Below are 113298 nucleotides of genomic sequence, written 5' to 3' on the forward strand. Positions count from 1 at the left end.
AAACCGACGGTGCTGCGATAGAGAGTATCAAAGGTTCTCATAGCCACATCCTCCTTGAAGCAACATGGGTACAAGGGCGCCGCCCCGTGCGGCGCCGCCATTTTTTGCCGAGCCTTATGGCCTTGGCGGAAATCGAATTAGGAGGCGCCCCAAATGAGTTCAAGAGCATCTCGAATTTTTTTTAGTAGCATCCTTCGCATCGACGGAAAGCGAAATCTGAGTTTCTACGGGACCTTCCCTTCGAACAGTCGAACAGCCCCTTGAAGTACAGATCCGGCGGGAAGTTTTCGCGCGATCTGCGCGACCGCATCGTCTACTGCCCCGCCGTCCCGTTTCGTGTTCAAATGCCGGCCAGCAAGGAACCGGGTAGCGGCCTTCCGATCCGTATCCGCCCTGTCGGGGGCGAAACGTCCCGGCACGTGCCGGGACGTTTCTGGCTCGCGGATCACTGTGGCCGCGGATCGGGCCTGTCGGGCTTGTCATGAGGGGCGTTGCTGCCTTCACGGCACGGGGTGCCGATGCCGCAGCATTTGCCGTTGTAGGTGACACCGGGCTTGGTCTTCTCGCATTCCCTCGGCGGTGCCGTCTGACACCCTGCCAGCACCGAAACCGCGATGGCGGCGAGAAATGCGTTTCTTGAAGTGATAGACATTGACGTTCTCCTTGATGGACCGTGTTTGCTACACACCGCTTGGTCGCGGGCGGCAGCGAAATGGTTCAAGGAAAATTGGAATCAGGCCGCGCCGAGGCGGACATCACCCTTCTCAACATGGTTGAGAAACCACGCATATGTCTGTTCCAATCCACCGCGAAGCGCGTAGCGCGGGCGCCATCCCGTCGCAAACAGCCGCGAAACATCCATCAACTTGCGCGGCGTGCCATCTGGCTTGGTCGTATCGAAGGCGATATCAGCCTCGACGCCGGCGACCGATGCGACGGTCTGGGCAAGCTCGGCAATGGTGACATCTTCGCCCGAACCGACATTGACGTGGCTGTCGCCGGCATAATTCTTCAACAGCCAGACCAAGGCATCGGCGGCGTCGTCGACATGCAGGAATTCACGCCGTGGCGTGCCCGAGCCCCAGACCTCGAGGCTGTTGCCGCCGCTCAGCGCCAGCGCATGCGCCTTTCGCATCAGGGCCGGCACGACATGGCTGGACTGGAGATCGAAATTGTCGCCAGGACCGTAAAGGTTGGCCGGCATCGCCGAGATGTAGTCGACGCCATGCTGGCGCCGATAGGCCTGGCACAGTTTGAGCCCGGCGATCTTGGCGATCGCATACCATTCATTGGTGGGTTCGAGCGGACCGGTCAGCAGCGCGTCTTCCCTGATCGGCTGCGGCGCGAGCTTTGGATAGATGCAGGACGAGCCGAGAAACAAAAGCTTGCCGACCTCGCTGCGAAAGGCGCCGTCGATGACATTGCCCTGCATGACCAAATTGTCCTGCAGGAAATCGACCGGGAACCGGTCATTGGCCAGGATACCGCCGACCTTGGCGGCCGCCATCACCACCGCATCCGGCCTGTGCTCGGCCATCCAGCGCTGCACCCCTGCCTGGTCGAGCAGGTCGAGCCTGTCGCGCGATACGGTGAGTATCTCGCAGTCCTCGCTCGCCAGCCGGCGCACGACGGCCGAACCGACCATGCCGCGATGCCCGGCGACGAAGACACGCTTGCCTTTCAGATCAAATGTCGCGTCCATGAACCTGCCTCACGCAGAACGGCTGTTCTGCCGCGTGCCGCCGGCGGTGCGCGCCAGATCGGCCTGCACCATTTCCGCCACCAGATCCCTGAAGCCGGTCGTGTGCGACCACCCCAGCCTGGCTTTGGCCTTGGCGGGGTCGCCGAGCAGCAGGTCGACCTCGGTCGGCCGGAAATAGCGCGGATCGATGCGCACCAGGACAGTGCCCGAACCGGCATCGACACCGACTTCATCGACACCCTCGCCTTGCCAGCGGATGGTGCGTCCGGTCTCGGCAAAAGCCAGTTCGACGAATTCGCGCACCGAATGCGCCTCACCGGTCGCCAGCACGAAATCGTCGGCTTCACTGTGCTGCAGAATGCGCCACATGCCCTCCACATAGTCGCGCGCATGGCCCCAGTCACGCTTGGCGTCGAGATTGCCGAGATAGAGCGTGGCCTGAAGGCCGTGATGGATCGAGGCGACGGCCCGCGTGATCTTGCGGGTGACGAAGGTTTCGCCGCGTGTCGGGCTTTCGTGGTTGAACAGGATTCCGTTGGCGGCGAACATGCCGTAAGCCTCGCGGTAGTTGACCGTGATCCAGTAGGCGTAAAGCTTGGCCGCGGCATAGGGCGAGCGCGGATGGAAGGGCGTCGCCTCGCTTTGCGGGACCTCGCGCGCCTTGCCGTAAAGCTCCGACGTCGATGCCTGATAGAAGCGTACCGACTTCTCCAGGCGCAGGATGCGGATCGCCTCGAGCAGCCTGAGTGTTCCCAGCGCATCGGCATTGCCGGTGTATTCCGGCGTCTCGAAACTCACCTGGACATGACTCTGGGCGCCGAGATTGTAGATCTCGCCGGGCTGTGTCTCCTGCACCAGGCGAATAAGGTTGGTCGCGTCGGTCAGGTCGCCATAATGCAGGAAGAAACGCGCACCGCGCTCGTGCGGATCGACATAGATGTCGTCAACGCGCTCGGTGTTGAACGAGGACGAGCGGCGTTTGACGCCATGGACAATATAGCCCTTCTGCAGAAGCAATTCTGCGAGATAGGCCCCGTCCTGCCCGGTTACACCGGTGATGAGCGCCACTTTTTCCATCATTGCCACTCCGTCCGCATCCAATCCCGGCAACCGAATACAGATTTGGCGCGAGAACGCAAATCCCCCATACGGGGGACAGGTTTCAGCCAGCGATTGTGTCGTTCTCAGGCACCTGCAATCGCGCAGAAATGCTTCATCCTGGCCAGCGCACGCTCGGGATCGGCGAGCAACCCTGCCTGGTCGGCAAGGCGGAAGATGTCGGCATAGTGCAGGATACCGCGCGCCGACTGCATGCCGCCGACCATGGCGAAATGGTCCTGATGGCCGTTGAGCCAGGCCATGAAGACGATGCCGGCCTTGTAATACTCGGTCGGCGCCTCGAAGATCTTGCGCGACAACGGCACGGTCGGCGCCATCAGCGCGTCATAGCCGGCGCGGTCTCCGTCAGCCAGTTTTGCGAGCGCCGCATTGGCGACCGGCGCGATGGCGTCGAAGATGCCGAGCAAGGCGTGCGAATGCCGCTTCCCGCCGCCGGCAATCAGTTCGGGATAGTTGAAATCGTCGCCAGTGAACATGACGACGCCTTCCGGCAGCCGGTTGCGCAAGGCAACTTCCTTGCCGGCATCGAGCAGCGATATCTTTATCCCCTCGACCTTATTAGCATGGCGCTCGATGATGGCGACGACGGTGTCGAGCGCGGCCTCGAAATTGCCGCTGCCCCAATAACCTTTCAGTGCCGGATCGAACATGTCGCCCAGCCAATGCAGGATGACCTTGCCGGATGCCTGGCTGAGGATGCGATCGTAGACGTGCACATAGTCATCTGAGCTCTTGGCCACGGCTGCCAGCGCCCGGCTTGCCATCATGATCGCCTTGCCGCCCTGCCCTTCTATGAAAGCGAACTGCTGCTCATAGGCGGCGGTCACCTCGTCGAGGGTTTTGGCAGCTCCCGGCGCCAGATGATCGGTGCCGGCGCCCGAGGCGAGGTCTGCGCCTTCGACGCTGCGCGCCTCGATGATTGAACGCCGGATCAATTCCTGCGCATTCGCCCAGTCGAAACCCATGCCGCGCTGGGAGGTGTCCATCGCTTCGGCGATGCGGAAGCCAAGCCGCCACAGATGATGCCGAAACGCCATCGTCTTGTCCCAATCGACCGCAGGCTTCGACCAGGGGTCGGTCATCGCGAAAGGGTCGGCGACGACATGGGCCGCGGCATAGGCGATGCGCGAGAAAACCGCGCCGATTGCAGCCTCGACCGGACTGCCCGCGAGCTTGTAGCTGACGCGGCCGCCATTCTGCGTAGGCAGGGTGATATCCATGGCAACCTCCGTTTTAGGCATCCAATAAATGGAACGTTCCAATAAATCAAGAACCTTTATGATTCCGGCGATTGAACCGGTCCAACTGCCGAAGAAGGCTAATAGTCCTTGCTGGAAACCACATTCGTCACCTTTTCGATCTCCGCAAGAATCCTGATTGACTCTCGTTTGGCAGAGTGATTAGAACGTTCCAATAGATTTGCCCATTTAGGCGGAGGAACCACCGACATGGCCAGCCGGGCCAAGGCAACGATCCTGGACATCGCCCGCGAGGCTGGTGTGTCCAAATCGACGGTGTCGCTTGTGCTGCAAGGCTCAGGGCTGATCCGGCCTGAAACCGCGGTCAAGGTTCGCAAGGCGATCGAGGATGTCGGCTATGTCTACAACCGCGGCGCCGCCAATCTGCGCAAAGCCCATTCCAACGTCATCGGCATGGTCATCAACGATCTCACCAACCCCTTTTTCGCCGAACTGGCGGTCGGCATGGAGCGCGTCTTCCAGTCAGCCGGCATCGTGCCCTTCATCGCCAACACCGCGGAGAACCCGGTGCGCCAGGAAGAAGTGCTGAAGTCGCTGATGGAACAGGGCGTCGCAGGCCTGATCGTGTCACCGGCGCGCGGCACCACGCCGGGCGCCTTCCGTCGCCTCGAGATGGCGGGCGTGCCGGTCGTCTTCGCCATGCGCCGCCTGCCGGACAGCCGCATCCCGGTGATCGCGCCTGACAATCATCGCGGCGCGTATCTCGCCGCCGCCCATCTGATCGGCAAGGGCCATCGCCGGCTGGCCTTCTTCGGCGGCACCTCCGACCTAGTCGTCTATCAGGAGCGCCTGGGCGGTTTTCGTCAAGCTTGCGAGACATTGGGCATTGCCAGGCGCGACGTGCTTGTCGTCGAAGGCGAGACCAGCCGCAGGGGCGGCATCGCGTGCCTGGAAACCGCCCTTGCCATGGCCGAGCCGCCGACGGCGGCACTGTGCTTCAACGATGCCGTCGCCTTCGGCGTCATGCTGGCGCTGCGCAAGCGCGGGCTGGAGCCCGGCGCGGACTTTGCCGTCGTCGGCTTCGACGACGTGGTCGAGGCCGAGCATTATATGCCGGCGCTGACCAGCGTCTCGGTCGACACACCCGGCCTCGGTGAACGCGCCGCTCACGTCATGCTGAAGATGATCCAGTCGCGCATCACGCATGCCGAGGACCATGTCGGCGCGGTCAATCTGGTCGTCAGGGACAGCTGTGGTCCCGATCGCCGCGCCCAGGACACATCAGCAGGATTGGGAGACGCGGCATGAGCGTCAAATGGGGACTGATCGGCGCCAGCACGATCGCCAAACAGTTCATGATCAACGCCATTCGCGCGCAAGAGGGTGGCGAAATATCAGCGGTGATGAGCTCCAGCCCGGAGCGTGCCAAGACCTATGCCGATGAACACAACATCCCGCTTGCCGTCTCGACGCTCGATGACCTGCTCGGCGCCGACATCGACGCCGTCTACATCTCGACCACCAACGAACTGCATCTCGAACAGGCGCTGGCCGCGATCGACGCGGGAAAGCATGTTCTGTGCGAAAAGCCACTTGCGCTGACCAGCGCCGACGCACGCACAATGGTCGCTGCCGCCAAGGAAGCCGGCGTCGTGCTTGGCACCAACCATCATCTGCGCAATGCCGGCGCCCACCGCGCCATGCGCGACGCCATATCAGCCGGCCGTATCGGCAAGCCGATTGCCGCGCGTATGTTCCATGCGGTCTATCTGCCGGAGAACCTGCAGGGCTGGCGCATCACCAAACCGGAAGCCGGCGGCGGCGTGGTGCTCGACATCACCGTGCACGATGCCGACACGCTGCGCTTCGTGCTCGGCGACGACCCGATCGAGATTTCGGCCTTCACCCAGTCGGCCGGCATGGCCGGCAGCGGGCTGGAAGACGGCGCCATGTGCATCTGGCGCTTCAAGTCTGGCGTGATTGCCCAGTCGCATGAAGGCTTCACCACCAGCTACGCCGATACCGGCTTCGAAGTGCATGGCTCGGAAGGCTCGCTGATTGCCAAAAATGTGATGACGCAGAAGCCGGTCGGTTCGGTGCTTCTACGCACCGCCAAGGGCGAGGAGGAACTGAGCTTCGACCGCGAAGACCTCTACGTCAGGTCGCTGCGCCAGTTCCATGCCGCTATCAGCGGCGCGGGCCAGCCCTCCGCAACCGGCGAGGACGGCGTCTGGTCCCTGGCGTCGGCCGAAGCAGCGTTGCAGTCGGCAAAATCCGGCAAGGCCGTCACTATCGATCCGAAAGGTGTCGCGTGAGCAAGCTCGTCTCCGCCGCTGAAGCAGCAAGCCTGATCAAGGACGGCATGACCGTCTCCGTCTCGTCGTCGAGCGGCCTCGGCTGCCCGGATGCCGTGCTGGCCGCCATCGGCGAGCGCTTCGACGCCGAAGGCCATCCCAAAGACATCACCACGCTGCACCCCATCGCCGCCGGCGACATGTATGGCATCAAGGGCATCGACCATCTGGCCAAGCCCGGCTTGTTGAAGCGCACGCTCTGCGGCTCCTATCCCTCAGGCCCCTCCTCGTCCGAGCCGCCGCAGATATGGAAGATGATCGGCGACAATTCGGTCGCCGCCTACAACGTGCCCTCCGGCATCCTGTTCGACATGCACCGCGAAGCTGCCGCCAAGCGGCCGGGCGTGCTGACCAAGGTCGGCCTCGACACTTTTGCCGACCCGCGCCACCAGGGCTGCGCCATGAATGAGGCTGCAAGCGAGCCGATCGTCTCGGTGCAGCAGTTCGACGGCGAGGAATGGCTCTATTTCCGCTCGATCGTGCCCAACGTTTCGATCATCCGCGCCACCACCGCCGACGAGCGCGGCAACCTCACTTACGAGCATGAAGGCGCCTATTTGGGCGGCCTCGAACAGGCGCTCGCCGCGCGCAACAATGGCGGCATCGTCATTGCGCAGGTCAAGCGGGTCGTCGAGAACGGCACGCTGAAGTCGCATGACGTGCGCGTGCCCGGCGTCCTGGTCGACCACATCGTGGTGGCGCCGGACCAATTGCAGACGACGCTGACTCCTTACGACCCGGCGATTTCGGGCGAGATCTTCCGGCCGTTGTCCAGCTTCCGCAACGCCGACATGAACGTCCAGAAAGTAATCGCGCGCCGCGTCGCCATGGAATTGCGCGACGGCATGGCGGTCAACATCGGCTTCGGCATCTCGGCCAACGTGCCGCGTATCCTTCTCGAGGAAGGCCAGCACGGCAAAGTCACCTGGGTGATCGAGCAGGGCGCCGTCGGCGGCGTGCCGCTGCTCGACTTCAAGTTCGGCTGCGCTTCCAATGCCGAGGCGATCATGCCCTCGCCGCACCAGTTCATCTATTTCCAGGCCGGCGGCTTCGATGCCTCGCTGTTGTCCTTCCTGCAGATCGACCGCCATGGCTCGGTTAACGTGTCGAAGCTGTCGGCACGGCCTCATGTCACAGCCGGGGCCGGCGGCTTCGTCGACATTACCGCGCGGGCGAAGAAGATCGTCTTCTCCGGCTTCTTCAACGCCGGCGCCAAGCTTTCGCTCGCCGATGGCGGCATCCGCATCGACGCGGAAGGCAAGGTCAAGAAGGTCGTCAACGAGGTCGAACACATCTCCTTCTCCGGCAAGCGCGCCGTCGCTCAAGGCCAGGACATCACCTACGTCACCGAGCGTTGCGTGATGAAGCTGACGCCGGACGGCCTGATGGTGACGGAACTTGCGCCGGGCGTCGACCTCGAGCGCGATGTGTTGGCTCAGTCCGAAACACCGCTCGGCGTCGCCAACGACCTCAAGGTGACACCGGCGGCGCTGTACCAGGATCGGCCGATCGGCCTGTCGCTCAATGGCGGCGCTTCGCTCGGAGGCGCGCATGGCTGAGCGCCTCGTCACCTTCGAACAGGACGGCGCCATCGGCATCGTCACGCTGCGCCGGGCGGAAAAGTTCAATGCGTTGGACATTCCGATGCTGCGCGCGCTCGAGGCAACGCTCGACGAGGCCGAAATGGCTGAAGGCGTGCGCGTCGTGCTGATCCGCGGCGAAGGCAAAGGCTTTTGCGCCGGCGGCGATGTCGAGGCCTGGGGCGAGATGAGCGCTGCCGACTTTCAGGTGCAATGGGTGCGCTACGGCCACCGCGTCTTCGACCGACTGGCGCGGCTGCGGCAGCCGACCGTCGCGGTGCTTTCCGGCCATGCGCTGGGTGGCGGGCTGGAACTGGCGGTCGCCTGCGACTTCCGTGTGGCCGAAACACAGGTGAAGCTCGGCTTTCCCGAGACATCGATCGGCGTCGTCCCCGGCTGGTCCGGCACGCAGCGCGCCGTGCGCCGCTTCGGTGCGCAGATCGTGCGCCGCATGGCGCTCGGCGGCGAGGTCTTTGCCGCCCCCGACGCGCTCGCCCTCGGCATTGTCGATCGTGTGGTCGAGACCGGCCAGGCGCTGGCCGAGGCGAAGGCGTGGGGAGAAAAGATCGCCGGGCGCGGGCCGCTCGCAACGGAAGCCGCCAAGCTGATGATCGCAGTCGCCGAAGGCGAGGAAAGTGCGGCCGCCACCGAGGCGCTCGCCAGCGGCTTCATTGCGCTGACCGGCGACCTCAAAGCCGGCGTGAGCGCCTTCAAGGCCAAGCAGAAGCCGGCCTTTTCGAGATCCTAGAGAAAGCACGATGAACGCACCGCTCAACATTTCCATGCCAGCCGAGGCGTCCAAGGCGCCGAAGGCTTACAAGCTCCTGATCGACGGCAAGCATGTCGATGCCCGCGATGGCCGCACGCTGGCGCGCAACAGCCCCGGCCATGGCTTCACCGTTTCGCGCTATGCGCGGGCCGGCGAGGCCGAGGTGGAGGCGGCCATGCAGGCCGCGCACAAGGCATTCGAGACCGGCCCGTGGCCGCGCACGAAGGCGGCCGAGCGCGCCGCCATCCTGCTCAAGACGGCCGACCTGATCGAGGCCCAGCTCGAAGACATCGCCCGACTCGATGCGCTGGAATCCGGCAAGCCGATCGCCCAGGCGCGCGGCGAGATCGGCGGCGCCATCGACATCTGGCGCTATGCCGCCTCGCTCGCCCGCACGCTGCACGGCGAAAGCTACGCCAATCTCGGCGACGCCATGCTGGGCGTGGTCCTGCGCGAGCCGATCGGCGTCGTCTCGATCATCACCCCGTGGAATTTCCCGTTCCTGATCGTCAGCCAGAAACTGCCCTTCGCGCTCGCCGCCGGCTGCACCGCGGTGGTCAAGCCGAGCGAAATGACCTCGGCCTCGACCTTCGTGCTCGGCGACATCCTGATGCAGGCCGGCCTGCCCGCGGGCGTCGTCAACATCCTGGCCGGCCTCGGCGCCGATGTCGGGGGGCCGATGGTCAGCCATCCGCTGGTGGAAATGGTTTCTTTCACCGGCTCTACCCGCGTCGGCAAGATGACCATGGCTTCCGCCGCGCAGTCGCTGAAGAAAGTCTCGATGGAGCTCGGCGGCAAGAACGGCCAGATCGTCTTCCCCGATGCCGATCTCGAGGCGGCCGCTGACGCGGCTGTCTTCGGCGGCTTCTTCAATGCCGGCGAATGCTGCAATGCCGGCAGTCGGCTGATCGTGCATGAAGCCATCGCCGACGATTTCCTCGCCACTGTCAAGGCCCTCACCGCCAAGGTAACGGTCGGCGACCCACTCGACGACCGAACCAAGGTCGGCGCGATGATATCAGCCGATCATCTGACCAAGGTCGCGGGTTACGTCGCGGTGGCAGCAAAAGACGGCAGCAATGTCTATTGCGGTGGCGGCCAGCTGGCGTCCAATGCCGGCCAGTACCTCGATCCGACCATCATCCGCGGTGTTACCGAAGACATGGCTATTGCGCGCGAGGAAGTGTTCGGCCCGGTGCTCTCCGTGCTGACTTTTGGATCGATTGAAAAGGCGTTGCACATCGCCAACAACACGCCCTATGGTCTGTCGGCAGGGGTGTGGAGCGCCAGCATCGACACTTGTATGTCGGTGGCGCGTGGTGTGCGTTCGGGGACCGTTTGGGTGAACACATTCATGGAAGGCTTTCCCGAGTTGCCATTCGGGGGCTACAAGCAGTCCGGCATAGGACGCGAACTCGGCAAACGCGCTGTCGAGGATTATACCGAGGAAAAGACAATCCAGTTTCATCGCGGCCAGCGCACCGGTTGGTGGGTCGGCTGAGTTTGGAAGAACCCGGTGGGCTTCCACCGGTCATGTAATGCAACAAGGGAGGTAGAACATGTTGCGCAAACTGTTTATCGGAACGGCTCTGGCGACGGCCTTTGCTTTCTCGGCCCATGCCGAGGACGTCAAGGAAGTGCAGATGCTGCATTGGTGGACGTCGGGCGGCGAAGCGGCTGCTCTCAACGTCCTCAAGGGCGACCTTGCCAAGGAAGGCTATGCCTGGAAGGACGTGCCGGTGGCCGGTGGTGGCGGCGACGCCGCCATGACTGCGCTGAAGGCGATGGTCGCGGCCGGCAATTACCCGACCGCGTCGCAGATGCTCGGCTACACCGTGCTCGATTATGCGGCGGCCGGCGTCATGGGCGACCTGACCGAGACGGCGAAGAAGGAAGGCTGGGACAAGTCGGTTCCGGCAGCCCTGCAAAAGTTCTCCGTCTATGATGGCAAGTGGGTCGCTGCTCCAGTCAACGTCCACTCCGTCAACTGGCTGTGGATCAACAAGGCGGTGATGGACAAGATCGGCGGCACCGAGCCAAAGACCTTCGACGACTTCGTCGCCCTGCTCGACAAAGCCAAGGCGGCTGGCGTTATCCCGCTCGCCCTTGGCGGCCAGAACTGGCAGGAAGCCACCATGTTCGACTCGGTCGTGCTGTCGACCGGCGGGCCTGAGTTCTACAAGAAGGCCTTCAACGACCTCGACGACGAGTCCCTCAAGTCCGACACGATGAAGAAGTCGTTCGATAACCTCGCCAAGCTCGTCACCTATGTCGACCCGAACTTCTCGGGCCGCGACTGGAACCTTGCCACCGCCATGGTCATCAAGGGCGATGCCCTGGTGCAGGTGATGGGTGATTGGGCCAAGGGCGAGTTCAACGCCGCCAAGAAAACGCCGGGCACCGACTTCCTGTGCTATCGCTTCCCGGGCACGGAAGGCTCGGTGGTCTACAACTCCGACATGTTCGGCATGTTCAACGTTCCGGACGACCGCAAGGCCGCCCAGGTCGCGTTGGCCACCGCCACCCTGTCGAAGAGCTTCCAGTCGGCCTTCAACGTCGTCAAGGGTTCGGTTCCCGCCCGTACCGACGTTCCGGACACCGACTTCGACGCGTGCGGCAAGAAGGGCATCGCCGACCTGAAGGCTGCCAACGAAGGCGGCACGCTGTTCGGCTCGCTTGCCCAGGGCTATGGCGCGCCTCCGGCAGTCGCCAATGCCTACAAGGACGTCGTTTCGAAATTCGTCCATGGTCAGATCAAGACCTCGGACGAAGCCGTGACCGAACTGGTAAAGGCGATCGACGACGCCAAGTAAGCGCTAGCCAGAAACACACCTTCCCCGCTTCGGCGGGGAAGGTTTCACCTAAGGATTGGCCAGCTGGCGCAATTCCAGGAAAAGTGTGAGCGGTTTTCCGGCCGGAATTGCGTAAAAGAAAGAGTTAGAGAGGTTCGCCGTTTCCGTGAAACGGTGAAAACGCTCTTGAACACCATGCCGACCAGAGACCCGTATGCACGGGGTCGCCTTGCCGCCTGACGGCAGAGCACGGACAACCCGAAACGGGAGGAGCCTCATGAGCAGTGTAGCGACAACCCAGATCAAGCTGACGCCGGAGCGGTCGCGCCCCTCGGTGCGCGCGCGACTGCAGAACGCGCTGCCGAAGATCGTGCTGGCGCCGAGCTTCGCCATCACCATCGTCTTCGTCTATGGCTTCATCCTGTGGACGGTCTATCTGTCCTTCACCAATTCCAAGACTTTTCCGTCCTATGTCATCACCGGACCGCGCGCCTACCTACGGCTATGGGGCTGGACGTTCGACTCCGACCCGCCATCGAGCTGGTACACGTCGATCGTCAATATGGGCATTTTCGGCTTTCTCTACATCGCCATGTGCCTGGCGCTCGGCCTGTTCCTGGCCATCCTGCTCGACCAGAAGATCCGCGGCGAAGGCGTGTTGCGGCCGATCTATCTCTACCCGATGGCGCTGTCCTTCATCGTTACCGGCGTCGCCTGGAAATGGTTTCTCGATCCCGGCCTCGGCCTTGAGCAGACCCTGCATCAATGGGGCTGGACGAGCTTCCATTTCGACTGGATCAAGAACAAGGATTTCGTCATCTACACGGTGGTCATCGCCGGCGTCTGGCAAGCCTCCGGCTTCATCATGGCGATGTTCCTGGCCGGCCTGCGCGGCATCGACGGTGAGATCATGAAAGCGGCGCAGATCGATGGCGCCACTACTTTCCAGCTCTACCGCCGCATCGTCATTCCGCTGCTGCGGCCGATCTTCCTGTCGGCCTTCATCGTGCTCGCCCACCTCGCCATCAAGTCGTACGATCTGGTGGTGGCGCTGACCAGCGGCGGCCCCGGTGGCTCGGCCTGGCTGCCGTCCAACTTCATGTATGAGTACACGTTCAAGCGCAACGAAATGGCTGTCGGCTCGGCGAGTGCCGTGATCATGCTGATGACCATCGTCGCCATCATCGTGCCCTATCTCTATTCGGAACTGCGGGAGAAGCCGCAATGAGCGCCGTTGCCACCCCTGCCCGCCAGGCCTCTAGCGGCATGAGCACCAAGACCCTCAACCGCATCGTCATCTACGGACTGCTGGCGCTGTTTGCGTTGTTCTACCTGATGCCGCTGTTCGTCATGCTGGTGACCTCGTTCAAGACCATGGAGGAGATCCAGAACGGCAACATGCTGGCGCTGCCCCAGGCGCCGACCTTCGACCCATGGATAAAGGCGTGGAGCGAAGTTTGCTCGGGCCTGACCTGCGTCGGCATGAAGGGCTATTTCTGGAACTCGATCAAGATGGTGGTTCCGGCAGTCATCATCTCGACCCTGCTCGGCGCGCTCAACGGCTATGTGCTGACCAAATGGCGCTTTCGCGGGGCGACGCTGGTGTTCGGGCTGATGCTGTTTGCCTGTTTCATCCCGTTCCAGTCGGTACTGCTGCCGATGGCAACGATCCTCGGCAGCTTGGGCCGGTTCGGCGTCAAGCTGCAGAACGCGACCGGTTTCACCTTCGGCTTTGGCAATCCGACCGTGAACCTGGTGTTCGTTCACGTCGTCTACGGCATCGGTTTCACCACCCTCTTCTTCCGCAATTACTACGAAGCGTTTCCGAACGAGCTGGTGAAGGCGGCGCAGATCGACGGGGCAAGCTTCTTCCAGATCTTCCGGCGCATCATGCTGCCCAACTCGCTGCCGATCATCGTGGTGACGGTGATCTACCAGTTCACCAACATCTGGAACGACTTCCTGTTCGCCTCCGCCTATGCCGGCTCCGGCGACGTGATGCCGATGACGGTGGCGCTCAACAACGTCGTCAACACCTCGACAGGCGTCGTCGAATACAACGTCAACATGGCTGCGGCGATGATCGCAGCCCTGCCCACCCTTCTCGTCTATGTGGTCGCCGGCCGCTACTTCGTGCGTGGCCTGATGGCGGGCGCGGTCAAAGGATAATCTGATGGCTTTTCTGGAAATTGATGGGCTGAAGAAGCGCTTCGGGAATGTCGAGATCCTGAAGGGCATCGATGTCGAGCTCGAAAAGGGCGGCTTCCTGGTGCTGGTCGGCCCGTCCGGCTGCGGCAAGTCCACCTTGCTCAACACGATTGCCGGCCTAGAGCAGATCACCGAGGGCGAAATCCGCGTCGACGGCCGCGCCATCAACGATCTGCACCCATCCAAGCGCGACATCGCCATGGTGTTCCAGAGCTATGCGCTCTATCCGAACATGACGGTGGCCGGAAACATCTCCTTCGGCATGGAGATGCGCGGCGTGCCGGCCGACGAACGCCAAAAGGCGATCGACAAGGTGGCCAAGGTCCTGCAGATCGGCCACCTCCTGCAGCGCAAGCCGAGCCAGCTTTCCGGCGGCCAGCGCCAGCGCGTCGCCATGGGCCGGGCGCTGGTGCGCGACCCTAAGCTGTTCCTGTTCGACGAGCCTTTGTCCAACCTCGACGCCAAATTGCGCGTTGACATGCGCATCGAGATCAAGCGCCTGCATGCCACCACTGGCACAACCATCGTCTACGTCACCCACGACCAGATCGAGGCGATGACGCTGGCTACCAAGATCGCCGTCATGCGCGACGGCGAGGTGCAGCAGTTCGGCACCCCGGCCGAGATCTACAACAACCCGACCAATTTGTTCGTCGCCGACTTCATGGGTTCGCCGGCGATGAACCTGATCCCGGCGACCATTGCCACGTCGGGCAATGCGCTGTCCGTCGTGTTGGAGCGCGAGGCGCGCGAGCCCATTACGCTGCCGATGGCCAATGCGCCGGCGGGCCTGTCGGCGTTCCAGGGCAAGCCGATCATCTTCGGCGTGCGCCCGGAAGCGCTGACCGATCCGGAAGGTGCGGAACGCAACGCCTCCAACATTGCCACTGCCGACCTGCACATCGAAGTGGTCGAGCCGGCAGGGTCCGACACTTTCGCGGTGACCAACCTCGGCGGCAAGGGCGTGGTGGCGCGGTTGCGGGCCGACGCCAACATCCAGCCGGGCACCAGCACGCCGCTCGCCTTCAACCTGACCAAGGCCGTGTTCTTCGATCCGGCGACCGAACACCGCATCCGCTGATCGAGATGGTCAGCCCCGATATCGTCATCATCGGCTCCGGCATCGGCGGCGCTACGATCGCTTCCGGCCTGGCCGGCAGCGGCGCCTCGGTCCTGATGCTGGAGCGCGGCGAGCCCTTGCCGGCAACGCCGCATGCCCGCGACACGCGCTCGATCTTCGTCGATGGCCACTACCGTCCGAAGGAGATGTGGCGCGAGGCCGGCGGCGGCGCCTTCAACCCCGGCAATTACTACTATGTCGGCGGCAATTCGAAATTCTACGGCGCGGTGCTGATCCGCTACCGCAAAGAGGATTTCGCCGCCATGGAGCACTTCGGTGGCGTCTCGCCGGCATGGCCGTTTTCCTACGATGAATTCGAGCCCTGGTATTCGAAAGCCGAGCAGCTGTTTCGCGTCCGCGGCTCACTCGGCGAGGACCCGACCGAACCGTTCCACTCGGTCCCCTATGCCTTCAAGCCGGTGCCCGACGAGGCGCCGATTGCGCGCGCCCGCGCTGAGTTGAAAGCCCTCGGCCTGCATCCGGCCTCGCTGCCGCTCGGCGTCGACATCGACACCTGGCTGAAAGAGGGCAAGACCGGCTGGGATGCTTTCCCCAACACCGCCCAGGGCAAGGTCGACGCTCAGACCGGACCGCTGACGGCCGCACTTAAGGACAGCAATATCCGACTCGACACCGGCTGCCATGTCGAATATCTCGAAGCGTCGTCCGACGGCAAAAGCATCGCTGCCGTTCACTACCGTCAGAATGGCGAGCTGAAGAAAGTCGGGCCGAAGCTGGTCATCCTGTCCGCCGGCGCGGTCAATTCCGCCGTCATCCTGCTGCGCTCGCCTTCACCAGATGGCAAAGGCCTCGCCAACCGCTCCGACCAGGTCGGCCGCAATTTCATGAACCATAATTCGAGCGCCATGCTGGCGATCGATCCGCGCCGCAGGAACGACAGCGTCTACCAGAAGACGCTGATGCTGAATGACTACTATCTCTCCGACGGCAAAGGCGGCAAGCCGCTCGGCAACGTCCAGCTGCTCGGCAAGATCGACGGCAACATGTTGAAGGCCAACGTCAAACGCGTGCCGAAATTCGCGCTCGATTACATGGCCGGTCACGCCGTCGACTGGTATCTGATGTGCGAGGATCTGCCCGATCCGGAAAGCCGCATCATGGTCGACGGCAAGGACATCGTCATGCAATGGCGGCGCTCCAACATGCAGTCGCTGGACGCGCTGACCAGGGTGATGCGTGAGAACTTCCGCGCCTGCGGTTATCCCATCGTGCTGTCGCGTCCCTTCGACAAGCGCACGCCCTCGCACCAGTGCGGCACGGTGAAAATGGGCGACGATCCGGCGACGTCGCCGCTCGACCCGTTCTGCCGCGCCTTCGACCACCCGAACCTGTTCGTTGTCGACGCCAGTTTTTTGCCGAACTCGGCCGCCGTGAATCCGGCGCTGTCGATTGCGGCACAGGCGCTGCGCGTGGCCGAGCATATTCGCCGAACGGACCTCGCAGCATGACCCGCCCCGCAGCCATCGTCACCGGCGGCGCGCGCGGCATTGGACTGGCCTGCGCCGAGGCGCTGGCCGATGCAGGCTTCGACATTCTCGTCGCTGACCTGGCCAACGACCCCGCCAAACGGCTTGTTGAAAACATCATCGCGCGCCGCTCAAAGTTCGCTTACCACCGATGCGACATTGCCAGCCTTCCCGATCACGCATCGCTTATCGACGCCGCCACGCATGCGTTCGGCCGAATCGACTGCCTCGTCAACAATGCCGGCATCGGCGCCATGGTGCGCGGCGATCTGCTGGAGCTGAAGCCCGAGAATTTCGACCGTGCGCTGGACGTCAATCTGCGCGGCACAGTCTTCCTTAGCCAGGCCGTCGCCAAGGCGATGCTGGGGGCTCCCAGCAATCATCCGCGCTCGATCATCACCATCACCTCGGTCAGCGCCGATATGGCCTCGCCGGAACGCGCCGACTACTGCATCTCGAAAGCCGGCCTTTCGATGTGGGTGAAGAACCTGGCGCTGCGGCTTGCGCCGGAAAGCATCGGCGTGTTCGAGCTGCGGCCGGGCATCATTCGCACGGACATGACCGCGAGCGTATCAGCCAAATACGACGCGCTTATCGACAGCGGCCTGGTGCCGGCAAAACGCTGGGGCGAAGCATCGGACATCGGCGCCGTGGTGGCGACGCTTGCCGCCGGCAAGCTCGGCTTTTCCACAGGCTCGATTATCAATGTCGACGGCGCGCTCTCCGTGCCTCGACTGTAGGTGGATAGGGTTATGACCGACTACATCATCGTAGGTGCCGGCCCGGCCGGCTGCGTTCTGGCCAACCGGCTGAGCGAGGATCCAGCGAATTCCGTGCTGCTGCTCGAGGCCGGCGGCAAGGACTGGCACCCCTACATCCACATGCCGGCGGGCTTTGCCAAGATGACCAAGGGCATCGCTTCCTGGGGCTGGTCGACCGTGCCGCAGAGGCACATGCAGGACCGCGTCTTCTGGTATACGCAGGCGAAGGTGGTCGGCGGCGGCTCGTCCATCAATGCCCAGATATACACGCGCGGCAACGCTCGCGACTACGACGCATGGGAGAAGGAAGAGGGCCTCGCGGGCTGGGGCTATCGCGACGTGCTGCCTTATTTCAAGCGCGCCGAGAACAACCAGCGCTTCGCCAACGATTTTCACGGCGACCAGGGGCCGCTCGGCGTGTCGAACCCTATTTCGCCGCTGCCGATTTGCGAAGCCTATTTCCGCGCCGGCCAAGAGATGGGCATCCCCTTCAACCCGGATTTCAACGGCGCTAGCCAGGAAGGCGTCGGCTACTACCAGCTGACCCAGAAGGACGCCCGGCGCTCATCCGCTTCGGTCGCCTATTTGAAGCCCATCCGCGCCCGCAAGAACCTGACGGTCCGAACCGATGTGCTGGTCACCCGCATCGTCGTCGAGAAAGGCCGCGCCACCGGCGTCGAGATCGTCGACAAACCCGGCGGCGAGAAGACCATCATGCGCGCCGAGCGCGAAGTGATCGTCTCGTCCGGCGCCATCGGTTCGCCGAAGCTGTTGATGCAGTCGGGCATCGGCCCGGCTGATCACCTGAAATCGGTCGGCGTGACGCCGGTGCATGATCTGCCCGGTGTCGGCTCCAACATGCAGGACCATCTCGATTTGTTCGTCATCGCCGAATGCACCGGCGACCACACCTATGACAACTACGCCAAGCTGCACCGCACCGCGTGGGCCGGCTTGCAGTATCTGCTGCTGAAGAAAGGGCCGGTCGCCTCCAGCCTGTTCGAGACCGGCGGCTTCTGGTACGCCGATCCGACCGCCGCCTCGCCCGACATCCAGTTCCATCTGGGACTCGGCTCCGGCATCGAGGCCGGCGTCGAGAGGTTGAAGAACCCCGGCGTGACCTTGAACTCGGCCTTCCTGCGCCCGCGCTCGCGCGGCACGCTGCGGCTGAGCAGCGCCGACCCGGCCGACCACCCGCTGATCGATCCCAACTATTGGTCGGACCCTTATGACCGCGCCATGTCGATCAAGGGCCTCAGGCTTGCGCGCGAGATCATGCGGCAGAAGGCGCTTGCACCTTACGTGTTGCGCGAGGTGCTGCCCGGACCATCGCTCGCCAGCGACGACGAGCTGATCGACTATGCCTGCCGCACCGCCAAGACCGACCATCACCCCGTGGGCACCTGCCGCATGGGCCATGACGATATGGCGGTGGTCACACCGGACCTGCGCCTGCGCGGCATCGAGGGCCTGCGCGTCTGCGATGCCTCGGTGATGCCGCGCGTGCCTTCCTCCAACACCAATGCGCCGACCATCATGGTCGGCGAAAAAGGCGCCGACATCATCCTCGGCCGCGAGCCGCTGCCGCCGGCGGTGTTCTCCGGCAATCGGGCCGCATAGCCACTTGGGAGAACGAACCAATGATCAGACACTGCGTCTTCGTACGCTTCCGCAGCGATGTGCCCGCCACCGAGCGCACCGCAATCCACGCCGATCTCGAAGCACTGCGCTCCGTTGTCGACGGCATGGACACGGTCCATTTCAGCACCAATGTCAGCCCGGAGCCGTTCGCGCGCGGCTTCAGCCATGCCTTCACCATCGACTTCCGCGATGCCGCCGCCCGCGACGCCTATCTCGTGCATGAAGCGCATCAGCGCGCCGGCGCCCGATTGGTCGCAGCGCTCGAAGGCGGCACCGACGGGCTGATGGTGTTCGATCTCGACATTACGAAAAAGTGACCGCGCTTCTTTCGAAAGCCGGCTGACGCCTGTTCTCTTTTGCGCCCCAAGGAACATATCGTTCCCCGGGGGCGTTTAGGAGGAACGTCGTGGCTCTCACCGCGCAGAAGAAGAAAACCGTCCTTGCCTCCTTCCTCGGCTGGACGCTCGACGCTTTTGATTTCTTCCTTCTGACGTTCCTGCTCACCGATATCGCAACCGAATCCAACACTGACGTCCCGGCAGTCTCCAAAGCGTTGTTCCTGACGCTGGCGACACGCTTCATCGGCGCCTTCTTCTTCGGCAGGCTGGCCGACAAATATGGCCGCAAGCCCATTCTGATGCTCAACATCGTAAGCTATTCGGTGATCGGCGCGCTGGCTGCCTTCTCGCCCAATCTCGTGGCTACGCGCTGGCGCTGTTTGCCGGCGTGGTCGCCGTCTGCATCATCGTCGTCATCCGCTTCAGTCCGGAACGGCGCGGACAGGTGATGACGGTGCTCGGCTGAAGTATCAGGCTCTCAGCCCAGTCTGAGGGCCACCACACCGGCAACGATGCTGAGCGCGGCGGCGCCGCGCCAGCCTGTCATTTTCTCGCCGAGCGCGAAAACCGAGATCATCATGGCAAACAGAATCGACGTCTCCCGCAACGACGCCACCGAGGCGATCGGCGCCTTGGTCATCGCCCACATGACGATCCAGTAGGCCGCGCCGCTGAGCACGCCGGTGAACAGGCCTGCTTTCCAGTCACGCGCCAGCACGGGCAGCGCCTTGGGCCCGCGAAAGATGAGGCACAGCACCAGCGCCCACGTGGCATCGCAGATGAACAGCCATGCGGCATAGCTCGTTGCCGTTGCGGCCAGCCGCGCGCCGCTGCCGTCGGAGAGCGTGTAGCTGGATATGAAGATCGAAGTGCCGAGCGCAAAGCCGACCGCCCGCACATTGATCCGCTCCAGATGCGCGCCGCCGCGAAACGACATCACCAGCGTGCCGGCCGACAGCAGCAGGATGCCGAGGATGGCGAAAGGCGCCGGCATCTCCTGCACCACGACAACGCCGCCGAGGGCGGTCAAAAGCGGCGCCGTACCGCGCGCCAGCGGATAGGTTTGGGCAAAGTCGCCTGCCTTGTAGGCGCCGATGAGGAAGGTCCGGTAGCCCATGTGAAAGAGCACCGAGGCGATTATAAAGGGCCATACCGCGGCCTTTGGAAACTCGACGAAGGGCAGCACGAACAGTGCGGCAAAACCCATGCCCAGCGTCATCAGCGTGATCGACAGGAAGCGATCGAGATGCACCTTGACCAGCGCGTTCCAGATCGCGTGCATGGCGGCGGCGGCAAGCACCGCGAAAAAGACGAAAAGCGTCATTGAGGGCTCACCGATCTCCTGAGCTCAAAGGCGTTTCGAGATCGATATCGATCCGGACCGGAAAATGGTCTGAAGCGATCTCGCCTATATCGGCACTGACCGAGCGCACACGGTCCGCGAACATACCGCCGACGAAGCAATGGTCGAGCCGGCGTTTTGCCACTTTCCCGTCGATCGTTTTCACATGGGTGTGGAAATCGGCAGCCGGCTCGCTAGCGACGGCAGCGGCATCAACAAAGCCGTCGAGATAAGCTGCCCCGCGATGATAGGGCGTGCTGCCGACGATGCGGCTGTATTCGGCGCTGCCAGGCTCCATGTTGAAATCGCCCATCCAGATCGCCGCCGTCGGGTTCTCCGGCTCGGCCTCGCCACTGGTCCAGTTGCGCGAAGGCTCATCGTCCGCGCCGCTCCACGGGCCTCCCTCGAACGGCGCGCGGCGATGCTCGGCCAAGAGATAGTCGATCTGCTCCAGACGCTCCTCCGCCGCGATATGGGCGAGATGCAGCGACAGGACCCTTACCGGTCCGGCCGGCGTGCGGATCATGCATTCGAGCGCGGCGTTGCGCGTGTTGAGCGGCCGCAGCGTGCGGCGCATGGGCAGCGCGTGCAGCCGCGACCAGGCGATCGGCAGCTTCGACAGCAGCATGGTGCCGAACTGGCGGCGGCGGTTGACCACCCGGCCGTCGCGCTGCTCACTGGCGTCCATGTCGAAGGCCGGGCCATAGACCCAGTAATAGCTAGGCAGCAGCTTGGACAGGACCTCCGGCTGGTCGTCCTCATTGGTGCGCTGCCAATGCCGCTCGACCTCCTGCAGCGCGATGATATCGGCGCCGTCGACCAGCTTGGTGCAGCGCGAAAGATCGTAACGGCCATCGCCGCCGAACCCGTACTGGATGTTGTAGCTGACCAGCTTCATTGCTTATCCGGCTCAATTTCGCTTTGGCAGTAGCGGTTCGGCAGACGGGTTGCAATGTACCGGCACGACGGCGGAACTGGGCCAGCGTCTATGATGTGGTCAGCGGCTGGAACCGGCCCGCCGGCGATGCCGCCAGTTCGGCCCAGTCGATCTCTTCCTCCAGCCGGTGGTAGGCTTCGTCGCCGATCGTGCCGTTGCTGCGCAACTCCTCGAGCGTGTCGCGCTGGCGGTTGATGGCATAGAGGCGCAGCCGGTCGTATTCGGTCGCGGCCTGAGCGTCCTCCGGGTTTTCCGCAATCAGGCGCTGCGCTTCATACTGTTCGCGCACGACGGCGGCGGCCGCAGATGTCTTGCGGCTCAGCACGTCCAGTGCTGCCTGCATGATGGCGACGCGCGCCTGCGCCACCTCATTGTCGACGGTTCTATCGGGGTCGAAGTTGATCCAGCGCAGCAGCGGCTTCAGCGTCATGCCTTGCAGCACCAGCGTGCCCAGCACCACCGCGAAGGCGGCAAGCACGATCGGGTCGCGGCCGGGAAAATCGGCCGGCAGCGCAATGGCCACCACCAGCGTCACCAACCCACGCATGCCGCACCAGCCGACAATGACGGCGCCGCCGAACGTCGGCAATTCCCGCCTTGCCTCTTGGCTGCCGAAGCGGGCAAGCCACCGGATGATCGCGACGTAACTCGCCACCCAGACAAGGCGCGCGACGATAACGACGACCAGCACCGTTGCGGCGAAAAGGAATGCTTCGCCTTGCCCGTCGCCGGCCAGCCTGCCAACGATCGTGCGTGCCTGCAGGCCCATCAGCACGAAAGCCAGCACGTTGAGCACGAACACCGCCGACTCCCAGACCGAATAGGTGCTGACGCGGCGTCTCGCCGACGACTGGCGCGGCGCCCTGCGCGCAATGGTCATGGCATAGACGACGATGGTGATGATGGCGGAAAGGCCGAGCCTGTCGGCGATGATCCACACGGCGAAGGTTCCGGCAAACTGCACCACCGTGCTGCTCGCCGCATCCTCGATGCGGCCGAGCGCCAGCAGCGAGACGCGGCCAAACAGATAGCCCGCGATCACACTGCCGATCGTTGCCAGCAGGATCACCGGAACGGCGTTGCTGAGCATGATCGTGCCAAGCGCGGCCGAAACCGCCAGCCGGTAGATCAGCAGCGCCGTGGCATCGTTGAGCAGGCTCTCGCCCTGCAGGATGGCGGTGATGCGGTGCGGTACCTTGAACTGGCTGAGCACGGCGGATGCGGCCACCGCATCCGGTGGCGCGACGATGGCGCCAAGCGCGATTGCCGCCGCGATCGGCAGGCCGGCCATCTTCCAGCCGACCAAGGCAACCACCACGGTGGTGAAGACCACGGCGCCCAGCGCGAGCAACGCGAGCGACAGCCGGTAGCGCTTGAGGTCGCGCAGCGACGTGTCATAGGCGGCGTCGAGAAGCACCGGCGCGATGAACAGGGCAAGCGCCAGCTCCGGATCGATCTCGATCGTCGGCGCACCGGGTACGAAGGCAATCGCGACGCCGGCCAGAGCCAGCAGGGACGGATAGGGAATTTCCAGCCGCCGCGACAGCGCCGTCAGCGCGACGGCAGCCAGAAGCAGGATGAGGGTAAGTTCGAATAGCGCCATGGCCCATCGTAGCGGCGAAGCGGCATCATGGGCAGTGGCTGGATGGCAAGATGCTGTTGATTGTCCAGCAAACGCCCGACCTTGGCAGGATACGGCCGTTCATCGCGCTGGCCTGATTCGACCGTCTCGGTTCCCTTGGGATGCTGCTTTTACTAGTGCAGCACCAGCATGTCGCTCGATGAAAACGATATCTCCGCCTTCTCGCCAACAGCCGGCGGTGGTGTGGCCGGGCTGTTGAAGGTGTCGAGCGACACCGTGTTGCCGCCGATGCCGACGCGAACGCGGATCACCGAGCCGAGGAAGTGCACTTCGGAGATTTCGCCCGACAGGCTTGAATCGCGACCGGGCTGGCGCCCTAGCGAAATCGCCTCGGGACGCAGCGCCAGCGACAGGGTGTCACCGGACTTCGAGCCGTTGAGCTTGCCCTTGAGCGAGACTTCCTGCGTGTTGACTTGCACCGTGCCGGCCGCGGCGTCAGTGACCTTGCCTTCGAGCACGTTCAGCGTGCCGACGAAATTGGCGACGAACTTGGTCGCCGGCCGGTTGTAGATCTCGAACGGCGTGCCGACCTGCTCGGCCTTGCCGCCATACATCACCGCGATGCGGTCCGAGATCGACAGCGCCTCTTCCTGGTCATGTGTGACGAAGATGGTGGTGATGCCGAGCTTCTTCTGGATCGAGCGGATTTCCTCGCGCAGCGAGACGCGCACCTTGGCGTCGAGCGCCGACAGCGGCTCGTCGAGCAAAAGCAGCTTCGGCTTCGGCGCGATGGCACGCGCCAGCGCGATACGCTGCTGCTGGCCGCCTGAGAGCTGATAGGGATAGCGGTCTGCCATCTGCGGCAGCTTGATGATGTCGAGCATCTCGGCGACCCGGGAATCGATCTCTGCCCTTGCCATGCCGGCGACCTTCAGGCCGAAGCCGATATTTTGCGCCACGGTCAGGTTCGGGAACAGCGCGTAAGCCTGGAACACCATACCGACATTGCGCTGGTTGGGCTTCAGCCGCGTAATGTCCTTGCCTGCGACGACGATCTTGCCCGCCGACGGCTCTTCGAAACCGGCGACCATGCGCAGCACGGTGGTCTTGCCGCAACCCGATGGCCCAAGGAAGGAAACGAACTCGCCCGGCTCGACATCAAGATTGAAATCTTCGACCACGGTGGTGGCGCCGAAGGATTTTCGCACATGCTGGATGGAGAGGAATGGTTCGGCCATGGCTTTTTCTTTCGATCAGTACTTTGTCGATCAGTTCGGGCGGTTCGCCGATCTCGGCGCGAAACGGGACAGGATCTGGATCAGCGACATACAGCCCCAGGTGATGGCGAAGGCGATGATGGCAAGCGCCGCCGGCTCATAGGCGCGGTTGGCGCCAACGTTTTGAAGATAGGGGCCGAAGGCGGGCCGGTTGAGCAAGCTGGCCATGGTGAATTCGCCAATGACGATGGCGAAGGTAAGGAAGGCGCCCGACAGCACGGCGATCAGCACATTGGGCAGGATCACACGACCAATGATCGTGCCCCAACCGGCGCCAAGGATCTGCGCCGCTTCGGTCAGCGTCCTGACGTCGATGGTGCGCAGTCCGGTATCGACCGCGCGATACATGTAGGGCAGCGCCAGCATTGCATAGCCGATGACCAGCAAGGCATTTGTGCCCATGTCGGTCGCCAGGAACGGCAGCGGCGAATTCGAACCGTACATCCTGATATAGCCGAAGACGATGACGATGGCGGGAATGACTAGCGGCAGCAGCGTGATGAACTCTACGATCGGCCGCAGTTGCGGCAGGCGCAGTCGAATCCAGTAGGCGGCGGGCACCACGATCAACACGCCCAGAATGATGGTGAAGATGGCGGCAAGCACTGAGTAGCCAAAGGTCGCCTGAAAACGAGGGTCGCCAAGCACGATCTGATAGGCGTCGAAGGAATAAGCGCCGCGCCGCATGCGCAAGGAAAATTCCACCGTCGCGATCAGCGGAATGAAGAAATAGGCCCCACCCAGCCCGAAGACGACCCAGGCCCAGAATTTTCCGGACTTCATTTCAGCCACCTCTCCGAGCGCGTCCGGAACCAGATGTAGAAGACATTGGCCAGCCCGGTGATGACGATCATGCCGAAGGCGATCGCATAGCCGAGATGGGCATTGTGCAGCACGTCACCGCGTATCTGCGCATAGAGCAGGATCGGCACGATGTTGAGTGAAGAGCCGGTCAGCGCATAGGCGGTGGCGATGGCGCCGAAGGCATTGGCGAAGAGCAGGATGACCGTGCCGAGGAAACTCGGCCAGATCACCGGGATGACCACCATGCGCCAGTATTGCGTCTGGGTGGCGCCAAGCGTCGCCGCAGCCTCGCCCCACTCCTTCTTCAAGCCGTCGATCGCCGGCGTGATGATGACCACCATTAGGGGAATCTGGAAATAGACATAGGTCAGCGTCAGACCCCAGAACGATAGGATGTTGAAGCCGTGCGCATAAATGTTGAGGCCGAACACGGTGTTGAGCAGCACCGTGGCGAGACCGAGGCGTCCGAGCGTGGCGATGAAGGCGAAGGCCAGCGGTACGCCGGCGAAATTGGAAGCCACGCCGGAGAATGTCAGCGTCGCCGAACGTATCCACTCCGGCAGGCCGCCGCGCACGATGGCGATGGCGATGCCGAGACCTGCGAAGGCGCCGATCAGCGACGAGGAAAGGCTGACCTTGAGCGAGATCCAGTAGGCGGCGACAATCGATGGCTGCGCCAGTGCTGCTATGTTTTCGAACGTGAATTCGCCGGCATCGTTCTGGAATGCACCCAGCATCAGATAGAGCGTGGGTAGGATCAGGAACATGATGGCGAAGATGAAGAATGGCGCAACGCCGAGCCATTGCGTCGGCAGTCGCATTGCACGCGCCTCGCTGGGGGGCGCGGTCTTCCCGGCAACTGCGTGATCGGAAAGCGAGATATCTGTCATGCGCCGGCTACCGTCTCCGAGGAACACCGGGCGGCCGCGAGGCCGCCCGGTTGGTTTCAAGCCTTACTTGACGTTGGCGCCGACGACGGCATCCCAGTTCTTGGTGACGGCTTCCTTTGCCTTGCCCTGCTCGTCCAGCGTCGGGAACACCGCGGCAGCGTAAGCCTCGGCCGGCGGCAGCTTGGCCATCACGTCCGCCGGGAGCTTGCCGTTCTTGGCAAGATCGTTGAAGCGGATCGGGTGGCAATAGCCCTTCAGCCAGCCGATCTGGCCTTCGTCGGAGTAGAGATACTCCAGCCAGAGCTTGGCAGCGTTCGGATGCGGTGCGAAAGCACTGATCGCCTGCACATAGACGCCGGCAACGACACCGGTCTTCGGCACGACGACGTCGACGGGCGGATTGCCCTTCAGCGTGTCGCGACCGGCAAGTGCATTGTAATCCCAGGTCACCAGGATCGGCGTTTGGCCTTGTGCCAGGGTCGCCGGTTTGCCGATGACCGGCACGAAATTGCCGGCGGCGTTAAGCTTCTTGAAGAAGTCGAGACCAGCAGTGCCAGCAGCTTCGCCGGCAGCCGCACCACCGGAAATGCCGGCCGCGTAGACGGCCTGGATGGCCTGGTTCGAGGCGCGCGGGTCGCCGGCAAGCGCCACGGTGTTGGCGAATTCCGGCTTCAGCAGGTCAGCCCAGTCAGCCGGCGCTTCCTTGACGAGGTCCTTGTTCACCAGGAAGGATAGCACGCCATAGTAGTCGCCGGTCCAGTAACCATCGGCATCCTTGGCGCTGTCGGGGATCGAGTCCCAGGTCGACACTTTGTAGGGCTGGATCAGGCCGTCAGCCTTGGCGGTCGGGCCGAAGGACAGGCCAACGTCGATGACGTCGGGCGCCTGCGGGCCCTTGTTGTCCTTGTTGGCCTTGATCGCCTCGACCTCGTCGCCGGAGCCGGCATCGGGGTTGAGTTCGTTGATGGTGATCTCAGGATACTTTGCCTTGAAGCCGTCGATGACGGCGCCGTAGCCGCACCAGTCATGCGGCAGCGCGATGGTCGTGAGCTGGCCTTCCTTCTTCGCAGCGGCAACCAGTTCATCCATGGACTGGGCCGACGAGATAGCAGAGGTCGCCATGAGGGCGACGGCCGAAAGGGAAAGCACTTTCCCTGTGAACTTGAACATGTGTTCTCTCCGTTGAACTGGCGTCCTGGACGCCTGCGATGCGGTATCGGTTTCATATGACAGCCAGATGAAAGCTTTTTGAAACTGGCCCCCGGCGGTACGAAAAGTTAACTCTTTTTAACCGGCTGTAGCAATTAGCCTCGACTTAATTTCCCGGCTAATGGTTTATTGCCTTGCTTTTTGCCCCCTTGCCCTTCCTTTCCCTTCGTTTTTAGATCACGTCCGGCGCAGAAACCGCCTCAGACAGTGCCGGCGATAGTGTTCTCGAGCAGCGTCAGCGCCGCCTTTTTGGTCAGCCTGACCGGGTTGCCGCCGGCGGTCGGATCGACCACCGCCATGTCGGCGATCAGCCCTTTGCGCTTCTTGTCCATGTCGAGCCCCTTGATCAGATCGGGCAGCGCATGCGGCACCTTCAATTCCTTGCGCAGCTTGATGATCGCTTTGGCAAAGCCGTCGAAGCCACCCTTGATGCCGCAATAGGCAGCGAGCCGGGCAATCCGCTCCTCGATGGAGTCGCGATTGAAGGCCAAGACATAGGGCATGAACACCGCATTCGTCATGCCGTGATGGGTGTCGTAGAGCGCGCCGATCGGATGCGACAGCGAGTGGATGGCGCCAAGACCCTTCTGGAAGGCGGCAGCACCCATGGCGGCCGCACTCATCATGTGGGCGCGCGCGACAAGGTCCTTGCCGTTGGCGTAGGCCTTGGGCAGGTTCTCGAACACCAGGCGCACACCTTCCACCGCAATGCCGTCGGCCATCGGGTGATAGCCCGGCGCGCAATAGGCTTCGAGGCAGTGCGCCAGCGCATCCATGCCGGTGCCGGCGGTGATGAAGCCGGGCATGCCGACCGACAGTTCCGGATCGGCAATGACGATTGCCGGCAAAAGCTTCGGATGGAAGATCACCTTCTTGGTGTGCGTCGCCTCATTGGTGATGACGCCGGCACGCCCGACTTCCGAGCCTGTGCCGGCAGTGGTCGGCACGGCTATGATCGGCGCGATGGCATCCGAATTGGCGCGCGTCCACCAGTCGCCGACATCCTCGAAGTCCCAGATCGGCCGCGTCTGGCCAGCCTGGAACGCGATCAGCTTGCCGAGATCGAGCGCTGAACCGCCGCCGAAGGCGATGACGCCGTCATGCTTGCCCTTCTTGAACACGGCGATCCCGGCGGTGAGGTTGGAATCGACCGGGTTCGGCTTCACCTCGGAGAACACGCCATAGGATACCTTGGCGTCGTCGAGGATTTTCAGCGTCGAAGCGACGACCGGCAGTTTCGCCAACCCCGGATCGGTGACGAAAAGCGGCCGCTTAATGCCGGTGGCCGCGAGCACCTCAGGCAGTTCCTTGATGCGCCCGGCACCGAAGCGGACGGTGGTCGGGTAGTTCCATTTGGAGATCAGCTTGGACATGTCTTGTCTTTCAAAAAATCAGATGGCTTCGCGCAGATGGAAGGATTTCGGCCGGGTCAGATTGTCGTAGCCGAGCGCCGAAAGGGCAACGCCTTTGCCGGTGTCCTTGACGCCGGTCCAGACCAGCGCCGGATCGAGGTAGTCGCAGCGGTTCATGAACACGGTGCCGGTCTCGACGCGGTCGCCGATCGCCACCGCATGCTCGATATCGCCGGTCCAGATCGAAGCGGTCAGCCCGTAGGGGCTGTCGTTCATCAGCGCGATCGCCTCCTCGTCGTTACGCACCTTCATGATGCCGACGATCGGGCCAAAACTTTCCTCGCGCATGACGCTCATCTGGTGGTCGACGCCGGTCAGCACTTCCGGCGCCAGATAGGGCGAGCCGGCCTTGTCGTTAGCCACCTTCATATTGATGTGTGCGATTGCACCCTTGCGCAGCGCCTCGGCCTTCTGCTCGCGGATCAGGTCGGCAAAGCGCGCCTGCGCCATCGGCCCCATTGTCGTCGCCTGTTCCAGCGGATTGCCGACGACATAATTCTTCGTCTCGGCGATGAAACCTTCGACGAACTGGTCGTAGACCTTCTCATGCACATAGACGCGCTCGATGCCGCAGCAGCACTGGCCGGAATTGTAGAAGGCGCCGTCGACCAGATTGGCCACCGCATGGTCGAGCTTGGCGTCGGGCAGCACATAGGCCGGATCCTTGCCGCCGAGTTCGAGCCCGAGCGTCATGAAGGTGCCGGCCGCCGCCCTCTCGATGGCGCGGCCGCCGCCGACCGAACCGGTGAAATTGACATGGTCGATCTTGCCCGAGCCGAGCAGCTTCTCGGTCTGGGCATGGTTCAGCACGACATTCTGGAACACGCCCTTGGGCAGCCCAACCTTGTCGAACGCCTGCTGGAACCGTTCGCCAACCAGCAGCGTCTGCGCCGCATGTTTGAGGATAACGGTATTGCCGGCCATCAGTGCCGGCACGATGGTGTTGACGGCGGTCAGATAGGGATAGTTCCACGGCGCGATCACCATGACGACGCCGAGCGGATCCTTCTTCACATAGCGTCGGAAGCCGTCCTTCGGGTTGGATGCCGGCACGGATTTCAGCGCGGCTTCAGCGATCTCGACCATGTAATTGGTGCGTTCCCTGACGCCGCCGAACTCGCCGCCATAGCGCACCGGTCGCCCCATCTGCCAGGCGATCTCCGGCACGATCTCGTCGGTCATCGCGACCAGCGCTTCGAGCATCGCCAGCATAAATTTGCCGCGCTCGACGATCGGCGTCAGCGCCCACTTCTCCTGCGCCGCCTTGGCGCGCTCGACCGCGGCATTGATCGCCTGGTCGGTCGCGATCGGCCGCTCGGCGTAAATCGAACCATCGATGGGCGCTTTGAGTTTTACGGTTTCCAAAGGATACTCCAAGTTAGCAGGCTAGGGTGCGCAGATGGCCATTGCGGCCATAGCGAAGGATGGGCTCGTCACGCGTCACCAGAACCATGTCCAACGCTCTCGCACTTGCCATCAGTATCCGATCCGTGGGATCACCATGAGGCGGACCGGGCAGGTTGGATGACGCAATCAGAATGGCTGGTGAGATAGCGCTGAGCTTTGCCGACATTCGCTCGATGAATCGCTCCACGAAGTCGAGTGGCGCCAATGGCAGATTGAGCCGGCCCTTGGCTACGCCAATTCCGATCTCCCATGCCGACATCGGCGAAAGATACAGACGGCCGTCATAGGCCGCTTCCGAAATCTCCCGGCTTGCGTGCGGATCGATCAGACTATCGTTGGCGACAAAGATCATCGCACATGTATCCAGAAGCAGGTTTGGCCCTTCGCTCATTTACGCACCGCAAGTTTGCCGTCACGCGCGTCAGCCTCACCGCCCAGATAGCCCCGGTCCCATGGCTCGTCATCGAAAGGTTTGGTGATATCAAATCCGGCTTCGATTGTTATCAGGCCCTTCATGAAACCAAAACCGGGGTGGCGATCCGCGCGCGCCTCCTTTGGCGCGGGAGGCACGCTACCACTGGGCGGCGCCGAAATGGGCACTTTGCGAACGCGGCGAAATACCAGTTTCCCACTCCCTATATTGACGGATTCGGTCTCGAACCCGGCCTCAAGCCACTCCCTTGTCATGGGATTGTTGCTCGGATTGTTGCTCCACCATGCAGGGTATTGCTTCGATGCGGGCAGCGGCAGATTGAGCACTCTCTCGATTTCGGCGAATGACATCGGAACGCGATCGACATTTTGGGCAATGAGAAAGTCCTTGAGCGGCGCATATTTGGACATTGCAAACTCCTCAATGTAGCGCACTGTAGTTTACAGATACCATATGGTACTAACTTCACTACATTGTCAACATTAAAGCTGTATAAAGTTTTAATACCGCTCGAACCCCCTGTGCAGTTCCCAATCCGTAATCCGGCGGTCGTATTCGAACTGCTCCCACTTTGCGGTGTGGACATAATGTTCGAGCACGTCATCGCCGAGCGCCTGCTTCAGCATCTTCGACTTGGCCAGCGTCTCGGTGGCGTCGCGAAGCGTCTTCGGGATCTCTGGCAGGCGCGAGGCCTGGTAGGCATCGCCGACGAACGGCTTCTGCAGTTCGAGCTTCTCGTCGATGCCGGCAAGGCCGGCGGCGATCAGCGCGGCGAAAGCGAGATAGGGGTTCAGGTCGGCGCCGCCGATGCGGCATTCCATGCGGATGCCCTTGGTGCCCTCACCGCACAGGCGGAAGCCGGCGGTGCGGTTGTCCTCGCTCCACATGATCTTGGTCGGTGCGAAGGTGCCGGCCTGGAAGCGCTTGTAGGAGTTGATGTAGGGCGCCAGGAACCAGGTAAACTCCCTGGCATATTTGAGCTGCCCAGCCGCCCATTGCTGGCCAAGCGTGGACAAAGTCCAGTCCGCCTTCTTGTCGAAGAACAATGGCGTCTTGCCGTCGGCGCTCCACAGCGAATTGTGGATGTGGCTGGAATTACCGGCGAGCCCGTAATTGTATTTCGACATGAAGGAAATCGACTTGCCTTCGGACTCGGCAATCTCCTTGGCGCCGTTCTTCAGGATGACGTGGCGGTCGGCCATGTCGAGCGCTTCGGCATAGCGCACATTGATCTCTTCCTGGCCTGGGCCCCATTCGCCCTTGGAATTCTCGATCGGAATGCCGGCCGCTTCCATCTCGTTGCGAAGCCGGCGCATGACGCCTTCTTCCTTGGTGGTGATGCCGATCTGGTAGTCGCCAATATAGGGCGAAGCGGTATCGAGGCCCTGCCAGTGCTTCTTGCGGGCGGAATCATAGGTCTCGTTGAACAGGTAGAATTCGAGCTCGGAGGCGAAGTAGCCGATATAGCCGCGTTCGGTGAGCCGCTTGACCTGCTTTTTCAGCATCGCGCGCGGCGAATGCGGAAGGTCGTCATGGGTGTGGTGGTCGAGCACGTCGCAGATCACCAGCGCGGTCTTTTCCAGCCACGGAATCCGCCGCAGCGTCGCAAGGTCCGGCTTCATGACGAAGTCGCCATAGCCCTTCGACCAGCTTGCCGCCTTGTAGCCCGGCACCGGCTCCATATCGATGTCGGCGGCGAGCAGATAGTTGCAGCCATGCGTCTCGTCATGAGCAGAATCCACAAAGTACTGCGCCAGGAAACGCTTTCCCGCGAGCCGCCCCTGCATGTCGACGATGCAGGCCAGCACCGTGTCGATCTCGCCACTGGAGACCGCTTTCTTCAACTGATCGAACGAGAAATTTCCGGCCATTTCCTTTGGCACTCCAGTGCTTGGTCGTTGAGGACGAAACCATAGCCGGCTGCACGCCGGCCATGGCCATGATGGTGACGTCAGTGGCCGGTTTCGCCGACCGCCTGTTCGGCGGCCTTGATCGCTGCCTGACGTGCCGCGATGATGTCCCCCAGCGGCGGGCCCTGGAAGCGATTGCGCTCGAAGGCGAACCAGACAATCGCCGTCAGGATGAAGAAGCCGACGGTGATGTACAGCGCCCAGTCGTTCGGCGGCTGGATGCCGATGATGAAGATCAGGATCATCGACACGATCGAGAGAACGCCGAACAGCATGAAGATGCCACGGCCCAGGTTCCACGGTCCCATCTTGTCCCACTTCGGCGTTCCCCAGGCCACCATGCCGAGCACGATCGGCACGGTGAAGGACAGGAACAGGAAGATGACGGTGCAGGACACGACGATGGTGTAGGCCGAGGTGCCGGCGACCGAAACCAGCGTCGAACCCCAGACGAACAGCACCGACAGGACCGACGCCGTCCAGATCGCCGCCACCGGCATGCGATAGGTCGGGCTGACCTTGGCCAGTGCAGACGAGCCCGGCAGGCCGCCGTCACGCGAGAAGGCAAAGATCATGCGCGAAGCCGAGGTGACGGTTGCGAGGCCGCACAACAGCTGGGCGATGAACACGACGAGGTAGACGAACTCCTTGAGGCCGGGACTGACGCGCTGGTCGAAGGCCCAGAAGAACACGTTCCAACCCTGCTTGGCGGCGTCGTCCATGTTGGGGATCATCAGTACGAAGGCGGCCAGGAACAAATAGCCGAAGACCGCCGACCAGATAACCGACATCACCATCGCACGCGGCACCGATGAGGCCGCCTTGATGGTTTCCTCGGAAGTGTGTGCCGAAGCATCGTAGCCGGTGATGGTGTAGATCGGCAGCAGAAGGCCGAGAGCGAACACCCAGGCGTTCGAGACGGACGGCCAGACGCTGGCGCCGGCCTCACCCGAGTAGTTGTGGAAGGTGAAGAGCCGGCTGAAATCCCAGGTCTCGGCGGAGAACAGGCAGACGACAGCAATCAGGATCGAGCCGAAGAAGATCAGGTAGCCCGAAAAGTCGGTCAACTTCGCAGTCAGCTTGATGCCGAGATGGTTGATCAGGGCCTGGGCGCCGGTGATGATGACCAGGAAGATCATCTGATTGGTCAGCGTACCCTCGATGCCGAGCGTCGGCCCGAAGGCGCCGATGAAGAACGTCCAGGTGCCGACATTGATGGCGCCGAGCACGGTGATCAGGCCGAGCAGGTTGAGCCAGGCCGTCACCCAGCCGGTGCCGCGATTGCCGAGGATCGAACCCCAGTGATAGAGGCCGCCGGCCGTCGGATAGGCCGAGCTGATCTGCGACATGGCGACCGCGAAGGTGAGCGAGACGAAGCAGCCGACCAGCCAGCCGATGCCGATGCCGATGCCACCGGCGCCCGACGTTGCCTGCGCCAGCGAATTGATGCCGCCCGACAGGATGCAGATGATGGAGAAGGAAACGGCGAAGTTGGAGAAGCGGCTTAGCCGCCGCTCAAGTTCCTGGGCGTAGCCCATGGAATGGAGGTGCTTTACGTCTTCCGCCTTGTCTGTGTCTGAATAACCCGGTGCTGCCATTGTAGTCCCCTTTGCATTCTTAACTGGCCGGCCCTGCCCCGGTCGGCTTGCGCCGGCCGGAGCATCTAGTCTTTGCTGTTAGCCTGCCGTCTGGCCGACGGCTGCTTCCGCGGCCGCGATCTCGGAAGCGCGGCGAGCAATGTCGGCGCCGATCGGCGGGCCCTTGAAGCGGCGCGATTCGATGCCGAACCACAGCACCACGAGCAGAACGATCAGGCCGATGGCATAGTTGATCAGGATGTCGAAGGGCGGCTGGATGCCGGCATACATCAGCACCAGAACGCCAAGCACCGTGATGACGGCGAACGGCTTGGACCAGATGCCGAGGCGGAACGGGCCGAATTCGGTCCAGCTCTTGCCCTCGGCAAGCAGGCCGGCGGCCACGGGCATGGCGTAGGACACGTAGAGGAACAATGCACAGCCGGCCGCCAGTGCGGCAAAAGCCGGCGAGTACAATGTCGCTGCGACCGCGAGCACCGCTCCGAGCCAGATTGCCGCCACCGGCGTGCGCCATGTCGGGCTGACGGTTTTCCACACCGACGAACCGGGCAGGCCGCCGTCACGCGCGAAGGCAAAGATCATGCGCGAGGTCGACGTCAGTCCGGCGAGAGCGCAGATGAAGTTCGCCAGCACGATTGCGATGGCAATGATGCTCTTCAGCAGGAATGGTGCCGGCAGGTTGTTGAAGAGATTGAACCAGGCATTAGCGCCATCCTTGGCCGTCGCTGCCAGATCGGGGCTGGCCAGTACGAACGAAACGGCCATGACGAAGCCGAACACCAGCGACCACAGGACCGAATGGATCATGCCGCGCGGCACCGCCACGCGGGCATTGTGGGTCTCTTCGGACGTGTGGGCCGAAGCGTCGAAGCCGGTGATGGTGTAGAGTGGGTAGAGCAGGCCGATCAGGAAGGCGACGAGTGCCGTCCGTGCGGTCGGAACGTAGCCTGCGCCTGGATCACCGGTGTTGTTGACGAAGGTGGTGAGCCGCGAGAAATCCCAGCTTGCGCCCCAGATCAGGAACATCGCGGTCAACACGACGGCGACGACCAGAATGAGGTAGCCCGAGAAATCCGTCAGCATGGTGGTGAGCCTGATACCGAAATGGTTGATCAGCGCCTGTGCGACCGTGATGATCACAACGCCGATCACCTGCTCCTGATAGCCCCACGCGGAGACGTCGTTGCCGAACACGCCGGACCAGACAAGGTCCTTGAACAGCGCGTAGACGCCGACATTGACCGAGGCGACGACGAAGACCAGGCCGAGCAGGTTGATCCAGGCCGTGGCCCAGCCCCAGCCGCGCCCGCCGAGAATTGACGACCAGTGGTAGAGACCGCCGGCCGTTGGGTAGGCCGAGCCGATCTGGCCAAGGGACGCGGCAACGACAAGTGCAAAGACGCCGCCGATGACCCAGCCGACAGTCGCCTCGAAGCCGCTGCCGGTCGCCATGGCCAGCGGGAAGGACGTGATGCCGCCCGCCAGAATGCAAATGATCGAAAAGGAAATAGCGAAGTTCGAGAAGCCGCTCATGCGGCGAGCCAACTCCTGGGCATAGCCCATGCTATGGAGGGTTTTTACATCCTCCGATCTTTCAGCGTCTGATTTGTCCGGTCCTGCCATTTTCGTCCCCTGTTTTTCTAGCTGGCCGATTGAACTGACTTTCCCACTGCGTGTCGCCGGGAACCCTTGGCCTCCTCGGGTTCCAGGTCAGAAAAAATGCCTGTGAGCAGATCCGCCCATTTCCGCTGCCCGGTCTCGCCGGAGATCTCGTCGTTGCGGATTTCGATCATTGCGCAGGCAAGGCCGCGCGAGCGTGCATGGCGCTCCAAAGTGAAATAGACGCGGTCGGCCGGCGAATAGGGCTCGTTGATGCCGACACTGACGCCGGAGAGCCGCTGCAGCGCCGCTATCAGCGGCGACGCCAGCCGGCGGTCGTCATCGTGGATGATGCCGATATGCCAGGGCCGGTTCTTGCCCTTGTAGACCGGGGTGAAGGAATGCACCGACACCAGCCGGGTCTCCTGCCCACGCGCCTGCCGGTCGTCGATGATCGATGCGATCGTGTCGTGGAACGGCCGCCACGACAAAGCGATGCGCTCGGCGCGCTCACTGTCCGACAGGCCGGCATTGCCCGGAATGGCCGTCGTCTCGCTGACCGGCGGCACCAGGTCCGGTGCGTCGAGCGGACGGTTGCAGTCGATGATCAGGCGCGAGATGCGGGTTTCGATGAGCGTCGCATCGAGGGCGGTCGCGATGCGGCGGGCCACCGGCAGCGCGCCGGGGTCCCAGGCGATGTGGCGGGAGAGATCTTCGGCCGGCAGGCCAAGCGTGCCGAATTCGGATGGCAGGAAGTTGGAAGCGTGGTCGCAGGTCAGCACGAAAGGGCTGGACCCGCCGGGGTTCGTCACCCCTACGGTATCAGACGATGCAAGGCTGGCGGGCCGTGCTCTCTCCATAGTCTGCCGTCCCCTGGGGAGCGCTGTATCTTATGTTACGTATTTTGCCTCATTGCGTCCCTGTGGATGATTTCATACAGTTTGTCCGGCTTTGTCAAACGCGATTTCGGGGAAGCGGTCTGGACGGGCTCAGGGGTGGGGAAAACGATGATTTCCAGCATTGCCGAACTGATTTCGGACCGCATCGGCACGATGCCGGCCGGCGAGCGCCGCGCCGCGCAAACGCTGATCGCCAATTATCCGCTGATCGGGCTGAAGACAGTCGCCGAGTTCTCGACCGCCGCCGGCGTATCGTCGCCGACAATCCTGCGCTTTGTCTCGAGGCTAGGGTTCCAGAACTATCCCGAGTTCCAGTCGGCGCTGCAGGACGAACTGGCGGCGCAATTGCAGTCGCCGGCATCGCGCACGCTCAACCCGGCCTCGCCGGGCAGCAGTGCCGTGTCGCCGATGCTGGAGGCGACGCTGGACAATATGCGCGAGACCTTCAGGCATCTCTCCGACAGACAGCTTGCCGAGATCGCCGCAAGGCTCGCCGAACGGCGCGGCAAGACATTCCTGATCGGCGGCCGCTTCACCGATCCGTTGGCGCGCTACATGGCCGCCCACCTCGCCATCATCCAGCCCGACGTTTATCACATCGCCGGCCAGGAGAGCATCTGGCGCGACCGGCTGATCGACATGGGCAAGCGCGACGTGCTGGTGATCTTCGACATCAGGCGCTACCAGGACAGTCTGGTCCGCTTTGCCGAGACCGCGCATCAGCGCGGCGTTCAGATCGTGCTGTTCACCGACCAGTGGCTATCGCCGATCGCCCGCTTCGCCCGCCATGTCATTGCCGGACGCACCGCCGTGCCTTCGGCGTGGGACTCTTCCGCCGCTCTGTTCGTTGTCGCCGAGACGCTGATCGGCGCCGTCACCAGGCAGCTCGAGGCCGACAGCGCCAGGCGCATCCGCGACCTGGAAAGCCTGCGCTGACACGCTCAATCCCGGCCGCAGGTGCGCAAAATTACGCAGATTTAATGTGCATGGAAGCGGCAGAATTGCCATAAAGCCATGATATTGCGGCGGCTTCGCACATACCGGGTGCGTCGCTGCGCGTTTTTTTGCTTGGTGAAACCGGTAGACGTTTTGCCAACCGGAGTGTCGATGGTCGCCTGGAAACAGATCGTTTTTGCGCTTGTGGTCCTGGCCGCGGCTGTCCTCGCCTGGGCGCGATTCTTCCCGGGCGCGCCGGAGGTTCTGGCACGCTGGGGCATCGACTGGACCTATGCTTCGGCGCCCGCCACAACCGGTGCGGTCGACACGACAAAACAGGCAGGCGGCCGCAACGCTGCCGGCCGCCCGGCAAATGTCGTCGCCTTGCCTGCGGCCACCGCCACCATCAACGATCGCCTGCAGGCGATCGGCACCGGCCGCGCCAACGCCTCGGTGACGGTTAACCCGTACAGCTCCGGCCGGCTGGTTGAATTCCTCGTCCAGTCCGGCACCCGCGTCGACAAGGGGCAGATCATCGCTGTTCTCGATTCCGAGACCGAGGTGATCTCGCAAGATCGTGCCAAGCTCGCTTTGCAGGATGCCCATGACAAGCTCGAGCGGGTGAAATCATTGAGGGCCTCCAACGCCGCGACTCCGGTCGCCGTCGCCGATGCCCAAGTGGTGCTGGCCGGCGCCAAACTGGCGCTGCAGGATGCCGAACTCGCCTTGCAGCGTCGTTCGATCGTCGCCCCTATCGCCGGCACGGTCGGCATCCTGCCGATATCGGCCGGCAATTACGTCACCAGCCAGTCGGCGATCGCCACGCTTGACGACCGCTCCTCCATCCTGGTCGATTTCCTGGTGCCCGAGCGCTTCGCCGCCGCCGTCAAGGTCGGCGCGCAACTGTCGGCGACGCCGATCGCCAATCCGAGCAAGGCCTATACCGGCACTGTGTCGGCCATCGACAACCACATCGACGAAAAGAGCCGCACTCTGCTGGTCAAGGCTGCAATCGCCAATCCAGCGGATTCGCTGCGCGCCGGCATGTCGTTCGGCATCACCATGCGCTTCCCCGGCGACACCTACCCGGCCGTCAGCCCGCTGGCGATCCTGTGGGGTTCCGACGGCGCCTATGTCTGGCAGATCGAGGACGGCAAGGCCAGGCGCGTTCCCGTGCGCATCATCCAGCGCAACACCGAGACGGTGCTGATCGACGCCGAGATCGAGGATGGCGACATGGTTGTGACCGAGGGCACCCAGAGCGTCAGCGAAGGCGGCGCGGTCCGCATCGCCGGCCAGGATCAGCGCGCCGCGGACGCGGCCGAAGGCTCATGACCGCGCCTGTCAGCACCGCCAGCGAAACCGGCTTCACCGCTCTCTTCATCCGCAGGCCGGTCATGGCCTTCGTGCTGAACACGCTGATCGCAGTGGCCGGCCTTGCCGCTTTCTACGGCGTCGAAATCCGCGAACTGCCCGATGTCGACCGCGCCGTGGTCACCGTGTCGACGGCTTTCGAGGGTGCCGCCGCCGAAACCGTCGACCGTGAACTGACCGACACCATCGAGGGTGCGGTCGCGCGCGTCTCCGGCGTCAAGTCGATCTCGTCGACCTCTTCCTTCGGCCAGAGCCGCGTCACCATCGAGTTCAACGACGGCGTCGATTTGAACGTCGCCGCCTCCGACGTGCGCGACGCGGTCGGCCGTGTCGCCAACATGATACCGGAGACCGCCGACCCGCCGCGCATCGTCAAGGCCGATGCGAATTCCGATGCCGTGATGCGACTGGCCGTCACCTCCGACACCATGTCGGTGCAGGACATGACGGTGATCGTCCAGGACCAGATCGAGGACGAACTGGCTGCCGTGCCTGGCGTCGCCGACGTTCAGGTCTATGGCGACCGCGACAAGATCTTCCGCATCGATGTCGACCAGAACAAGCTCGCCAGCCTCGGCTTCACTGTGGCCGATCTGAGGGCAGCGCTTGCCTCGGTCGCTTTCGATTCACCAGCCGGTTCGATCACCACCACCAACCAGGATCTCATCGTCCGCACCACGGCCGATGTGACGACGCCGGAAGAATTCGAAAACATCATCATCGGCGGCACGACGCGCATCCGCGACGTCGCCACCGTCACGCTCGGTCCCGACATCGGCCAGACCTCGTTGCGCTCCGACGGCAAGACCGGCATTGGCCTTGGCATCATCCGCCAGGCGGAATCGAACACGCTGGATATTTCCACCGGAGTGAAGGCAGCCGTCGCCAAGCTGCAGGAAAACCTGCCCAAGGGCATGTCGATCAAGATCACCAGCGACGACGCAGTCTTCGTCAACGGCGCCGTGCACGAGGTCGAGATCGCGCTCGGCCTGTCGATCTCCATGGTGCTGATCGTCATCTACATCTTCCTGCTCGACTGGCGCGCGACGCTGATCCCTGGTCTGTCAATGCCGGTCGCCATGATTGGCACCATCGCCGCCATCTATCTCGCCGGCTTCTCCATCAACATCCTGACGCTTCTGGCGCTGGTGCTGGCAACCGGCCTTGTCGTCGACGACGCCATCGTCGTTCTGGAAAACATCGTGCGACGGCGCAACGAAGGCATGGGGCCTCGTGCCGCCGCCGTGCTCGGCGCCCAAGAAGTGTTCTTCGCAGTCATCGCTACGACGCTGACGCTCGTTGCCGTTTTCGTGCCGATCTCCTTCCTGCCGGGACAGACCGGCGGCCTGTTTCGCGAATTCGGCTTCGTCCTCGCCATGTCGGTGCTGCTCTCCTGCGTGGTGGCGCTGACGCTGTGCCCGATGCTGGCCTCGCGCATGTTGACCGGCGCATCGCTCCACCATGAAGGCGGTCACGGCATTGGCGCGCGCATGGGCGGTGCGCTGAACGCGGCCTACAAACGCGCCCTGCATGCCTGCCTCGGCGCGCCGTGGATCGTGCTGCTGGTCGCGGTGCTGTTTGCGGGCGTCGCCTTCAGCCTGTTCGGCACCATCCGCCAGGAACTGACGCCGAGCGAGGACCGCGCCGTCGTGCTGTTGCGCATCAACGCGCCGCAAGGCGTCAGCCTCGATTACACCACGCAGCAGATGCAGAAGATCGAGCGGCTGATCCAGCCGCTGCGCGATTCCGGCGAGATCGTCTCGACCTTCGAAAACGCCGGCCAGAACGGCGCCTACAATTCCGGCTTCATGGTGATGACGCTGGCGCCGTGGGACGAGCGCACGCGCAGCCAGCAGGAGATCATGGCGCAGATAAGCCAGCTGACCCGGCAGGTGCCATCCGTGCGCATCTTCCCGGTGCAGGCCAATAGCCTCGGCATTCGCGGCGCCGGCAACGGCCTGCAATTCGCGCTGGTCGGCAACGACCGCAAGGCGCTCGGCGACGCGGCGGTGAAGATCATCGCCCGGATGCAGGCCGATCCGCGCTTCGAGACGCCGCGGCTTTCCATCGACCCGACGCAGCCGCAGCTGGCGGTGGCCATCGACCGCGAGCGCGCCTCCGATCTCGGCATCGACATATCGGGTCTCGCCAACACCTTGCAGGCGATGCTCGACGGCAACGATGTCGTCGATGTCTACATCGCCGACCGCAGCTATGGCGTGAAGCTGGTCTCGACCACCAACCCGATCAATGATCCGACCGATCTGGAAAACATCTTCCTGAAGACCGCCGACGGCCGCTTCGTGCCAATGTCGACCATCGCCACGCTGACCGAGCGCGCCGTGCCGCCGTCGCTGACCCGCGAACAGCAGCAGCCTTCGGTGGCGATCACCTCGAACCTGAACGGCAATTTCGCACTGGGTGACGCGCTCGGCGTTGCCGAGCAGATCGCCGCCCCGCTGCTGCCGCCGGGCAGCCGCGTCCTGCCGCTGGCCGAAGCCGCGACGCTCGGCGAGACCAACAGCGCCATGATCACCATTTTCGGCTTCGCGCTGGTCATCATCCTCCTGGTGCTCGCCGCCCAGTTCGAAAGCTTCGTCAGCGCCGTCATCATCATGGCGACGGTCCCCCTCGGCCTTGCCTGCGCAATCTTTGCGCTGCTTTTGTCAGGCACCAGCCTCAATGCCTACAGCCAGATTGGCCTCGTGCTTCTGGTCGGCGTCATGGCCAAGAACGGCATCCTCATCGTCGAATTCGCCAACCAGCTGCGCGACCGCGGCCTCGGCGTGCGCGAGGCGATCGAGCAGGCCTCGATCATCCGCCTGCGGCCGGTGATGATGACGATGATCTGCACCATCCTCGGCGGGGTCCCGCTGGTGCTGGCCGCCGGCGCCGGTGCCGAAGCGCGCATCGCGCTCGGCTGGGTCATCGTCGGCGGGCTGGGTCTCGCCACCGTCTCGACGCTGTTCCTGACCCCGGTCGCCTACCTCCTGCTCGGCCGCTTCGTCACGCCGAAGGCGCATGAGGAAGCGAGGCTGAAGCGGGAGCTTGAGGAAGCGGCGTACGCCAATGTCGAGCCGGCGGAATAGCTCCGCTTACCCTCCCCCTTGTGGGGAGGGTCGGACCGCAGGTCCGGGGTGGGGTGCAGCGCCAACTAACGTCGGTGCAGCGCTCCCGCGAATAACAGAGGTAGGAGCCAAGACCCCCACCCCGACGAAAGAGCAAAATTGCTCTTTCGTCGACCCTCCCCACAAGGGGGAGGGTAGAAAGTCACGGCCTAATAAACACCTTCCCGTTCGGCTTGGCCAGCTCCGCCGGGGCCTTCGCCATCGCCTCATCCAGCGGTAGCACCGCCGTCACGTCGGTTGACCAGCGCCCATCCGAAAAGCGCTTCTGTGCTTCCATGATCGCCGGGCCGCGCTTGTCGCGGAACTGGCGCATCCATTCGACCAGCCAGAAGCCTTCAATGTGCTTGTGTTGGAAGATCATCTGGCCGGGCTCACGGATGACAGTGGTGTCCAGATCGAGCCGTCCATAGATGATCCAGCGCGAGCGCTTCGGCATGGCGTCGAAGATCGCCGAGGCCAGCGGCCCGGTCACGGCATCGAGGAAGATGCGCGGCTGCTCGGCCTTGACCACATCGCGTAGTGCTGCCTTGAAATCCGGCGCCTTCTCGTTGAGCACATGGGCAGCCCCGATCTCCTTCAACAGCGGAATCTGCTCGTCGCGGCGCACGGTGACGATCGGCCGGAACCCAGCCTCCTTGGCGAGACCCGCGATCAGCTTGCAAAGCTGGCTGGCGCCGGCGGTCATGATGAAGGCTTTTTCGCCCGTCTCCTTGACGATGTCGAACATGGCGAGCGCCGTGAGCGGGTTGACGATCATCGCCGCGCCATCCTCGTCGCGGACCGTGTCGAGCAGCGGAATGCAGCCGGCAGCTTCGGCAACTGCATAGTCCGCCCACGCGCCCCAATTGGTGACGCCTGTGGTGAAGGCGATGCGCTTGCCGATCAGGCTTTTCGCATAGGGCTCGTCGCCGCTGGCAACGACCGTGCCGACACCCTCGAAGCCGGCCGGCTGGCCCTTGGCGCGCGGCTGACCGTACTGGCCCTTGATGAACATGACGTCGGACGGGTTGATCGAGGCGAGGCTGACCTTGATCAGCACCTGGCTCGGTCCGGGCGTCGGCACGCCGATGCTGCCAAGCTTGAGATACGGCTCCATCGCCTCCAGCGCACTGCCGGAGGGCGTCCTGGTGTAGCCGTCGCCGGTCAGCAGCAGTGCTTTCATGTCTGAGGGGATCGCCATGGCGGGGCTCCTTACAGTTTGAGGATGAGCTTGCCGGATGCGCCACGGCCAAGCACGCGCGTCACCACGGCGGCGGCATCGGCCAGCGGATAAGTGCCTTCGATGACCGGCCGAACCTTGCCGGCGCGATGCCAGCCGACCCAGCTCCTTCAGATTGTCGGCATAGACGAGGTGGCCGAGCGGCGCGATCGCGGGCGATGAGGGTTTTCATCCACTCAGACCTTTTCCTGCGTGTATTTCCTGAGCTCCGTGCGCGCCACCTGCCGGCGGTGCACGGCGTCCGGCCCGTCGGCGAGGCGCAGGGTTCGCAGATGCGTCCATGAGCGTGCCAGCGGCGTGTCCTGGCTGATGCCTTGCGCGCCGAACATCTGCACTGCCTCGTCGGTGACCTTGAGCGCGACGCGCGGTGCGATGACCTTGATCTGGCTGATCCAGGGCGCGGCTGCGCGCGCATCGCCCTGGTCGATCATCCACGCCGCCTTGAGGCAGAGCAGCCGCGCCATCTCGATCTCCATGCGGCACTCCGCGATGATGTCGAAATTGGCGCCGAGCTTGGCCAATGGCTGGCCGAAGGCCTCGCGGCGCACCGAGCGCTGGCACAGCAGCTCCAGCGCCATTTCGGCCTGGCCGATGGCGCGCATGCAATGGTGGATGCGGCCGGGGCCAAGCCGCCCCTGGGCGATCTCGAACCCCCTGCCCTCGCCGAGGATCAGGTTTCCGGCCGGCACCCTGACATTGTCGAAGCGGAGGTGCATGTGGCCGTGCGGCGCGCCGTCATCGCCATAGACCTGCATCGGTCGAAGCTTGATCACGCCCTTGGTGCCGGACGGCACCAGGATCATCGAATGGCGGCGGTGCTGCGGCTCGGCTTCGCCGCCGGTGCGGACCATGACAATGTAGATGGCGCAGCGCGGGTCCCCGGCCCCCGACGCCCACCATTTCTCGCCGTTGAGTGCATAGTCGTCGCCTCGCCGTTCGCAGCGCATGGCGATGTTGGTGGCGTCGGAGGAAGCGACGTCCGGCTCGGTCATCAGATAGGCCGAGCGCATTTTCCCCTCGAGCAGCGGCGCCAGCCATGCCTGCTTGTGATCCTCCGAGCCATAGCGCTCCAGCACCTCCATATTGCCGGTGTCGGGCGCCGAGCAGTTGAAGGTCTCGGCGCCGAGATGCGCCTTGCCCATCTCCTCGGCGAGATAGGCATATTCAACGGTCGAGAGCCCGTAGCCGCGCTCGGACCCGGTCAGCCAGAAATTCCACAGACCGCGCTCCTTGGCCGTCTTCTTCAACCCTTCGAGGATCTCGGTCTGCCGCGCGGTGTAGACCCAGCGGTCGCCGCCCTTGCCGACCTCGCTCAAAAACTCATGATCGAGCGGCATGATCTCATCGCGCACCATGGTGGCGACGCGGGCGTGGATCGGCTTCAGCCGCTCGGTCATGCCGAGATTCATGTCCGCCATCGGTCTCCAACCCTTTCACGCATCTGGGGCACTTTACCCGTGGCAAGGATGACCGTACTTCGGGTAGCCTTGTCAACGCGAGCCCTTTCGCCCCAGACCGTGAGCAGAGAGGCGCGGAGGAATTGCGATGAGCTATCTGGAAGAACTGTTCTCAGTCGCCGGCAAGACAGCGCTGGTGACGGGAGCCGCGACCGGCATCGGCCGCATGGTGGCGACCGCTTTGGTCCAAGCCGGCGCTACCGTGATGATCGCCTCGCGCAAGGGCGAGGATTGCATCAAGGTCGCCGCTGAGTTGAACGGGCTCGGCGGCTCCGGCAGTGCCGAAGGTTTCGCCGGTGACGTCTCGAGCGAAGCAGGCATTGCCGCGCTGGTCAGCGAGGTCAAGGCGCGCACCGAGAAGCTGCACATCCTCGTCAACAATGCCGGCATATCCTGGGGCGCCTCGCTGGAGGATTTTCCCTATAGCGGCTGGGCCAAGGTGTTCGCCGTCAACGTCACCGCCGTCTTTCATCTGACGCGCGAATTGCTGCCGCTGCTGGAAGCCGCCGCCAGCGATGCCGATCCGGCTCGCGTCATCAATCTGGGCTCGGTGATGGGCACGCAGCCGCTGGCCGACGACGCCTATTCCTATACCGCGTCCAAGGGCGCCGTTCACCACCTGACGCGCACGCTGGCGATCGAACTCGCGGCGCGGCGCATCACCGTCAACGCCTTCGCGCCCGGTCCCTTCCAGAGCCGGATGACCGCCTTTGCCACGGGCACCGACGAAAAGGCCAGACATGTCGGCAGCCATGTCCCCATCGGCCGTATCGGCGTGGCGGATGACATCGGCGGCGCAACGCTCTATTTGTGCAGCCGTGCCGGTTCCTATGTCACCGGCGCCATCCTGCCGATCGACGGCGGGCAGTCGGTGCAGCATGGGCTGACACTGTTCAAGGAATGAGCCGCGGTCGGCGGCGAGGGGAGGACACCGCAGTGGAACCGATCAGTCTCGATGTGCTTCTGGCCAGCGTCGGCAAGGAAGTCGGCGTCTCGCCATGGCGCGAGGTCACACAGACCATGATCGACCAGTTCGCCGACGCCACCGACGACCACCAGTTCATCCATTGCGACCCCGAGCGGGCCAAAAACGAGACGCCGTTCGGCGGCACCATCGCGCATGGCTTCCTGTCGTTGTCGCTGCTCTCGGCGATGACCTTCGAGACCATGCCGCCGCTGGAAAAGGGCAAGATGGGCGTCAACCACGGTTTCGATTCGCTGCGCTTCCTGGCGCCGGTGAAGACCGGCGCGCGCATCCGCACCCGCTTCGTGCTGGCCGACGTCAAGGTCAGGCCGTCGGGCTGGGTGCAGACGGCGCATGACGTGACCATCGAGATCGAAGGCTCGAAGAAGCCGGCGCTGACCGCGCGCTGGCTGACGCTGACGCTGATGGAGCGTGAGCCGGAGACCGCATGAGCGGCGACGCCAATGCGCTGGATCAGACAGAACTTGCGCCCTATCTCGAGTTGCACATCCCGGGTTTTGCCGGACTTCATTCCATCGAAAAATTCAAATCCGGCCAGTCCAACCCGACCTATCTGCTGACCGCGGCCAGCGGCCGCTATGTCCTGCGCGCCAAGCCGCCGGGCCAGTTGCTGAAATCGGCGCATCAGGTCGACCGCGAATTCACGGTCATGAAGGCCCTGGCCGGCACCGCCGTGCCGGTGCCGGCGATGCTGCATCTGTCGGCGGAGGCGACGCCGATCGGCCGCATGTTCTACGTCATGGACTTTCTCGACGGCCGCATCTTCTGGGATCCGGCAGTGCCGGAGGCCGCTGGCAACGATGAGCGCGCCGCCCTCTACGATGCTATGAACGCCACGCTTGCGGCCCTGCACGATGTCGATGTCGAGGCGGTCGGGCTCGGCGATTTCGGCAAACCCGGCAATTACTTCGAACGCCAGCTGGCACGCTGGACCAGCCAGTACCGCGCCTCGGAGACCGGCACGGTCGCCGACATGGACCGGCTGATCGCCTGGCTGGAGACGCATATGCCGACCGATGACGGCCGGATATCCCTCGTGCATGGCGACTACCGGCTGGACAACATGATCTTCGCGCCCAGCGAGCCGAAAGTGCTGGCGGTTCTCGACTGGGAACTGTCGACACTCGGCCATCCCTTCGCCGACATCGCCTATCAATGCATGCAATGGCGGCTGCCGCACGCCTCAGGCTTTCGCGGCCTTGGCGGCGTCGACCGCGCCGCCCTCGGCCTGCCCTCGGAGGAAGCCTATGTCGCGGCCTATTGCAGGCGGCGCCGGCTGGGCGGCATCGACAATTGGAGCTTCTTCCTCGCCTTCTCCTTCTTCCGTTTGGCGGCCATCTGCCAGGGTGTCTACAAGCGGGCGCTCGACGGCAACGCCTCAAATCCCGAAAAGGCAAAAACCTATGGCGAAGCGGTGAAGCTGCTGTCGCACCTTTCCGCCAACCTGATCGACCGAACCTGACTCGACAATGAGATATTGTGGTCGGCGCGATTTGATGACAGATCGGATCAGTTCCGTTCCCCGACCGGGGAGCAAGCCCATACGGAGGTGGTGGCAACCGGCCTGGAAACAGGACGCAAACCGATCACCGTCTGTAGACAGAGCATGATGCCGAAAAGTGTGAAGCGGTTTTCGGACGACATCATGCTCTATCTATTTGATTAGAGCCGGTTTCAGATTTGAGGTCAATTCGACCTGAAATCATCCGGCTCTAGCGCGCATCGCTGGAAATGAACTTCATGTGCCGGCTGACTTGCAGGGCGATGTAGACGACCAGCGAGCATCCGATCGGAAACACGATCTCAATGAGGCCGGTGGCGACAGCCTGCGGCAATGCCAGCGCAATGTCCTTGGCTGCGGCAGTCTCGATCGTCAGCGCCGTGATCCCGCCGCCGAACACCGCGCCGGCCAAGGCACCCGCCAGCATGAAATGCAGCGAGCGAGGTTCTTCCTTGGATGCGAGCGAAGCCAGCATCCAGCCCAGCAAACCATACTCGATCGCCCGCAACATACCGAGCGTGGTGAGCGACAGGATCACGGGCTTTGCCGATACATCAAGCGCGCTCACCATCACCTTTTGCGTACCTTTGGCGATGCCCATGGCCAGCGGCCCCGAGATCATGGCGATCAGGCCGCCAAGCGAGGCTCGCACCTTGGTGATCGCCGTGCCGAGGCTGACGCCGGCGCAGACGAAGAATGACCAGGTCACGCCTTGCGCCAAGTCGATCAGAACCTGGGTCGGGGCCGGGTGCGAACCTGCCGCAAATCCGGCAGTCAGAATAAGCGCTTCCATGGCGAAGCCGATTGCGATCGCCAGCCATGCGACTATCACGACTCGCCTGAGCGCCAGCCTGGCGCCATGAGAAAGTGGATGTGCGCCCGGCAGCCCGGACGAAAGCTCTATCGCAGCCATAGAGGCCCCCCAAAACCGAAATTTCTTGCAGAGCCGCCAGATAGGCTTTGTTTGTAACGGTCCGATGTTGCCTGCGAGCGCCCATGTTACACATGCTGTGACATAGATGCTGGCGAAATAGACCAGAACGGACACGACTATTCGAGAGATAGCTTGAGGGTCGCTTTTTGATGTCCCTGGCAGCGCCCTTGCCCGTTTCCGTACAGCGTATATATTTAGCCATGCACAACCAACCAAAGGCACCGGGTCTTGCCACTGAGCGTCCAGAAACGCCGCGAAAAACAAAAAGCCGAACTGCGTTCCGAATTGCTCGACGCAGCCCACAAGCTCGTCAAGGAAGAGGGCTATGAAGGCCTGACCATCCGCAAGTTGGCCAAGCGGGTCGGCTATGCTCCGATGTCGGTCTATTCCTACTTCGCCGACAAGCAAGACATCCTGTTTGCGCTGGCCGAGGATGCCTTCGAAACACTTGCCCGCCGCATCGAGGAGCATCCTTCCGACGATCCGATCGAGGCCTTGCGTGCGGTGATGACCGAATATGCTGCCTTCGGGCTCGGCAATCCCAACGAATACCGCACCGTGTTCATGACCGAAAAGACCAAGCTGCCGGAAGGCAGAAGCTATGAGGACATGGAAGAGGCCAACCCGGCGATGAAAGCGCTGATATCCAGGGTCGAGGCCTGCGTTGCTGCAGGCAAGCTGCAGGGCGATCCGCGCGCCATCGCCACCATGCTTTGGGCAGTCGGCCACGGCACCATCTCGCTTTTGATCACGTTCCCGTTCTACCCCTTCGGCGATCCACAGGCTTTCGTGACGCGGATGTGCGATTTCACACTCGCCACGCTCAGCACCCAGAATGTGCCGCCGCTGACCGAGACCCCGGTCGACTGCTGAGCATCCCCGCCCCTCCAATTCAACGTCCGGCCTGACAGCTTCGGCTGTGTCAGTGCGCCACAATTTTCGGCGTTCAAAAAGATTTTTCGTACGCGTACGTTTTCCGACTTGAAAACCCATCTCGGTGGGCGTATGTGTACGTTGTATCGTACATGTACGAAAAGAATTTAACCGATGGAGACAGACATGAACAAGACCCTTCTCGCCCTCGCCACCGTGCTGGCTCTCTCCGGCTCGGGTTTCGCCGCCAACAACACACACTCGACCAAGCAGGCCCCCGCCGCCACCTGCGTCGACACCACGACCAATGCCAAGCTCGATTGCGCCGTGACCGGCTCGGTCGAAAAGTCCGACGTCAAGGCCAAGAGCCCGCGTCTCGGCATCGAGATCAACCCGTGGATCGTGCCGAGCACGTTCTAAGTTGATCGGGCTCGACCAGAGCACAACGACTAATTTAAGGGCGGCAGGATAATCCCGGCCGCCCTTTTTTCCTCGGCGCAAGCCGGCTTTTCCTGAGTTCAAACCTGGCGTAGCCGAACGGGTTATTTCTTGCGCGGTTTGCGACCCGGCACCGTCTTGGCCTTGCCGGGTCTTGCCGGCGCGCCTGGGATGGCGGTCGAGGTGATCGACACCGGATCGCTGGCCGGAAACGTGTCCTCGAGGCCTTCCTCGAGTTCCTCTTCGGCAGTCACCTCGTGATGCTGCTCATGTTCGAGTGAGCGCACGGCGGACGTCTTGCCAGCTGACTTCGGCGGCGCTTTCGACGGCATCGTATGTTCTCCCTGATGGGGGAAGCAGAACGGCTTGACCCGTCAAACGTTCCTACGCCGCCGCGTCGCTGGCTGCTTCCGACAGGAAAGTAAAGACATAGTCCGAGAAGGAACGCCAGCACTCGACCCGGAAAGCGTCGGCTGCCGTGCGCAACAGCAGGATTTCGCACTTGCCGAGAATGGTGCGCGACGCCGCGCCCACCGGAAAAGCCTCGAGCGACAAATCCTGCGGGCAGCCTGCATTGATCGCGGCGGCAGCCGCCGGGCCGGTGACGGCGAAGGCGACGTTGCGGTGCGAGATGCCGACCGCCGAATGCAATGCGGCAACCCCAGCACGATCGGCCAGCGGATCCTTGCCAGCCTCATCGATAACCAGCCACTCGTCAGGGCCAAGCCACAGCGCCGTGCGCCCTGTCTTCGACGCCGAAGTTTTCGGCTGCTTCGGCAAGGTCAGGCCGAGCGCCTTCGACAGCGCCGCGACGGAAGCCTCCGGCGCGCGCAGCGACATGCGCTCCGCCGGCGGCAGCACCTCGACCTTGACATCCGTTGCGGAAACGACGCGTTCAGCCAGGGCCGGGCGGCGCTCGACCGACGGCGCTGCAGCTGGGGCCGTCTTCTTTGCAGCAGCCTTAGCCATTGAGGCGCCCTCCCGTCTCGTCGAAGAACACCATGCCGGTAACCTCCACTTCGATCATCCCGTTCGGCATCGGCACATAGAGCGTGTCGCCCATCCGGTCGCGCCCGCCGGCAACCAGCGCCAGCGCGATCGAGCGACCGCAATTTTCCGACCAGTAGCTGGATGTGACGTGACCGATCATCTTCATCGGGATCGCCTGCTTCGGGTCGGCGACGATCTGCGCGCCTTCCTCAAGCACCACTTTCGGGTCCTTGGTCTTCAAGCCGACCAGTTGCTTGCGGCCCTTGGCGACAAGGTCGGGCCGCGTCAGGCCGCGGATGCCGACGAAGTCGGTCTTCTTCTTGCCGACCGCCCAGTCGAGCCCGGCATCGTTCGGCGTCACCGTGCCGTCCGTGTCCTGGCCGACGATGATGTAGCCCTTTTCGGCGCGCAGCACGTGCATCGCCTGGGTGCCGTAAGCAGTCGCGCCATGCTTTTGGCCTTCGGCCCACAGCGCCTCCCAGACAGCCTGGCCGTGATCGGCCGGCACGTTGACTTCAAAACCGCGCTCGCCGGTGAACGACATGCGAAACAGCCTGGTCGGAACGCCGCAGATCTTGCCTTCGCGCACCGACATATGCGGCAGCGCCTCGTCCGACATGTCGATGCCTTCGACCAGCGGTGCAATGATGTCTCGCGACTTCGGCCCCTGCACGGCGATGACCGCCCATTGTTCGGTGATCGACGTCAGCCAGACATTGAGATGCGGGAACTCGGTCTGGAGATAATCCTCCATGTGGTTCATGACGCGCGGCGCGCCACCCGTTGTCGTCGTCACATGGAAACGATCCGGCGCCAGTCGGCCGACGACGCCGTCATCATAGATGAAGCCGTCCTCGCGCAGCATGATGCCATAGCGGCAGCGGCCGGGCTCAAGCTTCTCCCATGGATTGGTATAGAGCAGTTCCATGAACCTGGCCGCATCCGGTCCGACCACTTCGATCTTGCCCAGCGTCGAGGCATCGAACAGGCCGGCATTGGTGCGCACAGCGACGCATTCGCGGTCGACCGCCTTGTGCATGTCCTCGCCGGGTTTGGGGAAATACCAGGCGCGCTTCCACTGGCCGACATCCTCGAACACCGCGCCTTGAGCTTCCGCCCAGGGATGGATCGCGGTCTTCCGTGTCGGGTCGAACAGCGGACCGCGCGAATGGCTGACGATCGCGCCGAAAGTAACAGGCGTATAGGGTGCGCGGAACGTGGTCAGCCCGACCTCGGGGATCGGCTTGCCAAGCGTCTCGGCGGCAATCGCCAGGCCGTGCATGTTGGAGGTCTTGCCCTGGTCGGTCGCCATGCCGTTGGTGGTGAAGCGCTTGACGTGCTCGATCGAGCGCATGCCTTCATGCACCGCCTGGCGGATGTCCTTGGCGGTGACGTCGTTCTGGAAATCGACGAAGGCCTTGACCGTCCTGTCCGGCCCGGCGCCGGGCGCCGCGCCCAGCATGCCGCGCGACCAGCTTTCCGACGCGTCGACCTTCGGCTTTACGCCCTTGGCCACTTTGCCGCCCGCATCCTTCGCCGCCTTTGCGCCGGCCGCATAGGCCTCATCGATCGACGCCGAGAGCCCATCCGTACCGTTGCAGGCGCCGACCGAAACGCAGTCCTGCGCATAGATGCCCGGCACGAAGCGCTTGGTCTCGTCATTGAAGGCGACCTTGCCGCGCGACTGTGAGAACAGATGCACCGACGGCGTCCAGCCGGCCGACATCAGGATGGCGTCGACCGGAATGGTGCGCTCGCCGCCCCCATTCTTCGGCTGCACCGTCATCGAGGTCACGCGCAACTTGCCGCCGGCGCGGATCACCGCGCGGCCGAAATTGACCTCGATCCCGAGCGCCCTCGCCTCGTCGATCACAGGTCCGGTCGGATGGTCGCGCAGGTCGACGATCGCCGCCACGTTGACGCCGGCCTTCTTCAGGTCGATCGCGGCGGAGTAGGCCGAGTCATTTGCGGTGTAGACGCCGACATTTTTGCCGACCGCGACACCGTACTGGTTGAGATAAGTCCGCGCCGCCGAGGCCAGCATGATGCCGGGCCGGTCATTGTCGGCAAACACCATATGGCGTTCGATGGCGCCGGTCGCCAGCACCACGCGCTTGGCGCGTACCTGCCATAGGCGCTCGCGCGGCAAATCGTGGCCGGGGTTTTGCAGATGGTCGCTGACCCGCTCGACCAGGCCGACGAAGTTCTGCGCGTAGTAGCCGAACGCCGTCGTCCGCGACAAAACGCGGACATTGTCCAGGGCGGTGAGCTTGGCCACCGCGCCTTGCGCCCAGGCATAACCGTCCTGGCCGTCGATCTTCGCCCCGCTCTCGAAGCGCAGGCTGCCGCCGAAGCTGGCCTGTTCATCGGCGAGGATGACACGCGCGCCGGTTTCGGCAGCGGCGAGCGCTGCCGCAATGCCGGCCGCACCGCCGCCAAGCACCAGTACGTCGCAATGCGCATAGCGCGACGAATAATGGTCGGGATCTGGCTTGTCAGGCGAAACGCCGAGGCCGGCCGCGGCGCGGATCTTCGGCTCGTAGAGGCTCTTCCAGGCCGCCTTCGGCCACATGAAGGTCTTGTAGTAGAAACCGGCCGAAAACAGCGGCGATGCAATGTCGTTGACCGCGCCGACGTCGAAGGCGAGCGACGGCCAGCGGTTTTGCGAGTTGGCGACGAGCCCGTCATAGAGCTCCTGCACCGTGGCGCGGATGTTGGGCGCCTTGCGTGCCGCGTCGCGCTTGACCTCGACCAGCGCGTTGGGCTCTTCCGCTCCGGCCGACAGGAAGCCGCGCGGACGGTGATACTTGAACGAACGTCCCACCAAATGCACGCCATTGGCAAGCAGCGCCGAGGCCAGCGTGTCGCCTTCGATGCCGGTGTAAGACTGGCCGTCGAAAGAGAACCGCGCGGTCTTCGCCTGGCTGAGACGGCCGGCGCTCGGAATGCGGAACGCGCCGCTCATTTGGAAGCCATTTCGTTGGAGTTTTTGGGCAGCTTGGACGGTTTCGGCTCGCCGGCTTTGTAAGTCATGACGAACTTGTCGGTGACGGTGTCGCGCACCGCATTGAAGAAGCGTGCGCAGCCATGGATGTGGCGCCAGCGCTCATAGATGATGCCCTTGGGGTTCGAGCGGATGAAGAAGAACTTTTCAAAATCGTCGTCGCTCTCGCCCGCCATGTTGGCCGAACGCGCAATATGCGCCTCGCCGGCGTTACGGAACTCGAGCTCCGGGCGCTCTTCCTCGCAATAGGGGCAGCGGATGAGAAGCATTATCGTTCGTCCCTACAATTCGCCGTGGCCGACATGCGCGCCGGCCGGTTGGTTGCAAAGCCTCTGGCCCATCGCCGCAAAAGGCGCGACGAGCCGAATGCGCTCCTCTACACTTGCGGCGGGGCGAAACAGCTCGCGATACGCCATGTTGCCGATCGTGAGCTGAAACGGATCGGTCGTCACGATGACGCTGCGCGGCTCGAATGTGTCGTCCTCGCCGAGATCGGAGGGCCTGTTCTCCATGAAGATGACCACCTTCTGGCCACCACTCCACACGCATCCCAGAATGCCGGCGTCGATCGAAAACGGCCAATTGGCTTCGTTGCCGGCGCGGCTGATCGGCTGCGTGCGCACTTCGTCCGGTGACGGAAAGTGGAACAGGTCCTGCTCCCCCGCCAGCACCAGCGGCACCGCTACAGCCAACTCCACCATCATCAGTGCGCCACCGCCGCCGCCGCTGCCTCGTCGATGAGGCGGCCGGTACGGAAGCGCTCGATGGTGAAGGGCGCGTTGATAGGATGCGCATCGTCCTTGGCAATCGTGTGGGCAAAGACATGGCCTGAGCCGGGCGTTGCCTTGAAGCCGCCCGTGCCCCAGCCGCAATTGACGTAGAGGCCGGGCACCGGCGTCTTGGCCAGGATCGGCGAACGGTCGGGCGTCACGTCGACGATGCCGCCCCACGAGCGCAGCATCTTCATGCGGGTGAAGATCGGGAACATCTCGCAGATGGCGTCGAGCGTGTGCTGCAGGATATGCAGGCCGCCGGTCTGCGAATAGGAGACATACTGGTCGGTGCCGGCGCCGATCACCAGCTCGCCCTTGTCGGACTGCGAGATATAAGCGTGCACCGTGTTCGACATAACCACGCACGGCACCACCGGCTTGACCGGCTCCGACACCAGCGCCTGCAGCGGATAGCTTTCCAGCGGCATGCGCACGCCGGCCATGTTCATGATCACCGAGGAGTGGCCTGCAGCCACCACGCCGACCTTCTTGGCGCTGATGAAGCCGCGCGTCGTGTCGACGCCCATGACCGCGCCATTGGCCGCCCGCTTGACGCCGGTGACCTCGCAATTCTGGATGATGTGCACGCCGCGCGCCGAAGCGCCGCGCGCATAGCCCCAGGCCACCGCATCGTGACGCGCCGTGCCGCCTCGCCGCTGCAAGGCAGCGCCGACGACGGGATAGCGCGCCTGCCTGGAAATGTTGAGCGGCGGGCAGAATTCCTTCGCCTGCTCAGGCGTCAGCCATTCATTGTCGATGCCATTGAGACGGTTGGCATGGACATGGCGCTTCAGCACCTGGATGTCGTGCACATTGTGCGCCAGCATCATGACGCCGCGCGCCGAATACATGACGTTGTAGTTGAGTTCCTGGGAGAGCCCATCCCACAGCTTCAGCGCATGGTCGTAAATGCCGGCGCTCTCGTCGTAAAGGTAGTTGGAGCGGATGATGGTGGTGTTGCGCCCGGTGTTGCCGCCGCCTAGCCAGCCCTTTTCCAGCACCGCGACATTGGTGATGCCGTGAACGGTGGCGAGATAGTAGGCGGTGGCCAGGCCATGACCGCCGGCGCCGACGATGATGACGTCATATTCCTTCTTCGGTTCCGGCGAGGACCATTGTTCCTCCCAGCCCTTGTGGCCGCGCATGGCCTCGCGGGCGATGGCGAATACCGAATATTTTTTCAACGTTCCAGCCTCGCAAATGGCGGTGGGGTATTTTACGCAGCCCCGGCGCGCGAGGTGTATCACTAGCGAAACGGCGCTTCCACCCTTGCGCTGTTTGCGACGGCGCTTGCCGTTTTGCGCCGCGGTGGAAAAGACCTGCCCGGGCTGGCAGGCATGGCTGCGTTCGGACACACTGGCGATCGCGAGACTCTGGAGGACGGATATGGGCAACGCCTGGTGGAATCTGACGTTGCGTTTCCTGCTGGAACTTGCCGCCTTGCTTGGCCTCGGCTTTGCCGGCTGGAGCCTCTCCGGCGGATGGTGGCGCTGGCTCTTCGCCTTGGCCTTGCCGTTCATTGCAGCTGCGCTGTGGGGAACCTTCGCGGTGCGCGGCGATCCGAGCCGGTCCGGACGCGCGCCGGTTCCTGTACCAGGCGCAGTCAGGCTGGTGCTTGAACTGGCCATCCTGTTTGGCGGTGCAGCCGGATTCTATGCCGCCGGTCACACAACCACGGGCGTTGTCATCACGCTGCTCATCGCCATCAGCTACGCATTTTCGCTCGATCGCCTCGGCTGGCTGCTGAAGCAATAGTCCGGCGCGCGGCGCTTGTGCCGCTGCGAAGCCATTCAGCAAGTCGAGCACGTATCGGGTGGCTAGCACCGTCCCGAACTGCGATCAACATCCCGGTTGCCGGCACAGCCGGCGCGATGAAAGGATGTAAAAAATGTTCGCACTCACCAATAAAATAGCGATCGTCACCGGCGCCAGTTCCGGCATCGGCCGCGCCACCGCAAAACTCTTTGCCGAAGAAGGCGCCAGGGTCGTCATCGCCGCCCGCCGCCAGGCCGAACTCGATGCGCTGGTCGTCGAAATCGAGGACGCCGACGGCACGGCAGTCGCGCTTGCCGGCGATGTCCGCGACGAAGCCTATGCAAAAGCCCTCGTCGATCTCGCCGTCGAAAAATTCGGCGGGCTCGATATCGCCTTCAACAATGTCGGCTCCGTCGGAACGATGGGTCCGATTTCGGAACTGTCGCTGGACGGATGGCGCGAGACGCTCGACGCCAATCTGACCAGCGCCTTTCTCGGCGCGAAATACCAGGTGCCGGCGATGGTCGAACGCGGCGGCGGATCGCTGATCTTCACCTCGACCTTCGTCGGTCACACAGTCGGCATGCCGGGCATGACCAGCTATGCCGCGAGCAAGGCCGGACTGATCGGCCTGACGCAGGTGCTGGCCGCCGAATACGGCCCCAGGGGCGTGCGGGTCAACGCGCTGATGCCGGGTGGCACCGACACGCCGTCGGCAACATTCAAGACGCCGGAATCACGCGCTTTCGTGGAAAACCTGCATGCCTTGAAACGTGTCGCTGTGCCTGAAGAGATCGCCCGCGCTGCGCTCTTCCTGGCATCGGATGCGTCGAGCTTCACCACAGGATCGGCGCTGTTTGCCGATGGCGGCGTCTCGATCACCCGGACGTGAAGCATTTCGCGGGTCATCGCCCGCGCCGATCAGCCATAGAACCCGAAACCGGACTTGCTTTTTCCTCGCGATTTGGCGATTCGGTTTCGGGTGAGGAGGACGGACATGCTGCTGATCAGGACCTATGTCGCCCAGAGCGCAATCGAAGGCGTCGGCGTGTTCGCCGCCGAGCCGATCAGGAAGGGCGCCTCGATCTGGCGGCTCGATCCGGATTTCGACCGGCTGATCCCGATGGACAAATACGAGGCGGCGCCGCCGCACCTCAAGGAATTGCTCGACCGCTATGCCTATCCGAGCCCCGACCGTCCCGGCTTCATGGTCTATGAAGTCGATAATGGCCGCTTCATGAACCACGCCGAGCGGCCGAACACGGATTTTTCGCAATATGGCGGCGCCACCGCCACTCGAGATATATCAGCCGGCGAGGAAATTACCTGCGATTACGGCGAATTCTTCGAGGATTTCGCACGGCTCCATCTGGCCAGCGCCTAGTTGGCGCCCTATCTCGGGGCTGCCGTGGCAAATTGGCGGTTGTCCTTCATTTCCAGTGTGGACAGCGCGGCCTGATTCTGCTATCAGCCGCCACAATTCGTGGTGTAAAGCGCCGCGGAGGCATGTGGCTATGGCCACTTGCCTGTTGATATCAAACCCGAAAGACAGGATTGCCCGTGCAGGTACTCGTCCGCGACAATAACGTTGATCAGGCGCTTCGCGCTCTCAAGAAGAAGATGCAGCGCGAAGGCATTTTCCGCGAAATGAAGATGCGCGGCCATTACGAGAAGCCTTCCGAGAAGCGCGCCCGTGAAAAGGCCGAAGCCGTTCGCCGCGCCCGCAAGCTGGCCCGCAAGCGCGCCCAGCGCGAAGGCCTGCTGCCGATGACGCCGCGCCCGGTTGCTGCCGGCGCCGCCGGTGGTCCTGGTGGTGCTCCGCGTCCGCCGCGGTTCTGACGCCAATTTTTCGTCCTTTTCGAAGGATACTCAGAGGTGGCGCGATGCGGAATCGCCGCCACCTTTTTGTTTGGAGCGCCGCCATTCTGTTGGAGGCCGTTCCCTTGAACGCGCAAACGGCGTTCTAGATTCTGTTACGAGAATCTGTGACCCGGCCCGGAGGGGGACCTGGACGGCGAGGCTGAAGTGAGGACAGGGCAGACATGAACGCAATCGGCGTAGAGCGCAGAACCACAATGCGCGGTTTGGCCCTGGCGGCAGCCCTGATGTCCGGCCTGGTGCTTGCCAGTTGCCAGAGCGTTCCGACCGGCGAATTCAACAACATTGACAAGGCGCAAGGCTCGAGCGAGAACATCTCCTCGCTGTCGGCGGTGATCCAGCGCAATCCGCAGGATCCGGAAGGCTACAATGTGCGCGGCTCGGCCTATGGCCGTGGCGGCCAGTATCAGGCGGCGCTGAAGGATTTCGACACCGCCATCCAGCTCAACCCGAATTTCTACCAGGCCTATTCGAACCGGGCGCTGATCCAGCGCTTCCTCGGCAACCAGGCGGCCGCCCTTGCCGACTACAACCGCTCGATCCAGATCAATGCAAATTATGACGCCGCCTATATCGGCCGCGGCAACCTCTATCGCAAGGCCGGCCAGACCCAGCAGGCCTTCAACGATTTCCAGAAGGCGATCCAGCTCGACACCACGGATGCCCGTGCCTACCACAATCGCGGCCTGATCTATCAGAGCCAAGGCCAGCACAAGTTTGCCATCGAGGATTTCTCGACCGCCATCTCGCTGGCGCCGGACGCCGCCGAACCCTACAACGGCCGCGGCCTCTCCTATCTCGCCATGAATGACGAGGACAACGCCTTCTCCGACTTCAACATGGCCATCAAGCTCGACGGCAAGAACGCCGAAGCCTGGTCCAACCAGGCGCTGATCTACGAGCGCCGCGGCGACAAGGTCAAGGCCTCGAAGGCCTACCGCGAAGCCGTCCATCTCGACCCGACCTACCAGCCGGCCAAGGACGGCCTGTCGCGCACATCGGGCGCCACGGCCGGCTGAGATGCGGCCGGCGCGCCGCCATCGGCGGCCTTTTATAACAACGTTCCATTCCTGATGCAGTGCGCCGCGTGAGCGGTTTCTCCGCGGAAAGCGCAGAGCGCTTCCGCTAGGGATGCGTATCCAGAAAACCCCACTATCACCCAATCTTAACCACCGGGGGCAAAGCGTTAACCCCTGCCTTGATCGCGCCAAGTTTTCAGCGGAACGCTCCGGGCCATTCAACCGTTGTTGAAGGCATTTTCGAAAGGACTGACCCATGATCAAGAAAATCATCTGTGCCGCGGCACTTGCCACGACGCTGCTTGCCGTTCCCGCCAGCGCCGGCAAGCTTCAGCTCGGCACGCTCGATTGCACCATCGACGGCGGCGTCGGTTACGTCATCACGTCGAACAAGGGCGTCGACTGCACGTTCCGCCCTTATCACCATGGGCCGTCCGAGAAATACACGGGGATGATCTCCAAGCTCGGCGTCGATCTCGGCCAAACGCATCAGGGCCAGCTGGTGTGGGCGGTTCTGGCCGCCACCCGCGGCCATGACGAGGGCGACCTTGCCGGCCATTATTACGGCGTCAACGCCGAGGCGAGCGTTGTGACCGGCGGCGGCGCCAATCTGCTGGTCGGCGGGCTCGACGGCGCCTTTGTGCTGGAGCCGCTCAGCGTCCAGGCGCAGACCGGCGTCAATGTAGCGGTCGCCGTGACCTCCCTGGAGCTGATCCACTCGTTCAAATAAGCATCGGCAAATAAGGATCGACTGATCCCTCTACGCGCGGCGCGGAACAGGTTACTGTTTCGCGCCGTATGCTTTTTGGGGATCCGCCGTGCTGAAACCAGCCATCGCCGCCGCTATCACCATCATCTGTACCGCCCAGGCCCAAGCGCAAGACCGGGGCATCGAACTCGGTGTGCTCGATTGCGCCATCGGCGGCGGCACCGGCTTCATCTTCGGCTCCAGCAAGGATCTGAGCTGCACCTTCACGCCGGCCGACAAGAGCTTTTCGCCGGAAGCCTATTTCGGCGCCGTCAACAAATACGGGCTCGACATCGGCACCACCAAGCAGACCGTCATGCAATGGCTGGTGCTGACGCCGCTGAGGAACATCTATGCGCCCGGCGCGCTGGCCGGCGACTATATCGGCGCCAGCGCCGAAGTGACCGCGGCGGTCGGCGCCGGCGCCAATCTCCTGGTCGGCGGCTCCTCGCAGGCCTTCACCCTGCAGCCGCTCAGCCTGCAGACGCAGACCGGTATCAACATTGCCATCGGCGTCAGCCAGTTTCAGCTGCGCAGCATTGAGAACTGACCGGCGCATCAAGCGGAGAGGCTTCCGGCCAACCTCGACCGTTTGCACTTCGATAAAAAGCCACTTGAGCTCAACTGCGCTTGAGGTTTTACAACTCGCCTGACTGAAACAGCGCGCATGGCCCCGCCGGAAAGCCCGACTGGCTTCTGGCGCCATGCGCCGGCATCGAGATATGCAAAGGCAGGGTAAAAGAATGACTGAAATCACCAGCAACAAGGTCGCCTGGCGGGCATTGTGGGCAAGCGGCGACCTCGCGCGCTTCTGCTTCATCAGCCTCGGCATCCTGCTGCACGCCACCAACGAGACGATGGTGGCGACGGTCATGCCGGCCATGGTCGGGGACCTCGCCGGTGTGCAGTTCGTCGGCTGGTCGCTGGCCGTCTACGAGCTCGGCGCCATTGTCGCCGGCGCTGCGGCGGGGCGGCTGGTCAGCTATGTCGCTCTACGCTCCAACGTCACGGTCGCCGCCCTGCTCTATGCCGTGGGCGCCCTGATCTGCGCCACCGCGCCGTCCATGCCGGTGTTTCTTGCCGGCCGTCTGGTCGAGGGGCTCGGCGGCGGTGCGCTGGTGTCGCTGGCCTTCGTCTCGGTCGAGCGGCTGTTTAACCGCAACATCTGGCCACAGCTGTTCGGCATAATGTCGGCGATCTGGGGCGTCGCCGCGTTCAGCGGCCCGATGCTCGGCGCGATCATGGTCGAGCTCCTGTCCTGGCGCTGGGCCTTCGGCGTCTTCGTGCTGGGTGGCATTGCCATGGCATCGGCAAGCTTCATCGTCCTGAACACGCCGGAAGCGGCGAAGCCGCAGGCCGCCGCCGGCACATCGCCGCCCTTCCCCTATGCAGCACTTGGCTGCCTCGCCATCGCCGTCGTGCTGATCGCCACCGCAGGCGTCGACGTCGCCTTGCTTCGATCGTCGCTGCTGCTGGTCCTCGGCCTCGCCGGCCTGGCGCTGTTCGTTTTCGTCGACGCCATGAAGCCGCAATCGCGACTGTTCCCGTCGGGCCTGTTCTCATGGCGCTCGCCGGTCGGCAGCGGCATGAGCATGGTTGCCGCCTTCTCGGTGGCGACCGTCTCTTTTTCCATCTACGGGCCGCTTCTGCTTACCACGCTGCACGGCATCCCGATCCTGACCACAGGCTACATCATCGCCGCCGAATCGATCGCCTGGTCGATCCTGTCGATCGCCGTCGCCAATGCGCCGCTGGAACGTGAGCGGCAGATTCTCGTCATCGGCGCGCTGATGATTGCAGCCGGCCTCGCCGGTTTCGCCTACGCCATTCCCGCCGGCTCGATCCCGCTGATCCTGCTCTGCGCTTTGTTGCAAGGCGGTGGCTTCGGCGTGTCATGGCCCTTCCTGACCCGCATCATCGTCGCCTCGGCCCGCGACGGCGAGCAGACGATCGCCTCGGCCGCCGTGCCGACCATGCAGCGCATCGGCTACGCCGTGGGCGCCGCCATGGCCGGCATCATCGCCAATGCCAGCGGCTTTTCGGACGGGCTGAACCGCGAGGCAGCAGCGCACGTCGCCGGCTGGCTGTACCTGGCCTTCGTGCCACTCGGCATTGTCGGTTGCCTGGCGGCGTTGAAGATGGCTTTGGAGGCACGCCGGCCGCAACTGGCGACAGGCTGAGGGCACGGCGATCGAGAATTTGGCGACAGCATTTTGCCGGCACCGTCGGCGTCAAATGCCCTCGACCACAAGGCTGCTTGCAAGACCATGGCCCGCGCCGGATTGCGGAACCGGCGGCCGCTCAGGCTTGCAAACGCTCGGCGATGAGCGCGGCGAGCCGCGCCGCCACCTCGCCCTTGCCCATCTCAGGCCATTCCTCGACACCGTCCTTCGAGACGATGCGCACCTTGTTGCGGTCGCCGCCCATGACGCCGGTGGGGCCGACGCCGCTTTCATGCGAGACATCGTTGGCGACAATGAAATCGGCGCCCTTCTTCTTCAGCTTGGCCTCGGCATTCGCAATCAGGTCCTGCGTCTCGGCGGCGAAGCCGACAACCAGCCCCGGCCGTTGCCCGTGATGACCGACGCCGGCGAGAATGTCGGGGTTTTCGACCATCTGCAGCGCCGGTGGGCCCTGGCCCGCCACCTTCTTGATCTTCTCGCCGGCCGTGCCAGCGGTGCGCCAGTCGGCGACGGCAGCTACGAAGACCGCGGCGTCCGCCGGCAACAACTGTTCGACGGCCGCCTTCATCTCGGCCGCGGTCTCGACATGTGTCGTCACAACGCCGGCCGGATCGGCAATGCTGACCGGACCGGAGATCAGGCGTACATCCGCGCCCAGTCTTGCCAGCGCTGCCGCAATCGCATGGCCCTGCTTGCCCGAAGAGCGGTTGGCGATGTAGCGCACCGGGTCGATCGGCTCATGCGTCGGCCCCGAGGTGACGATGATCCTGCGGCCGGCCAGCGGCTTCGGCCTGCTGTCGAGCAGTACCTCGATCACTGCCACGATCTCCAGCGGCTCGGCCATGCGGCCCTCGCCCGCCTCGTTGCTTTCCGCCATCTCGCCCTTGGCCGGGCCGACGAAGGCGATGCCATCCTTGGCGAGCGTCGCCCGGTTGCGGCTCGTCGCGGCATGCGACCACATTTTCGGGTTCATCGCCGGCGCCATCAGCACCTTCTTGTCGGTGGCGAGCAGCACCGTCGAGGCCAGATCGTTGGCATGGCCGTTGGCGAGCTTGGCCATCAGATCGGCAGTGGCCGGCGCCACCACCAGAAGGTCGGCCTCGCGCGACAGCCTGATATGGCCGACATCGTGCTCGTCATTGCGGTCGAACAGTTCGGTGAAGACATGGTCGGCCGAAAGCGCGCCGACCGAAAGCGTGGTGACGAATTCCTGCGCGGCCGATGTCATCACGACGCGCACCGCCGCGCCGCGCTCGCGCAGCCGGCGGATCAGGTCGAGCGCCTTGTAGGCGGCGATGCCGCCGCCGATGATCAGCAGGATGCGCTTGCCGTCGAGGGTTTTTTGCGTTTTTGTGGATTGACCTCGCTGGGGCAGATCGATGTCAAAACCTCCATGAGGCTCAACCAAGCGGCGGATTGTTGCATAGAGGGTTTCGCTCTCGGGCATGCCGGCTTCCGCCGACAGCACGCTTTTGGCAAGCGCATCACGCGCCTCTTCCTCCATCGACACCCCGCGCGCCGCAGCGCGCTCACGCAATTTCTGCTTCACGTCGTCAGCTAGATTGCGGACAGTAATGGTGCCCATGACTTGCTCCGCGACATCAATAGCGCGACTGCAACGCTAGCACCACCGTTGCTAGCGTTGCAAGCGATCAAAGCAGCTTCCACGCGATGTAAACCAGCGTCAGCGCGATCACCCACAGCGCCAGCCGGCCCGAGCGGGTGTAACGGGCTTCGGCCTTGCCGATGGCGCGCGATGTCGCCTCGTCGAAGCGGAGGCCGTGCTCCGCCATAAAATCGATCTCGCGCGACAGCCGCTCGGTGCGGGCGGCAAGATCGGGCGCCTGGCGGGCCAGCGCCAGCAGCGCCTTGGCGCCGTCGCGCGCGTCCATCAGCAGGCCGCTCGGCCCGAGATTGCCGGCGATCCACTGGCCGACCACCGGCTCGGCCGTCTTCCACATGTTGAAGGCCGGGTCGAGCGTACGCGCGACGCCCTCCACCACCACCATGGTCTTCTGCAACAGGATCAGTTCCGACCGCGTGGCCATATCGAACAGTTCGGTGACCTCGAACAGCAGCGTCAAAAGCTTGGCCATCGAAATGGTCTCGGCCGGCTGGCCGTGGATCGGCTCGCCGATGGCGCGGATCGCCTGCGCGAAAGCCGCGACATTGTGCCGACGCGGCACGTAGCCGGCCTCGAAATGCACCTCGGCGACGCGCAGATAGTCGCGCGTGATGAAGCCGTAGAGGATTTCGGCGAGGAACCGGCGCTCCTTCTTGCCGAGCCGTCCGGCAATGCCGAGATCGACGGCGACGATATTGCCATTGGCCTCGACGAACAGATTGCCTGGATGCATGTCGGCATGGAAGAAGCCGTCGCGCAGCGTGTGACGCAGGAACGACTGGATCAGGTTGGTGGCGATCGCCTTCAGATCGTGCCCCGCCGCCGCGAGGCCGGCGATGTCGTTCATCTTGACGCCGTCGACCCATTCCATGGTCAGCACATCGCGCCCGGTGCGCTCCCAGTCGACCGACGGCACGCGGAAGCCCGGATCGTCCTTGGTGTTTTCGCCCAGTTCCGAAAGTGCGGCCGCCTCGAGGCGAAGATCCATCTCGATCTTGGTGGTCTGCGCCAGCGTCTCGGTCACCTCGACCGGCCGCAGCCGGCGCGACGACGGGATGTATTTCTCCTGCAGCCGGGCGGCGAGGAAATAGCTTTCGAGATCCTGGAAGAAGCGGCGGCGCACGCCAGGCCGGATCACCTTCACCGCCACCTTGGTATCGACACCGTCATGCATTGCTTGCGCGGGATGAACCTGGGCGATGGAGGCCGCCGCGACCGGCCCGCCGAACTGCGTATAGAGTTCGCCGATCTTGCGCCCGAGCGAGCCCTCGATCGCCGCCACCGCTTCCGCCTGCGAAAAAGTGTGCATCTTGTCCTGCAGCATGGCGAGGTCGAGCGCCATGTCGTTGCCGACGACATCAGGCCGCGTCGCCAGGAACTGGCCGAGCTTGACGTAGGAGGGTCCGAGCCGGACCACCGCCTTGGCCAGCCGGTCGCTGCGCTCATAAGCGAGCGCGCGGCGGCGGGTAAACAGCCGCGCCATGCGCCAGCCGAATTTCGGCAGGCCGCTGAGTTCGTCGCCCGGCAATGCTGCGATCACGCCTTCGCGAACCAGCACCCAGCCGGCCCGTGCGAGCCGAAAGGCGGCGCCGACGCTGCTCATCGTCTACCCTGCTGCTGCAAATTGTCCGGCCTCAAAGCTTCCAGCCCGAATGAAGCGCTGCGATGCCGCCGGAATAGTTGCGGAACGACACGCGCTCGAAGCCCGCGCGGGTGATCATGGCAGCAAAGTTCTGCTGATTGGGAAATTTGCGGATCGATTCGACCAGGTAGGAATAGGGTTCGCCCTCGCCCGTCACCATCTTGCCGATCTGCGGAATGGCGTTGAACGACCAGGCTTCGTAGACCTTGTCCAGCAGCGGCATCTCGACCTCGGAAAACTCCAGGCACAGGAACCGTCCGCCGGGCTTCAGCACGCGAAAGGCTTCCGTCAGCGCGACATCGATGCGCGGCACGTTGCGGATGCCGAATGCGATGGTGTAGGCGTCAAAGGTGCTATCGGTGAAAGGCAGTTCCTCGGCATTGGCCTCGACGAAATCGGTGTTGCCGGACAGGCCCTTTTTCTCCGCGCGGTCACGGCCGACGCTAAGCATCGAGCCGTTGATGTCGAGCACCGTGGCATGCGTGTTGCCATGGCTGGCGTCTACAATGCGGAAGGCGATGTCGCCGGTGCCGCCCGCCACGTCAAGCACTTTCCAGCCCGGACGTTTCGGCGGATTGAGCCATGTCACCATGGCATCCTTCCACAGCCGGTGCAGCCCGGCCGACATCAGGTCGTTCATCAGGTCGTAGCGGTTCGCCACCTTGTGGAAAACCTCATTGACCAGAGGCTGCTTGTCGCCTGGCCCTACCTTCTTGAAACCATAGGAGGTTTCCATGCCGCCCGCGGCCGTGGTTCTCTCAACTGACATTATTTTGATCCGTCATAAAACCGGCGGGACCATAGCCGATCGATGGTGCGGGCGCTATTGTTTAAGGCGCGGTGTTCGGCCGCGCTTCCAGGTGGTGGGCTTACGGCCTGGACTGATGAGACGGGATAACTGCATGCCTTTGAAAGCGGAACTGCACTGCCACATCGAGGGGGCAGCGGCGCCCGAACTCGTCGTCCGCCAGGCGCAGAAATACGGCAAGGACACCTCGCTTTATATCCAGAACGGCTCGTTCGTCTGGCACGACTTCACCTCTTTCCTCGCGGCTTACGACTTTTCCGCCGACCTGTTCCGCTCCGAGGAGGATTATGCCCGCCTCGCCGACCATTATCTGACCAGCCTTGCCCGCGACGGCGCCATCTATTCCGAAGTCTTCACCTCGCCCGACCATGCCGTCAGGGCCGGCCTGTCGCCCAAGGCCTACACCGATGCGCTCGGCGAAGGCATGCTGCGCGCCAAAGCCAAGACCGGCATAGAGGGCCGCATGATCGTCACCGGCGTACGCCATGTCGGCGTCGAATCGATCGAGCAGGCGGCGCGTTTTGCGGCGCGCTGCGGAAATCCGCTGGTCACCGGCTTCGGCGTCGCCGGCGATGAACGCATGGGCGAGATGGAGGATTATGTCAGGGCCTTCGAGATCGCCCGTGAAGCCGGTCTTGGCATCACCATCCATGCCGGCGAGTTGACCGGCTGGGAGACGGTGCAGGCCGCACTCGACCACATCCGCCCCTCGCGCATCGGCCATGGCGTGCGCGCCATCGAAAATCCCGACCTGGTGCGCCGCATCGCCGATGAGGGCATCGTGCTCGAATGCTGCCCCGGCTCCAACATCGCGCTCAAAGTCTACGACAGTTTCGCCGATCACCCTTTGCCTGCCCTGCAGGCGGCCGGCTGCAAGGTGACGCTGAACTCCGACGACCCACCCTATTTCTGGACCTCGCTGAAGCGCGAATACGACATCGCCGCCGAGCATTTCTCCATGAATGAAAAAGCTTTGACCGCCGTCACCAGGACGGCGATCGAAGCGGCTTTCGTCGACAGGAAGACGAAAAGCGCGCTGCTTGCCCGGCTCGATGCGAAGAGGTGACTGGTGACTGGTGATTGGTTTGCCGGCGCTTCGGCCTGTCAACGGCAATGATCGATCCATCGGGACTCGCAAACCTGCTCACTATTCACTATTCACTATTCACCATTCACTGGAGCAACCCATGCAGGGCGTCACCGTCGTCGACCACCCGCTTGTCCAGCACAAGCTCACCATCATGCGCAAGAAGGAGACGTCGACCGCCGGTTTCCGGCGGCTGCTGCGCGAGATCTCGCTGCTGCTCGGCTACGAGGTCACCCGCAACCTCGAACTGACGACGACGACCATCGAAACGCCGATGGAAACCATGGAAGCGCCGACGCTGGAGGGCAAGAAGCTGGTCTTCGCCTCGGTGCTGCGCGCCGGCAATGGCCTGCTCGAAGGCCTGCTCGACTTGGTCCCGGCGGCCCGCGTCGCGCATGTCGGCCTCTACCGCGATCACGAAACGCTGGAGGCGGTGGAATATTTCTTCAAGGCGCCGAGCGATCTCGCCGACCGGCTGGTGATCGTCGTCGATCCGATGCTGGCGACCGCGAACTCGGCCATCGCGGCCATCGACAAGCTGAAGGAGCGCGGCGCCACCAACATCCGCTTCCTTTGCCTGCTGGCGGCGCCAGAAGGCATCGAGCGCTTCACCAAGGCGCATCCGGATGTCCCGGTCTTTACCGCTTCCATCGACCGCCAGCTCAACGAGAAGGGCTACATCATGCCCGGCCTCGGCGATGCCGGCGACCGCATGTACGGAACCAAATGACGGCGGCTGGCAAGGCCAGCTGACATCCAGTCGTTTACCGCCCGTTTACGCAAAGCCGCGGTTTCGGGTTGGCGTTAAAGCGGCAAACACCATGTGCGCACGAGAATGGGCCTTCACGAAGGTCCATTCATGCTGCGCAAGCTTGTCATTCTGGGCGTGTTCGCCGGAACGTCGGCATCGATCCCGATCGTCTATCAGTCGAATCCGCAGATTCTCGACAACCTGTTGAAGTCGACCGTCGCCGGCAAGCTGTCCGCGCAGCCTCAGCCCGAACTGAACATGGCCTCGGTTCCCGGCAAGCCGGCCGCACCGCTGCCCACTGGGCGCAAAGTATTGGTGGCGGCTGACGAGCGCGGCCATTTCACCTCCGCCTTCAAGCTCAACGGCCGCCAGGTCGACGGCATGATCGACACCGGCGCCACTTTGGTCGCCATCAACACCTCGACGGCGCGCCGCATCGGCATCTCGCTCAACCCGTCGGACTTCAACCAGCAGGTCAACACCGCCAATGGCGCGATCAGGGCCGCCGTGGTCAACATCGATCGCCTGCAGATCGGCAAGATCAGCGTCGACAACGTCCAGGCGGTAGTGCTCGACGACAAGGCTCTGCGCACCAACCTCATTGGCATGAGCTTTTTGCAGCGGCTGGCAAAATACCAGGTCGAAAACGGCACACTGTTACTGGTGCAGTAGCGCGTTCCGCTACCCGCGCGGCAGCACGCGCCGGATGACTGTCTTGTCGGCGGCTGGTTTCGACGCCCCGATCGTATAGGCCGAAAGCACGGCGGCTGCGGCCGCTTCGGCCTCCACTTGCGTGCGGGCGTGGACCAGCGCCAGCGGCTCGCCGGCCCGCACCTCGGCGCCGAGCGGCAGCAGCCTGGTGATGCCGACCGCATGGTCGATCCTGTCGTCCGGCCGCGTGCGCCCGCCACCGAGCCCGACCACGGCAAGGCCGATATCGCGGGTGGCAATAGCGGTGGCAAAACCGTTGCCTGTCGCCTTGACCGCAAACTCCACCGCCGCTTTCGGCAGGTATTTTTCCGGCTTCTCGACGAAATCGGCGGGACCGCCAAGGGCTGCGACCATACGCGCGAAGGCGGCTGCCGCGCGGCCGCCGGCCAGCGTCTCGGCCGCGCGCCTGAGACCGTCCTGATTGGACGACGCCAGCCCTGCCGATTGCAGCATCTCGGCGGCCAGCGCCAGCGTCACATCCTCCAGTCGCTTGTCGCGGAACCTTCCGGTGAGGAAATCGACGGCGTTGCGCACCTCGACCGCGTTGCCGGCCGCCGACGCCAGCGGCTCGTTCATACCGGTGACCAGCGCCGAGGCCTTCAGGCCGGCGCCGTTGGCGATCTCGACCAGGCTGTTGGCCAGTGCTGTCGCGTCGCGCGACTTCTCCATGAAGGCGCCATTGCCGACCTTGACGTCGAGCACCAGCGACCGCAGGCCGGCCGCGAGTTTCTTCGACAGGATAGAGGCAGTGATCAGCGGCACCGATTCCACCGTTCCGGTCACATCGCGGATCGCATAGAGGCGACGGTCGGCGGGCGCGAGATCGGCGGTCTGTCCGATGATGGCACAGCCGGTCTCGAGCACCGTCTTGCGGAAGCGCGCGATATCCGGCTGGCTGATATAGCCCGGGATGGCGTCCATCTTGTCCAGCGTGCCGCCGGTATGCCCAAGGCCCCTGCCGGAGATCATCGGCACATAGGCGCCGCAAGCGGCGACGATCGGCGCCAGCATCAGCGAGACATTGTCGCCGACGCCGCCGGTCGAATGTTTGTCGGTGACCGGACCCGGCAGGTCCGACCAGTCGAGCACATCGCCGGAATCGCGCATGGCGAGCGTCAGCGCCACCGCCTCGTCGCGGTTCATGCCGTTGAAGAACACCGCCATGGCAAAGGCGCCGACCTGGCCGTCCGAGACGCTGCCCGAAGTGACGCCGGCGACAAAGGCCGAAATCTCCTGCGCGGACAGTTTCTGGCCGTCGCGCTTGCGGCGGATGATTTCCTGCGGAAGCATCAGGTGCCCTTTGGCTCCGGCAACCCATCCTGGAACACATGCGCAAGGATCGTCGCCAGCCGTGCGCCGCCGATCGGCGCCATGTCCTTGGTCTCCTGGTGCGACAGTTCCGCCCCGGTCATCCCGGCGGCGAGATTGGTGATCACCGAACAGGCGGCTACGCGAAGCCCAAGGAAGCGGGCGAGAATGACCTCCGGTACGGTCGACATCCCTACCGCTTTGGCGCCCATGACGCGGGCCATGCGGATTTCAGCAGGGGTTTCGAAACACGGACCGGAAAACCACATATAGACGCCCTTGTGCAGCGCCGTCCCTGTCGCCTTCGCCGCCCGTTCGATCGCCGCGCGCAGGCCGGCATCATAGGCTTCGGTCAGGCCGACGAAGCGGCGGTCGCTAGGCTCGCCGATCAGCGGGTTGGAGCCGGAGAAATTGATGTGGTCGGTGATCAGCATCACCGATCCAGGCAGCATGTCGGGATCGACCGAGCCGGCGGCATTGGTAAGGATCAGCTTGGTGATGCCGATGCCGGCAAGCACCTCCAGCGCCGGCCGCATCGCCGCAGCAACGCCGTGCTCGTAATAATGGGCGCGGCCGGACAGCATCAGCACCGGCGTGCCGGCGAAAAGCCCCGCGACCACCTCGCCGGCATGGCCAGTCACCCCGCTGCGGGGGAAACCCGGCAGGTCGGCATAAGAGATGCGCACGGCATTTTCGACCTGGTCGACAAGCCCGCCAAGGCCCGACCCCAGCACCATCGCCGTTGTCGGCGCCAACCCGTCCAGCCTTTCAACGAGGTGGTCCAGAGCTTCCTTCATATCAGCCAACTCTCACTTCAAAATGTCGCCACGAAACCCGTAGGGCAGCATGTCGCCCATGGTCACGGTCTCGACCACGCCGGTGTTGTCGCAAAGATAGAGCTTTGTGTCCGGCCGGCAGAATTCCGCCAGCCTTTGCCGGCAGCCGCCACAGGGCGAGCATTTGGCCATGCGCGAGGCAATGACGGCGATTTCCACAATCTTGCCGCCGCCGCCCATGATGTAATGGCCGAGCGCCGTGGTCTCGGCGCACCAGCCTTCCGGATAGGACGCGACCTCGATGTTGGCGCCGGTGAAGACACGGCCGTCTTCGGTGCGCAACGCCGCACCCACCGGAAACTTCGAATAGGGCGCGTAGGCCTTGGCCATGGCCTCCTGCGCGGCTTCGAACAGATCATGCGACATCTAGACGTTCTCTCCGACGATCGTGGTCAAAACCCGGCCATTTGCGTTTTCCTGGCGCCTTTCGAGCACCAGCCGCATGTTCGACACAGTGCTCCTGGGCGCCCGGATCAACGTTCCTTGACATAAGGCACGCCGCCGGCGCGCGGCGGGATCGCCTTGCCGATGAAGCCGGCAAGCAGGATCACGGTCAGCACATAGGGCAGCGCCTGCATGAACTGCACCGGCACCTTGCCGATCAACGGCAGCGGCGAACCCTGTAGGCGGATCGCCGCCGCGTCGAGGAAGCCGAACAGAAGACAGGCGAACATGGCGTTCACCGGTCGCCATTTGGCAAAGATCAGCGCCGCCAGTGCGATGTAGCCCTTGCCCGCGGTCATGTCCTTCACGAAGCCGCCATTCTGCACCATCGAGAGGTAGGCGCCGGCAATGCCGGTCAGCACACCGGTGCAGATCAGCGCCCGGTAGCGCAGCCAGGCGACCGAGATGCCGGCGGTGTCGACGGCGGCCGGGTTCTCGCCGACGGCGCGCAGGCGCAGGCCGAAGCGGGTGCGAAACAACACCCACCAGGTGAACGGCACCATGGCGAAAGCGAGATACACCAGAATCGAATGGCCCGAGAGCAGCTCGGAATAGATCGGCCCGATGATGGGCACATCATGGATCGCGGCAGCACCTGGCAGAGTGATGGCCTCGAAACGCTCGCCCGGCTGCAGCGCCGGCGTGCGCCCGCCCTGCTGGAACCAGGCCTGGCCCAGAATGATGGTCGAGCCGGCGGCGACGAAGTTGATGGCCACACCGGAGACGATCTGGTTGCCGCGATGGGTGATCGAGGCGAAGCCGTGCACCAGGGCAAAGGCGACCGACATCACGATCGCCATGCCGAGACCGAGGAAGGCCGAATGGAAGACCGAAGCGGCGGCCGCACCTGCAAAGGCGCCGACCAGCATCTTGCCTTCCAGCCCGATGTCGAAAACGCCTGCGCGTTCCGAATAGAGGCCGGCGAGGCAAGCGAGCAGCAGCGGCACCGACAGGCGTATGGTCGAGTCCAGGATCTGCACGATGGCGATGAAGACGTCCATCTCAGGCGCCCTTCCCTTTGACCGCTTCGATGCCGACCGACCTTGGACTGAACGAGGCGAACAGCGCCTGGACGTAGGGCCGGAACATGTGCTCCAGCGCACCGGCAAACAGGATGACCAGGCCTTGGATGATGACGATCATGTCGCGGGAAATCGCTGGCATTTCGAAGGCAAGTTCGGCGCCGCCCTGGTAGAGCATGCCAAACAGGATCGCCGCCAGCACGATGCCGACCGGATGCAGACGGCCCATCAGCGCCACGGCAATGCCGACGAAGCCGGCGCCGGAGACGAAATCGATCGCCACATTGTGCTGGTCGCCCATCACCGGGTTCAGCGTCATCATGCCGGCCAGCGCGCCCGAAATCATCATCGCGATAATGATGATGCGGGTCTCCGAAATGCCGGCATAGCGCGCCGCTTTCGGGCTGTGGCCATAGGTGCGCATCTCGTAGCCGAGCTTGGTGCGCCAGATCAGCAGCCAGACCAGGAATGCCATGAGCAGCGCCAGCAGGAAGCAGATGTTGAACGGCGCCGAGCGGATCTTGGCGCCGAACAGTTCGATGATCCAGTTGAGTTTGGGCAGTTCGGCGCCGGCGAGGAAGTTGCGCGTCTGCGGCGCCTGCGACGCCGCCGGCTTCAACGGCCCAACCAGGAGGTAGACCATGATCGAGGCCGCGATGAAGTTGAACATGATGGTGGTGATGACGATGTGCGACCCGCGCTTGGCCTGCAGATAGGCCGGGATCAGCGCCCACAGCGCACCGACGGCGGCTCCGGCGACGATCGCCAGCGGAAAGGTCAGCCACCACGGCAGCACAGTGTCGAAGGCGAGGCAGACCACGCCCACGCCAAGGCCGGCAATATAGGCCTGGCCCTCGGTCCCGATGTTGAACAGGCCGCAATGCGCGGCCACCGCCACAGACAGGCCGGTGAAGATGAAGGTGGTGGCATAGAACAGCGTGAAGGCAATGCCGGTTCCCTTGCCGAAAGCGCCCTCGACCAGGATGACGGCGGCACGAAACGGGTTTTCGCCGACCAGCATGACGACGAAACCGGCAACGATGAAGGCCACCGACAGATTGATCAGCGGGATCAGCCCATAATCGGCCCAGGCCGGCAGCTTGGCGTAAGGCGTGCTCACTCTGCCGCCTCCTGGCGCTCGACACCGGCCATCAGCAGGCCAAGCTCGCCTTCGGTCGCCTCCGGGCCGCGCTCGCCGACGATGCGGCCGGCAAACATCACCAGGATACGGTCGGACAGCGAGCGTATCTCGTCGAGCTCGACCGACACCACCAGCACCGCCTTGCCCTGGTCGCGCATGGCAATCAGCCGCTTGTGGATGAATTCGATGGCACCGACATCGACGCCGCGCGTCGGCTGGCCGACGATGAGAACACCGGGGTCCTGTTCCATTTCCCGCGCCAGCACGATCTTCTGCTGGTTGCCGCCGGAGAAATTCGCCGTCTTCAGACGCGGATTGCCGGGACGGATATCGTATTTCTCGATCTTGTCCTTGGCGTCGGTCATGATGGCGTCGATGTTGAGGAACGGCCCTTTGAGGTAGCGCGGGTCGTCATGGTAGCCGAGGATCGAATTCTCGTTCTCTTCGAAGGCCAGCACCAGACCGACATGATGACGGTCTTCCGGCACATGGGCGAGCCCACGGTCGCGCAACTCGCCGGGATCGGCGGCCCCCGTCAGGTCGATCGGCTTGCCGTCGAGCATGACCGAGCCGGAAACCGCGCGCCTGATGCCGGAAATCGCCTCGAGGAGTTCGGACTGGCCGTTGCCGGCGACACCGGCAATGCCGACGATCTCGCCGGCGTGGATATCGAAGGAGATGTCGTCGACCATGGTGACGCCGCGCTGGTCTTTCACCGTCAGGTTCTTGACGGCCAGCTTGACCGCGCCGGCCTCCGTCTCGCCCTTTTCGACCCGCAGCAGCACGCGCCGCCCAACCATCAGTTCGGCCAGTTCGCCGACTGTCGTCTTGCTGGTCTCGCGCGTCGCCACCATCGTGCCCTGGCGCATGACCGAGACATTGTCGGTGATGGCCATGATCTCGCGCAGCTTGTGGGTGATCAGCACCACCGTTTTCCCCTGGTCCTTCAACTGCCTGAGGATGCGAAACAGATGGTCGGCCTCGGCCGGCGTCAACACGCCCGTCGGCTCGTCGAGAATCAGGATCTCGGCGCCGCGATAAAGCGCCTTGAGGATTTCCACACGCTGCTGCAGGCCGACCGGCAATTCCTCGATGATGGCGTCGGGATCGACTTCCAGCCCGTATTCGCGCTCGAGCCGCTCCAGTTCGGAGCGCGCCTTGGCGATGCTCTTTTTCAACAGCGCATCGCTTTCGGCGCCGAGGATGATGTTTTCCAGCACGGTGAAATTGTCGACCAGCATGAAGTGCTGATGCACCATGCCGATGCCGAGCGCGATGGCGTCGTTGGAGGTCTTGATCGACGCCGGCTTGCCGCCGACGCGGATCTCGCCGCTGTCGGCCTGATAGAAGCCATAGAGGATCGACATCAGCGTCGACTTGCCGGCGCCGTTCTCGCCGACGATGCCGTGGATGGTGCCGCGTGCGATCTCCAGATTGATGTCGCGATTGGCGCGAACGGCGCCAAAACTCTTGTTGATGCCGATCAGTTCGATTGCGGCTTGCGCCATGCAGCCTGTCCCACTCTTATTTTTTTATCGCTTGGTCAAAACGCCTAGCATGATGCCCCACCCGTGCCAATTGGCGGCGCAGTGGCCACTCTCGACAAATCCCGGTGCGCTTGTCAATTTCGAACGTGGCCGCAGACCTTCACATTCACTAATATGCAAGGCTCAACAGTCGCATCATGCTGCAACTGCGTGCACCAGGACCTGGGGAGTTTCGAATGATCATGCCTGTCGACCGGCTGACGACGCTGGAAATCCGCGCCGCCGAGCAGGAAAAGACCATCGAGGAACTGTCGGGCCAGATCGCCGAGCAGTGGACGGCGATCGAACGCATGCAGCGCAAGCTCGATGCCCTGACCGGGCGCTTCATGGCGCTGGAGGAACAATCGGCACCCGACGTGCCGATAACCAAACCGCCGCACTGGTAGCAAGGAGAAGCCTATGGCCAGTGAAAGCGATCGCATTGCGCGGGCGGGCGATTATGTGCTTGGCCTGATGAACGATCGCGACCGCGAACGTGCCGAGCGCGACCTGGAGATCGATCCCGCCTTCCGCGACACGGTGATGCGGCTGGCCGAGCGCATGCATGTCCTCGACCGTGGTGCGCCATCGGGCGGCAGCGATCGCTGGCGGCTGATCTCGCAACGCATCGCCGAACTGCCGCAGATGCGTGTGGTTGGCCAGGACGAAGCGAAACCGGTGATCGGCAGACTGGAGCGGAAGCCCTATGGCGTCGGCGTGCATTCGCTCGGTGGCCGACGCGGCGCCGTCATCGCCATCGCGCTGATGGTGGTGTTTGCGCTGGGTTATCTCGTCGGACAGCTATAGGCCGAGTTCGCGCGACATCAGCAGCATCGGGTAGCCGTCCTGCTCAAACGACTCGACCACTGCCCAACCGAGCCCGGCATAGAAGTCTCGCGCCACCCACGTATAGAGGTGGGTCCTCTCCACACCGATCGCGGTTGCATGCGCTTCGATGGCTGCAACCAGCGCGCGGCCGATCCCTTTGCCGCGGTGGTCGCTATCGACGACCAATCCCGCCAGCCAAGGCGTCAGCTCATGCGCGGGTTCAAGTTCGTGGCGAACCAGCAGGCAGGTCCCGACCGGGACGTCCCCTATCCGCGCCACAAGCGCCGCCTCGAAGCCATCTCCATTGAGCAACTCGCGAAGCCCGGCGACGTCCTCATTCAGCGTTCTTGCGCTGCCCTCGAAAAAGGCGGCGATGCGCAGTCGCGCCACTGCATCAACATCGCGTTCCGTCATCGGTCCGATGGTCGGCTTCACTCTCGCCTCTCAAGTTGCGGCCCCCTTCAAGACCCAAAAACAAAACCGCCGGACTCTCGGCCGGCGGTTTCAACTCTAATGGATACAGATCAATACGGGCAGGCGTTGTCGGCGGTGTAGTCGTGCACCTGGATCGTGCCGGCGATGATGTCGGCCTTGGCCTTTTCGACGGCAGCCTTCATCTCGTCGGTGACCAGCGCCTTGTTGTTGTCGTCCATGGCGTAGTCGACGCCGCCTTCCTTGAGGCCGAGATTTTGCAGGCCGCCTTTGAAGGTGCCGTTCTTGCCGTCCATGAAGGCGGTGTAGACGGCCACGTCGACGCGCTTCAGCATTGAGGTCAGCACCTTGCCGGGCTGCAGGCCGTTCTGGTTGGAATCGACGCCGATGCCGAGCTTGCCGGCATCCGCCGCCGCCTGCAGCACGCCGACGCCGGTACCGCCGGCCGCGGCATAGACCACGTCGGAGCCCTGGTCGATCTGTGTCTTGGCGATCTCGCCGCCCTTGGCCGGATCGTTCCACGCCGCGGGCGTGTCACCGGTCATGTTCTGGATGACATCGGTCGCACCGGCCGCCTTGGCGCCGCCGACATAGCCGCATTCGAACTTGCGGATCAGCGGAATGTCCATGCCGCCGATGAAGGACACCTTCTTGGACTTCGAGGCCATCGCCGCCAGGATGCCGACGAGATAGGAGCCTTCGTTTTCCTTGAACACAAGCGAGCGGACATTGGGCATATCGACGGCATCGTCGATGATGGCGAAGTTGAGATCGGGATATTCCTTCGCGACCACCTTCAGCGCATCCTCCCAGGCAAACCCGGCCATGACGATCGGGTTGCGGCCGTCCTCGGCGAAGCGGCGCAGCGCCTGCTCGCGTTGCGAGGCGTTCGACACTTCGAACTCGACATAGGCGGTGCCGGTCTCGGTCTTGAACTTTTCGGCGCCGTGATAGGCAGCCTCGTTGAAGGATTTGTCGAACTTGCCGCCGAGATCGTAGAGGATGGCCGGCTGGACATCCGCGGCGAAAGCCGGAAGAACCATTGCGGTTGCGGCCAGGAGGCCGAGAACGATACGTTTCATGTGATCCACACCCTGTCGGTTATTTTTTTCCGTTACGCGCCGTCCGCCTGCCCGGTTCTCCGGCAGGCATGCGGCATCAGCCAGGAGTGTACTCCCCTCCCGCTCAAGGCAATCTGGCACGGCCCGAAACAAAATTCACGCGGAATTTTGACCTTTTGGAAAAGCATGCCCCCCGTTGGAAAAACATGCCCAATGCGGTGACAGCTGTGGACGATTGCCGCGTTGTCGTCGCAAGTCCGCTGGGACAACCCATCAGCCCGGCGCGAATTCTCCGCCGCGCCGCCGGCGCCGGTAGCCGATCGCATAGAGGATGAAGGCAAGCACCGCGAACACGGCAAACCCCGGCTGGGCAAGCACCCAGGCGATGCCGCCATCCCATATCATCGGATTGACCTTGGCGCGCACGAAGGTCTCGAAGGCCGCGCGGGTGTCGGGCGAAACCGCCAGCCAGCTCGAATTCAGCGGCGTCATGACCAATGCGGAAGCCGCCACCGAGCGCGTCGCGTCGAGCACGGCCATGATGACGGCGACCGAGAGTGCGACCATGGCCGCGAGGCGAAACAAAAAACGCAGCATCGAAATCTTCCCCGGTCCTCAAGTTCCTCCCGAGGACCTTCCGGTCAAAGGCGAGGAATAGAACGCGCACGCCCGGCGTGCAATCGCCATACGCGAATTTGAAGCCTATCGCCCGCCTATATGGCCACCTTTCGGCTCCGCCGATGGACGAGCCAGACGCCGAGGACGGCGCCGCCAATGGCCCCGACCACCAGCCCGGCAAGGCCGATGAACACCGCGAAGTAGCCGCAGCCGCCTTCGAAACAGCTGATGTCGGTGGCTTCGGCGATCCCCGCGCCAAGCGCGAAGCCGGCGACAGTGCCGACGACGGCGCCGAGGATGATGCCGGCCAGCGCGGCGACGATCGAACTAAAGGCTGACGGTGCCTGCGCTTCCGGCCTTGCATAAAAGGCCTTGGCCTCGTCGCGGCGGCGCAGCAGGTAAATGCAAAAAAGGCCGATGACGATTTCGGTGGCGGCGATCGCAAGCTCCCTGGCGGAGACGGTGAAATCGGGCACGGTCAGCGCATAGACCTGCTCGGCCAGCCGCCAGGCGATGGTGGTGATCTGCCAGATGGTGAAATGACGCGGAAAGCGCGCGGAACGGCTTAAGGCGAGGCCGAGCAGATAAAGCCCCCACACGATGGTGACGATGTCGAAGGCCAGTCCGCCAAGCACGAAATAGAAGACCCTGTCCGGCAGGCCGGAACTCTCGAACAGCCACCGCGCCGAGACCAGCCAGTAGACCGACCATGCCATCACGAAGAGGAGCCAGACCACGGGCACGAAGGACAGCCCGCTGTCCGGACGCCCTGCGGGCGTCAGCCCGCCTGGCATGCCTCCGGCCGGCGTTCCGCTGGCCGGCTGTTCATTGCTCGATGTCATGTCTGGACGATGCCCCCCGCAAAGCCTCCGCCGCACTCGACAGGTGGCGATGGGCGAAGTCAAGCGCGGCCGGCCCTGCCGCCTTGCCCGTGCACACCATTCAGAACCGAAGCGCCTTAGAAGCGGAGCCGTTCAACGCCCCGCGAAACGATGCATGGCCGGCAAAGCGAATAGACTGCCGTTATGGCTTGGCATTCGGCGCCGGATCGACTAGATGAGCCCCGCGCCTGTTTGATTGACGGGCGCCGGGAAGGGCATCCGCTGGTTGGCGGTGTCCATCAAGCGGGTCTTCCCGCAAATCCCAAAGGGATGCATCTCCCCAACCCGCGTGGCAAAACCGGCCGGCGCGAATGCAAGGACGGAGAGGTGGCCGAGTGGTTGAAGGCGCACGCCTGGAAAGTGTGTTTACGGGAGACCGTAACGCGGGTTCGAATCCCGCTCTCTCCGCCATCGCCATTGATCGGAACCTTGCCCAGCCGGATATCTTGAGTCTCGTGGCGGCGGAGCATTTGTTTATCCCTCACAGCGATGTCGGGTCTCGTAACCCTAATTCGCCGTCACGCCTCACACAAAGAAAAACCCCGCCGAAGCGGGGTTCTCATTTCGGTCAAAAATCTCAGTAGGGAGAATTGCACTCCCGACGAGGGCCGTAGTTCGGCTGGTAGGTGTTGTCCGAGGCGCGGTAGCTGCGGTAGTGATCGTAGCACCACTGCACATGCGAATCGCCACCCCGGTAGACGCGATGGTTGTTGTTGAGCGCGCCGGTAATCAGGGCGCCGGCAATGAATGCTCCGGCGGGGAACCAGAAATCGCCGTGGCGGCGATAGCCGTGTCGGTAATGGCGCGAGCCGCGATGGCCGTTCCAGTAGGGGCCGTCATTGTTGTAGCGCGAGAAATTGCGATCGCCGCGATGCTTCATCCACGGCTTGTAGTCCACCGCCTGCACATCGGACGACGCCGAAGGCGCCTGCGGCGTGAACATTTGCGCTGCACCTGCAGGCACAGCGGCGGTGGCCGCGAACGAAACTGACAGCGTGGCCGCCAGCATACCCGATACAATCTTATTCATGATCTTCTATCTTTCCGTTGCCGTCCCTTATGGGCTTTAAACGGTTTAAGAGCGTTCCGGTTCCGCCCGCCTGCCACAACAAAACCCCACACTTGGCGGGGTTCTGTCGTTTGCGATGCGGAGCGGTTAGGCGGAGAGCTTCGCAACCATCTCCGGAGTCAGAATGCAATGCGCCCATGCCTCGTCATCAATCGGCTTTAGGCTGTCCGCCAAGATCTATCCCGATTGGGATCCACGTTCATGAAGGATCGCACGCCGCAAATCCCGCGGACCTTGCTGGTACTAACCCCTCCCATAACCATAGACGGCAAGATTTGGTCTTTGTGGGTTATCATTGCGCCGAGTTCGAATTTCCACGCTCGCTTAGTGGAGAGCTACGTAGCGCCGAAGCGGAAGACGCGACTTGTCGACAAGGCGTAGATCCCATGGTTGGCGGGGAGCGTTGGGCGTGTCCTTGTGCCGGCGCAGGGATGATGATTTGCTGCGATTCAACAAAGCGGGGGAACGCCATGGCGGACACGGTTATGAAGGCTCCGGTTCTGGATGTAGTTTTAGCATCTGGGATCGACGCCGCCTTAGGCACGGTGTCGGTCACATTTGGATCAATCGACACAAAGAGATTCCAACTCGATTTCTCCGCACAATGTGTTCCTTTGGCAATTGCTGCCCTCTCGGTCGAGATGGGAAAGCTCGTCGCCACTCTTCCTGCCGAAATGACACCAAAACTGCAGGGCATTTCTATAACGAGCACTCAACTGGCCATGAAAGAGGACGGCACTGTAGCCATCTTTCTCCGATTGGAGAGTGGAGCGGAACTGCCGCTTGATTTTCGGTTGGACGACCTCACCCGCCTGCGCCAACAAATAGACGAAGCGCTTACGCCGGCGGATCGAAAGACCCACCACTGATATAAGCTTCGTCCCGCTCTACATCCGCGCCTTGTCATCTCGCTGGTTGCTGCCGGCGTCTGGCGATTCCGGCAGCGCGATATAGTGGGCATGGCTTCCTGCCCCTGCTGGCCGGGCTCGGCACAACCGGGCTTAATGAAACAAACTGCGACATAGCGCGTTGAGGCTCATTCGCGGAGGGAGCTTCAAAAATGGATCCGGTAACGGCTGCTGTGCTAGTTTTGCTTTCTGGCAGCCCCGGCCAGGGAGTCTGCGGACCACTCGGTACATCACCGGCCGTTTTCGGATCCCTTGACACATGCCAGTTGACGCTAGCGAGGAGGCTCGCGGACGCGCCCAACGGAGAGATTGTCGGTCGATGCCGTTTAATCGATCCGATGGCTACAGGTTCCGTTCCCGCGGGATACAGGACCATTGTCGTCACGCGGGGCACAGGGGCGGATTCGGTGAGCCGTCGCTATATCGTCCCGCACAAGGACTGAAGCCCGCGACATCGCCCGCACCTCTTGCGTAGGGGAAAGAGGCGCGGGGCCGACCGGCTGTTTTGCCTTGCGCAAACGCTTTCGGCTGGCAAGTTCATCAACCGGCTACCCGCAGCAGCAGTTCGGGCCGGGGTTAATCTCTATGACGGCCGCGTCTATGGGCCTGGCGGCGAAGGCTTCATTCGCCTGAATGTCGGCTGCCCGCGTCCCCTGTTGCGCCAAGGGCTGGAGCGCATGTCCAGCGCGCTGGCATCCCTGTGATCGAGCGCCAGGGTGCTTCGGATTCGAGCCTGGTACTTGATGCCGGCAGCCGTTAAGGAAACGTCCGAGGGCGACGAGCCGGGTGGCCCGCAAGTCCGGATCCATAACCGTGCCGGACACGACGCTCAAGCCAAGGTCGACATGTCCATCTCGATCGCCGCTACCATTTCACAGCGAACCCGAGCTTGGCGCCCAGGGCGTGGCTATCGCCAAAATCCTTGAGGCTTGTCCGCGCTGTCCCTTCTCCGAAGACGGCGTAGCGACCGTCCGCCCAGCTCAGCGAGCCACCAAGGCCGACACCGCCCCACAGCGCCTGATTTTCGCTGACCAGCTTCGTGCCAGAGACGTCGACATCATTTCCGTCGAGGAAGTCGTAGTAAAGGTTGCCGAGCCCGTAGATGTGGGTGCGGCTGACTTGCCCCGCTTCGTCCACCCACTGGTCTTCATAGTCCGCGGAGAGGCCGAGGCGGCCAACGAGGCTGTTGCTGCTGCCGGGCGACACGACGGCGCCAAACGGGTCGGTGAACGCGTCGAAGTCGACCGACGAATAGGCAAGCTGGGCCTGCGGCGTCAGCGACCAGTTGCCGTTGAGGGCGATCTTCTGTCCGGTCTCGATGCTCAGCCCGTAGCCGAAACCGTTGTTGCCGTCCGCAAGCGTGGTGCCCAGCGTGGCCGACCGGATGTCACTGTCATACCATGTCGCCTCAGCCTGCGCGTCGACGTAAAAGCCACCGCTGCCGAACCAGGTGAGCGTGCTGCCGACGCCGTAGCCGGTGGCAGCGATCGACCCTGCCCCGAAGATCGAGGAGACGTCCGACGACGCGGTTCCGTAGTGGGCCGTAATCCCTCCGATCAGGGTACCGGCGTCGCTTTCGTGCAGCAGGCCATCGACGCCGGCCTGCAGCTTCCAGGTGGTCACGTCATAGTTCGTGCCGGAGGTCGACGTCTCCGGCTTGATCTCGGCATGGGCAGCTTCGATGCGCGCCCATATCGCCTTGCCGTCGACCGAGCCCTGGCCTGGCAGGTCCGCACCTTGCGGCGTAGCACCCTCGCCCCACGACCGATTGCCAATGCGTTGCTGCATGGTGCCCAGTTCATTGAAGGCCTGCAGCACCCCTTCATAGGCCTCGTAGAGAGGCACGCCGGGCGAATAGAGCGGCTGCGGATCGGGATCGCCGTTGACCAGGGCCGAGCGCAGATACCAATCGCCATCGGCCGGTGTGCTGACGCCGTTCTTGTAGAGCCTGTATGCGTAGGCGCCCGCGACGACCGCTGCATCGCCTTCGAAGGTATAATTGCCGTCGAGCGAGAAGCTGCCGTTCGAGACGCCGCCGACGTCGACGATCTTGATGCCTCCGACCGTTTGGGCGCCCGACCCGCCGAAATTGACGACCTGAAGGGTACCCGTCCCTGACGTGTTGCCGGCGATCACCAGCATGTCTGTCGGCGAACCGTCACCACCGAGCGCAGCGTTGAGAACGACGGCGCCGCTATTGCCGACATAGTCGCCGCTTACGGTAAGTGTGTCGCCTGGGACGCCACCCGCGATGCGCACCGTTCCGGCGTTGCTCAGCCCCGCAATCGTCTGGGACGTGCCGGCAAGATCGAGCGTGGCGCCCGAGGCGACGGAAAACTGCGAGGAGGAACTGAACGCGTTCGCAGCGCCCGCGGCAAGCGTGCCGCCGCTGACCGTAGTGGCGCCGGTAAAGCCTGAGTTGTCCAACGCAAGCAGCAGCGTGCCTTGGCCGTCCTTGATGAACGTACCGGCGCCCGAGAACACGCCGGCATAGCTGGCGGAGGCGACTTGGTCGAATGTGAAGGAGGCGCCGGCGCCGATCGCGACATCGCCACCGAAGCGCTCGGCTGCCGAGACGAGGCCGCCTTGATTGACGGTCCAGTCCAGCAGCGACGTGCCTGACAGCGTCAGCACGCCGGCGCCATCCTTCATCATTGCGCCGGTGCCGGAGATATCGCCGGCGAAGCTGGCGTCCGCCGCCTGGTCGAACACGACAGTGCCGGAATTGCCGATGTCGCCACGAATCGAGGTTGCATCGCCGACCAGCGTGCCAGCGCTGACCAACGTGTTGCCGCCATAGCTGTTCGTTCCCGTAAGCGTCAGCGTGCCGGCGCCGGTCTTGGCAAGGCTGCCAGCGCCAGAGATCGCACCGGACAAGGTCAGGTCGGCCACAGTGTCGAAGGTGCCGCCGGCCGACGAAAGCGTGACGTCGCGCGCCGAGCTGAACGCCGCTGTGTTGCGCAGCGTCCCGCCGGAGAGCGTTAGGCCGCCAGCGGCAACGCCGAGATTGTTGTCGGCTGAAACAGATAGCACGCCGCCCAGGACGGTGGTGCCGCCCGTGTAGGTGTTGGCGCCGGACAGCACCAGCGTGCCCGCATCGGTCTTGGTCAGGCTGCTGGTCCCGGTTAGCACGGAGGCGATGGTGGCGGTGTAACCTGCTCCGGCCACCGTGCCGTCGCCGACCCGAATGATGCTCTCGCCGCCAGCGCCATCAAGCGTGATGGCGTCGCCTTCGATGCGGTAGCCATCGGCGGCGAATTGCATGCCCGTAATCGCAAGCGCGCCGGCGCTGCCGTCGGCGATGACGGTGCCGCCGAGCGTCTGGAAGATGGCGAAGCCGGGCTGCGGCTTCATCGCGCCAGTTACCAGGCCGGTGCTCGTCGTCCAGTTCAGGCTTGTCGCCGTCCACGTGCCGTTGCCGCCGTCGACCAGATCATTGTTGGCATTGCCGGCCGCGTCACCATCCCAGAAGAGCAAGTCGGTGCCGACGCTGCTGACGAGATTGACCTGGTTGGCGACGGAGGTCTGCACCGTCAGGTCGGCGGCCGTGACACCGGCCGGCAGATTGCCGAGCTCGAGACCATTGTCGGTGAGTGCGCCGCCATAATTGATTAGCCGGTAGACGCCAGGCCCGAAGCCGCCGACATCGGTGATGTTGAGGCTGCCGTCCAGCGTCAGCGCGCCGGTCACCTCGATCAGGTCGTTGACACCGCCGCCGACAATGCCCGCCTGGCCGAGCTCGTAGTCGAGCATAGAACCGGAGCTCAGGCTGAGCGATCCGACCGTAAGCGTGCCAGGGCTGGACCCCGGCGCCAGCACACCGCCATCGGCGACGATCACCGCGCCGCCGATCGAGCCGGAGCCGCCCAGCGTGCCGCCGCTGTTGACCGTCGTTTCGGTGCTGCCGAGCGAGCCCTCGACGATAAGCTTGCCGCTGTCGACGGTGGTGCGGCCGGAATAGGTACTGTCGCCCTTGAGCACCAGGGTGCCGGCGCCCTCCTTGTAGACGCCGCCCACGCCGCTCAGCTCGCCATTGGCGGTCAGCGTCGTACCCGCCGCCGCGCGGAAGTAGCCATAGGCGGAAGTGAGGTTGACATCGCGGCTCATGGCGAAGCTTGCTGTCGTGCCGAGTTCGCCGCCGTCGAGTGTCAGCAGGCCCGTCGCGGCACCCAGATTCTGGTCCGACGCGACCGAGATGCTTTTGCCGGTCCCGACCTTCGTGCCGCCGCTGTGGGTGTTGGCACCGGTCAGCGTCAGCGTGCCGAAGCCTTCGATGTCGACGCTGCCCGAGCCGGAGATATTTCCGCCGAAGGTGTGGGGGCCGAGGTCGAGAAACGAGACAGCGCCGTTGTCCAGGATATCGCCACGGATCGCCACGGTGTTGCCGGCAAGCGTTCCTGCATTGACGATGTTGCCACCCGTATAGCTGTTGGACAAATTGGTGACGTTGAGGGTGCCGGCGCCGCTCTTGACCAGTGTGCCGGTGCCGGTCACCTGGCCTGACACGTCCAACTGCGTGCCTGCCACCGTGTCGAACCCGCCGGTCGAATTGATCAGGACATTGCGATTGGTGGCGAAGCTGGTGGTCGTGCGCAACGTGCCGCCGTCGAAGGTCAAGCCGCCCGAGAGGGCGCCCAGATTGTCATTGTTCGAAATCTGCAGGATCCCGCCGGACAAGGTCCAAGGCGTGACGGCAGTTGTCGTCCCCGTTAGGGTCCAGGTGCTGTTTCCGGTTTTCTCGTAGAACCCAAACCCGTCATATTTGGCGCCAGCGCCGATCTGCGACACACCGAAACTGGCGCTGATATCGCCACCCAGCTTGAATGTATCCGCGGCGCTGAAAGCGACCACATTGCCTGCGATGGTGGAGCCGGCCTGAATCTCCAGCGAATTGACGCCGCCGGTGAACTGGATGGCTTTGCCGGCTGCCGGCGTTCCGCCACCGGTGCCGACGGCACCGCCGCTGATCGTACCCGCATTGATGACCGCGATGTTGGCGCCCTTGATCCCTGCGGCGCCATCGCCGCCTGCCAAGGAGCCCTGACCGCCACTGCCGCCAACGATCGTCGCACCTAGCTTGTTGATGACGGTTCCACCTGAAAGCAGCAGAACAGCGGCGCCACCGTCCCCACCGCCGCCGAGAACTGTTCTTCCACCGGCACCCCCGAGCAGATTCCCGCTGTTCTGGATTGTCCCGCCGCCCATCAGGACGATGGCAGCTGCGCCGCCGCCACCACCTGCTTGGACCCCAATTGTGGAGAGACTCGTGCCGCCGGTAACGCTGCCGCCCGCCTCTACAAACACGTTTGCGGACGAGAATATGCCGACGCCGCCACCACCGCTGCCGCTGTTGCCATTGGTCCCACCTCGGCCGCCAGTGCCACCACTCACCGATCCTGTGCCAGTGACTGTAACGTCGGCCGTGGCACTGACGCCCACACCGCCACCGCCACCGCCGCCGCTCCTGACGACGCCATTCGTGCCAGGGGAGCCCAAAGCGCCGGCCCCGCCGCTGATGCTGGTTGCAATGGTCCCGTCTGTCGAGATGACCAGACCCGTAGCACCAGTGGCACCGGCAACGCCATTTGGGTTGTTGGCTGTCCCACTTACCGCTCCCGATCCTCCTGGCGCCCCGTCACCCGTCGTGAGGTCAATGCCGCCACCACCGCCACCAGCGGTCGCGCCATTGGCGGCATTCTGACCCGTGGCACTCGCGAGCGCGCCGTCAACGCCACTTTGTCCAGCGCCTGCGCTGCTACCATTGCCGCCATCGGCCCGAGCCGGCGCGGCGCTCAGCGCAAGGGCAACAGTTAGGATCATCAAGGCGGAAGTGCTGGAGCGAAGCGACACGACTTGCGGCAAGCGCGCGAGATGCAAAACCCAAAACCCATCACGCGCAATCCGCTCCGCCATGCCTAAGCTCCCTGATTCCTGAGTGCGCGAAGGCAGCATGAAAGCTATTCGCCCGCAAGAGGTTTATAGTCATGAGAGCTACCAAGAAGCTAACGGTGATCAGTAAAATGAAGTCTGCGACTTTTGAACGACAGAAAGTAGTCAATATTAGATATAGCTTATTAAACAGAGACCTTACGGAATCGCGAGAACAATCTCGCTGCATCAATTTATGCGGAAACGTTCGGACCTCCTGGGCTCCAGCCGATCCCATCGGGCGGAGGTGAGTTTCGCCTCTACGGGGGCGATGAGGCGCTAGGCTGCCCCTTGGGCGACCCCTCACTATCCTGCAAGAAGTGATTCTGTAATCGACTCCCACTCTGCGTCTAGCTTGCCAGTTGCCACAGGCTGCCCGGCGCGGCGGTACCAGTAGGCTGCATTAGAAAGGTCGCCTTCTTTGCGGTGCAGATAGGCATGAACCCATACAGAGGCCGGATCAGATTCGTTGGCCTGCACACACTCATGCGCCCGCTCCCAATCGCCCTGTCTATCCCACCATAGAGCGTGGAGCGCCATCCCAAGATTCGCCGGGGGCTCTACTCCCTGAAGGGTCGCACGGAACTCGTCGATGTCCATAGTTACCTCGCCTCTGGCTACGCCGGTCCTGTCCCGTTCCGTGCAACGAAATGCGCCCTCTGCCGGTGATTTGCTCTGTCGACTTTAGCAATGGCTCTGGCGATCTTTAGCGGAAACGGGGTTTCCGCTCGACGAAGGCCGCATCAAGGGCTTCCAATTGACGAATGCTCGTCGCAGGGCTGCTTCCTGCTTCTAAGCTTCATGGACGGCAGAAGCTGCCACGGAAGCCAAAGGCGCTTCCAAGCTCCATGTTATGCCATGCGGACCGTGTTCGAGAATTCCCTGCCCACTAACCGCTGCGGGCGCGACCCGCTTCAGCACCACGGTTCCAAAGCCACCTTGTCCGACAGTCTGAACCTGCGGACCATCGGTTTCGACCCAGGTGAGGTGAAAGAGCCTCGAAGCACTGGAACCGGTGATGCCCCATGTGACCGAGATCCGGCCCTTGTCCCCTGAGAGCACCCCGTATTTGGCCGAGTTGGTCGCCAGTTCGTGGAAGGCAATCCCGAGATACTGAACTGCGTTGGGACTGAGCACCAATGATGGGCCCGACATTTCGATCAAATCCCCCCGCGGGAAAGGCTCGACCTGGGCCGCCAAAAGGTCGCTGATCGTGGCACCCTTCCAATCCGCCGATACAAGCAGGTCGTGAGATCGTGACAACGCCATGATGCGCTCGCGCACCTGGGTTTCAAATTGTTTTGGCGTCTCCGATCGCTTGTTGGTCTCCCGGATCATCGACAGGATGACCGAATACTGGTTTTTCACCCGGTGGTTGACCTCGCGCATCAGCATGCGGATGCGATATTCATTCTCCTTCGCCGACGTGATGTCTCGCGCTATCTTCGATGCGCCGGTGATCTGCCCTGTTGCGTTACGCACGGGCGATATCGTCAGCGAAACCGGAACCAGGCTGCCGTCCTTGCGCTGGCGGGTCGTTTCGAATGGTTCGACGCGCTCGCCACGGCGAATGCGTTGGAGGATGCGGGGTTCCTCGTCCTGATGGTCTTCGGGGATCAGCATGGTCACCGACCGGCCAATCGCTTCCTCGGCGGTATAGCCGAAAAGCCGTTCGGCGCCCTGGTTCCAGCTTTTTATGATGGTGTTGAGATCCTTGCTGACGATAGCGTCAAATGAGGATTCCACGATCGCCGAAAGGTGCTGCCTGGTTTCTTCGGCACGTTGGCGGTCCGTCAGGTCCAGCAGCATGTTGACGGCGCCAATCAGAGCGCCGTGCTCGTCCCGCAGGGGTGTCGGGTAGGGCAGGAACGGAAAAAACGATCCATCGGGACGCTGCGCAACAGCTTCCTGATTGCGGACCGGCCTGTTCTCCTTGAGCGCGATGGCCATCGGGCATTCATCGTGCGGCAATTCCTTGCCGTCGGCAGTGAACAGCTTGAACGTCACGCACCATTTATCCTTGCCGATTTCAGGCTCCCTGCCTGCCAGATCGGCCGCGGCGCGGTTGTAATAGGTGATCGTCCCATCCTGATCGGTCGTGTAGATGGCGACGGGTAGGCCGTCGAGTATCTGGTGATAGGTACTGTCATGCTGCCTGAGCTCCGAGCGGGTGTGCACCAAGTCGGTTACATCGACCGTGAAGCACCGGGTGTTGATCAGCTTGCCGTCCCGGAAATGTCCGCTTGAGGTGACTTCGACGTGCTTGATCGATCCATCGCTGGCCCTCAATCGCGCCGGATATCTTACGATCTTCTCGCCATTGGCAAGGCGACCCAAAATGTCCTCTATGACGTCCCGGTCGGGATAGAACTCGGCGATGTGGCAACCGAGGTAGTCCTCTGCGGGATAGCCGAGAAGGTCGAGCTCAGCCTGGTTGGCATGCACGATCACGCCGTCTGCGTTCACCAGATGCAGGGCAACGGCGCCGTTTTCGAAGAAATCCTTGTAATCGAAATCCAGACTGTCATTGCTGGACACTCCCGGGTTTTCGAAGGCGACAACAGTCGCCTGTGTTGCTTCATGCATCCCAAACACCTTGTCCAGTCCAACCAAATATAATGCGGCTTGGATCAGTTGGTTCCCATTGCTCGCGATCTCGACCCGCTGCGTACGGGAAACGGACCCTAAAAGGGTCGTAGCCTCGACTCGTCTTCCATCTACAAACGTGCGATCATCCGCGCATGGGCAAACCCTTGGTCCTTGTCGTCGACGACGAAGCCTTGATAGCACTGGATATGGAGTCCACTCTTTCGGAGGCGGGCTTTGCCGTGGCATTGGCAGCGACATGTTCCCAGGCGAAACGTTTTCTTGCGGACCATACCCCCGCCGCAGCGATCCTGGACGTCAGGCTGTCGGACGGCGAGGCTGTTGACGCGGCAAAAACCTTGGCAGGGCGGGCGGTTCCTTTCATCGTCTATTCCGGCTTGGGGGTCGAGGAAACCCCCGAAGCGTTCTCGTCTGGCGTAAGAGTGATGAAACCCGCCGGACCTGCAGAAGTGGTCCGAGCTCTCAAAGCGATGACCGCCGGGCAGCAGAAGGCGACGGGATAGCCGTGCTCTGAGCACCTTTGGTCTAAAATAGCCAGGCGCTGCCGGAGCAGCTGCCGCGCCTCACGGAGCAGCGAATTGCGGCCGGTGCCGATCAGGCGAACAAGGTCGCGCGCTTGATCCTCGGTGATGCCCGCTCTCCCTGGCAATTGACAGCACCAGTGCTTCATACCCTTCCACTTTCTTAGGGTCGTGCTTGCCCGTGCTGATCATGCCTTCTCCATCGGCTCAACGCCAAGATCTGAGAGAGACTCATTCCTCGACGCACGGTCAACCTCGCTGTGCCGCGTTTGAACGGCAGAGATAACGGCTCAACTATTGCGTTGCGAGGATCGATCCTGGCACAGCCAAGTGGCCGGTCCGTTCGCATGATAATGCGCCCCCCGCAGGACGGCGCCAGCATGGGCCAGATCGACCAGACAGATTGAGCGGTCCTATGTCTCTCCGAACTCGGTTTCGTTTCTTGACGTCGGGTGCCGCTCGTAGTCAACGGGCGGCGGCAGGAGCACGACTTCGGTCTCCTTGCGGCCGAACTCCCGGCCGATCTGGAACGCCGCATAGATCGCGCCGAGGCGGATAAGGAATCTAAGCATGGGGGGTCTCCTTCGACGTTAGGAACCGCAAGGCCGCGAGATTGTTCCATGGTTTGCGAGTGGGGACGATCTTGCCGTCGCACCAGACATTTCAGCGCCGGCGCGGAAATCTGAAACATGGCGGTGCGGCTAGGCTGTTGCGGCCGTCGCCTGGGCCGGGGCCCGTTTTCGAGGGGCCGGACGGCGTCGGTCGCGGCGTTTCGAAACGACTTTGAGGGGAACGGCTGGCGCTGGAGAAAGTGCGCCAAGCACAGCGTTGACCATGCCGTGGGCTACGAAATCGGCGCTGATGTCGGCGGCCAAAGCTTGCCTTTCTTGCCCGACATCGCCCTGCTCCGCGTCTGACCAGAACACAATCCCAATTCTCAAACCTGCCTTGGCGCGCTTCAGTCTCCGGACCAGAAAGCGGGCATGCTTGAGCGAATCCCGGTTCAGGAAACCGACCACGACGGTGTCGATCGCCTCTAGTTCGAGACGACGAATACCTGCCGGCTCCATATCGACAAAACTGGCCTTCGCCACCGTAGCACCTTGCACCTCCAGCACCTGAGCGAGCATGGCGGCAGCGGCATCGTCGAGTTCGCCGCGACCGCCGGCACAAAGCACCGACATGTCCTTGCCGTCGGGCAGCTCGATCTCTTCCTCTTCGACGCCATCTGTTTCCCTGCTCGCGCTCCCTTCCGCGGTGGTTGTCGGCGCATCTTCCTCGCTTGCCTCTTCCTGTGCATCGTCGGCAAGATTTGCCACAAGAATTTGGGCGCTCGCCGCCACCTGCCTTCGCTGTTGATCGCCCATCACGCCACGCATGCGGTCCTGCTCGCCCAACAGGAGAGCAGGAATGGCGACCGTGTCGTAGAAATCGATCAGGTACTTCTCCTCGAGGATCTCCTCGGCATGGTCAGTTGCCTCGTCGGGATCGCCGGCCAGGAGCCGTTGATAGAGCCGGGCGTGAGCTTCAAGGACGGGCTCGTTGCCAAACAGGACGTCGAGAAATTCGAACTGCGGAACATGTCGCCCGAGGACGACGAGGCAAACTGTCAGCGGCGTCGAAAGGACCAGGCCGAGGGGCCCCCACAACCATGTCCAGAAAATTGCCGCAACGATGATTGCCAAAGGAGAAAGTCCCGTGCGCGAGCCATAGAGCCACGGTTCGATGACGTTGCCGGTTAACAATTCCATGACGACAAACAGTGCGGCGGTCCACAGCACCAGCGACCAGCCGGGCGCAACCGCCAAGGCCAGAAACAAGGGCAGCAGCATGCCGATAACAGGGCCGATATAAGGAACGAAGCGCAGCGCCAGTGCCAGCAACCCCCACAGCAGCGCGTTGGGAATGCCGAGCACCCAAAGGCCAATTGCGATTGGTATCGCGTAGACGATGTTGACCACCAATTGCATGATCAGATAACGGCCAACCCGTTTGCCGGCATCCTGCAATGCCTGCGTTGTGCGATGGAGGTCGCCATAGCCGACGAGGCGGATAAACCGGTCGCGCAGATCCTCGCGCTCAAGCAACATGAAGATGACGACGATGATGATCAGGCCAGCTGATGCCAGCGGGCTGATCAACGGTCCGATGATGTTCTGCAATACCTCCAGAGGTCTCTCGCGGGCGACGATCTCGACCGGTACGGGCTCGCGCCGGGGCTTGTCGGCCGCAGGCGGCGCCACATCCTGCTTGTCGATCTCCTGACCGACGCGCTCGATCACCCCGCTCAGCCTGGCAATTATGCCGCCACCAACGCCCGTCTCCTTGAGGGAACGCACCTTGGTCAGAATGTTTGTCTGGTAGACGGAAATGTTCTGAGCAAGCTCGCTTACCTGGGTCGCAACAATGAAGCTGAACAGGCCCAGGGCCGCGAACGCGCCAATCACGCTCAGAAGCACTGCGGGCAGCCGAGGCAAGCCGACACGCTTCAGTGCGGAGACCATCGGCACCAGCGCAAAGGTCAAAAGCAGCGCGATGGCAATGGGAAGGAACACCTCACGACCGAAATATAGCGCAGCTACTGTCGTGACGATGGTTGCCACGGTAGGCAGAGTTGTGCGCGGATGGGCATTGCCTGCCGCAAGAATCCGTCCTAGCCCTCGCTCGGACGATGAGATGTCGTTTCGACGATTGGCAGCCACGTGATTCCCCCCGTTTCCTAGCGATAGTTAGACCCATTCGCCTGCCGGGCAATGTTTAGCAGGGCCGAATACATACGTTTTACGGTTTTGCGCCCTGGGTGCTGTGCTCTGACGGTTCAGTCGATATCGTCGGAGCCGCAAATCTGTGGTAAAGCCGCCGCCCAACCAACCAAAGGACGACATCTGTGAGCGAACCGACTGTGGCCGAAGCGACCGAAAGTATCTATGCCTCGCTGCGGGCGGACAATGCCGACATCGACGCCCATATCGCGACGCTCAAGGCCGCGCTGACACGAGAGGGCGCAAAACAGGCGGTGTTCGATCCGGCCAAATTGGCGCAGAACAACCGCTCGGGCCGTAAGTTGATGCAGGCTTATTTTCGCCAGCGCGGCGTGAGCGTGAAGTTTTCGGACCAGTAGCGCGCGGCAGCTTGGGGGAACCGCGCCTCCGGACGGTCCGTATCTCGCTCGCTCCGCCCTGCGGCGGCCTTTCGTCAATCGTAGGCGAATGGCCGCATCGCCCTGCCCAGGTCGGTGTCGCCCCCTACCCTGCAGCTCTTGACGGAAACCGGTGCCTCCTGTTTGAGGGTGACCAGGACGTTTGCTGCATGGGGAGATGGGCAAGGGTGGGCAAACAGTGAAGCGCGTTCTTCGGATGCTTGCCGCGGCGATCATGGCGTCCGGGGCGACCGGCTGCACGAGCATTTCCTACTACGCGCAGTCGTTGCAGGGTCACGCGCAGATCATGGCCGCGCGCAGGAATGTCGGGAAACTCATCCTTGACCCTTCGACGCCCGAGGCATTGCGCGCGAAATTGACGTTGGCGAGCGCGATAAGACGGTTTGCGACGGATGAACTGGCATTGCCCGAGAACAGCAGCTACCGCAGCTATGTCGACATCCATCGCGACGCCGTGACCTGGGCCGTTTTTGCCGCGCCGCAATTCTCGCTCGCGCCACAAACATGGTGCTTTCCGGTCTTCGGCTGCGTTCCATACCGGGGTTACTTCTCCCGGAAATCCGCGGCTGAAAGCGCTGTCGAGCTTCAAAGACAAGGCCTCGACGTCTATGTCTCGGGCGTCACCGCCTATTCCACGCTTGGCTGGTCGAGTGACCCGCTGCTGAGCACCATGCTGCGTCAGGACGACACCTATCTCGCAAGCCTTGTTTTTCATGAACTGGCGCATCAGCGGCTTTATGTGGATGGCGATTCCGCATTCAACGAGGCATTCGCCGTTACCGTCGAAACCAGCGGCGTCAGGAAATGGCTGCGCGCCGCCGGCGACCGGGCCGGATTGCGCCGCTACGAAGCCGATCGCAAACGCAGCGCCGATTTTCTCGGGCTGGTGGCGAGGACGCGCGACGAGCTAAGGCAGGTCTATGGTAGTCCCCGTACCCCGGAGCAGATGGCGACTGCCAAGGCGGCCGCGATCGAGAGGATGCGGGCGCGCTACAGGCAGATGCGCGACAAGCACTGGGCGGGATACCGGGGATACGACGCCTGGTTCGCTGCCCCGATCAACAACGCAAAGCTCGCCGCGACTGCCGTCTACGGTGAACAGGTTCCGGCCTTTCTTCGCTTGTTCGACCTGTGTTCGGGCGACTATCCAAGGTTTTACGCTTCTGTCCGGCGGATCGCGGATTTGCCCAAATCGTTTCGCGCCGAAGCGCTCAAGGCTGCGGACACATGCAATTGACTTGAACAAGCACAGGCTGGTCCTGACGATCACCCCAGCGACAGTTCCTTCGTCTGGTGTCTCAAAACGAGGCCGACCGCGCCCAGCAAGGCATCGTTCTCGGTGTGCTTGCCAACGATGATGCGCGTGCGCAGGGCGGGAGCGACATCGCGGGACTTGATCAGCGTATGGCGTTCATAGGACGCGATCAGCGGCGTCAACAGAATGTCCCCTGCCAAAGCCATGTGGCCGCCGATGATGATGAGCGGCGGATTGAGCACCGAGCCGATCAGGCCGAGACCCCGGCCGGCGATCTCGGCGGTATCCTCGATCATCCGCAACGCCCTGACGTCGCCCTGCTCGGCCATGGCGATGACATCGTCCATGGTGACTTGCCGCCCAACGACACGCGAAATCTGTTCCAGCGGCCGGGTAAAACTCGCGTAGAGCTCCAGGCAGCCGCGATTGCCGCATCGGCAAAGGTCGCCGCCGGGATCGATGCTGATGTGCCCGAATTCGCCGGCGCCGCCGGCGACGCCCGTCACCAGCCGGCCATGCTGGACAATGGCCCCGCCGACACCCAGATCGATCTTGAACAGCACGAAATCGTCCTGGCCGACGGCCGCACCCCACATCAGCTCGGCAATGGCCGCGCAGTTGCTCTCGTTGTCGGCGAAGATCGGCTGTTCCAGAACGGGTCCAAACACATCTCGTATGTTGACGCCGGCCCATGTTGGAACCATGCTGGCGCGCAGCACAACTCCATCGCGGCTGACAGGGCCGGAGACGGAGACACCAACCCCCAGGAGCCCCGCCACCGGCAGACCGTTTTCCCTGTAAGATTGGGCAATTGCCGATTTGACCGCCTGGGCCGCCTGTTGCGGCTGGTAGTCCAGCGCCATTGGAATATTTTGTTCGGCAATGACGGAATGCGAGACATCGGCGACGATGAGCCGTATCTGCTGAAGAGCCAGGTGAATGCCGACGCAGGTGCCCGCTGTCGGATTGAGCGTCACCGCCGCGGCTGGCCTGCCGATGCCTCTGATGCCGTCGCGGCTGGTCGGGGCTTCGATCACCATTCCAGACTTTTTCAAGCCGTTAAGCGCGGTTGACACCGTCGAGCGCGCCAGGCCGGTGGCGCGTGCGATCTGCAACGCGGAGAGTGCGCCGCGCTCGCTCAGGCAGCGCACGATCATGCTCTCCGGCGACGCGGAGGGTCTGTCGATCAGCCAGGTTCTAAGCGAAGGTTTTGTCATGGCTCAACATAAACATCGTTGACTGATAGCTCCAATATGTCATCTTGGAAAGAACTCGAGATTGACGCATCTCGCTGGCGGCGGCTTCAAACCGCGGCCATAAGCGGTCGAGACGAACCGTGCAACACGATATGGGAGTGAAACGATGAAGTCCGTCATGACCGCGCTTGCGGCCGCTGCTGCGTGCACATTTTTCGCCGGAACAGCCTTCGCCGAGCCCAAGACCAACCTTTTGCACCAATGGGCGACCGGATCGGACGCCCAGGCGATCGCCAAGCTCGGCGAGATGTTCACGGCCAAGGGCGGCAAATGGGAACAGACCTCGATCGCCGGCCACACCGCCAATACGCTGGCCAAGCTGCGCGCCGACGTGATTGCCGGCAATGCCCCGCCTGCCGTGCAGCTCAAGGGCCCTGAGATCGCCGAATGGAACGAGACCGGCATGACCGCCGATCTCGACGAGTTGGCGGCCTCGGAAGGGTGGGAGAAAGTGGTGGCGCCGGAATTGCTTCCGGTGATGAAGCCGACCGGCAAATGGGTCGCCGCGCCCATGAACATCCACCGCATCAACTGGCTCTGGGCCTCGCCCAAGGTCATGCAGACGGCCGGCGTGGCGGAAATGCCGAAGACCTGGGCCGAGTTCAATGCGGCCTGCGACAAGATCGTCGCCACAGGCAAGATCTGCATCTCGCATTCGACCGCCGACTGGACGGATTCGACGGTGTTCGAGGTCGTGCTCTACGGCCAGGACATCGATCTCTACCGCAAGGCCTTCGTCCAAGGCGATGTCGAGTCCATGCGCAGCCCGGGGATGGTCAAGGCCTTCACGCAGATGCGCCTGATGACGAGCAAGTACATGGATCCGGGCATGGTCGGCCGCGACTGGGATTCGATGTCGGCGCTCGTCGGCAAGGGCGACGCGGCGTTCCACATCATGGGCGACTGGACGATCGGCCTTTTGACCGCCGCTGGCTTCAAGGAAGGCACCGACTATGTCTGCGCCCAGGCGCCGACCGATTGGGGCAAACCCGGCTTCATCCTCAACTCGGACTCGGTCGTGTTCTTCAAGCAGAAGGACCAGGATTACATCGACGGCCAGAAGCTGCTGGCCAGCCTGATCCTGTCGCCCGACTTCCAGACGGTCTTCAACCAGGCCAAGGGCTCGATCCCCGCACGCCTGGATATCGATCTGTCGAAGGGCTTCAATCCGTGCCAGCAGCTCTCGCAGAAGGATCTGCAGGCTTCGATCAAGGAGGGCACGCTGGTCCGCTCGATGGCGCACAACATGACAATCCCGCAGAAGATGCGCGGCGCGATCATGGACTCGATTACCGAGTTCGTGGCGACGCCGGACATGTCGCCCGAGGATGGCGCCAATGCGATGGCCGACGCGGCGGAAGCACAGAAATAGACGGGAATGGCCGGGCGCCATCCGCACCCGGCCGTCCGCCATCCCGGTCCCGCGCTCCGCCAGTCCTGTGCTCTGCCAATCTCCGTGCTCTGAATGTCAAATCACGACCTGATCCTGTCGGTACCGGCGCCCGCCCGCCCCTGGCGCGAGCGGCTGGGCTCCGCGATGCCCTTGCTGGTGCTCGGCCCCTCTCTTGTGGCGAGCTTCGTCTACGTCTTCGTGTTCACCGGCTGGACGCTCTATATCTCGCTGTCCAACTCCTCGCTGCTGCCGACCTACGGCTTCGTCGGCCTGGACAACTACTCGTCGCTGTGGGCGAACCGGCGCTGGAACATCGCCTACAACAACCTGTTTTTCTTCAGCGCTTTCTACATCGTCGGCTCGATGGCGGTGGGACTGCTGCTGGCGATCCTGATCGACCAGCGCGTGCGCGGCGAAGCGGCCTGGCGCACGATCTTCCTCTATCCGCTGGCCGTCTCCTTCATCGTCACCGGCACGGTCTGGAGCTGGCTCTACAATCCGACCGACGGCATCCAGGCCATGGTGCGCGGTTTCGGCTGGGCGAGCTTCAGTTTCGCACTCGCCAGCGACCGGCACTATGCGATCTACGCGGTGATCATCACCGGTGTCTGGCAGGCCTCGGGCTTTGCCATGGCGCTGTTCCTGGCCGGCCTGCGCTCGGTGGATCAGGACCTCGTCAAGGCCGCGCAGATCGACGGCGCATCGACGTTCCGCATCTATCGCAAGGTGCTTCTGCCAACCATTGCGCCGATCTTCCTGGCGGTCGCCGTCATCCAGATCCAGTTCGCCATCAAGACCTTCGACCTCGTGGCGGCCCTGACCAAAGGCGGCCCGGGGATCTCGACCACCTTCCCCGCCATCTACGTCTATGACCTGATGTTCCAACGCGGCCAGATCGGCGAAGGTGCGGCCGCCGCCATCATGATGCTTGCCGCTGTTGCCGTGGTGCTGGTGCCCTATTCATTCTGGGTGGTCTGGCGCCGGCGCAAGGAAGCCGGCCATGGCTGACGTCTCCCTGGACCAGTCGCTCGACCGTCGCGCTGCCGCAGTCGCGTCGCGCCGGCATTTTCTCACCCGCTTCGCCATCTATGGGCTGCTGGTCGTCTTCGCGGCGATCTACCTGGTCCCGTTGCTGGTGGTGGTGCTGAATTCATTCCGCGACCAGCAGGAGATCGCGCGCAACGGGTTGATCTCGCTGCCGCGCAGCTTCCGCCTCGATGCCTGGGGCCAGGCCTGGAGCACCTATTGCATCGGCGGCACCTGCGAGGGCATGCAGCGCAACTTCTACAACTCCCTGAAGATGACGATCCCGGCCACGATCATCTCGACGGCGGTCGGCGCGATGAACGGTTACATCCTGTCGAAATGGCGCTTCAGGGGTTCGGAAGCTTTGTTCACCTGCATGCTGCTCGGCGTCTTCATTCCGGGCCAGATTTCGTTGATGCCGTGGGCGTTCATCCTCGGCAATCTCGGCCTCAGCAATTCGGTCTACGGGCTCGTCCTCATCCACGTCATCCAGGGCATTTCGTTCACCACTTTGTTTTGCCGCAACTACTACGTCAGCATCCCCGACGACCTGATCAAGGCGGCGCGCATCGACGGCGCCGGCTTCTGGCGCATCTTCCGCAAGATCATTCTGCCGCTCTCCTCACCGATCCTGATCGTCACGGTGATCTGGCAGTTCACCGGCATCTGGAACGAATATCTGTTCGGCGTCGTCTTCACCTCCGGGCAGCAACAGCCGATCACGGCAGCGCTCGTCGCGCTGACGGCAAGCGGCACCAATGTGCGCGCCTACGATGTCATGAGCGCCGCCGTGCTGATCGGCGCGCTGCCGCCGGTGCTGATCTATCTCTTCGGCGGCAAGTATTTTGTGCGCGGCCTGACGCAAGGTGCCATCAAATGAGGCGCGATCAAGTGAAGGGCATCGCATGTCGACATTGACCATCCGATCGCTGCGCAAGAACTACGGTGCGGTCGAGGTGCTGAAGGGCGTCGATCTCGAGGCGCAGGACGGCGAGTTCATCGCGCTGGTCGGACCCTCCGGCTGCGGCAAGTCCACTCTGCTGGCGATGATCGCCGGGCTTGAAACCGTTACCTCCGGCGAGATCCGCATCGACGGGCGGCTGGTCAATTCGGTGCCGCCGAAGGACCGCGACATCGCCATGGTGTTCCAGTCCTACGCGCTCTACCCGACGATGACGGTGCGCGAGAACATCACCTTCGGCATGGAAAGCCGCCGCGTCCCGAAGCCGCAGCAGGACGAGGCCGTCAGTCGAGTTGCTGCCTTCCTGCAGATCGAGCCGTTGCTTGGCCGCAAGCCCGGACAGCTCTCGGGCGGCCAGCGCCAGCGCGTCGCCATGGGCCGGGCGCTGGTTCGCGATCCCAAACTGTTCCTGTTCGACGAGCCGCTCTCCAATCTCGATGCCAAGCTGCGCGTCGACATGCGCACCGAAATCAAGAAGCTGCATCACCGCGTCGGCAAGACCACCGTCTACGTCACCCACGACCAGGTCGAGGCGATGACGCTGGCGTCGCGCATCGCCGTGATGCATCAGGGCGAGGTCCAGCAATTCGACGATCCCGCCACGATCTACAACCGTCCGGCCAACATGTTCGTCGCCGGCTTCATGGGGTCGCCGGCGATGAATTTTTTGGCCGCGGAACTGAACCAGGAAGACGGCCGCCCGACTGTCGTCCTGCAGACCGCCGACGGCAAGACGGCCAGCCTGCCGATCGTCCAGGCGCTCCCATCCGACACGCCGCGACAGCTTGTGCTCGGCATCCGTCCCGAGCACATCTACCGCTTCGATCCCGACCTCGCGCGCCGCAAGCCGGGCATCGCGCAGATCGATGCAGTGGTCGAACTGGTCGAGCCGACAGGCGCGGAGACCATGGCCGTCCTGCGCCTGGGCGGCAAGGAGATCACCGGCCGTTTCGACCCCGACGGCACGCCGCTTATGGGCGAGACGGTGACGCTCGGCATCGACATGGCGCGTGCCTGCCTGTTCGACCCGACGACCCAACGCCTGATCTGATCTGACCCGATCTGACCGAAGCTTGATCTGAAAAGAGTTCCGCCTTGTCCTTCGCCACCTATCCGAGCCTGTCCGAGCGTGTCGTGCTGATCACCGGCGGTGCGTCGGGCATCGGCGCCGACACGGTCCGCGCCTTCTGCGCCAATGGCGCGCGCGTCGCGTTTCTCGATCTGCAGCAGGAGGCCGGCGAGCAGCTTGCCCGCGACCTCGCCGCCACGGCAGCGCATCCGCCCCTGTTCCTGCGCTGCGACGTGACCGATATCTCTGCCCTGCAGGCCGCGATCGGCACGGTGCGCGACCGCCTGGGGCCTGTCGCGGTGCTGGTCAACAACGCCGCCGACGACAATCGCCTCTCCGTCGCCGACGTGACGCAGGAATACTGGGACCACGCCCAGGATGTGAACCTCAGGCACCACTTCTTTGCCGCCCAGGCCGTGCATCCGCACATGCAGGAATTGGGCTTTGGTTCGATCGTCAATTTTTCCTCGATCGCCTGGCGTTTCGGCGCGTCAGAGATGGCGCCCTATGCGGCGGCCAAGGCTGCGGTGGTCGGGCTGACCTTCGCGCTGGCGCGGGCGTTTGGCCCCGACAACATCCGCGTCAACGCCATCGAGCCGGGCGCCGTCATCACCGACCGGCAGCGGGAGCTTTGGTACAAGACCCAAGGTTCGGTCGACCAGGTCGTGCAGCGCCAGGTGATCCGCAAGGTTCTGCTCGGCGAGGAGATCGCGCGCACGGTGCTGTTCCTCGCCGCCGACGACAGCCGCATGATCACCAAGCAGTCGATCACCGTGGATGCCGGCCTGAGATGACCACACCTGACTCAAAGGATCGCTTCATGCTCGAGGTCGGCCTGAACCCCTACGGCCTGACCTATCATCTCGGCCTCCAGGGCCGCGGCACGCCACGCGCCAATCCTAGACCTGCGGGGCTCGATGGTTTCATCGCGCTCGCGACCGATCTCGGCGCGCGCGTGCTGGAGATCTGGGTGCCATGGCTGACCGAGCTTTCCGACGACGCGGTGATCGCGCTGCGCGAACGGCTCGCCGGTATTGGCATCGCGCCGGTCGTCAGCGGCGGCCTGCTGGTGGGCGAGCCGCTCGACGATGCGTTTCGGGCCGCGCGCCTGCTCAAAGCCAAAATCATCCGGACGGCGCTGACGCCGGTTCTCTGCGGTGACCGCAACGCCGCCGGCGAAAAATGGAGCGAGTACGTCGGCATCATTCGAGAGCGATTGGTGGAATGGGGTCCCCGCGCGAATGCCGAAGGGTATGTCCTTGCGATCGAAAACCACCAGGACTTTACCAGCCGGGAACTCGTCGATTTCTGCGCCCTCGGTGGTGACAGTGTGGGCGTCACCTTCGACACCGGCAACACGTTCCCGGTCGGCGAAGCGCCGCTCGATTTTACGAAGGTGATCGCCCCCTATGTCCGCCATGTCCACCTCAAGGATTATCGCGTGCAGTTCACGACCGAAGGTTACCGGCTGATCCGCTGCGCCATCGGCGACGGTGCGGTACCGTTTGCCGAGCTGTTCGCAATTCTTGGCCAGCACCACGATCGCCTGACCGCCGTTCTCGAACCGGGCGCCTTGGAGGCCCGGCATGTCCGCTATCTCAGCGACGACTGGTGGCGCGGCTATCCGCAGAAGACGGCACGCGAATTTGCCGCCTGCCTGGCGGCCGCGCAGCGCAACCGGCTGCCCGACGATGCCGACTACCGCACGCCTTGGGAGCGCGAAGCCGACGTCTCACTGGTTTCCTATGAGCTCGACATGATCCGGCGCAGCGCCGCCAACATGCGCAAACTGATGGAGAATATCCGATGACGGCACGTGAACTCGATGGATTGACCGCCTTCGTAACCGGCTCCGGCCGTGGCCTCGGCCGCGTGATGGCCGAGCGCCTGGCCGAACTCGGCGCCAATGTCGCGATCCACGACATGGACGAGGAAGCGCCGGCCAAATATGGCGAGTTCGCCAATCTGAGCGAAGTGGTCGAGCGCCTGAAGCGGCACGGCACGGAGGTGACGTCGGTGACCGGCAACATTGGCGACCAGAAGGCGGTGGCCGCGATGAAGCGCAAGATCGAGGCCGATCTCGGTGACGTGCATGTGCTGGTCAATTGCGCCGGCGGCGACATCGGCGCCAAGGGCGGCAAGCCGAACCCGAACAACGCCCTCGACATCGAACTGGACGACATCCGCGTGCTCACCGAGAACAATCTGATCGGCACGATGCTGGTCTGCCAAGCCTTCGTGCCGCCGATGAAGCAGCGCGGCGGCGGCTCCGTCATCAACATCGCCTCCGCGGCGGCACATCTCGGCTGCTCGCCCGAGGTCGTTTACTCCACCTTGAAGGCCGCGGTCGTGCATTACACGCGCTGTCTCGCCAAGGAACTGATCGACGACGGCGTGCGCATCAACGCGGTCAGCCCAGGCGCCACCAAGACGGCACGCTTCCAGGCGACCCGCGTGGTCGATCCCGAGCGCATGGACTCGAGCAAGAAGTCGCTGAACCGCTATGCCGAGCCGGAGGAGATCGCCGAGGCGGTGGCGTTTCTGGCTGGCCCGCGGGCGCGGTTTATCAACGGGCAGGTGCTGCGGGTGGATGGCGGGTTTACGATTTTTCCGGGGTGATGGGGCGGGCCTCGAATTTCAATTTCGGGGCCGAAAGCGGAAGTGCCGTTTTCGGGATTCCTGGGTTAAATTGCCCCCTCACGCCTCGAGCTTTTCGCAGCGTCAAAACGGCTGTGGAGGGATTGGCAGGCTATACCGCTGACGAAGCGCACATGTGACGCACCGAGGATAAGTAACCCCGCTTGGTCACGAGGGCGCTGCCGACCGGTTGGTCGAAACTGGCGCTGGTACTCGCTATTCACGAAATTGCCGATCACCCTGACGAGGTCCACTAAGCAATGGTGAACGTCATTTCTGAAGTCGCAAGCAACTCGGCCGCCCTACTCCATTGAGGTCAGCCATGCCTTCGCGGAGCCGACGCAATCTCTGCTGGAGCCTGCATGCTTCTTCAGGCGCAAGCGCTGTGTCTCAGTGCGGCATGAATCCTTTTCTCAGCCAAGCCAATATCTTGCTCCCATTGAGAACCCTGCGGACACGCCCGGCGGCCCAGCCAGCCTGCATGGTGGCGCCGGTGTGGCAACTGCAGACGATCTCATGCAACTGCCAATCGGAGAGTTCGAAGAAGCGTCTGGCTTCCCCGTAGGTATCCGATTGCATGCCCGATGCACGCAGCAGTGGATCGTCAAAGGCGACACTAATCGCCGATCCGACCGCGCGCGCTTCTCCGCGGACAGAGGGATGCAGATGCTCAGTCCCGGTGAGAGCCACAAGGGAGCGCGTCGGATTTCGATAGAGCAGTTCCGCCCACCGCTCTATCCGTTGCGTCCTTGTAGCCAGCAGAGCCGGCGATAGTGGACTGATGTCCGCGACTGACTGGAGTTGATCGAGTGTCTGGTGCTTCATGACTGCCTCCTGTTGGTCGTTCCAATCCCTAGGCCTTTGCTGCAGGATTGGCTCACACGCTAAGCCGCCTCGTAAAGGAGCGGCGGCCGATCAGGTGTTGCCACCAATCGCCCACAGGCACCGCGCGGCGGCATCTGCAGCGACACCAACTGCATTCCTTCGCCAATGTTCCAGCGGGATGAAAAAAACTGTGCGGCCGGCCGACCCGACGGATCCGGCTGGCGCACGCAGGATCCTGAACTGCTGGACGATGATGACGCAGGCCTGGAAAGGCGGCTAGGTTGGACCTTGCTTTTCAGGCTTGACCATGATGTTTCACTACCCGCTCGGTCATCGCGGGAAGGCCAGGAGCAGAGCCGCTGGCAACGGTGAGTTGCGGACCAGGGCGGGCGGTGGTGGACGACGCCCTTGGGCCGCCAGGTCACTGAAGGAGCAACCGAAGCGGCGCTTCGGGCGTAAAAGCGATGTCCTTGTAGGTCTGCAATGTCTGCTTATGGAGGAACGGCGGCAAGGCCTCTTTGACCGGCATGGGGCGCATTGCTGACCGGCAGATTTTCGGCCGACAGCAGACCCTCTGCTGCTTGGGTACCCAGCACGCAAGCTGACATGTGAGACCTCGGTGCGAAGGCCGGGACCAGGCCCACTGCGAACGTACGTGTTGGTTCGCATGTTGGCGCTGAAGCGCCTTATCGTTCAGCCTCGCGGCACATAGATCATATGCACCGTATCGTCATCGATCAATGTGCTCGACACCAGTTGCAGCGGAGGCCTTGCCTCGTGGAAGAAAGGCTTGCCCTTGCCGAGCACGAACGGCCTCACGTGCAGGTGATATTCCTCAATCAGGCCCAGCCCGGTCATAAGACCGGCCAGTTCCGGACCGGAAACGCTCAGGATACCCTCCGTGCGGGCCGCGATCTCGCGAATCTGCGCTTCAATATCGCCGGAGATGAGGGTGGCGTTCGGGCCGACCCGTGAAAGTGTGCGCGAAACGACCCATTTGGGCAGCTTGCGCCAGAGTGTCGCGAACTGGCGAAGCGAAGCATCCCATTCCGCGTGATCATCGTCCCAATAGCGCATGACCTCGTACATCCGGCGGCCATACACAGCGCCGGCATGGTTGCGAATCGTCTCGATCCAGTACTCGAAGTGCTTCTGGCTTGGTGCGCCCATGACCAGATTTCCGGCAAGGTCATCGACATAGCCATCGATGGAAACGTTCATTCCCAAGATAAGTTTGCCCAAAAGCAGCGCCTTCACCTAGTGGGTCCACGGACCAACCGCTTGCAATGCAAGCGGTCAGAGGCTATCGCAACTGATTGCAAATCGCAAGCAGCATGGAAGGAAGCGTTCGTGCCGCAAACGAGCCCTGCCTTGTCCCATCAACCCTGCACTTGAACAGCTGGGTGATCCGTCCCCGCTACCGCCATCTAGGCCTGCCTTCCCGAATCAAGCTGCACCCCAAGTCGCTCGTTCCGTCTCCACCGCACCACGGCGCGATAGCTGGTATGATCTACCGGCACGTGAAGCACGAAACGGTCGGGGATTGCGATATCGGCCTTCACCCGTAGCTCCGCGCCATGGGCGTGCTGGTTACAAACCAGACAATTGATACTGGCGTCGCCAACGCGGATTGTCGCTTCCTTCAGAACAAGATCACGGATATGCGACCGTCGCTCTATCGGTGGGTCAGTCGGCATTGCCTTATCCCTCTGATGTGTCGACCTGAAACTCTTCTGAACCCGGAATGGAAAGCGCACTACCGGCCCAGCGGTTGCCTCGAAAGACTGACGAGCTCGGCTTCGTCGACCACGCCGGCCATATAGTTCGCGATAATCCGGGATGCGATGGCGTCGCGTGCTTCGGGCGACTGACCGTCGCGCTTAAGCTGCTCGAATACACGGCCCAACAGCTCGAGTTCGGATGGCTGCAAAACGCCGGCCTCGGTGGCTTTGCGTCGAATGGGCATTTGTGATCCTCCACTACGGTCAACAACATACGACCGCGGCAGGGAAACTCAACTCACCTGTCGAGGGCGCCGCGCGGGCGGCGCCGACCACAAATCCCGTTTACCCGAGCGGGGAGTTTTTCACTCAAAGCCACAGTGATCTGGCGTCCATACAAAGCCCGCCAGCAAAGCCGGCGGGCGCAATAGTCATAAGATACGCCGCTAGAACCAGCTTCGGTCGCGTTCCTGGCTTTGCCCGAGCAGCATGCCGATCAACAACCCGGCAATGCCGCCAAGCACGAAAGCGCTGCTGATGGTGCCGGGATTTTGCTGGACGGCTTCGGACACCGTCTGCGCCTGCGATCTCAGCTGCTGCGTTGCCCGTGCCGCGCGCTCGGTCGCGCTGCCGTACCAGCCGCCGGCTTCGCCGACGGCATCTTCTGCGCGGTCGGCAAGCGTCCGGTTGATCTTGCTGATCTCGCGCTTCAGCGATGCGACCTGCTTCTCCAGGGCCTCCTGGGCCTCTCGGGCGGACATCTTCGGGGTGTCCTTGGGGGTGTCCTTCGCGGTGCCCTTCGGGGTGTCGTTGTCGGCCATGGCTGTTCCTTTCGTTGAGGCAGGGGGAACGGCCAACGGACAAGGATGGTTCCGCTGCCTGCGCTCACAGTCATTCACCCGGCCGGCCGCCAACTTTGGGAACACTCTCCCGATCCAACGGTTGTGGCTGATGGAGGGCACGCATTTGTCGAATCGATCGAGCCATGCTGAAACGCTGCGGACGGTCTCCGATCTGCTACACCGCGCCCGCCTTGTCATTCGCGACGGCGGCCATGCGGCGGCGATGTTCGAAATAGACACGCTGCTGCAGGTCGCCCAGACAGAGGTTGCGCGCCGCCTCGAACGCAACGATCGCTGAACCTCGATAGGCCACCGCGGGCACTATTCATTGCGGGCGGCGAAGGCCTCGTTTCCCTTTGCGATGGACTTGCAAGGCGCCCATCGAGCGGGTCGCCGTCCGAGCCACGCGTCGACATCGCAAAGGCGCAAAATCCGAGGATGAGGGGCCATCATCGCGGCATCGACCCTCCCGGTTATAACGCTTGGGCGGCGGAACAAAGCTTGGCCGCACTGGTTAGGCTCACAGCACGATGTGTGCCCCAACGAGGATCTCTGTCCATGAAAACACGTGTTCTTCTAGCTTCGCTGGCCACCGCCACAGCCATGGTCTTCGCCCTGCCCGCCTTTGCCGCCGACAGTGCTCAGGACTTTGTCGACAAGGCTGCCATCGGCGGCCTGTTCGAAGTGGATTCCAGCAAGATCGCAGAAGGCAAGGCCCAGGATCAAGGCGTTAAGGATTTCGCCAAGAAGATGATCGACGATCACGGCGCCGCCAACGCCAAGCTTGCGACCATCGCCGGCGAACAGAAGCTGAAAGTGCCGACGGAGTTGGACGCCAAGCACAAGGCCGATCTGGAGGCTCTGCAGAATGCCAACGATGCCGTCGACAAGCCCTATTTCCAGATGCAGCGCGATGCGCATTCGGAGGCGGTCACGCTGTTCGAGAGCTATGCCAAGGACGGCGACAACGCGCAGTTGAAGACCTTCGCCTCCGAGACCTTGCCGACGCTCAAAATGCATCAGGAAATGGTCGAGAAGATCGCTTCCGCCGACAATGCATCGTCGACCACCAGCTCCACCACCCCTGCCGTGAGCACGACCGACACCACCAATCCGGCCGCCCCGGTCCCGGGTGCCAACAGCTTCACCGAGGATCAGGCCAAGAGCCGCATTCAGGATGCCGGCTTCTCCGGCGTGTCCAAGCTAACCAAAGACGACCAGGGCATCTGGCGCGGTCAGGCCACCAAGGATGGCAAGACCACGACCGTGGCGCTCGATTATCAGGGCAACGTCGTTGCCGGCGCCAACTGAACCTCTGAACCAGATCGAGGAGATCAAGACCATGAAAACCGTAACCGGACTTTTCGACAACTACGATGACGCCTCCGATGCCGTCGGCGAACTGGAGGCAATCGGCGTGCCGCAGGCCGACATCAGCATCGTCGCCAACAATTCGGACGACTGGTACGACGACGGCGACACTTCCAACGCCGCCGAGGATGCAGCCGGGGGCGCCGGTCTCGGAGCCGTCATTGGCGGCGCCGGAGGGCTTCTGACAGGGCTCGGCATCATGGCCATTCCTGGCGTCGGTCCTGTCGTGGCCGCAGGATGGCTGGCCGCCACCGCGGTCGGCGCCGTTGGCGGCGCGGTCGTCGGTGGCGCTGCCGGTGGCATCGTCGGGGCGCTGACCGAGTCAGGCGTCCCCGAAAGGGATGCGCATGTCTATGCGGAGGGCGTTCGCCGCGGTGGCACGATGGTGACGGCCAGGGTCAGCGACGAACTCGCCGACGAGGCAGAGCGTATTCTTGGCGAATCCAACTCGGTCGATCTGCAAGACCGCCGACGCGCCTATGAAGCCGGGGGCTGGACCGGCTTCGATGCCAATGCCGACCCCTACACCGACATCGAGGCCGAGCGCGACAGAACGCGCAACGCCAGCCCACTCTGATCATCGAGCCCCGTCGCCGTACGGCGGCGGGGCCGAAGGTGCTGTCGGCGCACTGAAAGCGACGTTCAGATTCGGCCATAAGGGGCGGGTTCTCATCGGACCTGCCCCTTTTCGCTGTTGCCTTGGCTTGACCGGCTCTCGCCGTGTTAACGTCGAACCAACCCAGCCCCAGGAAAGCATGAGCCCGTCCCCGCAACTGATTGCCGAATGGCCGTTGTCGCCGTCAGCGACACTCGGGTCCGCCGCGCGCTCCAAGGGGATCGAACGTGAAGTCAGAGCCCGGCTGCCATGGGCAGTCAGGAAGCACGTCAAGGCCGAGACGGGCCGCATCGCATTGCGAATGTCGAGATCCGAAGCGGAAGCGTTCAAGGCCGCCTCTGCCAGTATCTCCAAAACACTGGAGGGAGTGGAAGCGCTGCCTGTGCTTCCACGCGAGGTCGAGGATATCCTTACGATCTCTTCGCGCGAGCGCCACAAATGGCTCAAGGACGGTCGGCTGCAAAGCACCGGCACACGCACCGTCAAGATGCGTGGGCGATCAAAGTCTGTCACCTTCCACGTTTTCGACCCGCGCCACATCGAGGACGTCCTGGACCGCGATCTGGCAACCGTCTGGAGAGAGCAGGATGTCCAGGAGGTCGCCGAGAACAGGCGGCGCGGCGCGGGCAAGGCCGCGCTGACGCGCGCGGGAAAGGGCACCGGGCAGGCTCGCACTGCGAGGAACGCCCGGGACACGGATGGCCCGCCGCCCGGACTGAAGGGCTGGGATGCGTTCGAGGACGAAGGCCTGCTGCGATAATGATGCTGGCGCTTGCCCTTGTCCTTTGTGCGGGGGGAGCCTCAGCCTCAGCGCATCAATCCCGCTGCCCGCAGCGCGTCCTCGATGACCTTGGTAATCCCGCCCGCCGGACCGCCTGGCGGATTGACAGGCTCCGGGGCCGGATCGACACGGACAGCTCGCGGTTTTTCCTTCAGCGAGAAAGGCTGCAATGCAGTGCCTGAAGCGGCCTTGGCTTTCGCCGTGCGTCGTACCTCTGGCTTCGTCAGCCCCCAGAAACGGGCGATGTGGCGCGTCGAGGAAATCCCGACATCCAACATGAACGGCCCTGCTTTGCCGAGAGCATTGTCGCCGCTCGCCTGCAATGGTGTGCCATGGCCCATGCCGGCAATGCTGTATGCCTCGACCACGTCGCGGCCTTTGCCATCGGACCAGACTTTTCGGCTCTGACCGTCGACCTTTTCCGTGCGTGTCGGTGCTTGAGCGAGGCCGTGCACGCCCTGCCATTGCGCCAGCACCGCGTCGGCATTGGAAGGCACCACGGTCGTATCGGCCGAGCCCTGCCAGACCGAAATCCTCGGCCACGGCCCCTTGTGCGGCGAGGCCTCCCGCAAAAGACGCTGCAGGTCGCTTCTGGACGGGCCGCCATGGCCACGCATGCGGTCGAAGGCTTCGGGGATGGTCGAGGCGCTGCCATAGGCAAGCCCGGCAATGATCGCGCCACCGGCAAACACGTCCGGGTAGGTCGCCAACATCACCGCCGCCATGGCGCCGCCAGCGGAAAGGCCGGTGACGAATATCCGCTTGCGGTCGAGACCGTGAGTGACCACCGCCGCCTCGATCATCTGGCGGATGGACAGCGCCTCGCCGCTGTCGCGGCTTATATCGCCTGGCACGAACCAGTTGAAGCAAAGATTGGCGTTGTTGGCGCGCTGCTGCTCGGGGAAAAGCACGGCAAAACCCTGATCGGCAGCAAGTTCGGTCCAGCCGGAACCATGGTCGTAGCCGGCGGCAGTCTGGGTACAGCCATGCAGCACCACGACCAGCGCCGCCTGCTTCGGCAGGTTTTCAGGAAGATAAAGCCGCGCACGCAAGGCGCCCGGATTGGACCCGAACCCTGTTATCTCGGACAGGTGATCTTCCTTGCTCTGTCCTGCACCGGCTGGCCGGCGGCGCATCGCGCTCAGCCGGGCGATCGTATCGGATATGTCTCGCAAATTGGTATCCTTGCGCGCCGGAATGGGCAGACTCGTGCACACAACGCACACGCAGCAATATCGTTGCTGCACTGCACAATAACAAGCGGCACGGCCGATTAAATGACCGGTGGATCACAGGAGCCGCTGCACAGCTTGTAACGACGAGCGCAATTTTGCCCCGGCTGACCTCTGGTCAGTCAGCCGGTCGAGGGCGGCAGGCGCTGGCTCACCAGCGCTGATGCACGTAGGGCTTGATGTTCTCATCGTAGACCGCCTTCACCTTGGCCATCAACTCGGAGGATAACGGCGCAAGCTCAGCCGCTTCCGCATTGGAAACCGCCTGCGCCGGATTGCGGGCGCCGGGGATGACAACCGTCACCGCGTCGAACATCAGGATCCAGCGCAGCGCGAATTTCGCCATGGTGGTGTCGCCTGACACCAGCGGCCGCACCTTCTCGACCGCCCCCAGCCCGACCTCATAGGGCACGCCCGAAAACGTCTCGCCGACATCGAAGGCTTCGCCATTCCTGTTGAACAGGCGATGGTCGGTGGTCTCGAACTTGGTGTCCGTCCTGAACTTGCCGGACAGCAGGCCGCTGGCCAGCGGCACGCGGGCGATGACGGCGACATCGTTCTTCTTCGCCTGGTCGAAGAACAGCTCGGCCGGGCGCTGGCGAAAGGCGTTGAAGATGATCTGCACGCTGACGACACCGGGATATTGCATCGCCTTCAGCGCCTCTTCGACGCGCTCGACGCTGACGCCGTAATTGCGGATCTTGCCCTGCTCGGTGAGCTTGTCGAGACGCTCGAACACCTCCGGATGATAGTAGAGATCGGTCGGCGGGCAATGCAGCTGCACCAGGTCGAGCGTGTCGGTCTCGAGGTATTTCAGGCTGCGGTCGATCCAGCCGGTGAGGTTCTCGACGCTGTAGCCCTCGACCGTCTGCTTCGGCAGCCGCCGTCCGGCCTTGGTGGCGATGAACGGGCGCGCGCCACCGCGTTCCTTCATCACCCGTGCGATCAGCTTTTCCGAACGGCCGTCGCCATAGACGTCGGCGGTGTCGAGGAAGCTGACGCCGGCATCGAGCGCGGCATGCAGGGCGGCCACCGCATCGTCGTCATTGACCTCGCCCCAGGCTGCGCCGATTGCCCAGGCGCCGAAGCCGATCTCGCTGACTGATCTGCCGGTACGGCCAAATTTCCGTGAATGCATTTCGCTGTTCCTGACTTGCGGCTTCGCCGGCAATGCCGGCTCCATGATTGCGATTTTTCGGGGAGCCTCATACCGCACGGCAACGCGATTGACATCCCTCTTCCCTGGATTTACCAGATCACTGGGTTGTATGACAACCCGGTAAGATTGCAACGATTTCGAGCCGGGAGGAACATGTCGCTGATTCGCGAACTCGATCTCCGACGGGGTCGCCGGATGAGCAGTCCGTCAACCGTGGTTGGCCCCCTAATCGTGAACAGCCTTGTTGCGCAGATCCTCGAAGCGGGCATAGCTTTTGGTCAGATGGCTGCGCATGGCGCGGCGCGCGGCGTTGACGTCCCTGGCTTCGATGGCCCCGAGAATGGCGCGATGCTCGCGCTGCATGCGGTCGAGATATTTTTCCCGCTCGGCCTCCGTCATGCGGTCGAGCCGCGTCCAATGGCGCGGGACCATGGCGCTGCCGAACGTGTCGAACAGCCGGGTGAAATTCGGGTTCTGCGTCGCGGCGAGAATGGCGCGGTGGAAGCCGAAATCCTCTTCCGAGCCGGAGCCGCCGGCACGCACCGCCGCCTCCAGCGCGTCGAGCCGCGCGCTCATCTGTTGAAGCGCCGCCTCGCTGCGCCGTTGGGCCGCAAGGCCGGTCGCTTCCACCTCGATGCCCATGCGCAGTTCGAGCACGCGCAGCACCTCGTCGATCGATTCGAGATCGTCGGGCAGCACGGAAAACGTCTTCGGCGGCGGATCCTTGGCGACGAAGGCGCCGAGCCCCTGGCGCGTGGTGATCAGCCCGCGCGCACGCAGCGCCGCCAGCGCCTCGCGCACCACGGTGCGGCTGACGCCTGTGGCAGCAACAATCTCCTGCTCGGTCGGCAGCCGCTGCCCCGGCGCAAGGTCACCGGATTCGATCTGCGCAATCAGCGTGTTGACCAGACCCGTCCGCAGGTTGGGCGCCTGCGGTATGGCGTCGAAAGTCATGGGCTCCGCCATCAGCGCGACTCCGGTTCGATTCTTGTTCAAAGGATTGCATCGACAGGTGCTCGCCGCAAGGTGACGAAAGGTGAGCCCGCCGGTGTGGGTCCAAGGAGAATTACATGAAAAAACCCGAGGATTGCATGAAAGAACGCATCGGCTTCATCGGCCTGGGCAGTATGGGCGCCGGCATGGCCGACAATCTGCTGCGCAAGGGCTGGCCGCTGACGGTGCATGTCCACCGCAGCCGCACGGCCGCCGACCGGCTGATCGCCGCCGGCGCCACCGAAGCGCCAAGCCCGCGCGCGCTCGCCACCGCGAGCGACATCGTCATCCTGTGCGTCACCGGTTCGCGCGAGGTCGAAGCGCTGGTCAAGGGCGCAGACGGGCTTGCTGCGGCCAAGACGCCGCTGCTGATCATCGACTGCTCGACCTCCAATCCGTCATCGACGACAGCGCTTGCCGCCGACGTCGCGGAGCAGGGGATGACGCTGATGGACGCGCCGCTGGCGCGCACGCCCAAGGAAGCCACCGAGGGCAAGCTCGACGTCATGGTCGGCGGCCCGGCCGAAATCGTCGCCCGAGCGCGGCCGGTGCTCGAGGCCTTCGCCGCGCGAATCGTCCACACCGGCCCGACCGGCAGCGGCCACACCATGAAGTTGCTCAACAATTTCGTCTCGATGGGCTATTCCGCGATCTACTCGGAAGCGCTGAGCCTCGGCGCCAAGGCCGGCCTGACGCCGCAGGTCTTCAACAGCGTCATCTCCGGCAGCCGCATGGATTGCGGCTTCTACCAGGCCTTCTTCGATTTCGTCCTCAACCGCAACGAAAACGCCCAGCGCTTCGCCATCGCCAATGCGCTGAAGGACATGACCTACCTCGCCTCCTTCGCCCAGGCCACCGGCATCGCCAACCCGATCGGCGCCGCGGTGCGCAATGGGTTCGCCACGGCAGTCACCACCGGCCACGGCGAGAAGTTCGTGCCGGCGCTGTCGGATATTGTGGCGGGGCTGAATGGGGTGTCGCTGGTGGAGGCGGCGGAGTAAAACCTCGTACGGCGCTCCCCAAATCGGGCGCTTTCTGGTAGCAGCGGAGGCGATGCACAAGACCATCGTCGGTCCGTTCCTAGCGTACCCGAGTGAGCACTACCGCGCGCTTCGTGAGGTCCACGAACCGCTGTTGAAGCGATTGTGACAAGAAGGCTGAGTTCATCCAATGGAACGGGACAGGATCGGTGCAACTGCGTGAGAAGCCGTCGAGCTAACAAGCGCGTTGCGCTAGCCCACAAACCACGTCAGCCCCAGAAGCAACATGCCGAACGCGACCACACAGTCGAGAATCCTCACCTGCCGAACACCAATTAGAGCCAGCCCGGTGCCAAGAAGCCCGCCGATCGTTCCCGTAAGTATCAACTGGGTCATGCTGCCTCCGACATTCGAACCGTAGCATAATGCCCGTAACATGCCCAGCGCAGCGCGGGAATCTCAGGTGTAGCTGCTACCTATTACCGAATTTTTTCCGGGCCGCGACCTCTGCGATAGCGATTCCTCGCCCTCATAATGGGGAGAGGTGGCTCGGCGAAACCGAGACGGAGAGGAGGCCAGCGCTGACATGTGCTATGGGCGCGATTGAGGGCGCGGGCCGAAACCGCTATCCCGAAACCTCCTTGCGGAGAAACCTTCCACAGTCATGAATTGCCCGCGCCCAGCACCGATCCATCCATGCCAAA

109 protein-coding genes and 1 tRNA gene are annotated in these 113298 nt (G+C 63.2%); 53 read left to right on the top strand and 57 right to left on the bottom strand.

The features are described from left to right. Nucleotides 1-185, top strand: a 185-nt coding sequence (locus NKJ78_RS22320) for a hypothetical protein (RefSeq protein ID WP_352562635.1), incomplete at its 5' end; no start/stop codon positions are given. Nucleotides 186-445: 260 nt separating this feature from the next. Here NKJ78_RS22320 and NKJ78_RS22325 read toward each other — a convergent pair. The 4 genes from NKJ78_RS22325 to NKJ78_RS22340 form a co-directional block, all read right to left on the bottom strand. Next, nucleotides 446-652, bottom strand: coding sequence for a hypothetical protein (locus NKJ78_RS22325; RefSeq protein WP_084014257.1), 207 nt, complete (start codon nt 650-652; stop codon nt 446-448). A gap of 81 nt (nt 653-733) precedes the next feature. Beyond that, nucleotides 734-1702: a GDP-L-fucose synthase gene (gene fcl / locus NKJ78_RS22330; RefSeq protein WP_023737637.1), complete on the bottom strand. Its 969-nt coding sequence runs from the start codon at nt 1700-1702 to the stop codon at nt 734-736. Between the two features lie 9 nt (nt 1703-1711). Beyond that, nucleotides 1712-2782, bottom strand: a complete 1071-nt coding sequence (gmd, locus tag NKJ78_RS22335) for a GDP-mannose 4,6-dehydratase (RefSeq protein WP_023737636.1) — start codon at nt 2780-2782, stop codon at nt 1712-1714. Between the two features lie 104 nt (nt 2783-2886). Next, nucleotides 2887-4041 carry a dihydrodipicolinate synthase family protein gene (locus tag NKJ78_RS22340; protein WP_023737635.1) on the bottom strand — a complete coding sequence of 385 codons (1155 nt, stop codon included), beginning with the start codon at nt 4039-4041 and terminating at the stop codon, nt 2887-2889. Between the two features lie 228 nt (nt 4042-4269). Here NKJ78_RS22340 and NKJ78_RS22345 point away from each other — a divergent pair, with 228 nt between their 5' ends. From NKJ78_RS22345 to NKJ78_RS22410, 14 genes are all read left to right on the top strand, one after another. After that, complete coding sequence (locus tag NKJ78_RS22345; RefSeq protein ID WP_023737634.1) at nt 4270-5328, top strand: LacI family DNA-binding transcriptional regulator; 1059 nt, start codon at nt 4270-4272, stop codon at nt 5326-5328. Beyond that, a complete protein-coding gene (locus NKJ78_RS22350; protein ID WP_023737633.1) occupies nt 5325-6335 on the top strand; it encodes a Gfo/Idh/MocA family protein in 1011 nt (336 codons plus the stop codon). Before NKJ78_RS22345 ends, NKJ78_RS22350 begins: the two co-directional genes overlap by 4 nt. Next, nucleotides 6332-7933 carry an acyl CoA:acetate/3-ketoacid CoA transferase gene (locus tag NKJ78_RS22355; protein ID WP_023737632.1) on the top strand — a complete coding sequence of 534 codons (1602 nt, stop codon included), beginning with the start codon at nt 6332-6334 and terminating at the stop codon, nt 7931-7933. The genes NKJ78_RS22350 and NKJ78_RS22355 overlap by 4 nt, the downstream gene beginning before the upstream one ends. Further along, nucleotides 7926-8702 carry an enoyl-CoA hydratase/isomerase family protein gene (locus tag NKJ78_RS22360; RefSeq protein WP_023737631.1) on the top strand — a complete coding sequence of 259 codons (777 nt, stop codon included), beginning with the start codon at nt 7926-7928 and terminating at the stop codon, nt 8700-8702. The genes NKJ78_RS22355 and NKJ78_RS22360 overlap by 8 nt, the downstream gene beginning before the upstream one ends. A gap of 10 nt (nt 8703-8712) precedes the next feature. Then, entirely contained in the window at nt 8713-10224 is a 1512-nt protein-coding gene (locus NKJ78_RS22365) for an aldehyde dehydrogenase family protein (protein ID WP_023737630.1), read from the top strand. A gap of 58 nt (nt 10225-10282) precedes the next feature. Next, a complete protein-coding gene (locus NKJ78_RS22370) occupies nt 10283-11536 on the top strand; it encodes an ABC transporter substrate-binding protein (RefSeq protein ID WP_023737629.1) in 1254 nt (417 codons plus the stop codon). A gap of 256 nt (nt 11537-11792) precedes the next feature. Continuing rightward, on the top strand, nt 11793-12743 hold the full coding sequence (locus NKJ78_RS22375; protein ID WP_023737628.1) for a carbohydrate ABC transporter permease: 951 nt from the start codon (nt 11793-11795) through the stop codon (nt 12741-12743). Beyond that, nucleotides 12740-13684 carry a carbohydrate ABC transporter permease gene (locus NKJ78_RS22380; protein ID WP_023704034.1) on the top strand — a complete coding sequence of 315 codons (945 nt, stop codon included), beginning with the start codon at nt 12740-12742 and terminating at the stop codon, nt 13682-13684. Before NKJ78_RS22375 ends, NKJ78_RS22380 begins: the two co-directional genes overlap by 4 nt. Before the next feature lie 4 nt (nt 13685-13688). Beyond that, entirely contained in the window at nt 13689-14804 is a 1116-nt protein-coding gene (locus NKJ78_RS22385) for an ABC transporter ATP-binding protein (RefSeq protein WP_023671180.1), read from the top strand. A 5-nt stretch (nt 14805-14809) separates the two neighbouring features. Further along, complete coding sequence (locus NKJ78_RS22390) at nt 14810-16312, top strand: GMC oxidoreductase (RefSeq protein ID WP_352562636.1); 1503 nt, start codon at nt 14810-14812, stop codon at nt 16310-16312. Next, nucleotides 16309-17070, top strand: coding sequence for a 3-ketoacyl-ACP reductase (locus tag NKJ78_RS22395; protein WP_023825461.1), 762 nt, complete (start codon nt 16309-16311; stop codon nt 17068-17070). Before NKJ78_RS22390 ends, NKJ78_RS22395 begins: the two co-directional genes overlap by 4 nt. 12 nt (nt 17071-17082) lie before the next feature. Continuing rightward, nucleotides 17083-18711 carry a GMC family oxidoreductase gene (locus NKJ78_RS22400; protein ID WP_352562637.1) on the top strand — a complete coding sequence of 543 codons (1629 nt, stop codon included), beginning with the start codon at nt 17083-17085 and terminating at the stop codon, nt 18709-18711. A gap of 20 nt (nt 18712-18731) precedes the next feature. Beyond that, on the top strand, nt 18732-19049 hold the full coding sequence (locus NKJ78_RS22405; RefSeq protein WP_023683219.1) for a Dabb family protein: 318 nt from the start codon (nt 18732-18734) through the stop codon (nt 19047-19049). Between the two features lie 89 nt (nt 19050-19138). Beyond that, nucleotides 19139-19519, top strand: coding sequence for an MFS transporter (locus tag NKJ78_RS22410; protein WP_023683218.1), 381 nt, complete (start codon nt 19139-19141; stop codon nt 19517-19519). A 29-nt stretch (nt 19520-19548) separates the two neighbouring features. Here NKJ78_RS22410 and NKJ78_RS22415 read toward each other — a convergent pair whose 3' ends face one another. From NKJ78_RS22415 to NKJ78_RS22485, 15 genes are all read right to left on the bottom strand, one after another. After that, nucleotides 19549-20394 carry an EamA family transporter gene (locus NKJ78_RS22415; protein ID WP_023683217.1) on the bottom strand — a complete coding sequence of 282 codons (846 nt, stop codon included), beginning with the start codon at nt 20392-20394 and terminating at the stop codon, nt 19549-19551. Nucleotides 20395-20401: 7 nt separating this feature from the next. Further along, nucleotides 20402-21310 carry an endonuclease/exonuclease/phosphatase family protein gene (locus tag NKJ78_RS22420; RefSeq protein WP_023691835.1) on the bottom strand — a complete coding sequence of 303 codons (909 nt, stop codon included), beginning with the start codon at nt 21308-21310 and terminating at the stop codon, nt 20402-20404. 88 nt (nt 21311-21398) lie between these two features. Then, nucleotides 21399-22952, bottom strand: a complete 1554-nt coding sequence (locus tag NKJ78_RS22425; RefSeq protein ID WP_023704038.1) for a cation:proton antiporter — start codon at nt 22950-22952, stop codon at nt 21399-21401. A 152-nt stretch (nt 22953-23104) separates the two neighbouring features. Further along, complete coding sequence (locus NKJ78_RS22430) at nt 23105-24169, bottom strand: ABC transporter ATP-binding protein (protein WP_023691836.1); 1065 nt, start codon at nt 24167-24169, stop codon at nt 23105-23107. A 30-nt stretch (nt 24170-24199) separates the two neighbouring features. Beyond that, nucleotides 24200-24991, bottom strand: coding sequence for an ABC transporter permease (locus NKJ78_RS22435; protein WP_023704039.1), 792 nt, complete (start codon nt 24989-24991; stop codon nt 24200-24202). After that, on the bottom strand, nt 24988-25902 hold the full coding sequence (locus tag NKJ78_RS22440) for an ABC transporter permease (RefSeq protein WP_023671170.1): 915 nt from the start codon (nt 25900-25902) through the stop codon (nt 24988-24990). Before NKJ78_RS22440 ends, NKJ78_RS22435 begins: the two co-directional genes overlap by 4 nt. 63 nt (nt 25903-25965) lie before the next feature. Continuing rightward, nucleotides 25966-27072, bottom strand: a complete 1107-nt coding sequence (locus tag NKJ78_RS22445) for an ABC transporter substrate-binding protein (RefSeq protein WP_023671169.1) — start codon at nt 27070-27072, stop codon at nt 25966-25968. A 239-nt stretch (nt 27073-27311) separates the two neighbouring features. Beyond that, nucleotides 27312-28484 carry an iron-containing alcohol dehydrogenase gene (locus NKJ78_RS22450; RefSeq protein ID WP_023683212.1) on the bottom strand — a complete coding sequence of 391 codons (1173 nt, stop codon included), beginning with the start codon at nt 28482-28484 and terminating at the stop codon, nt 27312-27314. 18 nt (nt 28485-28502) lie between these two features. Beyond that, nucleotides 28503-29888: an aldehyde dehydrogenase family protein gene (locus NKJ78_RS22455; RefSeq protein ID WP_023737622.1), complete on the bottom strand. Its 1386-nt coding sequence runs from the start codon at nt 29886-29888 to the stop codon at nt 28503-28505. Between the two features lie 13 nt (nt 29889-29901). Next, nucleotides 29902-30321 carry a type II toxin-antitoxin system VapC family toxin gene (locus NKJ78_RS22460; protein WP_031253200.1) on the bottom strand — a complete coding sequence of 140 codons (420 nt, stop codon included), beginning with the start codon at nt 30319-30321 and terminating at the stop codon, nt 29902-29904. Then, on the bottom strand, nt 30318-30773 hold the full coding sequence (locus tag NKJ78_RS22465) for a DUF7662 domain-containing protein (RefSeq protein ID WP_023737620.1): 456 nt from the start codon (nt 30771-30773) through the stop codon (nt 30318-30320). The genes NKJ78_RS22460 and NKJ78_RS22465 overlap by 4 nt, the downstream gene beginning before the upstream one ends. Before the next feature lie 90 nt (nt 30774-30863). Further along, nucleotides 30864-32234 (bottom strand): glutamine synthetase family protein, encoded by a 1371-nt coding sequence (locus NKJ78_RS22470; RefSeq protein WP_023701008.1) that lies wholly within the window; start codon nt 32232-32234, stop codon nt 30864-30866. Between the two features lie 80 nt (nt 32235-32314). Next, a complete protein-coding gene (locus NKJ78_RS22475) occupies nt 32315-33871 on the bottom strand; it encodes an amino acid permease (RefSeq protein ID WP_352562638.1) in 1557 nt (518 codons plus the stop codon). A gap of 78 nt (nt 33872-33949) precedes the next feature. After that, a complete protein-coding gene (locus NKJ78_RS22480; RefSeq protein ID WP_023691842.1) occupies nt 33950-35494 on the bottom strand; it encodes an amino acid permease in 1545 nt (514 codons plus the stop codon). Nucleotides 35495-35511: 17 nt separating this feature from the next. Further along, nucleotides 35512-36330: an N-formylglutamate amidohydrolase gene (locus NKJ78_RS22485; RefSeq protein WP_023686445.1), complete on the bottom strand. Its 819-nt coding sequence runs from the start codon at nt 36328-36330 to the stop codon at nt 35512-35514. A 147-nt stretch (nt 36331-36477) separates the two neighbouring features. Here NKJ78_RS22485 and NKJ78_RS22490 point away from each other — a divergent pair, with 147 nt between their 5' ends. The 3 genes from NKJ78_RS22490 (at nt 36478) to NKJ78_RS22500 (ending at nt 41768) form a co-directional block, all read left to right on the top strand. Beyond that, a complete protein-coding gene (locus tag NKJ78_RS22490) occupies nt 36478-37305 on the top strand; it encodes a MurR/RpiR family transcriptional regulator (RefSeq protein WP_023737619.1) in 828 nt (275 codons plus the stop codon). Nucleotides 37306-37476: 171 nt separating this feature from the next. Further along, nucleotides 37477-38640: an efflux RND transporter periplasmic adaptor subunit gene (locus NKJ78_RS22495; RefSeq protein ID WP_023737618.1), complete on the top strand. Its 1164-nt coding sequence runs from the start codon at nt 37477-37479 to the stop codon at nt 38638-38640. Beyond that, entirely contained in the window at nt 38637-41768 is a 3132-nt protein-coding gene (locus tag NKJ78_RS22500; RefSeq protein WP_023737617.1) for an efflux RND transporter permease subunit, read from the top strand. The genes NKJ78_RS22495 and NKJ78_RS22500 overlap by 4 nt, the downstream gene beginning before the upstream one ends. Before the next feature lie 181 nt (nt 41769-41949). Here NKJ78_RS22500 and NKJ78_RS22505 read toward each other — a convergent pair whose 3' ends face one another. Together NKJ78_RS22505 and NKJ78_RS22510 are read right to left on the bottom strand one after the other, a co-directional pair. Further along, nucleotides 41950-42987, bottom strand: a complete 1038-nt coding sequence (locus NKJ78_RS22505; protein WP_023737616.1) for a zinc-binding dehydrogenase — start codon at nt 42985-42987, stop codon at nt 41950-41952. A 215-nt stretch (nt 42988-43202) separates the two neighbouring features. Next, nucleotides 43203-44444, bottom strand: a complete 1242-nt coding sequence (locus NKJ78_RS22510) for an acyl-CoA dehydrogenase family protein (protein WP_023737615.1) — start codon at nt 44442-44444, stop codon at nt 43203-43205. A gap of 127 nt (nt 44445-44571) precedes the next feature. Here NKJ78_RS22510 and NKJ78_RS22515 point away from each other — a divergent pair, with 127 nt between their 5' ends. From NKJ78_RS22515 to NKJ78_RS22525, 3 genes are read left to right on the top strand one after another with little or no spacing between them, the layout of a single operon-like run. Beyond that, nucleotides 44572-45387, top strand: a complete 816-nt coding sequence (locus tag NKJ78_RS22515) for an SDR family oxidoreductase (protein ID WP_023710918.1) — start codon at nt 44572-44574, stop codon at nt 45385-45387. After that, nucleotides 45384-45899 carry a MaoC family dehydratase gene (locus NKJ78_RS22520; RefSeq protein WP_280790892.1) on the top strand — a complete coding sequence of 172 codons (516 nt, stop codon included), beginning with the start codon at nt 45384-45386 and terminating at the stop codon, nt 45897-45899. The genes NKJ78_RS22515 and NKJ78_RS22520 overlap by 4 nt, the downstream gene beginning before the upstream one ends. Next, nucleotides 45896-46930, top strand: coding sequence for a phosphotransferase family protein (locus NKJ78_RS22525; RefSeq protein WP_023737613.1), 1035 nt, complete (start codon nt 45896-45898; stop codon nt 46928-46930). The genes NKJ78_RS22520 and NKJ78_RS22525 overlap by 4 nt, the downstream gene beginning before the upstream one ends. A 250-nt stretch (nt 46931-47180) precedes the next feature. On the opposite strand, the gene NKJ78_RS22530 is transcribed toward NKJ78_RS22525, so the two are convergent. Beyond that, nucleotides 47181-47882 (bottom strand): hypothetical protein, encoded by a 702-nt coding sequence (locus tag NKJ78_RS22530; protein ID WP_023700998.1) that lies wholly within the window; start codon nt 47880-47882, stop codon nt 47181-47183. Between the two features lie 249 nt (nt 47883-48131). Between NKJ78_RS22530 and NKJ78_RS22535 the strand changes: the two genes are divergently transcribed. Together NKJ78_RS22535 and NKJ78_RS22540 are read left to right on the top strand one after the other, a co-directional pair. Beyond that, the gene (locus tag NKJ78_RS22535; protein ID WP_023671149.1) at nt 48132-48776 is read left to right on the top strand and encodes a TetR/AcrR family transcriptional regulator; all 645 of its coding nucleotides are present in this window, start codon (nt 48132-48134) and stop codon (nt 48774-48776) included. A gap of 186 nt (nt 48777-48962) precedes the next feature. Next, on the top strand, nt 48963-49196 hold the full coding sequence (locus NKJ78_RS22540; RefSeq protein WP_023737612.1) for a DUF680 domain-containing protein: 234 nt from the start codon (nt 48963-48965) through the stop codon (nt 49194-49196). Between the two features lie 122 nt (nt 49197-49318). Here NKJ78_RS22540 and NKJ78_RS22545 read toward each other — a convergent pair whose 3' ends face one another. From NKJ78_RS22545 to NKJ78_RS22570, 6 genes are read right to left on the bottom strand one after another with little or no spacing between them, the layout of a single operon-like run. After that, nucleotides 49319-49546 (bottom strand): hypothetical protein, encoded by a 228-nt coding sequence (locus NKJ78_RS22545; RefSeq protein ID WP_023671147.1) that lies wholly within the window; start codon nt 49544-49546, stop codon nt 49319-49321. A 52-nt stretch (nt 49547-49598) separates the two neighbouring features. Beyond that, a complete protein-coding gene (locus tag NKJ78_RS22550) occupies nt 49599-50183 on the bottom strand; it encodes a sarcosine oxidase subunit gamma (protein WP_023691852.1) in 585 nt (194 codons plus the stop codon). Beyond that, nucleotides 50176-53169 (bottom strand): sarcosine oxidase subunit alpha, encoded by a 2994-nt coding sequence (locus NKJ78_RS22555; RefSeq protein WP_352461095.1) that lies wholly within the window; start codon nt 53167-53169, stop codon nt 50176-50178. Before NKJ78_RS22555 ends, NKJ78_RS22550 begins: the two co-directional genes overlap by 8 nt. Beyond that, on the bottom strand, nt 53166-53477 hold the full coding sequence (locus NKJ78_RS22560; RefSeq protein ID WP_023683197.1) for a sarcosine oxidase subunit delta: 312 nt from the start codon (nt 53475-53477) through the stop codon (nt 53166-53168). The genes NKJ78_RS22555 and NKJ78_RS22560 overlap by 4 nt, the downstream gene beginning before the upstream one ends. Nucleotides 53478-53489: 12 nt before the next feature. Beyond that, nucleotides 53490-53912, bottom strand: coding sequence for a hypothetical protein (locus NKJ78_RS22565; RefSeq protein ID WP_023671143.1), 423 nt, complete (start codon nt 53910-53912; stop codon nt 53490-53492). After that, nucleotides 53912-55165 (bottom strand): sarcosine oxidase subunit beta, encoded by a 1254-nt coding sequence (locus NKJ78_RS22570; RefSeq protein WP_023737610.1) that lies wholly within the window; start codon nt 55163-55165, stop codon nt 53912-53914. Before NKJ78_RS22570 ends, NKJ78_RS22565 begins: the two co-directional genes overlap by 1 nt. Nucleotides 55166-55367: 202 nt before the next feature. On the opposite strand from NKJ78_RS22570, the gene NKJ78_RS22575 reads away from it, so the two are divergent. From NKJ78_RS22575 to NKJ78_RS22610, 8 genes are all read left to right on the top strand, one after another. Continuing rightward, nucleotides 55368-55736, top strand: a complete 369-nt coding sequence (locus NKJ78_RS22575) for a YrdB family protein (protein ID WP_023671141.1) — start codon at nt 55368-55370, stop codon at nt 55734-55736. Nucleotides 55737-55869: 133 nt separating this feature from the next. Further along, nucleotides 55870-56628: an SDR family oxidoreductase gene (locus NKJ78_RS22580; RefSeq protein ID WP_023671140.1), complete on the top strand. Its 759-nt coding sequence runs from the start codon at nt 55870-55872 to the stop codon at nt 56626-56628. 105 nt (nt 56629-56733) lie between these two features. Beyond that, complete coding sequence (locus NKJ78_RS22585) at nt 56734-57120, top strand: SET domain-containing protein (protein WP_023671139.1); 387 nt, start codon at nt 56734-56736, stop codon at nt 57118-57120. 176 nt (nt 57121-57296) lie between these two features. After that, nucleotides 57297-57575 carry a 30S ribosomal protein S21 gene (gene rpsU / locus NKJ78_RS22590; RefSeq protein ID WP_023671138.1) on the top strand — a complete coding sequence of 93 codons (279 nt, stop codon included), beginning with the start codon at nt 57297-57299 and terminating at the stop codon, nt 57573-57575. Nucleotides 57576-57778: 203 nt separating this feature from the next. Beyond that, complete coding sequence (locus tag NKJ78_RS22595) at nt 57779-58633, top strand: tetratricopeptide repeat protein (RefSeq protein ID WP_023700994.1); 855 nt, start codon at nt 57779-57781, stop codon at nt 58631-58633. A gap of 256 nt (nt 58634-58889) precedes the next feature. Beyond that, nucleotides 58890-59363, top strand: a complete 474-nt coding sequence (locus NKJ78_RS22600) for a DUF992 domain-containing protein (RefSeq protein ID WP_023671136.1) — start codon at nt 58890-58892, stop codon at nt 59361-59363. Between the two features lie 88 nt (nt 59364-59451). Further along, nucleotides 59452-59931, top strand: a complete 480-nt coding sequence (locus NKJ78_RS22605) for a DUF992 domain-containing protein (protein WP_352461094.1) — start codon at nt 59452-59454, stop codon at nt 59929-59931. A gap of 193 nt (nt 59932-60124) precedes the next feature. Beyond that, the gene (locus NKJ78_RS22610; RefSeq protein WP_352461093.1) at nt 60125-61561 is read left to right on the top strand and encodes an MFS transporter; all 1437 of its coding nucleotides are present in this window, start codon (nt 60125-60127) and stop codon (nt 61559-61561) included. 121 nt (nt 61562-61682) lie between these two features. On the opposite strand, the gene coaBC is transcribed toward NKJ78_RS22610, so the two are convergent. The 3 genes from coaBC to ubiE form a co-directional block, all read right to left on the bottom strand. After that, on the bottom strand, nt 61683-63149 hold the full coding sequence (coaBC, locus tag NKJ78_RS22615; protein ID WP_352461092.1) for a bifunctional phosphopantothenoylcysteine decarboxylase/phosphopantothenate--cysteine ligase CoaBC: 1467 nt from the start codon (nt 63147-63149) through the stop codon (nt 61683-61685). 67 nt (nt 63150-63216) lie between these two features. Beyond that, complete coding sequence (gene ubiB, locus NKJ78_RS22620) at nt 63217-64791, bottom strand: 2-polyprenylphenol 6-hydroxylase (RefSeq protein ID WP_352461091.1); 1575 nt, start codon at nt 64789-64791, stop codon at nt 63217-63219. Nucleotides 64792-64822: 31 nt separating this feature from the next. After that, complete coding sequence (ubiE, locus tag NKJ78_RS22625; protein ID WP_023691856.1) at nt 64823-65599, bottom strand: bifunctional demethylmenaquinone methyltransferase/2-methoxy-6-polyprenyl-1,4-benzoquinol methylase UbiE; 777 nt, start codon at nt 65597-65599, stop codon at nt 64823-64825. A 133-nt stretch (nt 65600-65732) separates the two neighbouring features. On the opposite strand from ubiE, the gene NKJ78_RS22630 reads away from it, so the two are divergent. The 3 genes from NKJ78_RS22630 (at nt 65733) to NKJ78_RS22640 (ending at nt 68148) form a co-directional block, all read left to right on the top strand. Further along, a complete protein-coding gene (locus NKJ78_RS22630) occupies nt 65733-66704 on the top strand; it encodes an adenosine deaminase (RefSeq protein WP_023683187.1) in 972 nt (323 codons plus the stop codon). A gap of 121 nt (nt 66705-66825) precedes the next feature. After that, nucleotides 66826-67455, top strand: a complete 630-nt coding sequence (upp, locus tag NKJ78_RS22635; RefSeq protein ID WP_023671129.1) for a uracil phosphoribosyltransferase — start codon at nt 66826-66828, stop codon at nt 67453-67455. A gap of 129 nt (nt 67456-67584) precedes the next feature. Next, nucleotides 67585-68148 (top strand): TIGR02281 family clan AA aspartic protease, encoded by a 564-nt coding sequence (locus NKJ78_RS22640; RefSeq protein ID WP_023817234.1) that lies wholly within the window; start codon nt 67585-67587, stop codon nt 68146-68148. A 9-nt stretch (nt 68149-68157) separates the two neighbouring features. On the opposite strand, the gene deoA is transcribed toward NKJ78_RS22640, so the two are convergent. From deoA to NKJ78_RS22670, 6 genes are all read right to left on the bottom strand, one after another. After that, the gene (gene deoA, locus NKJ78_RS22645) at nt 68158-69477 is read right to left on the bottom strand and encodes a thymidine phosphorylase (protein WP_023733522.1); all 1320 of its coding nucleotides are present in this window, start codon (nt 69475-69477) and stop codon (nt 68158-68160) included. Then, a complete protein-coding gene (locus NKJ78_RS22650; RefSeq protein WP_352461089.1) occupies nt 69477-70292 on the bottom strand; it encodes a purine-nucleoside phosphorylase in 816 nt (271 codons plus the stop codon). The genes deoA and NKJ78_RS22650 overlap by 1 nt, the downstream gene beginning before the upstream one ends. A 12-nt stretch (nt 70293-70304) precedes the next feature. Further along, a complete protein-coding gene (gene cdd, locus NKJ78_RS22655) occupies nt 70305-70697 on the bottom strand; it encodes a cytidine deaminase (RefSeq protein ID WP_023683183.1) in 393 nt (130 codons plus the stop codon). Between the two features lie 107 nt (nt 70698-70804). Next, on the bottom strand, nt 70805-71776 hold the full coding sequence (locus NKJ78_RS22660) for an ABC transporter permease (protein ID WP_023683182.1): 972 nt from the start codon (nt 71774-71776) through the stop codon (nt 70805-70807). A gap of 1 nt (nt 71777) precedes the next feature. Beyond that, the gene (locus NKJ78_RS22665) at nt 71778-72917 is read right to left on the bottom strand and encodes an ABC transporter permease (protein WP_023686470.1); all 1140 of its coding nucleotides are present in this window, start codon (nt 72915-72917) and stop codon (nt 71778-71780) included. Next, a complete protein-coding gene (locus NKJ78_RS22670) occupies nt 72914-74446 on the bottom strand; it encodes an ABC transporter ATP-binding protein (protein WP_352461088.1) in 1533 nt (510 codons plus the stop codon). The genes NKJ78_RS22665 and NKJ78_RS22670 overlap by 4 nt, the downstream gene beginning before the upstream one ends. A gap of 218 nt (nt 74447-74664) precedes the next feature. On the opposite strand from NKJ78_RS22670, the gene NKJ78_RS22675 reads away from it, so the two are divergent. Then, a complete protein-coding gene (locus NKJ78_RS22675) occupies nt 74665-74871 on the top strand; it encodes a SlyX family protein (protein WP_196813821.1) in 207 nt (68 codons plus the stop codon). A gap of 13 nt (nt 74872-74884) precedes the next feature. Beyond that, nucleotides 74885-75271, top strand: a complete 387-nt coding sequence (locus NKJ78_RS22680; RefSeq protein ID WP_352461087.1) for a hypothetical protein — start codon at nt 74885-74887, stop codon at nt 75269-75271. Here the strand turns inward: NKJ78_RS22680 and NKJ78_RS22685 are convergent. The 4 genes from NKJ78_RS22685 to NKJ78_RS22700 all read right to left on the bottom strand — a co-directional run bounded on the left by NKJ78_RS22685 (nt 75266) and on the right by NKJ78_RS22700 (nt 78245). Then, entirely contained in the window at nt 75266-75727 is a 462-nt protein-coding gene (locus tag NKJ78_RS22685; RefSeq protein WP_352461086.1) for a GNAT family N-acetyltransferase, read from the bottom strand. The two genes, NKJ78_RS22680 and NKJ78_RS22685, sit on opposite strands and share 6 nt — an antisense overlap. Nucleotides 75728-75816: 89 nt before the next feature. Further along, nucleotides 75817-76806: a BMP family lipoprotein gene (locus NKJ78_RS22690; RefSeq protein WP_023683177.1), complete on the bottom strand. Its 990-nt coding sequence runs from the start codon at nt 76804-76806 to the stop codon at nt 75817-75819. A gap of 252 nt (nt 76807-77058) precedes the next feature. Continuing rightward, the gene (locus tag NKJ78_RS22695) at nt 77059-77382 is read right to left on the bottom strand and encodes a hypothetical protein (RefSeq protein ID WP_023691865.1); all 324 of its coding nucleotides are present in this window, start codon (nt 77380-77382) and stop codon (nt 77059-77061) included. Between the two features lie 116 nt (nt 77383-77498). Then, a complete protein-coding gene (locus NKJ78_RS22700) occupies nt 77499-78245 on the bottom strand; it encodes a hypothetical protein (protein WP_352461085.1) in 747 nt (248 codons plus the stop codon). Between the two features lie 360 nt (nt 78246-78605). Between NKJ78_RS22700 and NKJ78_RS22705 the strand changes: the two genes are divergently transcribed. Next, a tRNA-Ser gene (locus tag NKJ78_RS22705) sits at nt 78606-78695 on the top strand. 166 nt (nt 78696-78861) lie between these two features. Here the strand turns inward: NKJ78_RS22705 and NKJ78_RS22710 are convergent. Beyond that, entirely contained in the window at nt 78862-79314 is a 453-nt protein-coding gene (locus NKJ78_RS22710; protein WP_023683173.1) for a BA14K family protein, read from the bottom strand. A gap of 509 nt (nt 79315-79823) precedes the next feature. On the opposite strand from NKJ78_RS22710, the gene NKJ78_RS22715 reads away from it, so the two are divergent. Further along, a complete protein-coding gene (locus NKJ78_RS22715) occupies nt 79824-80222 on the top strand; it encodes a hypothetical protein (protein ID WP_352461139.1) in 399 nt (132 codons plus the stop codon). 903 nt (nt 80223-81125) lie between these two features. Here the strand turns inward: NKJ78_RS22715 and NKJ78_RS22720 are convergent. The 3 genes from NKJ78_RS22720 to NKJ78_RS22730 form a co-directional block, all read right to left on the bottom strand. Further along, nucleotides 81126-86081, bottom strand: coding sequence for an autotransporter outer membrane beta-barrel domain-containing protein (locus tag NKJ78_RS22720; RefSeq protein WP_352562639.1), 4956 nt, complete (start codon nt 86079-86081; stop codon nt 81126-81128). A gap of 414 nt (nt 86082-86495) precedes the next feature. Beyond that, nucleotides 86496-86789 (bottom strand): hypothetical protein, encoded by a 294-nt coding sequence (locus NKJ78_RS22725; RefSeq protein WP_023704064.1) that lies wholly within the window; start codon nt 86787-86789, stop codon nt 86496-86498. 192 nt (nt 86790-86981) lie between these two features. Beyond that, nucleotides 86982-88775 (bottom strand): PAS domain S-box protein, encoded by a 1794-nt coding sequence (locus NKJ78_RS22730; protein ID WP_352461141.1) that lies wholly within the window; start codon nt 88773-88775, stop codon nt 86982-86984. A gap of 155 nt (nt 88776-88930) precedes the next feature. Here NKJ78_RS22730 and NKJ78_RS22735 point away from each other — a divergent pair, with 155 nt between their 5' ends. Beyond that, nucleotides 88931-89299 carry a response regulator gene (locus NKJ78_RS22735; protein WP_023737601.1) on the top strand — a complete coding sequence of 123 codons (369 nt, stop codon included), beginning with the start codon at nt 88931-88933 and terminating at the stop codon, nt 89297-89299. Nucleotides 89300-89730: 431 nt separating this feature from the next. Here NKJ78_RS22735 and NKJ78_RS22740 read toward each other — a convergent pair whose 3' ends face one another. Next, nucleotides 89731-89889 (bottom strand): hypothetical protein, encoded by a 159-nt coding sequence (locus NKJ78_RS22740; RefSeq protein ID WP_023726519.1) that lies wholly within the window; start codon nt 89887-89889, stop codon nt 89731-89733. Nucleotides 89890-90018: 129 nt separating this feature from the next. Then, nucleotides 90019-92019 (bottom strand): AI-2E family transporter, encoded by a 2001-nt coding sequence (locus NKJ78_RS22745; protein ID WP_023737600.1) that lies wholly within the window; start codon nt 92017-92019, stop codon nt 90019-90021. A 185-nt stretch (nt 92020-92204) separates the two neighbouring features. Between NKJ78_RS22745 and NKJ78_RS22750 the strand changes: the two genes are divergently transcribed. Then, nucleotides 92205-92438, top strand: a complete 234-nt coding sequence (locus tag NKJ78_RS22750; protein ID WP_023686482.1) for a hypothetical protein — start codon at nt 92205-92207, stop codon at nt 92436-92438. Between the two features lie 196 nt (nt 92439-92634). After that, on the top strand, nt 92635-93714 hold the full coding sequence (locus tag NKJ78_RS22755; protein ID WP_031253196.1) for an aminopeptidase: 1080 nt from the start codon (nt 92635-92637) through the stop codon (nt 93712-93714). 29 nt (nt 93715-93743) lie between these two features. Here the strand turns inward: NKJ78_RS22755 and NKJ78_RS22760 are convergent, their stop codons facing one another. Further along, nucleotides 93744-94949 carry an ROK family transcriptional regulator gene (locus NKJ78_RS22760; RefSeq protein ID WP_023737598.1) on the bottom strand — a complete coding sequence of 402 codons (1206 nt, stop codon included), beginning with the start codon at nt 94947-94949 and terminating at the stop codon, nt 93744-93746. A 145-nt stretch (nt 94950-95094) separates the two neighbouring features. Between NKJ78_RS22760 and NKJ78_RS22765 the strand changes: the two genes are divergently transcribed. From NKJ78_RS22765 to NKJ78_RS22795, 7 genes are all read left to right on the top strand, one after another. After that, on the top strand, nt 95095-96360 hold the full coding sequence (locus tag NKJ78_RS22765; RefSeq protein WP_023737597.1) for an ABC transporter substrate-binding protein: 1266 nt from the start codon (nt 95095-95097) through the stop codon (nt 96358-96360). A 93-nt stretch (nt 96361-96453) separates the two neighbouring features. After that, nucleotides 96454-97389, top strand: a complete 936-nt coding sequence (locus NKJ78_RS22770; RefSeq protein WP_352461143.1) for a carbohydrate ABC transporter permease — start codon at nt 96454-96456, stop codon at nt 97387-97389. Then, on the top strand, nt 97382-98287 hold the full coding sequence (locus NKJ78_RS22775) for a carbohydrate ABC transporter permease (RefSeq protein WP_352562640.1): 906 nt from the start codon (nt 97382-97384) through the stop codon (nt 98285-98287). The genes NKJ78_RS22770 and NKJ78_RS22775 overlap by 8 nt, the downstream gene beginning before the upstream one ends. Nucleotides 98288-98312: 25 nt before the next feature. Beyond that, nucleotides 98313-99419, top strand: a complete 1107-nt coding sequence (locus NKJ78_RS22780; RefSeq protein WP_352461144.1) for an ABC transporter ATP-binding protein — start codon at nt 98313-98315, stop codon at nt 99417-99419. A gap of 44 nt (nt 99420-99463) precedes the next feature. After that, nucleotides 99464-100231, top strand: coding sequence for an SDR family NAD(P)-dependent oxidoreductase (locus tag NKJ78_RS22785; RefSeq protein WP_023737595.1), 768 nt, complete (start codon nt 99464-99466; stop codon nt 100229-100231). Between the two features lie 26 nt (nt 100232-100257). Next, on the top strand, nt 100258-101247 hold the full coding sequence (locus tag NKJ78_RS22790; RefSeq protein WP_352562641.1) for a sugar phosphate isomerase/epimerase family protein: 990 nt from the start codon (nt 100258-100260) through the stop codon (nt 101245-101247). After that, nucleotides 101244-102056, top strand: a complete 813-nt coding sequence (locus tag NKJ78_RS22795; protein ID WP_352461146.1) for an SDR family NAD(P)-dependent oxidoreductase — start codon at nt 101244-101246, stop codon at nt 102054-102056. The genes NKJ78_RS22790 and NKJ78_RS22795 overlap by 4 nt, the downstream gene beginning before the upstream one ends. A gap of 408 nt (nt 102057-102464) precedes the next feature. Here NKJ78_RS22795 and NKJ78_RS22800 read toward each other — a convergent pair whose 3' ends face one another. The 5 genes from NKJ78_RS22800 to NKJ78_RS22820 all read right to left on the bottom strand — a co-directional run bounded on the left by NKJ78_RS22800 (nt 102465) and on the right by NKJ78_RS22820 (nt 105441). Next, nucleotides 102465-102899, bottom strand: coding sequence for a hypothetical protein (locus NKJ78_RS22800; protein WP_023671095.1), 435 nt, complete (start codon nt 102897-102899; stop codon nt 102465-102467). A 693-nt stretch (nt 102900-103592) separates the two neighbouring features. After that, nucleotides 103593-104141, bottom strand: a complete 549-nt coding sequence (locus NKJ78_RS22805; RefSeq protein ID WP_023744134.1) for a dihydrofolate reductase family protein — start codon at nt 104139-104141, stop codon at nt 103593-103595. Between the two features lie 185 nt (nt 104142-104326). Then, entirely contained in the window at nt 104327-104596 is a 270-nt protein-coding gene (locus NKJ78_RS22810) for a PilZ domain-containing protein (protein WP_081725353.1), read from the bottom strand. Between the two features lie 59 nt (nt 104597-104655). Continuing rightward, nucleotides 104656-104865: a hypothetical protein gene (locus tag NKJ78_RS22815; protein ID WP_023671091.1), complete on the bottom strand. Its 210-nt coding sequence runs from the start codon at nt 104863-104865 to the stop codon at nt 104656-104658. Between the two features lie 201 nt (nt 104866-105066). Next, the gene (locus NKJ78_RS22820; protein WP_352562642.1) at nt 105067-105441 is read right to left on the bottom strand and encodes a hypothetical protein; all 375 of its coding nucleotides are present in this window, start codon (nt 105439-105441) and stop codon (nt 105067-105069) included. Between NKJ78_RS22820 and NKJ78_RS22825 the strand changes: the two genes are divergently transcribed. The 4 genes from NKJ78_RS22825 to NKJ78_RS22840 all read left to right on the top strand — a co-directional run bounded on the left by NKJ78_RS22825 (nt 105440) and on the right by NKJ78_RS22840 (nt 108209). Then, entirely contained in the window at nt 105440-105760 is a 321-nt protein-coding gene (locus tag NKJ78_RS22825; RefSeq protein ID WP_352460738.1) for a hypothetical protein, read from the top strand. The two genes, NKJ78_RS22820 and NKJ78_RS22825, sit on opposite strands and share 2 nt — an antisense overlap. A 260-nt stretch (nt 105761-106020) precedes the next feature. After that, complete coding sequence (locus NKJ78_RS22830; RefSeq protein WP_352460739.1) at nt 106021-106773, top strand: DUF4142 domain-containing protein; 753 nt, start codon at nt 106021-106023, stop codon at nt 106771-106773. A gap of 31 nt (nt 106774-106804) precedes the next feature. After that, complete coding sequence (locus NKJ78_RS22835) at nt 106805-107410, top strand: general stress protein (protein WP_023704148.1); 606 nt, start codon at nt 106805-106807, stop codon at nt 107408-107410. 178 nt (nt 107411-107588) lie between these two features. Continuing rightward, nucleotides 107589-108209, top strand: coding sequence for a hypothetical protein (locus NKJ78_RS22840; protein ID WP_352460740.1), 621 nt, complete (start codon nt 107589-107591; stop codon nt 108207-108209). Nucleotides 108210-108256: 47 nt separating this feature from the next. On the opposite strand, the gene NKJ78_RS22845 is transcribed toward NKJ78_RS22840, so the two are convergent. From NKJ78_RS22845 to NKJ78_RS22855, 3 genes are all read right to left on the bottom strand, one after another. Beyond that, nucleotides 108257-109405 carry an extracellular catalytic domain type 1 short-chain-length polyhydroxyalkanoate depolymerase gene (locus NKJ78_RS22845; RefSeq protein ID WP_352460741.1) on the bottom strand — a complete coding sequence of 383 codons (1149 nt, stop codon included), beginning with the start codon at nt 109403-109405 and terminating at the stop codon, nt 108257-108259. 208 nt (nt 109406-109613) lie between these two features. Further along, nucleotides 109614-110600, bottom strand: coding sequence for an aldo/keto reductase (locus NKJ78_RS22850; RefSeq protein WP_352460742.1), 987 nt, complete (start codon nt 110598-110600; stop codon nt 109614-109616). 246 nt (nt 110601-110846) lie between these two features. Next, nucleotides 110847-111587 carry a FadR/GntR family transcriptional regulator gene (locus tag NKJ78_RS22855; protein WP_352460743.1) on the bottom strand — a complete coding sequence of 247 codons (741 nt, stop codon included), beginning with the start codon at nt 111585-111587 and terminating at the stop codon, nt 110847-110849. 125 nt (nt 111588-111712) lie between these two features. Between NKJ78_RS22855 and NKJ78_RS22860 the strand changes: the two genes are divergently transcribed. Then, nucleotides 111713-112615, top strand: a complete 903-nt coding sequence (locus NKJ78_RS22860) for an NAD(P)-dependent oxidoreductase (protein ID WP_352460761.1) — start codon at nt 111713-111715, stop codon at nt 112613-112615. Nucleotides 112616-112846: 231 nt separating this feature from the next. Here NKJ78_RS22860 and NKJ78_RS22865 read toward each other — a convergent pair whose 3' ends face one another. After that, nucleotides 112847-112990 (bottom strand): hypothetical protein, encoded by a 144-nt coding sequence (locus NKJ78_RS22865; RefSeq protein WP_023756462.1) that lies wholly within the window; start codon nt 112988-112990, stop codon nt 112847-112849. Nucleotides 112991-113298 lie beyond the last annotated feature (308 nt).

Source organism: Mesorhizobium sp. M0037, from assembly GCF_040323635.1.
GTDB lineage: Bacteria > Pseudomonadota > Alphaproteobacteria > Rhizobiales > Rhizobiaceae > Mesorhizobium.

Coding starts and splice junctions, on each gene's coding strand:
- NKJ78_RS22325 (WP_084014257.1), bottom strand. CDS start 652: ATGTCTATCACTTCAAGAAACGCATTTCTCGCCGCCATCGCGGTTTCG.
- fcl (WP_023737637.1), bottom strand. CDS start 1,702: ATGGACGCGACATTTGATCTGAAAGGCAAGCGTGTCTTCGTCGCCGGG.
- gmd (WP_023737636.1), bottom strand. CDS start 2,782: ATGATGGAAAAAGTGGCGCTCATCACCGGTGTAACCGGGCAGGACGGG.
- NKJ78_RS22340 (WP_023737635.1), bottom strand. CDS start 4,041: ATGGATATCACCCTGCCTACGCAGAATGGCGGCCGCGTCAGCTACAAG.
- NKJ78_RS22345 (WP_023737634.1), top strand. CDS start 4,270: ATGGCCAGCCGGGCCAAGGCAACGATCCTGGACATCGCCCGCGAGGCT.
- NKJ78_RS22350 (WP_023737633.1), top strand. CDS start 5,325: ATGAGCGTCAAATGGGGACTGATCGGCGCCAGCACGATCGCCAAACAG.
- NKJ78_RS22360 (WP_023737631.1), top strand. CDS start 7,926: ATGGCTGAGCGCCTCGTCACCTTCGAACAGGACGGCGCCATCGGCATC.
- NKJ78_RS22365 (WP_023737630.1), top strand. CDS start 8,713: ATGAACGCACCGCTCAACATTTCCATGCCAGCCGAGGCGTCCAAGGCG.
- NKJ78_RS22370 (WP_023737629.1), top strand. CDS start 10,283: ATGTTGCGCAAACTGTTTATCGGAACGGCTCTGGCGACGGCCTTTGCT.
- NKJ78_RS22375 (WP_023737628.1), top strand. CDS start 11,793: ATGAGCAGTGTAGCGACAACCCAGATCAAGCTGACGCCGGAGCGGTCG.
- NKJ78_RS22380 (WP_023704034.1), top strand. CDS start 12,740: ATGAGCGCCGTTGCCACCCCTGCCCGCCAGGCCTCTAGCGGCATGAGC.
- NKJ78_RS22385 (WP_023671180.1), top strand. CDS start 13,689: ATGGCTTTTCTGGAAATTGATGGGCTGAAGAAGCGCTTCGGGAATGTC.
- NKJ78_RS22390 (WP_352562636.1), top strand. CDS start 14,810: ATGGTCAGCCCCGATATCGTCATCATCGGCTCCGGCATCGGCGGCGCT.
- NKJ78_RS22395 (WP_023825461.1), top strand. CDS start 16,309: ATGACCCGCCCCGCAGCCATCGTCACCGGCGGCGCGCGCGGCATTGGA.
- NKJ78_RS22400 (WP_352562637.1), top strand. CDS start 17,083: ATGACCGACTACATCATCGTAGGTGCCGGCCCGGCCGGCTGCGTTCTG.
- NKJ78_RS22405 (WP_023683219.1), top strand. CDS start 18,732: ATGATCAGACACTGCGTCTTCGTACGCTTCCGCAGCGATGTGCCCGCC.
- NKJ78_RS22415 (WP_023683217.1), bottom strand. CDS start 20,394: ATGACGCTTTTCGTCTTTTTCGCGGTGCTTGCCGCCGCCGCCATGCAC.
- NKJ78_RS22420 (WP_023691835.1), bottom strand. CDS start 21,310: ATGAAGCTGGTCAGCTACAACATCCAGTACGGGTTCGGCGGCGATGGC.
- NKJ78_RS22425 (WP_023704038.1), bottom strand. CDS start 22,952: ATGGCGCTATTCGAACTTACCCTCATCCTGCTTCTGGCTGCCGTCGCG.
- NKJ78_RS22430 (WP_023691836.1), bottom strand. CDS start 24,169: ATGGCCGAACCATTCCTCTCCATCCAGCATGTGCGAAAATCCTTCGGC.
- NKJ78_RS22435 (WP_023704039.1), bottom strand. CDS start 24,991: ATGAAGTCCGGAAAATTCTGGGCCTGGGTCGTCTTCGGGCTGGGTGGG.
- NKJ78_RS22440 (WP_023671170.1), bottom strand. CDS start 25,902: ATGACAGATATCTCGCTTTCCGATCACGCAGTTGCCGGGAAGACCGCG.
- NKJ78_RS22445 (WP_023671169.1), bottom strand. CDS start 27,072: ATGTTCAAGTTCACAGGGAAAGTGCTTTCCCTTTCGGCCGTCGCCCTC.
- NKJ78_RS22450 (WP_023683212.1), bottom strand. CDS start 28,484: ATGTCCAAGCTGATCTCCAAATGGAACTACCCGACCACCGTCCGCTTC.
- NKJ78_RS22460 (WP_031253200.1), bottom strand. CDS start 30,321: ATGAGCGAAGGGCCAAACCTGCTTCTGGATACATGTGCGATGATCTTT.
- NKJ78_RS22465 (WP_023737620.1), bottom strand. CDS start 30,773: ATGTCCAAATATGCGCCGCTCAAGGACTTTCTCATTGCCCAAAATGTC.
- NKJ78_RS22470 (WP_023701008.1), bottom strand. CDS start 32,234: ATGGCCGGAAATTTCTCGTTCGATCAGTTGAAGAAAGCGGTCTCCAGT.
- NKJ78_RS22475 (WP_352562638.1), bottom strand. CDS start 33,871: ATGGCAGCACCGGGTTATTCAGACACAGACAAGGCGGAAGACGTAAAG.
- NKJ78_RS22480 (WP_023691842.1), bottom strand. CDS start 35,494: ATGGCAGGACCGGACAAATCAGACGCTGAAAGATCGGAGGATGTAAAA.
- NKJ78_RS22485 (WP_023686445.1), bottom strand. CDS start 36,330: ATGGAGAGAGCACGGCCCGCCAGCCTTGCATCGTCTGATACCGTAGGG.
- NKJ78_RS22490 (WP_023737619.1), top strand. CDS start 36,478: ATGATTTCCAGCATTGCCGAACTGATTTCGGACCGCATCGGCACGATG.
- NKJ78_RS22495 (WP_023737618.1), top strand. CDS start 37,477: ATGGTCGCCTGGAAACAGATCGTTTTTGCGCTTGTGGTCCTGGCCGCG.
- NKJ78_RS22500 (WP_023737617.1), top strand. CDS start 38,637: ATGACCGCGCCTGTCAGCACCGCCAGCGAAACCGGCTTCACCGCTCTC.
- NKJ78_RS22505 (WP_023737616.1), bottom strand. CDS start 42,987: ATGGCGATCCCCTCAGACATGAAAGCACTGCTGCTGACCGGCGACGGC.
- NKJ78_RS22510 (WP_023737615.1), bottom strand. CDS start 44,444: ATGGCGGACATGAATCTCGGCATGACCGAGCGGCTGAAGCCGATCCAC.
- NKJ78_RS22515 (WP_023710918.1), top strand. CDS start 44,572: ATGAGCTATCTGGAAGAACTGTTCTCAGTCGCCGGCAAGACAGCGCTG.
- NKJ78_RS22520 (WP_280790892.1), top strand. CDS start 45,384: ATGAGCCGCGGTCGGCGGCGAGGGGAGGACACCGCAGTGGAACCGATC.
- NKJ78_RS22525 (WP_023737613.1), top strand. CDS start 45,896: ATGAGCGGCGACGCCAATGCGCTGGATCAGACAGAACTTGCGCCCTAT.
- NKJ78_RS22530 (WP_023700998.1), bottom strand. CDS start 47,882: ATGGCTGCGATAGAGCTTTCGTCCGGGCTGCCGGGCGCACATCCACTT.
- NKJ78_RS22540 (WP_023737612.1), top strand. CDS start 48,963: ATGAACAAGACCCTTCTCGCCCTCGCCACCGTGCTGGCTCTCTCCGGC.
- NKJ78_RS22545 (WP_023671147.1), bottom strand. CDS start 49,546: ATGCCGTCGAAAGCGCCGCCGAAGTCAGCTGGCAAGACGTCCGCCGTG.
- NKJ78_RS22550 (WP_023691852.1), bottom strand. CDS start 50,183: ATGGCTAAGGCTGCTGCAAAGAAGACGGCCCCAGCTGCAGCGCCGTCG.
- NKJ78_RS22555 (WP_352461095.1), bottom strand. CDS start 53,169: ATGAGCGGCGCGTTCCGCATTCCGAGCGCCGGCCGTCTCAGCCAGGCG.
- NKJ78_RS22560 (WP_023683197.1), bottom strand. CDS start 53,477: ATGCTTCTCATCCGCTGCCCCTATTGCGAGGAAGAGCGCCCGGAGCTC.
- NKJ78_RS22565 (WP_023671143.1), bottom strand. CDS start 53,912: ATGATGGTGGAGTTGGCTGTAGCGGTGCCGCTGGTGCTGGCGGGGGAG.
- NKJ78_RS22575 (WP_023671141.1), top strand. CDS start 55,368: ATGGGCAACGCCTGGTGGAATCTGACGTTGCGTTTCCTGCTGGAACTT.
- NKJ78_RS22580 (WP_023671140.1), top strand. CDS start 55,870: ATGTTCGCACTCACCAATAAAATAGCGATCGTCACCGGCGCCAGTTCC.
- NKJ78_RS22585 (WP_023671139.1), top strand. CDS start 56,734: ATGCTGCTGATCAGGACCTATGTCGCCCAGAGCGCAATCGAAGGCGTC.
- NKJ78_RS22595 (WP_023700994.1), top strand. CDS start 57,779: ATGAACGCAATCGGCGTAGAGCGCAGAACCACAATGCGCGGTTTGGCC.
- NKJ78_RS22600 (WP_023671136.1), top strand. CDS start 58,890: ATGATCAAGAAAATCATCTGTGCCGCGGCACTTGCCACGACGCTGCTT.
- NKJ78_RS22610 (WP_352461093.1), top strand. CDS start 60,125: ATGACTGAAATCACCAGCAACAAGGTCGCCTGGCGGGCATTGTGGGCA.
- coaBC (WP_352461092.1), bottom strand. CDS start 63,149: ATGGGCACCATTACTGTCCGCAATCTAGCTGACGACGTGAAGCAGAAA.
- ubiB (WP_352461091.1), bottom strand. CDS start 64,791: ATGAGCAGCGTCGGCGCCGCCTTTCGGCTCGCACGGGCCGGCTGGGTG.
- ubiE (WP_023691856.1), bottom strand. CDS start 65,599: ATGTCAGTTGAGAGAACCACGGCCGCGGGCGGCATGGAAACCTCCTAT.
- NKJ78_RS22630 (WP_023683187.1), top strand. CDS start 65,733: ATGCCTTTGAAAGCGGAACTGCACTGCCACATCGAGGGGGCAGCGGCG.
- upp (WP_023671129.1), top strand. CDS start 66,826: ATGCAGGGCGTCACCGTCGTCGACCACCCGCTTGTCCAGCACAAGCTC.
- NKJ78_RS22640 (WP_023817234.1), top strand. CDS start 67,585: ATGCTGCGCAAGCTTGTCATTCTGGGCGTGTTCGCCGGAACGTCGGCA.
- deoA (WP_023733522.1), bottom strand. CDS start 69,477: ATGCTTCCGCAGGAAATCATCCGCCGCAAGCGCGACGGCCAGAAACTG.
- NKJ78_RS22650 (WP_352461089.1), bottom strand. CDS start 70,292: ATGAAGGAAGCTCTGGACCACCTCGTTGAAAGGCTGGACGGGTTGGCG.
- cdd (WP_023683183.1), bottom strand. CDS start 70,697: ATGTCGCATGATCTGTTCGAAGCCGCGCAGGAGGCCATGGCCAAGGCC.
- NKJ78_RS22660 (WP_023683182.1), bottom strand. CDS start 71,776: ATGGACGTCTTCATCGCCATCGTGCAGATCCTGGACTCGACCATACGC.
- NKJ78_RS22670 (WP_352461088.1), bottom strand. CDS start 74,446: ATGGCGCAAGCCGCAATCGAACTGATCGGCATCAACAAGAGTTTTGGC.
- NKJ78_RS22680 (WP_352461087.1), top strand. CDS start 74,885: ATGGCCAGTGAAAGCGATCGCATTGCGCGGGCGGGCGATTATGTGCTT.
- NKJ78_RS22690 (WP_023683177.1), bottom strand. CDS start 76,806: ATGAAACGTATCGTTCTCGGCCTCCTGGCCGCAACCGCAATGGTTCTT.
- NKJ78_RS22695 (WP_023691865.1), bottom strand. CDS start 77,382: ATGCTGCGTTTTTTGTTTCGCCTCGCGGCCATGGTCGCACTCTCGGTC.
- NKJ78_RS22700 (WP_352461085.1), bottom strand. CDS start 78,245: ATGACATCGAGCAATGAACAGCCGGCCAGCGGAACGCCGGCCGGAGGC.
- NKJ78_RS22710 (WP_023683173.1), bottom strand. CDS start 79,314: ATGAATAAGATTGTATCGGGTATGCTGGCGGCCACGCTGTCAGTTTCG.
- NKJ78_RS22715 (WP_352461139.1), top strand. CDS start 79,824: ATGGCGGACACGGTTATGAAGGCTCCGGTTCTGGATGTAGTTTTAGCA.
- NKJ78_RS22720 (WP_352562639.1), bottom strand. CDS start 86,081: ATGATCCTAACTGTTGCCCTTGCGCTGAGCGCCGCGCCGGCTCGGGCC.
- NKJ78_RS22725 (WP_023704064.1), bottom strand. CDS start 86,789: ATGGACATCGACGAGTTCCGTGCGACCCTTCAGGGAGTAGAGCCCCCG.
- NKJ78_RS22730 (WP_352461141.1), bottom strand. CDS start 88,775: ATGCATGAAGCAACACAGGCGACTGTTGTCGCCTTCGAAAACCCGGGA.
- NKJ78_RS22735 (WP_023737601.1), top strand. CDS start 88,931: ATGGGCAAACCCTTGGTCCTTGTCGTCGACGACGAAGCCTTGATAGCA.
- NKJ78_RS22740 (WP_023726519.1), bottom strand. CDS start 89,889: ATGCTTAGATTCCTTATCCGCCTCGGCGCGATCTATGCGGCGTTCCAG.
- NKJ78_RS22755 (WP_031253196.1), top strand. CDS start 92,635: ATGGGCAAGGGTGGGCAAACAGTGAAGCGCGTTCTTCGGATGCTTGCC.
- NKJ78_RS22760 (WP_023737598.1), bottom strand. CDS start 94,949: ATGACAAAACCTTCGCTTAGAACCTGGCTGATCGACAGACCCTCCGCG.
- NKJ78_RS22765 (WP_023737597.1), top strand. CDS start 95,095: ATGAAGTCCGTCATGACCGCGCTTGCGGCCGCTGCTGCGTGCACATTT.
- NKJ78_RS22770 (WP_352461143.1), top strand. CDS start 96,454: ATGTCAAATCACGACCTGATCCTGTCGGTACCGGCGCCCGCCCGCCCC.
- NKJ78_RS22775 (WP_352562640.1), top strand. CDS start 97,382: ATGGCTGACGTCTCCCTGGACCAGTCGCTCGACCGTCGCGCTGCCGCA.
- NKJ78_RS22780 (WP_352461144.1), top strand. CDS start 98,313: ATGTCGACATTGACCATCCGATCGCTGCGCAAGAACTACGGTGCGGTC.
- NKJ78_RS22790 (WP_352562641.1), top strand. CDS start 100,258: ATGCTCGAGGTCGGCCTGAACCCCTACGGCCTGACCTATCATCTCGGC.
- NKJ78_RS22795 (WP_352461146.1), top strand. CDS start 101,244: ATGACGGCACGTGAACTCGATGGATTGACCGCCTTCGTAACCGGCTCC.
- NKJ78_RS22800 (WP_023671095.1), bottom strand. CDS start 102,899: ATGAAGCACCAGACACTCGATCAACTCCAGTCAGTCGCGGACATCAGT.
- NKJ78_RS22810 (WP_081725353.1), bottom strand. CDS start 104,596: ATGCCGACTGACCCACCGATAGAGCGACGGTCGCATATCCGTGATCTT.
- NKJ78_RS22815 (WP_023671091.1), bottom strand. CDS start 104,865: ATGCCCATTCGACGCAAAGCCACCGAGGCCGGCGTTTTGCAGCCATCC.
- NKJ78_RS22825 (WP_352460738.1), top strand. CDS start 105,440: ATGGCTGTTCCTTTCGTTGAGGCAGGGGGAACGGCCAACGGACAAGGA.
- NKJ78_RS22820 (WP_352562642.1), bottom strand. CDS start 105,441: ATGGCCGACAACGACACCCCGAAGGGCACCGCGAAGGACACCCCCAAG.
- NKJ78_RS22830 (WP_352460739.1), top strand. CDS start 106,021: ATGAAAACACGTGTTCTTCTAGCTTCGCTGGCCACCGCCACAGCCATG.
- NKJ78_RS22835 (WP_023704148.1), top strand. CDS start 106,805: ATGAAAACCGTAACCGGACTTTTCGACAACTACGATGACGCCTCCGAT.
- NKJ78_RS22840 (WP_352460740.1), top strand. CDS start 107,589: ATGAGCCCGTCCCCGCAACTGATTGCCGAATGGCCGTTGTCGCCGTCA.
- NKJ78_RS22850 (WP_352460742.1), bottom strand. CDS start 110,600: ATGCATTCACGGAAATTTGGCCGTACCGGCAGATCAGTCAGCGAGATC.
- NKJ78_RS22855 (WP_352460743.1), bottom strand. CDS start 111,587: ATGGCGGAGCCCATGACTTTCGACGCCATACCGCAGGCGCCCAACCTG.
- NKJ78_RS22860 (WP_352460761.1), top strand. CDS start 111,713: ATGAAAGAACGCATCGGCTTCATCGGCCTGGGCAGTATGGGCGCCGGC.
- NKJ78_RS22865 (WP_023756462.1), bottom strand. CDS start 112,990: ATGACCCAGTTGATACTTACGGGAACGATCGGCGGGCTTCTTGGCACC.